General features: G+C 71.7%; 105 protein-coding genes and 1 pseudogene (1 of these 106 only partly in view). 64 read left to right on the forward strand and 42 right to left on the reverse strand.

The genetic code is table 11. From position 1 onward, the window contains the following. Positions 1-941, forward strand: a 941-nt coding sequence (locus ABEB03_RS10005) for a nucleotidyl cyclase domain-containing protein (RefSeq protein WP_459115350.1), incomplete at its 5' end; no start/stop codon positions are given. 93 nt (positions 942-1,034) lie between these two features. Here the strand turns inward: ABEB03_RS10005 and ABEB03_RS10010 are convergent. Continuing rightward, positions 1,035-1,868 (reverse strand): hypothetical protein, encoded by an 834-nt coding sequence (locus ABEB03_RS10010; RefSeq protein WP_345644812.1) that lies wholly within the window; start codon positions 1,866-1,868, stop codon positions 1,035-1,037. 381 nt (positions 1,869-2,249) lie between these two features. On the opposite strand from ABEB03_RS10010, the gene ABEB03_RS10015 reads away from it, so the two are divergent. The 3 genes from ABEB03_RS10015 (at position 2,250) to ABEB03_RS10025 (ending at position 5,298) form a co-directional block, all read left to right on the forward strand. Beyond that, complete coding sequence (locus tag ABEB03_RS10015) at positions 2,250-2,828, forward strand: carboxymuconolactone decarboxylase family protein (protein ID WP_345644815.1); 579 nt, start codon at positions 2,250-2,252, stop codon at positions 2,826-2,828. Next, entirely contained in the window at positions 2,825-3,691 is an 867-nt protein-coding gene (locus ABEB03_RS10020; protein ID WP_345644817.1) for an RNA polymerase sigma-70 factor, read from the forward strand. The genes ABEB03_RS10015 and ABEB03_RS10020 overlap by 4 nt, the downstream gene beginning before the upstream one ends. A gap of 302 nt (positions 3,692-3,993) precedes the next feature. Further along, complete coding sequence (locus ABEB03_RS10025; RefSeq protein WP_345644819.1) at positions 3,994-5,298, forward strand: MFS transporter; 1,305 nt, start codon at positions 3,994-3,996, stop codon at positions 5,296-5,298. A gap of 117 nt (positions 5,299-5,415) precedes the next feature. Here ABEB03_RS10025 and helR read toward each other — a convergent pair whose 3' ends face one another. Then, entirely contained in the window at positions 5,416-7,587 is a 2,172-nt protein-coding gene (gene helR / locus ABEB03_RS10030; protein ID WP_345644821.1) for an RNA polymerase recycling motor ATPase HelR, read from the reverse strand. A gap of 321 nt (positions 7,588-7,908) precedes the next feature. Further along, positions 7,909-8,814 (reverse strand): AraC family transcriptional regulator, encoded by a 906-nt coding sequence (locus ABEB03_RS10035; protein ID WP_345644823.1) that lies wholly within the window; start codon positions 8,812-8,814, stop codon positions 7,909-7,911. Positions 8,815-8,988: 174 nt separating this feature from the next. On the opposite strand from ABEB03_RS10035, the gene ABEB03_RS10040 reads away from it, so the two are divergent. After that, positions 8,989-9,747: an SDR family NAD(P)-dependent oxidoreductase gene (locus tag ABEB03_RS10040; protein WP_345644825.1), complete on the forward strand. Its 759-nt coding sequence runs from the start codon at positions 8,989-8,991 to the stop codon at positions 9,745-9,747. Between the two features lie 183 nt (positions 9,748-9,930). Further along, positions 9,931-10,146 carry a hypothetical protein gene (locus ABEB03_RS10045; protein ID WP_028805659.1) on the forward strand — a complete coding sequence of 72 codons (216 nt, stop codon included), beginning with the start codon at positions 9,931-9,933 and terminating at the stop codon, positions 10,144-10,146. Positions 10,147-10,273: 127 nt separating this feature from the next. Here the strand turns inward: ABEB03_RS10045 and ABEB03_RS10050 are convergent, their stop codons facing one another. After that, entirely contained in the window at positions 10,274-10,912 is a 639-nt protein-coding gene (locus ABEB03_RS10050; protein ID WP_345644848.1) for a hypothetical protein, read from the reverse strand. 382 nt (positions 10,913-11,294) lie between these two features. Between ABEB03_RS10050 and fdhA the strand changes: the two genes are divergently transcribed. Further along, the gene (fdhA, locus tag ABEB03_RS10055; protein ID WP_345644851.1) at positions 11,295-12,521 is read left to right on the forward strand and encodes a formaldehyde dehydrogenase, glutathione-independent; all 1,227 of its coding nucleotides are present in this window, start codon (positions 11,295-11,297) and stop codon (positions 12,519-12,521) included. A gap of 218 nt (positions 12,522-12,739) precedes the next feature. Beyond that, positions 12,740-13,549 (forward strand): universal stress protein, encoded by an 810-nt coding sequence (locus tag ABEB03_RS10060; protein ID WP_345644854.1) that lies wholly within the window; start codon positions 12,740-12,742, stop codon positions 13,547-13,549. Here ABEB03_RS10060 and ABEB03_RS10065 read toward each other — a convergent pair. Then, complete coding sequence (locus tag ABEB03_RS10065; RefSeq protein WP_345644856.1) at positions 13,488-13,886, reverse strand: beta-propeller fold lactonase family protein; 399 nt, start codon at positions 13,884-13,886, stop codon at positions 13,488-13,490. The genes ABEB03_RS10060 and ABEB03_RS10065 overlap by 62 nt on opposite strands. Before the next feature lie 164 nt (positions 13,887-14,050). Between ABEB03_RS10065 and ABEB03_RS10070 the strand changes: the two genes are divergently transcribed. Continuing rightward, positions 14,051-14,506 carry a gluconokinase gene (locus ABEB03_RS10070; RefSeq protein WP_425589221.1) on the forward strand — a complete coding sequence of 152 codons (456 nt, stop codon included), beginning with the start codon at positions 14,051-14,053 and terminating at the stop codon, positions 14,504-14,506. Between the two features lie 168 nt (positions 14,507-14,674). Here the strand turns inward: ABEB03_RS10070 and ABEB03_RS10075 are convergent, their stop codons facing one another. Beyond that, positions 14,675-15,328, reverse strand: a complete 654-nt coding sequence (locus ABEB03_RS10075; RefSeq protein ID WP_345645957.1) for an ATP-binding protein — start codon at positions 15,326-15,328, stop codon at positions 14,675-14,677. A gap of 192 nt (positions 15,329-15,520) precedes the next feature. Here ABEB03_RS10075 and ABEB03_RS10080 point away from each other — a divergent pair, with 192 nt between their 5' ends. After that, positions 15,521-16,162: a TetR/AcrR family transcriptional regulator gene (locus ABEB03_RS10080; protein WP_345644862.1), complete on the forward strand. Its 642-nt coding sequence runs from the start codon at positions 15,521-15,523 to the stop codon at positions 16,160-16,162. 47 nt (positions 16,163-16,209) lie between these two features. Here the strand turns inward: ABEB03_RS10080 and ABEB03_RS10085 are convergent, their stop codons facing one another. Then, positions 16,210-17,133 carry an SDR family oxidoreductase gene (locus ABEB03_RS10085; RefSeq protein WP_345644865.1) on the reverse strand — a complete coding sequence of 308 codons (924 nt, stop codon included), beginning with the start codon at positions 17,131-17,133 and terminating at the stop codon, positions 16,210-16,212. 85 nt (positions 17,134-17,218) lie between these two features. On the opposite strand from ABEB03_RS10085, the gene ABEB03_RS10090 reads away from it, so the two are divergent. Both ABEB03_RS10090 and ABEB03_RS10095 read left to right on the forward strand, forming a co-directional pair. Then, positions 17,219-17,815 carry a TetR/AcrR family transcriptional regulator gene (locus ABEB03_RS10090; RefSeq protein ID WP_345644868.1) on the forward strand — a complete coding sequence of 199 codons (597 nt, stop codon included), beginning with the start codon at positions 17,219-17,221 and terminating at the stop codon, positions 17,813-17,815. 130 nt (positions 17,816-17,945) lie between these two features. Beyond that, positions 17,946-18,404, forward strand: coding sequence for a VOC family protein (locus ABEB03_RS10095; protein ID WP_345644871.1), 459 nt, complete (start codon positions 17,946-17,948; stop codon positions 18,402-18,404). A gap of 70 nt (positions 18,405-18,474) precedes the next feature. Here ABEB03_RS10095 and ABEB03_RS10100 read toward each other — a convergent pair whose 3' ends face one another. Beyond that, positions 18,475-19,425 (reverse strand): DMT family transporter, encoded by a 951-nt coding sequence (locus ABEB03_RS10100; protein ID WP_345644874.1) that lies wholly within the window; start codon positions 19,423-19,425, stop codon positions 18,475-18,477. A gap of 39 nt (positions 19,426-19,464) precedes the next feature. Here ABEB03_RS10100 and ABEB03_RS10105 point away from each other — a divergent pair, with 39 nt between their 5' ends. The 9 genes from ABEB03_RS10105 (at position 19,465) to ABEB03_RS10145 (ending at position 26,434) form a co-directional block, all read left to right on the forward strand. Then, positions 19,465-19,989, forward strand: a complete 525-nt coding sequence (locus tag ABEB03_RS10105; RefSeq protein ID WP_345644877.1) for a MarR family winged helix-turn-helix transcriptional regulator — start codon at positions 19,465-19,467, stop codon at positions 19,987-19,989. A 257-nt stretch (positions 19,990-20,246) separates the two neighbouring features. After that, the gene (locus ABEB03_RS10110) at positions 20,247-20,675 is read left to right on the forward strand and encodes a phage holin family protein (protein WP_425589215.1); all 429 of its coding nucleotides are present in this window, start codon (positions 20,247-20,249) and stop codon (positions 20,673-20,675) included. Continuing rightward, positions 20,672-21,121, forward strand: coding sequence for a DUF3618 domain-containing protein (locus ABEB03_RS10115; RefSeq protein ID WP_345644882.1), 450 nt, complete (start codon positions 20,672-20,674; stop codon positions 21,119-21,121). The genes ABEB03_RS10110 and ABEB03_RS10115 overlap by 4 nt, the downstream gene beginning before the upstream one ends. Positions 21,122-21,357: 236 nt before the next feature. After that, the gene (locus tag ABEB03_RS10120) at positions 21,358-21,549 is read left to right on the forward strand and encodes a CsbD family protein (RefSeq protein WP_345644886.1); all 192 of its coding nucleotides are present in this window, start codon (positions 21,358-21,360) and stop codon (positions 21,547-21,549) included. A gap of 304 nt (positions 21,550-21,853) precedes the next feature. Continuing rightward, on the forward strand, positions 21,854-22,384 hold the full coding sequence (locus tag ABEB03_RS10125) for a PadR family transcriptional regulator (RefSeq protein WP_345644889.1): 531 nt from the start codon (positions 21,854-21,856) through the stop codon (positions 22,382-22,384). Between the two features lie 97 nt (positions 22,385-22,481). After that, positions 22,482-23,666: a DUF2306 domain-containing protein gene (locus ABEB03_RS10130; RefSeq protein ID WP_345644891.1), complete on the forward strand. Its 1,185-nt coding sequence runs from the start codon at positions 22,482-22,484 to the stop codon at positions 23,664-23,666. 130 nt (positions 23,667-23,796) lie between these two features. Continuing rightward, the gene (locus ABEB03_RS10135) at positions 23,797-24,741 is read left to right on the forward strand and encodes a hypothetical protein (RefSeq protein ID WP_345644894.1); all 945 of its coding nucleotides are present in this window, start codon (positions 23,797-23,799) and stop codon (positions 24,739-24,741) included. A 133-nt stretch (positions 24,742-24,874) separates the two neighbouring features. Beyond that, positions 24,875-25,570, forward strand: coding sequence for an alpha/beta fold hydrolase (locus ABEB03_RS10140; protein WP_345644897.1), 696 nt, complete (start codon positions 24,875-24,877; stop codon positions 25,568-25,570). 75 nt (positions 25,571-25,645) lie between these two features. Further along, positions 25,646-26,434, forward strand: a complete 789-nt coding sequence (locus tag ABEB03_RS10145; RefSeq protein WP_345644900.1) for a hypothetical protein — start codon at positions 25,646-25,648, stop codon at positions 26,432-26,434. Between the two features lie 40 nt (positions 26,435-26,474). Here ABEB03_RS10145 and ABEB03_RS10150 read toward each other — a convergent pair whose 3' ends face one another. Then, entirely contained in the window at positions 26,475-26,804 is a 330-nt protein-coding gene (locus ABEB03_RS10150) for a SpoIIE family protein phosphatase (protein ID WP_345645963.1), read from the reverse strand. Positions 26,805-27,196: 392 nt separating this feature from the next. Between ABEB03_RS10150 and ABEB03_RS10155 the strand changes: the two genes are divergently transcribed. After that, on the forward strand, positions 27,197-27,523 hold the full coding sequence (locus tag ABEB03_RS10155) for a hypothetical protein (RefSeq protein ID WP_345644903.1): 327 nt from the start codon (positions 27,197-27,199) through the stop codon (positions 27,521-27,523). Positions 27,524-27,800: 277 nt separating this feature from the next. Then, positions 27,801-28,631 (forward strand): ammonia-dependent NAD(+) synthetase, encoded by an 831-nt coding sequence (gene nadE / locus ABEB03_RS10160; RefSeq protein ID WP_345644906.1) that lies wholly within the window; start codon positions 27,801-27,803, stop codon positions 28,629-28,631. Between the two features lie 226 nt (positions 28,632-28,857). On the opposite strand, the gene ABEB03_RS10165 is transcribed toward nadE, so the two are convergent. Then, complete coding sequence (locus tag ABEB03_RS10165) at positions 28,858-29,946, reverse strand: Lrp/AsnC family transcriptional regulator (protein WP_345644910.1); 1,089 nt, start codon at positions 29,944-29,946, stop codon at positions 28,858-28,860. Positions 29,947-30,002: 56 nt separating this feature from the next. On the opposite strand from ABEB03_RS10165, the gene ABEB03_RS10170 reads away from it, so the two are divergent. The 4 genes from ABEB03_RS10170 (at position 30,003) to ABEB03_RS10185 (ending at position 34,630) form a co-directional block, all read left to right on the forward strand. After that, a complete protein-coding gene (locus ABEB03_RS10170; protein ID WP_345644914.1) occupies positions 30,003-31,241 on the forward strand; it encodes a M20 metallopeptidase family protein in 1,239 nt (412 codons plus the stop codon). Then, on the forward strand, positions 31,238-32,683 hold the full coding sequence (locus ABEB03_RS10175; RefSeq protein ID WP_345644917.1) for an MFS transporter: 1,446 nt from the start codon (positions 31,238-31,240) through the stop codon (positions 32,681-32,683). Before ABEB03_RS10170 ends, ABEB03_RS10175 begins: the two co-directional genes overlap by 4 nt. 192 nt (positions 32,684-32,875) lie before the next feature. Continuing rightward, the gene (locus ABEB03_RS10180; protein WP_345644922.1) at positions 32,876-34,108 is read left to right on the forward strand and encodes an FAD-dependent oxidoreductase; all 1,233 of its coding nucleotides are present in this window, start codon (positions 32,876-32,878) and stop codon (positions 34,106-34,108) included. 216 nt (positions 34,109-34,324) lie between these two features. Further along, complete coding sequence (locus tag ABEB03_RS10185) at positions 34,325-34,630, forward strand: hypothetical protein (protein ID WP_345644925.1); 306 nt, start codon at positions 34,325-34,327, stop codon at positions 34,628-34,630. 240 nt (positions 34,631-34,870) lie between these two features. On the opposite strand, the gene ABEB03_RS10190 is transcribed toward ABEB03_RS10185, so the two are convergent. Both ABEB03_RS10190 and ABEB03_RS10195 read right to left on the reverse strand, forming a co-directional pair. After that, the gene (locus ABEB03_RS10190; RefSeq protein WP_345644928.1) at positions 34,871-35,836 is read right to left on the reverse strand and encodes an NAD(P)H-dependent flavin oxidoreductase; all 966 of its coding nucleotides are present in this window, start codon (positions 35,834-35,836) and stop codon (positions 34,871-34,873) included. A 142-nt stretch (positions 35,837-35,978) separates the two neighbouring features. After that, the gene (locus ABEB03_RS10195) at positions 35,979-36,572 is read right to left on the reverse strand and encodes an NADPH-dependent FMN reductase (protein ID WP_345644931.1); all 594 of its coding nucleotides are present in this window, start codon (positions 36,570-36,572) and stop codon (positions 35,979-35,981) included. 112 nt (positions 36,573-36,684) lie between these two features. On the opposite strand from ABEB03_RS10195, the gene ABEB03_RS10200 reads away from it, so the two are divergent. Next, positions 36,685-37,521, forward strand: coding sequence for a helix-turn-helix domain-containing protein (locus ABEB03_RS10200; protein ID WP_345644934.1), 837 nt, complete (start codon positions 36,685-36,687; stop codon positions 37,519-37,521). Between the two features lie 135 nt (positions 37,522-37,656). Here ABEB03_RS10200 and ABEB03_RS10205 read toward each other — a convergent pair whose 3' ends face one another. Next, positions 37,657-39,195: a pectate lyase family protein gene (locus ABEB03_RS10205; protein ID WP_345644937.1), complete on the reverse strand. Its 1,539-nt coding sequence runs from the start codon at positions 39,193-39,195 to the stop codon at positions 37,657-37,659. Between the two features lie 1,173 nt (positions 39,196-40,368). Between ABEB03_RS10205 and ABEB03_RS10210 the strand changes: the two genes are divergently transcribed. Further along, a complete protein-coding gene (locus ABEB03_RS10210) occupies positions 40,369-41,319 on the forward strand; it encodes an NUDIX hydrolase (RefSeq protein ID WP_345644940.1) in 951 nt (316 codons plus the stop codon). Between the two features lie 1,045 nt (positions 41,320-42,364). Here ABEB03_RS10210 and ABEB03_RS10215 read toward each other — a convergent pair. Beyond that, positions 42,365-43,017: pseudogene (locus ABEB03_RS10215) on the reverse strand (DUF2637 domain-containing protein); the annotation flags it as partial. Between the two features lie 241 nt (positions 43,018-43,258). Here ABEB03_RS10215 and ABEB03_RS10220 point away from each other — a divergent pair. Beyond that, positions 43,259-43,975 carry a hypothetical protein gene (locus ABEB03_RS10220; RefSeq protein WP_345645966.1) on the forward strand — a complete coding sequence of 239 codons (717 nt, stop codon included), beginning with the start codon at positions 43,259-43,261 and terminating at the stop codon, positions 43,973-43,975. Between the two features lie 246 nt (positions 43,976-44,221). Here ABEB03_RS10220 and ABEB03_RS10225 read toward each other — a convergent pair whose 3' ends face one another. Both ABEB03_RS10225 and ABEB03_RS10235 read right to left on the reverse strand, forming a co-directional pair. Then, entirely contained in the window at positions 44,222-44,398 is a 177-nt protein-coding gene (locus tag ABEB03_RS10225) for a CsbD family protein (protein WP_345644943.1), read from the reverse strand. Between the two features lie 536 nt (positions 44,399-44,934). Beyond that, positions 44,935-45,090 (reverse strand): DUF6131 family protein, encoded by a 156-nt coding sequence (locus ABEB03_RS10235; protein ID WP_345644946.1) that lies wholly within the window; start codon positions 45,088-45,090, stop codon positions 44,935-44,937. Between the two features lie 223 nt (positions 45,091-45,313). Between ABEB03_RS10235 and ABEB03_RS10240 the strand changes: the two genes are divergently transcribed. Further along, complete coding sequence (locus ABEB03_RS10240; RefSeq protein WP_345644949.1) at positions 45,314-45,532, forward strand: hypothetical protein; 219 nt, start codon at positions 45,314-45,316, stop codon at positions 45,530-45,532. Between the two features lie 174 nt (positions 45,533-45,706). Here the strand turns inward: ABEB03_RS10240 and ABEB03_RS10245 are convergent, their stop codons facing one another. The 3 genes from ABEB03_RS10245 to ABEB03_RS10255 all read right to left on the reverse strand — a co-directional run bounded on the left by ABEB03_RS10245 (position 45,707) and on the right by ABEB03_RS10255 (position 47,987). After that, a complete protein-coding gene (locus ABEB03_RS10245) occupies positions 45,707-46,567 on the reverse strand; it encodes a DUF427 domain-containing protein (RefSeq protein ID WP_345644952.1) in 861 nt (286 codons plus the stop codon). A 62-nt stretch (positions 46,568-46,629) separates the two neighbouring features. Further along, the gene (locus ABEB03_RS10250; protein WP_345644955.1) at positions 46,630-47,052 is read right to left on the reverse strand and encodes an ATP-binding protein; all 423 of its coding nucleotides are present in this window, start codon (positions 47,050-47,052) and stop codon (positions 46,630-46,632) included. Positions 47,053-47,117: 65 nt separating this feature from the next. Then, complete coding sequence (locus ABEB03_RS10255) at positions 47,118-47,987, reverse strand: alpha/beta fold hydrolase (protein ID WP_345644958.1); 870 nt, start codon at positions 47,985-47,987, stop codon at positions 47,118-47,120. 234 nt (positions 47,988-48,221) lie between these two features. Between ABEB03_RS10255 and ABEB03_RS10260 the strand changes: the two genes are divergently transcribed. Then, positions 48,222-48,731, forward strand: coding sequence for a CGNR zinc finger domain-containing protein (locus ABEB03_RS10260; protein ID WP_345644961.1), 510 nt, complete (start codon positions 48,222-48,224; stop codon positions 48,729-48,731). 33 nt (positions 48,732-48,764) lie between these two features. Here the strand turns inward: ABEB03_RS10260 and ABEB03_RS10265 are convergent, their stop codons facing one another. After that, positions 48,765-49,394 (reverse strand): TMEM175 family protein, encoded by a 630-nt coding sequence (locus ABEB03_RS10265; RefSeq protein WP_345644966.1) that lies wholly within the window; start codon positions 49,392-49,394, stop codon positions 48,765-48,767. 454 nt (positions 49,395-49,848) lie between these two features. Between ABEB03_RS10265 and ABEB03_RS10270 the strand changes: the two genes are divergently transcribed. Further along, positions 49,849-51,612 carry an MOSC and FAD-binding oxidoreductase domain-containing protein gene (locus ABEB03_RS10270; RefSeq protein ID WP_345644969.1) on the forward strand — a complete coding sequence of 588 codons (1,764 nt, stop codon included), beginning with the start codon at positions 49,849-49,851 and terminating at the stop codon, positions 51,610-51,612. A 216-nt stretch (positions 51,613-51,828) separates the two neighbouring features. Here the strand turns inward: ABEB03_RS10270 and ABEB03_RS10275 are convergent, their stop codons facing one another. From ABEB03_RS10275 to ABEB03_RS10285, 3 genes are all read right to left on the reverse strand, one after another. Continuing rightward, complete coding sequence (locus ABEB03_RS10275) at positions 51,829-52,383, reverse strand: L,D-transpeptidase family protein (protein ID WP_345644972.1); 555 nt, start codon at positions 52,381-52,383, stop codon at positions 51,829-51,831. A 392-nt stretch (positions 52,384-52,775) separates the two neighbouring features. After that, positions 52,776-53,630, reverse strand: a complete 855-nt coding sequence (locus ABEB03_RS10280; RefSeq protein WP_345644975.1) for a maleylpyruvate isomerase family mycothiol-dependent enzyme — start codon at positions 53,628-53,630, stop codon at positions 52,776-52,778. 73 nt (positions 53,631-53,703) lie between these two features. Beyond that, positions 53,704-53,892 carry a hypothetical protein gene (locus tag ABEB03_RS10285; RefSeq protein WP_345644978.1) on the reverse strand — a complete coding sequence of 63 codons (189 nt, stop codon included), beginning with the start codon at positions 53,890-53,892 and terminating at the stop codon, positions 53,704-53,706. A 278-nt stretch (positions 53,893-54,170) separates the two neighbouring features. On the opposite strand from ABEB03_RS10285, the gene ABEB03_RS10290 reads away from it, so the two are divergent. The 9 genes from ABEB03_RS10290 to ABEB03_RS10330 all read left to right on the forward strand — a co-directional run bounded on the left by ABEB03_RS10290 (position 54,171) and on the right by ABEB03_RS10330 (position 70,308). Continuing rightward, complete coding sequence (locus ABEB03_RS10290) at positions 54,171-55,250, forward strand: AfsR/SARP family transcriptional regulator (RefSeq protein ID WP_345644981.1); 1,080 nt, start codon at positions 54,171-54,173, stop codon at positions 55,248-55,250. Between the two features lie 40 nt (positions 55,251-55,290). Further along, positions 55,291-57,567, forward strand: a complete 2,277-nt coding sequence (locus tag ABEB03_RS10295) for a TOMM precursor leader peptide-binding protein (protein WP_345644984.1) — start codon at positions 55,291-55,293, stop codon at positions 57,565-57,567. After that, positions 57,557-59,509, forward strand: coding sequence for a TOMM precursor leader peptide-binding protein (locus tag ABEB03_RS10300; protein ID WP_345644987.1), 1,953 nt, complete (start codon positions 57,557-57,559; stop codon positions 59,507-59,509). The genes ABEB03_RS10295 and ABEB03_RS10300 overlap by 11 nt, the downstream gene beginning before the upstream one ends. Before the next feature lie 158 nt (positions 59,510-59,667). Further along, a complete protein-coding gene (locus ABEB03_RS10305; protein ID WP_345644990.1) occupies positions 59,668-61,257 on the forward strand; it encodes a SagB/ThcOx family dehydrogenase in 1,590 nt (529 codons plus the stop codon). An 82-nt stretch (positions 61,258-61,339) separates the two neighbouring features. Further along, positions 61,340-64,210, forward strand: coding sequence for a lantibiotic dehydratase (locus ABEB03_RS10310; protein ID WP_345644993.1), 2,871 nt, complete (start codon positions 61,340-61,342; stop codon positions 64,208-64,210). After that, positions 64,207-65,286 carry a lantibiotic dehydratase C-terminal domain-containing protein gene (locus ABEB03_RS10315; protein WP_345644996.1) on the forward strand — a complete coding sequence of 360 codons (1,080 nt, stop codon included), beginning with the start codon at positions 64,207-64,209 and terminating at the stop codon, positions 65,284-65,286. Before ABEB03_RS10310 ends, ABEB03_RS10315 begins: the two co-directional genes overlap by 4 nt. A gap of 1,361 nt (positions 65,287-66,647) precedes the next feature. Then, positions 66,648-67,604: an ABC transporter ATP-binding protein gene (locus ABEB03_RS10320; protein ID WP_345645970.1), complete on the forward strand. Its 957-nt coding sequence runs from the start codon at positions 66,648-66,650 to the stop codon at positions 67,602-67,604. Further along, positions 67,601-68,353 carry an ABC transporter permease gene (locus tag ABEB03_RS10325; protein WP_345645000.1) on the forward strand — a complete coding sequence of 251 codons (753 nt, stop codon included), beginning with the start codon at positions 67,601-67,603 and terminating at the stop codon, positions 68,351-68,353. Before ABEB03_RS10320 ends, ABEB03_RS10325 begins: the two co-directional genes overlap by 4 nt. Then, on the forward strand, positions 68,350-70,308 hold the full coding sequence (locus tag ABEB03_RS10330; protein ID WP_345645004.1) for a TOMM precursor leader peptide-binding protein: 1,959 nt from the start codon (positions 68,350-68,352) through the stop codon (positions 70,306-70,308). Before ABEB03_RS10325 ends, ABEB03_RS10330 begins: the two co-directional genes overlap by 4 nt. 125 nt (positions 70,309-70,433) lie before the next feature. On the opposite strand, the gene ABEB03_RS10335 is transcribed toward ABEB03_RS10330, so the two are convergent. Further along, the gene (locus ABEB03_RS10335; protein ID WP_028801243.1) at positions 70,434-70,607 is read right to left on the reverse strand and encodes a thiazolylpeptide-type bacteriocin; all 174 of its coding nucleotides are present in this window, start codon (positions 70,605-70,607) and stop codon (positions 70,434-70,436) included. A 185-nt stretch (positions 70,608-70,792) separates the two neighbouring features. On the opposite strand from ABEB03_RS10335, the gene ABEB03_RS10340 reads away from it, so the two are divergent. Beyond that, on the forward strand, positions 70,793-72,133 hold the full coding sequence (locus ABEB03_RS10340; RefSeq protein WP_345645013.1) for an amidohydrolase: 1,341 nt from the start codon (positions 70,793-70,795) through the stop codon (positions 72,131-72,133). A gap of 90 nt (positions 72,134-72,223) precedes the next feature. Here the strand turns inward: ABEB03_RS10340 and ABEB03_RS10345 are convergent, their stop codons facing one another. Beyond that, a complete protein-coding gene (locus ABEB03_RS10345; protein WP_345645016.1) occupies positions 72,224-74,860 on the reverse strand; it encodes an alpha-L-rhamnosidase-related protein in 2,637 nt (878 codons plus the stop codon). Positions 74,861-75,432: 572 nt separating this feature from the next. Here ABEB03_RS10345 and ABEB03_RS10350 point away from each other — a divergent pair. Both ABEB03_RS10350 and ABEB03_RS10355 read left to right on the forward strand, forming a co-directional pair. After that, complete coding sequence (locus ABEB03_RS10350) at positions 75,433-75,975, forward strand: DUF6328 family protein (protein WP_345645019.1); 543 nt, start codon at positions 75,433-75,435, stop codon at positions 75,973-75,975. Positions 75,976-75,981: 6 nt separating this feature from the next. After that, positions 75,982-76,509, forward strand: coding sequence for a hemerythrin domain-containing protein (locus tag ABEB03_RS10355; protein WP_345645973.1), 528 nt, complete (start codon positions 75,982-75,984; stop codon positions 76,507-76,509). 98 nt (positions 76,510-76,607) lie between these two features. On the opposite strand, the gene ABEB03_RS10360 is transcribed toward ABEB03_RS10355, so the two are convergent. Next, positions 76,608-76,934, reverse strand: a complete 327-nt coding sequence (locus ABEB03_RS10360) for a plasmid stabilization protein (protein ID WP_345645022.1) — start codon at positions 76,932-76,934, stop codon at positions 76,608-76,610. A gap of 176 nt (positions 76,935-77,110) precedes the next feature. Between ABEB03_RS10360 and ABEB03_RS10365 the strand changes: the two genes are divergently transcribed. After that, positions 77,111-78,496 carry a Fic family protein gene (locus tag ABEB03_RS10365; protein ID WP_345645025.1) on the forward strand — a complete coding sequence of 462 codons (1,386 nt, stop codon included), beginning with the start codon at positions 77,111-77,113 and terminating at the stop codon, positions 78,494-78,496. 49 nt (positions 78,497-78,545) lie between these two features. Here the strand turns inward: ABEB03_RS10365 and ABEB03_RS10370 are convergent, their stop codons facing one another. Both ABEB03_RS10370 and ABEB03_RS10375 read right to left on the reverse strand, forming a co-directional pair. Then, positions 78,546-79,139, reverse strand: coding sequence for a DinB family protein (locus ABEB03_RS10370; RefSeq protein ID WP_345645028.1), 594 nt, complete (start codon positions 79,137-79,139; stop codon positions 78,546-78,548). A gap of 82 nt (positions 79,140-79,221) precedes the next feature. Continuing rightward, positions 79,222-80,046, reverse strand: coding sequence for a dienelactone hydrolase family protein (locus tag ABEB03_RS10375; protein ID WP_345645031.1), 825 nt, complete (start codon positions 80,044-80,046; stop codon positions 79,222-79,224). A 101-nt stretch (positions 80,047-80,147) separates the two neighbouring features. Here ABEB03_RS10375 and ABEB03_RS10380 point away from each other — a divergent pair, with 101 nt between their 5' ends. Further along, a complete protein-coding gene (locus ABEB03_RS10380) occupies positions 80,148-81,137 on the forward strand; it encodes a GlxA family transcriptional regulator (RefSeq protein WP_345645034.1) in 990 nt (329 codons plus the stop codon). Positions 81,138-81,156: 19 nt separating this feature from the next. Here ABEB03_RS10380 and ABEB03_RS10385 read toward each other — a convergent pair whose 3' ends face one another. The 3 genes from ABEB03_RS10385 to ABEB03_RS10395 all read right to left on the reverse strand — a co-directional run bounded on the left by ABEB03_RS10385 (position 81,157) and on the right by ABEB03_RS10395 (position 83,210). Beyond that, entirely contained in the window at positions 81,157-81,897 is a 741-nt protein-coding gene (locus tag ABEB03_RS10385; protein ID WP_345645037.1) for a PIG-L deacetylase family protein, read from the reverse strand. A gap of 172 nt (positions 81,898-82,069) precedes the next feature. Next, positions 82,070-82,492, reverse strand: a complete 423-nt coding sequence (locus ABEB03_RS10390) for a hypothetical protein (protein WP_345645042.1) — start codon at positions 82,490-82,492, stop codon at positions 82,070-82,072. Positions 82,493-82,670: 178 nt separating this feature from the next. Next, positions 82,671-83,210: a DoxX family protein gene (locus tag ABEB03_RS10395; RefSeq protein WP_345645046.1), complete on the reverse strand. Its 540-nt coding sequence runs from the start codon at positions 83,208-83,210 to the stop codon at positions 82,671-82,673. 393 nt (positions 83,211-83,603) lie between these two features. Here ABEB03_RS10395 and ABEB03_RS10400 point away from each other — a divergent pair, with 393 nt between their 5' ends. Next, positions 83,604-83,774, forward strand: coding sequence for a hypothetical protein (locus tag ABEB03_RS10400; protein ID WP_345645049.1), 171 nt, complete (start codon positions 83,604-83,606; stop codon positions 83,772-83,774). 24 nt (positions 83,775-83,798) lie between these two features. Next, positions 83,799-84,323 carry an SMI1/KNR4 family protein gene (locus ABEB03_RS10405; protein WP_345645052.1) on the forward strand — a complete coding sequence of 175 codons (525 nt, stop codon included), beginning with the start codon at positions 83,799-83,801 and terminating at the stop codon, positions 84,321-84,323. Between the two features lie 24 nt (positions 84,324-84,347). Here ABEB03_RS10405 and ABEB03_RS10410 read toward each other — a convergent pair whose 3' ends face one another. The 4 genes from ABEB03_RS10410 to ABEB03_RS10425 are packed head-to-tail and all read right to left on the reverse strand — an operon-like array spanning position 84,348 to position 88,363. After that, positions 84,348-85,199, reverse strand: a complete 852-nt coding sequence (locus tag ABEB03_RS10410) for an ABC transporter ATP-binding protein (RefSeq protein ID WP_345645055.1) — start codon at positions 85,197-85,199, stop codon at positions 84,348-84,350. After that, positions 85,196-86,278 carry a FecCD family ABC transporter permease gene (locus tag ABEB03_RS10415; RefSeq protein ID WP_345645058.1) on the reverse strand — a complete coding sequence of 361 codons (1,083 nt, stop codon included), beginning with the start codon at positions 86,276-86,278 and terminating at the stop codon, positions 85,196-85,198. Before ABEB03_RS10415 ends, ABEB03_RS10410 begins: the two co-directional genes overlap by 4 nt. Continuing rightward, positions 86,275-87,279 (reverse strand): FecCD family ABC transporter permease, encoded by a 1,005-nt coding sequence (locus ABEB03_RS10420; protein WP_345645061.1) that lies wholly within the window; start codon positions 87,277-87,279, stop codon positions 86,275-86,277. The genes ABEB03_RS10415 and ABEB03_RS10420 overlap by 4 nt, the downstream gene beginning before the upstream one ends. A 22-nt stretch (positions 87,280-87,301) precedes the next feature. Further along, the gene (locus tag ABEB03_RS10425; RefSeq protein ID WP_345645064.1) at positions 87,302-88,363 is read right to left on the reverse strand and encodes an ABC transporter substrate-binding protein; all 1,062 of its coding nucleotides are present in this window, start codon (positions 88,361-88,363) and stop codon (positions 87,302-87,304) included. A gap of 459 nt (positions 88,364-88,822) precedes the next feature. On the opposite strand from ABEB03_RS10425, the gene ltnD reads away from it, so the two are divergent. Genes ltnD through ABEB03_RS10460 form a run of 7 tightly spaced genes read left to right on the forward strand, consistent with a single transcriptional unit; the run spans position 88,823 to position 95,760 of the window. Then, the gene (gene ltnD / locus ABEB03_RS10430; RefSeq protein ID WP_345645067.1) at positions 88,823-89,740 is read left to right on the forward strand and encodes an L-threonate dehydrogenase; all 918 of its coding nucleotides are present in this window, start codon (positions 88,823-88,825) and stop codon (positions 89,738-89,740) included. 1 nt (position 89,741) lies between these two features. Next, entirely contained in the window at positions 89,742-91,034 is a 1,293-nt protein-coding gene (otnK, locus tag ABEB03_RS10435; protein WP_345645070.1) for a 3-oxo-tetronate kinase, read from the forward strand. Beyond that, positions 91,031-91,729, forward strand: a complete 699-nt coding sequence (locus tag ABEB03_RS10440; protein WP_345645072.1) for a class II aldolase/adducin family protein — start codon at positions 91,031-91,033, stop codon at positions 91,727-91,729. Before otnK ends, ABEB03_RS10440 begins: the two co-directional genes overlap by 4 nt. 60 nt (positions 91,730-91,789) lie before the next feature. Then, entirely contained in the window at positions 91,790-93,097 is a 1,308-nt protein-coding gene (locus ABEB03_RS10445; protein WP_345645077.1) for an MFS transporter, read from the forward strand. 53 nt (positions 93,098-93,150) lie between these two features. Continuing rightward, entirely contained in the window at positions 93,151-93,954 is an 804-nt protein-coding gene (gene otnI, locus ABEB03_RS10450; RefSeq protein ID WP_345645080.1) for a 2-oxo-tetronate isomerase, read from the forward strand. After that, positions 93,951-94,997, forward strand: coding sequence for a D-erythronate dehydrogenase (gene denD, locus ABEB03_RS10455; protein WP_345645083.1), 1,047 nt, complete (start codon positions 93,951-93,953; stop codon positions 94,995-94,997). The genes otnI and denD overlap by 4 nt, the downstream gene beginning before the upstream one ends. A 10-nt stretch (positions 94,998-95,007) precedes the next feature. Continuing rightward, entirely contained in the window at positions 95,008-95,760 is a 753-nt protein-coding gene (locus ABEB03_RS10460) for a FadR/GntR family transcriptional regulator (protein WP_345645086.1), read from the forward strand. Positions 95,761-95,931: 171 nt separating this feature from the next. Here the strand turns inward: ABEB03_RS10460 and ABEB03_RS10465 are convergent, their stop codons facing one another. Next, the gene (locus ABEB03_RS10465; protein ID WP_345645089.1) at positions 95,932-98,415 is read right to left on the reverse strand and encodes a tetratricopeptide repeat protein; all 2,484 of its coding nucleotides are present in this window, start codon (positions 98,413-98,415) and stop codon (positions 95,932-95,934) included. 176 nt (positions 98,416-98,591) lie between these two features. Here ABEB03_RS10465 and ABEB03_RS10470 point away from each other — a divergent pair, with 176 nt between their 5' ends. Together ABEB03_RS10470 and ABEB03_RS10475 are read left to right on the forward strand one after the other, a co-directional pair. Further along, complete coding sequence (locus ABEB03_RS10470) at positions 98,592-99,047, forward strand: carboxymuconolactone decarboxylase family protein (RefSeq protein WP_345645092.1); 456 nt, start codon at positions 98,592-98,594, stop codon at positions 99,045-99,047. A gap of 312 nt (positions 99,048-99,359) precedes the next feature. Further along, positions 99,360-100,787, forward strand: a complete 1,428-nt coding sequence (locus ABEB03_RS10475) for an MFS transporter (protein ID WP_345645095.1) — start codon at positions 99,360-99,362, stop codon at positions 100,785-100,787. 63 nt (positions 100,788-100,850) lie between these two features. On the opposite strand, the gene ABEB03_RS10480 is transcribed toward ABEB03_RS10475, so the two are convergent. Beyond that, complete coding sequence (locus ABEB03_RS10480; protein ID WP_345645098.1) at positions 100,851-101,417, reverse strand: antibiotic biosynthesis monooxygenase; 567 nt, start codon at positions 101,415-101,417, stop codon at positions 100,851-100,853. A 71-nt stretch (positions 101,418-101,488) separates the two neighbouring features. Here ABEB03_RS10480 and ABEB03_RS10485 point away from each other — a divergent pair, with 71 nt between their 5' ends. The 3 genes from ABEB03_RS10485 to ABEB03_RS10495 are packed head-to-tail and all read left to right on the forward strand — an operon-like array spanning position 101,489 to position 105,260. Continuing rightward, complete coding sequence (locus tag ABEB03_RS10485) at positions 101,489-102,016, forward strand: (2Fe-2S)-binding protein (RefSeq protein ID WP_345645101.1); 528 nt, start codon at positions 101,489-101,491, stop codon at positions 102,014-102,016. 11 nt (positions 102,017-102,027) lie between these two features. Further along, positions 102,028-103,032, forward strand: coding sequence for an FAD binding domain-containing protein (locus tag ABEB03_RS10490; RefSeq protein WP_345645104.1), 1,005 nt, complete (start codon positions 102,028-102,030; stop codon positions 103,030-103,032). Then, entirely contained in the window at positions 103,029-105,260 is a 2,232-nt protein-coding gene (locus tag ABEB03_RS10495) for a xanthine dehydrogenase family protein molybdopterin-binding subunit (RefSeq protein ID WP_345645107.1), read from the forward strand. The genes ABEB03_RS10490 and ABEB03_RS10495 overlap by 4 nt, the downstream gene beginning before the upstream one ends. A 33-nt stretch (positions 105,261-105,293) precedes the next feature. On the opposite strand, the gene ABEB03_RS10500 is transcribed toward ABEB03_RS10495, so the two are convergent. From ABEB03_RS10500 to ABEB03_RS10510, 3 genes are all read right to left on the reverse strand, one after another. Next, positions 105,294-106,457 (reverse strand): PP2C family protein-serine/threonine phosphatase, encoded by a 1,164-nt coding sequence (locus ABEB03_RS10500; RefSeq protein WP_345645110.1) that lies wholly within the window; start codon positions 106,455-106,457, stop codon positions 105,294-105,296. A 215-nt stretch (positions 106,458-106,672) separates the two neighbouring features. Next, positions 106,673-107,659 carry a CU044_5270 family protein gene (locus tag ABEB03_RS10505; RefSeq protein ID WP_345645114.1) on the reverse strand — a complete coding sequence of 329 codons (987 nt, stop codon included), beginning with the start codon at positions 107,657-107,659 and terminating at the stop codon, positions 106,673-106,675. Next, positions 107,652-108,302, reverse strand: a complete 651-nt coding sequence (locus ABEB03_RS10510) for an RNA polymerase sigma factor (RefSeq protein WP_345645117.1) — start codon at positions 108,300-108,302, stop codon at positions 107,652-107,654. Before ABEB03_RS10510 ends, ABEB03_RS10505 begins: the two co-directional genes overlap by 8 nt. Before the next feature lie 227 nt (positions 108,303-108,529). Here ABEB03_RS10510 and ABEB03_RS10515 point away from each other — a divergent pair, with 227 nt between their 5' ends. Beyond that, positions 108,530-109,069, forward strand: coding sequence for an LOG family protein (locus ABEB03_RS10515; protein WP_345645976.1), 540 nt, complete (start codon positions 108,530-108,532; stop codon positions 109,067-109,069). Between the two features lie 37 nt (positions 109,070-109,106). Here ABEB03_RS10515 and pdxR read toward each other — a convergent pair whose 3' ends face one another. Beyond that, complete coding sequence (pdxR, locus tag ABEB03_RS10520; RefSeq protein WP_345645120.1) at positions 109,107-110,546, reverse strand: MocR-like pyridoxine biosynthesis transcription factor PdxR; 1,440 nt, start codon at positions 110,544-110,546, stop codon at positions 109,107-109,109. Between the two features lie 47 nt (positions 110,547-110,593). On the opposite strand from pdxR, the gene ABEB03_RS10525 reads away from it, so the two are divergent. Next, positions 110,594-111,094, forward strand: a complete 501-nt coding sequence (locus ABEB03_RS10525; protein WP_345645123.1) for a carboxymuconolactone decarboxylase family protein — start codon at positions 110,594-110,596, stop codon at positions 111,092-111,094. A 35-nt stretch (positions 111,095-111,129) separates the two neighbouring features. Then, positions 111,130-111,969 carry an MIP/aquaporin family protein gene (locus ABEB03_RS10530; RefSeq protein WP_345645126.1) on the forward strand — a complete coding sequence of 280 codons (840 nt, stop codon included), beginning with the start codon at positions 111,130-111,132 and terminating at the stop codon, positions 111,967-111,969. On the opposite strand, the gene ABEB03_RS10535 is transcribed toward ABEB03_RS10530, so the two are convergent. After that, positions 111,930-112,353 carry the 3' portion of a hypothetical protein gene (locus tag ABEB03_RS10535; RefSeq protein WP_345645129.1) on the reverse strand. 116 nt of this gene lie beyond the right edge of the window, so only the last 424 of its 540 coding nucleotides appear in the window; its start codon lies off the right edge, out of view; the stop codon is at positions 111,930-111,932. The genes ABEB03_RS10530 and ABEB03_RS10535 overlap by 40 nt on opposite strands.

Here is a 112,353-nt window from a genome sequence, read left to right on the forward strand (position 1 = left end):
AGCAGCGCTTCGAGCAGCACCAGGCGCAGGTCATCAAGTCCCGCGAGGCCGACGCCCAGGCGGCGGCCGAAGGCGGCGACGCGACACCGGCCCTCGCGTTCGAGAGCGCCGCCCCACCGGGCCGGCGCTCCTGGACCATAGGCGAATTCCGCCCGCCGTCGCGCGGTCAGGCGCGCACCGGGCTGCTCCTCGCGCCAGGTCTCGAACCCCCGACGTGGTGCACGCTCCTGGCGCTGGACATCGAGCAGTTCGCCCGCTCCAGCACACCTGTGCAGGGCTACCTGCGGAGAAGGCTGCACGAGATCTTCGGCAACGCCGTCCGGTCGTACGGCATTCAGCCCGACGGCGTCGGTGTCGAGGACCGTGGCGACGGCCTGATCGCACTCTTCCCGCCGTCCGTCGCCCTGGCAGAAGTGCTGGACACCCTGCCTCGCGCCTTGCAGGAGGAGCTGCGCCACCACAATCGACTGGCCTCGCCCCAGGGACAGTTGCGGCTGCGGGCAGCGGTGCACACGGGTCCGGTGGCGCGCGACGACCGGGGATGGACCGGGGCCGCGCTGAACCAGGTCGCCAGAATGATCGACGCTCCGGTACTCACGGACGCGCTCGGTGCCGAGCCCCGGTCCCCGTTGGCCCTCCTGGTCTCGGACGCCACCTTCCGTTCCGTCCTCCAGCCGGCCACCGCCGTCGACTACGCCCAAGTCACCGTCGACGGCCCACCCGACGAAGGGATACGCGCCTGGGTGTCGGTGCCGGGGGTACCCGATCCGGATCGGCTCCTCACCACGGCCGCACGACAGCAGAGAGTCCGGGCAGCGGGCCGGCGAGAGAGCAGGGAACCAGGCCTGCGCGACCGTCAGCGGCCGACCGGCCGGGACGAGGACTACGAGTTGACCGCACGTCACGAGTCGCAGCCTCCTCCGTCCGGCCGACGGGGATAGCTCCCTCGCGCACGCCACGACCGACCGGAAGCGTGGGAGCGGGCGGTGCCCGACAACACCGTTCGCTTCCAAAGGTCTTCGGCAGCACCTGCGTCAGCGGAGGGAGAAGCTGTCGGCCGGTGCGGTGGCGTGGGAGCGTTCCGAGGCACCGGACGCCGTGCCGCCGACGCCGACGTGGAGTTGCAGCTCCCGTATGAACACACTGTCCAACTCTCCCGGATCCACCGCGATCCGGAACCGGAACGTGCGGGCGGCGCCGGCCGGAAGCGCCACGAACGGCAGGGTCAGCGTGCGGGAGAGGGACAGGTCGCCGTCCGGCATGACCGTCCGCCAACCGGTGCCGTCGTACCACTGGGCGCGGAAGCCCTTGCTCTCCCGTCCTTTCCCGGTTTCCCGAGGGCAGGGCTCGGGGCCAGGGACGCAGACGACGTCGGCCTCGACCTGTGTCCTGGGATAGTCGCTGCGCGAGTGATTGGTGATCGTGTAGTCGAACTCGGCCCACCGGCCGTTCCGGCGCACGAGTCGGGCGGGGGCGTCCATGTCGGTCGGGACGATGGAAAGGGTGGTCAGTGCGGCGGCCAGATGCCTGCGGGCGAGTACACGCGCACCGTCCTTCATGGTGAGGTCGACAGGGACGGCATCGCCTTGGCCCCGCGCCCGCACATGGGGATCGACGCGCAGGAAGGCAAGGGTGGAACCGGAGCGCACCTCCATGCGGAAGCGTCCGGTCGCGCCCGGTCCGTCCGGGGTGAGGTGAACCGGCCGCCAGTCGTACACTCCGGATCTCTGCTCCAGGGTCGGCAGGCGATCGCCCGGGTGTGCACGCCCGACCCGGACCTCCACCACCACACCGGTCCGCGGTCCGGCGTCGTTGTCCGCGTCCAGGGAGAGCACCGGGCGGGGGTCCGCCGGATCGTACGCGGGCACGGACGTCATCGAGACCCGTACGGGCCGTGCGGAGGATCCGCCCGGCCCTGGATCAGGCCCGTCGGGGCTTGCGCAGCCCACCACCAGACCGAGCGCCACCAAGACCCCCGCGAACCGCGTGCACCTCACCAGTCCCCCTCCTGAACCGCTGGTCGGCGGCATTCTAGGGAGGCCCCGCGCACCGGGCACACGCCAGGTCCGCCACCGCTCACGCGGCACCGGGCGCGCGCCGCACGAGCGCGCGTCCGGTCGGCCGCGGGGCGGACACACCCCCCAGGGCACGGTCAGGCGCGGCTGTCCGATGTCACATTCGTGGGCCGGGCGGTGTCTTCATGCCGAACCGCCACACAGGCGTACAGGCACACGGACAAGGAGAACACCATGACGCTACGCGTCCCGAAGGCCGAGCTCCCCGCCGAGCTCAAGGAGAACATGATCAAGCAGTTCGGTGCCGTGCCCGAGAACGTCGAGGTGCTGTGGCACACCCCCGAAGTCGCCCGGGCCAACTTGGAGTTCGGAGGCAAGGTGGGCGCCTGGGACTCGGCCGACGCGAGCCTCAAGTCGTTCGCGCACATGGCCGTCGCGGCGCAGGTCGGCTGCAGTTGGTGCCTCGACGTCGGCTACTTCCAGGCACAGAACGAGAACCTGGACCTGACCAAGGCGAGCCAGGTGCCTCGCTGGCGTGAGTCGGACGTGTTCGCCCCGCTGGAGCGGGACGTGATGGAGTACGCCGAGGCCATGACGAACACGCCGCCGACCGTCACCGACGAGATGTACGCGAGCCTGCTCGGCCGGCTCGGCCCGGCGGCGATGGTCGAGCTCACCGCGCACATCGCCTTCGTCAACCTGGCGACGAGGGCCAATGTGGCGAACGGCGTCCAGTCGCAGGGCTTCTCCGACGCCTGCGAGATCCCGCTGGCCGCAGGCCCGGCGAAGTCCGGCGTGGCGTCGCCCGCATGACCGAGGACCCGTACGTCACCCATCGCAGCCTGTTGTTCACGGTCGCCTACGAGATGCTCGGCTCCGCTGCCGACGCGGAGGACGTGCTGCAGGAGTCCTGGCTGCGGTGGGCCGACATCGACCACGCGCAGGTGCGTGACCCGCGGGCCTACCTGGTCCGGATCGTGACACGGCAGGCGCTCAACCGGCTGCGGGCGCTGTCACGCAGTCGCGAGGACTACGTCGGCGAGTGGCTGCCGGAACCGCTGCTGACCAGCCCGGATGTCGCCGAGGATGTCGAACTCGCGGAGAGCGTCTCGATCGCGATGCTGACCGTCCTCGAGACGCTCGGTCCGGCTGAGCGCGCGGTGTTCGTGCTCCGCGAGGTCTTCGACATGCCGTACGGCGAGATCGCGGAGGCCATCGGCAAGTCCGCCGCCACCGTGCGGCAGATCGCCCGGCGGGCCCGCGAACACGTGGCGGCCCGGCGGCCCCGGGTCCAGGTGGACCGGTCGGAGCAGCAGGCGGTCGTGGATCGGTTCCTGGCCGCATTGCGCACCGGGCAGTTGCAGGAGCTGATGGAGGTCATGGCACCGGACGTGGTCATGATCGCGGACGGGGGCGGGGTCGTGGCCGCCGCCCTCGACCCGATCCACGGGGTCGCGGCGGTCGCCGAGCTGCTGGCCCGCGCCAACCAGGTGGTCGACGCGCTCACGACGACGTCCGTGTGGCTCAACGGCGCGCCGGCCGGGCGTATCGAGTTCGACGGCGAACCGTCCGCGGTGAGCCTCGCGGTGGAGGACGGGCGGATCACCCGGATCTACGTGGTGCGAAACCCGCGGAAGCTGACGCGGCTGGACGAGCCGGCCGACCTCGCCAGGTAGCTCACGGCACTGCGGCATCGTGACGGTGGTCCGGGCGATTCCGATCGCCCGGACCACACGCATTGCCGCTCGACGACTGCCGCTCGCCAGGCGGGCGCGCTCGGCGGCCTGCTGTCGTCGGTCTCCGACAGGGGCTGCGCGAAACTCCGTTGACGTCGGTGCGCACCTGCGGTTACAACGTTGAACTCGCGGATCGCGCGGCAGGGGAACCTCGGCGCACGGCAATGCGGTCCACTGCCCTGCCGGGCGGGAGCCGCCGCTTCCGGGAGATCCAGGTGATCCGACACGAGGAGGCCCGCCCAGTGCGCACGAGCACCGTCCGCGACGGCGCCGCCTGGGCGATACCGATGGCGCTGGCCGTGGACGCCGTCGGCACGGGGCTCTTCCTCCCGCTGTCCATGGTCTACTTCCTCGCCGTCACGGACCGGTCGGAGGCGGACGTCGGTCTGCTGTTGACCGCGGCCACGGCCTGCTCGCTCCTGTTGCCGCTGCTCGTCGGGCGGATCGTCGACCGTATCGGGCCGCGCCCGGTGGTGATCGCGGGACAGTTGTCGCAGGCCGCCGGGTTCTTCATGTACCTGGGGGTGACCGGTCCGGTGTCGCTGTTCCTCGCGGCGCTGGTCGAGTCGGCAGGCCTGCGCGTGTACTGGTCGTCGGTCTTCACGCTGATCGCCGAACAGGCCGACGGGGAGGCCAAGGACCAGTGGTTCGCCCGGGCCGGGATGATCCGGGCGGCCGGCACCGGTATCGGCACGGTGCTCGCGGGCGTCCTGCTCGCGACCGACTCGCGGCACGCGTACCGGGGAATGGTGCTCGCGGACGCGATCTCCTTCGTCGTCGCGGCGGTCACCGTCGGGCTGTTCGTGCGCGGTGCGCGGCGGCCGGCTCCCGAGGGCGGCGGTGAATTCCCGGACGGGGTGCGCCAGTTGCTGCGCAACCGGCCGTATCTGGAACTGATCGGTGTGAACGTCCTGTTCAACATCTGCACGGTCTTCCTAGCCGTGGCGACACCGGTCTACGTGGTCCGCGGGCTGCACGCGCCCGGCTGGGCCGTGGGCGTCTTCCTCACGATCACCACGGCGGTCGTGGCGACATGCACGGCCGAGGCCACCCGCCGTATCCGGCGGCGCACCTCCCGGGGCGGGGCGATGGCCTGGGCCGGCAGGCTGTGGGCGGCGTGGTGCGCGGCCGCCGCCCTGGCGGTGCTGCTGCCACGCGGGCCGCTGCAGGTCGGCTGTCTGGCGATGGTGATGCTGCTGTGGGCGACGGCCGAGATGCTGCACGGACCGGCCTCGAACGCCCTCTCGGCGGAGGCGGCGCCCGAGGGGGTGCGAGGGACCTGTCTCGCCGCGTTCCAGTACTCGTTCGCGACGGCGGACATGGTGACGCCCGGCCTGTTCGGCGTCCTGTACGGCGTGGACCGGGTACTGCCCTGGGTGGTCGTGGGCGGTCTGGCGCTGGCGGCGAGCGTGGTGGTCCGGCCCCTGGAGCGGCGCTTGGCGAGCCCCGGAGGAGAGGAGAGCGGCGCGGTGGGTGGCGCCTCGGAGCGAGCGGCGGGTGACGAGGTGCGGAAGGGACCTGACCGGCAGAGCGCGGAGGGCACTTGACGGCTCGGGCTCGGGGCAGGAGACGCCTGACCGAGGGACGGGGGACCGCCTCCTTCCTCGTGGGCGGTCCCCCGTCCCCATGAGCGACGGGCTGCGCTCATGGGGACCCGGTAGGCGTCAGGAGCTCGTGAGTATCACGAGCTGCTGGGTCGCTCGGGTCATCGCGACATAGTGGTCGACCGCTCCTTCGACGCCCTCGCCGAAGTCCTCCGGATCGATGAGGACGACGAGGTCGAACTCGAGCCCCTTCGACAGCTCGGGGGTCAGCGACTGGACGCGGGGCGTCGCACGGAACGTGGGATGGCCGATGACGCAGGCGATCCCGTCGGCGTGCGCGGAGAGCCAGGTGTCGAGGACCGCGTCCAGTTCCGGAACGGATCCGTGGACGACGGGGACGCCACCGGTGCGGATGGACGTCGGCACGTTGGCGTCCGGGAGGACGGCACGGATGACCGGTTCGGCCTCCGCCATGATCTCTTCCGGCGTGCGGTAGTTGATGCTCAGGGAGGCCATGGTGATCCGTTCGAGCCCGGCTCGCTCCAGCCGTTCCCGCCACGACTCCGTGAACCCGTGCCTCGCCTGGGCGCGGTCCCCGACGATCGTGAAGCTCCGGGACGGGCAACGCAGCAACAGCATCTGCCACTCCGCGTCGGTCAGTTCCTGAGCCTCGTCCACGACGATGTGCGCGAAGGGGCCGGCGAGCAGATCCCGGTCGGCGGTGGGCAGTTCGGACTCGTCGACGAGACTGACCTCGGCGTCCCGGCCGCGCAACATCCTCACCAGGCCTTCGCCGTCGTCACCGTCGGCACCGGAGGAGGCCGCGGCCTCGATCAGGTTGTCGACGACCTGTGTCATGCGCTCGCGCTGGGCGGCCATGACGGCCTCGTGCCGGCGCTTGCGCAGTGCCGCCTCCGGGTCGCCGAGCCGCTGCCGCGCCGCGTCCAGGAGCGGAAGGTCGGACACGGTCCAGGCCTGCGGGGCTTCCTTGCGCCGCAGTGCGCGTACGTCCTCGGGGCTGAGCCAGGGAGCGCACATCCGCAGGTAGGCGGGTACCGACCACAGGTCTCCGACGAGGTCGGCCGCTTCGAGCAGCGGCCAGGCGCGGTTGAGGGTGTCGACCAGGTCCTTGTCGTTCCGCAGCGATCTGCTGAACCGGTCGGGCGGGACGTCGCCGTCGAACTTGTCCAGCAGGATGGTGACCAGCTCCTCCCAGATCTGGTCGCGCGCTTCGTTGTGCGGCGTGCCCGATCCCGCGGCCCGGAACGCCTCGGCCCAGTCCTCCGCGCCGAGCCGGATGTCGGCCCAGTCGGTCGTGACCGTCATCCCCTCGGCGGGCGGCTCCTCGTAGAACCTGACGGCCGCCTCGATCGCCTTCACCATGTCCGCGGACGCCTTCAGGCGGGCCGCCTCCGGGTCGGTCTCCACCGCGGCTGTCGCCCCTTCGGCGACGAGATCGCGCAGGGTGCAGGTCTGTACGCCCTCCTCGCCGAGGCTCGGGAGCACGTCGGCGACGTATGCCAGGTAGGGCCGGTGCGGGCCGACGAACAGCACACCACCCCGACGGTGACCGAGACGCGGGTCGGAGTAGAGGAGGTGGGCGGTGCGGTGCAGGGCGACGACGGTCTTGCCGGTGCCCGGACCGCCGTCGACGACGAGCGCCCCGCGGGATCCGGCGCGGATGATGGCGTCCTGGTCGGCCTGGATGGTGGCGAGCACGTCCCGCATCCGTGACGACCGGTTGCCGCCCAGACTGGCGATGAAGGCGGACTGGTCGTCGAGCGCGGCATGCCCTTCGAGCCCTTCGGCGGTGAACACCTCGTCCCAGTAGTCGCTGATCCGGCCGTCGGTCCAGCGGTACCTGCGGCGGCTCGTCAGCCCGGCCGGGTTGGCGTGGGTGGCCGCGAAGAAGGGTGCAGCCGCGGGCGAGCGCCAGTCGAGCAGCAGCCGGCGACCCGTGCTGTCGGTGAGACCGAGCCGTCCGATGTACACGGGCTCGGGGTCGTCCGCGCGGACGACGTGTCCGAGGCAGAGGTCCAGACCGAAGCGGCGCAGGGTGCGCAGCCGACCGGTCAGCCGGTGGATCTCCGCGTCCCGGTCCATCGCCTGCCGTCCCATGCCGCCGGGTGCCTTGAGCTCGGCGTCGAGGCGGTCGGACAGTTCGGCGATCGTCTGCTCCAGGGTCTCCGCGATGGCCGCGAAGTGCTGTTCGTCGCCGCCGATCAACGCCGGGTCGGCCTTCGGGGAGAGACGTTCGGGGAGGTCGAACGCACTGGTGGTCAAAGGGTTCACGTCATCAGCCCCGTTCCGTGGTGGCGCCCGCGACGTACGCCGAAGCGCGCTCGGGGACGACGGTGTCGAGTGCTCGCGGCCGCGGCGTGCATTCCGCCGCCCGCAATTCGCGGCCGCATGCCTCACTGGCTGACAAAAGCCCACGCAATTCGTGAATCTCCATTTTCTGCAGGTTCTGGCTGAGGTCAGCGATTCTGCAGGACGACGGGGGCCTTGCCGCAAGCCCCCCAGTGCGCTATAAGTTGAGAGTGGCAAGGAGCGGAGTTCTCCTTGCCTTTTCTGTTTCCTCATCACTGCGCACGAGGCGGAGCTCCCGATGCGCTAGGGAAGGGCGCCCGCGCCGACCGGCGGGGTGTGGCGCAGGTTCGCGGCGTCCTGACTGGGCGGTGCGCCGAACTGGCGGCGGTACTCCCGGCTGAACTGTGAGGGACTGTCGTACCCGACGCGGTGCCCGACTCCCGTGATGTCGTCGGAGTGGGTGGCCAGCAGAAGGCGGGCTTCCTGGAGCCGGATCTGTTTCTGGAACTGGATGGGGCTCATGGCGGTGACCGCCTGGAAGTTGCGGTGGAAGGCGGAGACGCTCATGCCGGACAGCCGTGCCACGTCCTGGACCCGGATCGGCTCCGCGTAGTGCTCGCGAATCCACCGCACCGCTCGCGCCACGTGACTCAGACTGCTGTCGGCCAGGCCGAGTTGGCGCACGATGGCGCCCTGTTCGCCGGTGATCAGTCGCCAGACGATCTCGCGTTTGATCAGTGGGGCGAGCACCGTTCTGTCGCGGGGCCGATCGAGCAGGCGCAGCAGTCGGACGACCGCGTCGAGCAGTTCTCCCGGGGCGTCGCTGACGGCGATGGCCGGCAGTGCGCTCTGCCCGGCGCGGGGGGCGTCGCCCGGCCCGGCCTGCAGCAGCAGTTCGGCGATGGTGGCGGGGTCGAGGGTGAGCCCGAACCCCAGCGCCGGATGTCCGGGGCCGGCTTCGGTGAAGTGTCCGGTGACGGGCAGGTCGACGGAGGCGACGAGATACTGACCGGCGCCGTACTCATGGACCCGTTCGCCCAGCGCGAGGCGCTTGGCGCCCTGGGCGATGACCGCCAGCACCGTGCCGGACATCGACGGCGACGGCGGGTCGGGCCGCTCCACCTTGGAGATGAGGACACCGTCGATGGCGGTGGTCCAGTCGGGCCGCGCATGCCGGTCCAGCAGGGTGCAGAGCTCGTCGAGATGCATGCCCCCATTGCAGCACACGCCCCGGCGCGGTCTCTTGTGTGCGAGAGGATCGTGCAAGGGGTCGCGAGCTTTGTTCTACCGATTCCGCAGGTCAGGCCGCTTGAATGGAATCACCGGAATCCACGAGAAGGAAATCCGGGCATCGAAAGGCTTCCTGCCGAAAAGGAGAACATCATGAAGGTGGCCATCGTCACCGGCGCCAGCTCGGGCATCGGGCAGAGCGCGGCCATGCAGATCGCCGGGCGCGGAACCGGAGTGATCCTGACCTACGGAAACAACGCGCAAGGAGGGCTGGAGACGGCGGCCGCGATCGAGAAGGAGGGCGGAACGGCCGTCGCGCTCCCGCTGGACGTCGGCGACACCCGCGTCTTCCCGGCCTTTCACGCCCGCGTGGTCGAGGTACTCCAGGGCACTTGGAACCGCACCACATTCGACTACCTGGTCAACAACGCCGGCATCGCCCATACGGCGTTGTTCGAGGACACCACGGAGGATGTGTTCGACCGGCTGATGCGGGTTCTGTTCAAGGGACCGTATTTCCTCACCCAGAAGCTGTTGCCGCTCATGGAGAACGGCGGAGCGATCGTCAATACGAGCAGCAGCTCGGCGACGATGTCGGGTCCGGAGCCGGGCTATTCGGCCTACGCCTCGATGAAGGGCGGCCTGAACGTACTGACCCGCTACATGGCCAAGGAGTTCAGCACGCGCGGCATCCGCGTCAACGCCGTGTCTCCGGGCTCGACCCGTACCCGGATCGCCGACGACGCCTTCGCCCGGTTCCCCGAGGTCGCCTCGGCGCTCGCGGCGAAGACGGCACTCGGCCGGGTCGGTGAACCGGACGACATCGGCAAGGTGATCGCCACTCTGCTGTCCGAGGAGAGCAACTGGGTGACCGCCCAGAACATCGAGGTGTCGGGCGGCTACAGCCTGTGATCCAAGGCGCCGAACCAGGCGCCTGTCATGCTGGAGGCGACCGGCCGTCGAGCAGCCGGCCTCTGCGCGGGCTGCGTCCGTTCGGGTCCAACTGGGCCAGGGCGCCGACCGCGCGGCATCCGTGGCGATCACTCTTGGACAGTGTCCGCAGGACCGGCACATCCCGTGATCAAGGAGGACAGCATGGCCATCGACACCGTCGAAAGATTCCTCGACGCTCTGACCCCGCAGGCCCGGGAGTACGTCCAGAAGCAGCCGCGCGAGGAGCAGGAGAAGCTCGCCGCCGCCTGGGAAGAGGAACTGAAGGCCGACACCGACCTCGACACGCTGAGCGAGTTGTCACCCGCGGCCGCCGAGAGCGAGGCGGCCGCGCGGGTCGTCAAGAAGCTCTTCGACTAGTCGAGCGGCTCTTCGATCAGCGGCACTCGGCGTCCTGGCGGCCCGTCCCGTACGGTCCGGCCGCCGGGGTGACGACGACCGTGACCTGGCCGCGTCTCGCAAGCCAGGTCGACGGTTCGGGGTGAGATCAGGGGAAGCGGAGGCTGGCGACGGCCTGCGCCTGCGCGTTGTCCACCGACTTCTCGTGCGCCTGGGAACCGACGGTCACGACCTGGACGACGTGCTCGTCATCGGCGACAAGGCGCGTGACGGTGACGACGGGTTTGCCCTTCATGGAGTTCAGCCGGGCGTCGACGGCGGCATGACCGTCGCTCGTGAGGTGCTTCTGCCGGGTGATGGCGGCACCGCCGAAGTCCTCGGCCATCCCCTGACGGGTGCCCTCGACGAGTTGTGAGAGTTCACCCGGCCCGGCTCCCTCGATGTCGAAGACGGCGAAATACATGAAGCCGTCCGATGTGCGCACGGCGTAGACGCGCCCCTGGTAGTCGAGTGCGCTCTCGGTGGGGATTTTCCGCATCATGGGCTTTCCGGGCAGCTTCACCGCGATACCACTGGCAGCATCCTTCGTCTGCGTCCATTTCGTCGCGGACATGCCGGTGTCGCGGTGATGACGGTCGCCGCGCCCGGCCCCCTGCTCGTCCATGGTGATCGCACGGGGGGTCGCCGGGGCGGCGAAAGCGCTGGTGGGCGCCACCATGGCACCGGCGACGAGGGCGGCCGGAGCGGCGAGGAACACAAAGCGTCGCGTGAAGGAACGGCGAGTCACTGAAATCACGTCCATTGAGAAAGGAGGAAAGACGGAAAGGAGGAAAGGCGGAAATTCTGTCGGCACCCCTTACGGCCTTCGTGTCGTGACCTTCGGGGTTCGTCAACCACGTATCCATTAGGCCCGCCAGGCAGAATCCCGTCATGCCCCTGATGTGCGTGACACGGGCGTACGGGACTTGACGTACAGCGGTGTCGGGTGCCGGGCAGCCACGCGCCGCGCCGTGGATGTGCGGGGTTTTCCTGTGACCGCCCGGCCACTCCCGGTTGCGGGTCGGTTCCTCGCGCGAAGGGTGGCCAGTGGGCGGTGCGGAGAGCAGACTCTGCCCCGCGCACAGCCACTGACATCCAGAACCGTGGAGCCGAAGGGACGGCGATCACGCATGAGCTCCAACAGGGCAGTCGCGTACATCAAGCCGGGCATGGTGGAGGTCAGGAACACCGACTTCCCGACGCTCGAACTCCAGGACGGGCCTGGGGTCGCACCGCAGAACGTCGGCCGCAAGTGCCGGCACGGGGTGATCCTCAAGGTGCTCGCCACCAACATCTGTGGGAGCGACCAGCACATGGTGCGCGGGCGGACGACCGCGCCCGAGGGACTGGTGCTCGGCCACGAGATCACCGGAGAGGTCGTCGAACGGGGGCCGGACGTCGAGTTCATCGACGTCGGCGACGTCGTCTCCGTACCGTTCAACATCGCCTGCGGGCGGTGCCGCAACTGCAAGCAGCGCAATACGGGCATCTGTCTGAACGTGAACCCTGCCCGTCCGGGGGCGGCCTACGGCTATGTCGACATGGGCGGCTGGGTCGGCGGACAGGCCGAGTACGTCATGATCCCCTACGCGGACTTCAACCTGCTGAGGTTCCCGGACGCGGATCAGGCGCGGGAGAAGCTGCTCGATCTGACCATGCTGTCGGACATCTTCCCGACCGGCTTCCACGGCGCGGTCACCGCGGGCGCGGGCGTCGGCTCGACCGTCTACGTGGCCGGGGCCGGCCCGGTGGGTCTGGCCGCGGCGGCATCGGCCCAACTGCTCGGCGCGGCCGTGGTGATCGTCGGCGACCTGAACGCCGAACGCCTCGCCCAGGCACGGGCCTTCGGCTGCGAGACCGTCGACGTGTCGCGCGGTCCCGTCGAGGACCAGATCGCGGAGATCCTCGGAGTACCGGAGGTGGACGCCGCGGTCGACGCCGTCGGCTTCGAGGCACGGGCGCACGGCCCGGACGCCGGGGAGGCGCCGGCGACCGTGCTCAACTCGGTGATGGGCCTGACGCGCGCGGGCGGAGCCCTGGGCATCCCGGGCCTGTACGTCACCGACGACCCCGGCGGGGTCGACGACGACGCCCGAAGCGGCACCCTGAAGGTGCGGCTCGGTCTCGGCTGGGCCAAGAGCCTCAGTTTCACCACGGGCCAGTGCCCGGTGATGCGCTACCACCGAGGCCTGATGATGGCGATCCTGCACGAGCGGGTGCACATCGCCAAGGCGGTCAATGCCACCGTCATCGACCTTGAGGACGCGCCGCGCGGCTACGCCGAGTTCGACCAGGGCGCGGCACGCAAGTATGTGCTCGACCCCAGCGGTGCACTGACGGGCGTGCGGCCGGTCTGACGACACACGGAAGCGCTCCGTGCGCCTGACACGGGGGACGCAGCCGTGCCGCCCCTGAGCCTGACGACGGCTCAGGGGCGGCGGCGCGGAACGGACGGCGCGCGATTCGTCATCGCCACCGGCTGCCCGGTCGGCTGGCGACGATGCCTGGCAGGAGTAAGGCTTGGAGCTGGAGTGGTTGATGGGGGTGCGAAGGCTGAAGCAATGATGGAGGAGCAATGGGCAGGTTGGTCGTCGTGGGCGTGGACGGCTCGTCGTCGAGTGACGTCGCGGTGATACAGGCCGCCCGGGAAGCCGAGCGGCGGCGTGCGCGGCTCCATGTGGTGCATGCCTTCACCTGGCCGGTCGGGGGGATGTACGCGCCGCTGGACCCGTCGCCGCTCAATCGTCTGGCGCGTGACGCCGCACAGCATGCCCGCAATGTCGCGCCTGGGCTGGAGGTCACCGAGAGCATGCTCATCGGCGATGCGGCATCGGTCCTGGTGGCGGAGTCGCGAGCCGCCGACCTCCTGGTCGTCGGCCGCCGGGGCACAGGGGGCTTCGTCGGCACGCTCCTGGGCTCCACCGCGGTCTCCTTGGCCGCCCACAGCGAGTGTCCGGTTCTGGTGGTCCGCGAGGAAGCACCTGACGCCGGGCCGATCGTGCTGGCCGTCGACGGCTCCCCCGAGGCGGACGGGGCGGTCGACTTCGCGCTCGCCGAGGCGGAGTTGCGTGGAGTCGAGATCGTCGCCGTGCACGCCTGGCTGCCGGACCACGCGCCGGCCGGTACGGGCGTGGAGACCGCGGAGCGCCTGCTGGCCCAGGCCATCGCCGGTCGCCGGGAGAGGTATCCGGATGTCAAGGTCAGACAGGAGGTGCTGAGCGGCGAGATCCGCAGCGTCCTGATCGAGGCGAGCAGGAACGCCCAGTTGCTGGTCGTCGGGGCCAGGGGGCGCGGCGGCTTCTCCGGGATGCTCCTGGGGTCCGTCAGCCAGGCGCTGTTGCACCATGCCCACTGCCCGGTCGCCGTCGTCCGCAACAAGGCGTGACCGGGGGCCGTGTGAGCGCACGTCGGGCGAAGACGATGCCGGAGGCCGCGGGGACCGGCGGCGAACCTGCGCGATGCGGGATGCCGGTCGCGAGGTCGACGTCGAGCCATGTGACGTCGCCCGAGTGCTCGTTGGCCGCATACAGGCGCTTGCCGGAGGGGCGCAGGGCCAGATCGCGCGGCCGTCGCCCTCCGCAGCGCACCGACGCGACCGGCTCCACATGCTCACGGGCCACGTCGAGAGTCCCGGACGGTGACGGTGTCGGTGCCTCGTACCGCCGCCCACACGTGGCGCCCGGGTGCGCTTCCGCTCCGTGCCTCACCTGTCTTTCAGCCACGAAGGAGAGGTCCTGCCGAACGTGTTGCGCTGCGGACCGGAGCCGCAAGCGATGGCAGCGCAGCGACCTGCTGCATCCCGAGACGCCGGCCGATGATGAACCCCACTGAGCGTCGGTCTCCGTGCGTCGTGGTCACAGGCGTCGCAGGGATCGGCAAGACCACGGTGGCCCGCCTGCTGGCTCAGCGGCTGGGCGTGCCCTTGGCGGACGGAGACGACTTCCACTCCACGGCCGACGTCGCCAAGATGTCGGCCGGAACGCCGCTCGACGACGCCGACCGCCGGCCCTGGCTGGAATCCATCGGTCGTTGGTTGCGCGAGCGTGACCAGGCGGGCACCGGTGCGGTGGTCTCGTGCTCCGCACTCAGGCGACGCTACCGGGACATCCTGCGGGCGGCCTGCCCGGACGCCTTCTTTCTGCACCTGACGGCCGACCGCGACCTGCTGGCGAACCGTCTCGGCCGGCGCACCGGCCACTTCATGCCCGGCTCCCTCCTCGACTCGCAGCTCGCAGCGCTCGAACCTCTGGACCCGGACGAACGAGGAGCCGAGCTCGACGCGACCCCGGATCCCGACACCCTCGCCGACCTGGCCGCGGACCTGCTGGCGCGACAGCTGTAGTGCACGCGGTCACGCCCCGGTCCGGCACGGCCCGTCCTGCGTTCTCCACCGTCGGAGGCAGCAGTTTCCCGCCGGTCGCGCCCCCGCGTCTGGCCGTATCCATCCGCGGGCCGTGGGGACCGGGCATCCATCGGCTGCGGGCTCGGACTCCCTCGTGTACGGAGAGCCTCAACCCGACGCCGAGGGACCTTCTCGCGAGGGCGTCTGCGTCGTCGCTTCGGCGTGTGTCCGCAGCTCGAACCACAAGGTCTTACCGGTCGCCGTATCGCTCGTCCCCCAGGCGTCGGTGAGCAGGTCGAGCAGCTCGATCCCACGTCCGCCCTCGGCGTCGACGTCGACGAAGCGGCGTACGGGGCCGGCCGGGTCGGTGTCCTCGACCTCGCACCGCAGACGGGAACCGCGCACCTGGAGGTTGAGCCGCAGTGGGCCGCGCGTGTGGCACAGGGCGTTGGTGACCACTTCGCTCACCAGGAGTTCGGCGGTGTCGGCCGGCTCCGTCAGGTTCCATGTCTCCAGCTGGGCGATCACCAGTTTCCGGGCCCGGCGGACCGATGTCGGATCTCGCTGAAGGGGCCAGGAGGCGTCCCACGCGGTGGGGCGGGCGCGGGGCGCGTCGAGGGGACGCACTGGTTCCAGCGTGCGCGACCACAGGGCACGACGCTTGTCGGCCCGCGACACGGGGACGTCCTCCGGGGAGCTCCCCTGGCCCGGACCACGGTCCGGGGCGGTCGTGCGGAGCGGGTCTCCCAGGCAACGCCGGCACAACCGGGCGAAACGCCCCCAGCGCGCGGTGGCGGTGAGGGTGATGGCCTGGGGGGCCATGGGAACCAGTCCCTTCTCGATGTCGGAGGTGTACACGTAGCGCTCGCTACACTTACAATATACATGTAACGGTTGCTACAGTAAATAGCCACTCAAAAGCGACTTGGCGGACAAGTCGCGCCACGGCGCCGGACCCGTCCCTGACGTGCGAGAACGCGCCCTCGCATCCGCGCGACCACACCGGGAGCTCTCATGCCGCGCCCGCCCGACCCGGCCAAACGAAGCGCCCTGCTGGACAAGGTCCGCGCGTACCTGATCCGCAACGGCCTGGCCGATCTGTCCCTCCGCCCGCTGGCCCAGGCTCTGGGCACCAGCGACCGCATGCTCCTGTATTACTTCGTCAGCAAGGAGCGCATGGTCAGCGAGGCGATCGCCCTCGACAAACAGCGACCGCTCCTGCGTTCCCGGGCCCTGTTCGGCACCGACGCCTCACCCAAGGACCCGGCCTCGCTGCGTCACCTCCTGGAAGAACTCTGGCGGCAGTTCAACACCCCCGGCCTGCGCGAAGCGCTCCCCCTCTACCTGGAGATCATGGCCGCCAGCCTGCTCCACCCCGAACGGTACGGGCCTTTCCTGCGCGACCTGGTCACCGAGTGGACGGACCTGCTCGCCTCGGTCCTTCGCGACATGGGCATGACCGAGGGTGGGGCGAGGACGGAGGCCGCTCTCGTGGTCGACGCGACTCTAGGTCTCCTCATCGCGCCTCTGGCGGACGGCGACTGGGACCGCTCCGACGCGGCCTTCCGCGCCCTCCTGGACCGCCTGCAACCCAGGTGGCAGGCGAGCCTCTCGACGGGGCGAGGTGAGCAGTCACACCCGTCTGCAAGCGCGTAGCGCGAGGCCGAGGGCTCCGCCGGTGTCCCCTCGCGCCGCGCGACCGGTCAGGCGACGGTGTCGGCGATGCGGAAGTAGTGGCCCTTGTCGAGGTCCTCGAGAAGGCCGGGCCGGGTCGGCTCCCAGCCGAGCAGCTCGCGGGTCAGGGTGTTCGACACCGGAGAGTCGAGACCGAGGAACGCCCCCAGCCAGGCGAAGTGCTCGGCCGCCCGATCCGGAGCCACGGACACCACCGGCACGTCGAGGTGACGGCCGATCACCTCCGCGATGTCACGGATCGCGACACCCTCTTCGGCCACACCGTGGAGCACCGTTCCCGCCGGGGCCTGCTCGGCCGCCAGTCGGAACAGGCGAGCCGCGTCGAGGCGGTGGACGGCAGGCCAGCGGGTGGCGCCGTCACCGATGTGGCCGGACACACCCTTGGCCCGGGCGATGGCGACCAGGGTCGCCATGAAGCCCTGGTCCCCCTCGCCGTGGCAGGTGGGCGACAGCCGCACCACGGACGAGCGGACGCCGCGCGAGGCGAGGTCGAGCGCCTTCCTCGCCGTGGCCTGCCGCATCGACACCGGCGACCCGTCGATCGCGGGCGTCGAACGCTCGGTCGCCACACGTCCGGGTGCCAGTCCGGCCACGCCGGAGGCGAGGACGAAGGGCCGGTCGCTGCCGGCGAGGGCCTCGCCGAAGGTGTCGACGGCACGTCGATCGGATTCGGCGGCACCCTGGAAGTCGCCGGTGAACGCGATGTCGTGCTTGAAGGCGAGATGGATCACCCCGTCCGACGCGACGGCAGCGTCCCGCAGCACGGCGAGATCGTCGACCGTGCCGCGGACCACCTCCGCCCCGGCCTCGGTGAGCGCCTCGGCGGAGGCGTCGGAGCGGGCGAGCCCGACGACCTGGTGCCCCGCGTCGATGAGTTCGGGCACGACGGCCGATCCGATCCAGCCGGACGCGCCGGTCACGAAGAACCGCATGGGAAGACTCCAAACCAGTGATGTCAGTGACTGTCATCGACTCTAACACCTGATGTCAGGGACTGTCATCACGTAGGATCTGCCCATGGGTAGATGGGAGCCGAACGCGCGTGGACGCCTCGCGGAAGCGGCGTTGGAGCTCTACAGCGAGCGCGGATACGAGCAGACGACCGTGGCGGAGATCGCCAAACGGGCCGGGCTCACGGAGCGGACCTTCTTCCGGCACTACGCCGACAAGCGCGAGGTGCTCTTCGCCGGATCCGGCGAGCTGCAGGAACTGTTCGTGCGGGCGGTGGCCCAGGCGCCGGAGTCCGCGGCACCGATCGACGTGCTGGCACTGGGACTTGACGCCGCCTCACATGCGTTCGTCGACCTGCACGAACAGGCGAGGAAGCGGCACGCCGTGATCACGGCGAACGCGGAACTCCAGGAGCGTGAGCTGATCAAGCTCGCTTCGATGTCGGCCGCCCTCGCCGACACCCTGCGGGAGCGCGGCGTCCCTGAGCCGGCGGCGAGCCTGACAGCCGAGGCGGGCATGGCCGTCTTCAAGATCGCCTTCGAGTCCTGGATCGCGGCGGCCGAAGAAGGCGACCTGGCGCGCTTGATGCGGGAATCACTGGACGAGCTCAAGGCGGTCACGACGGCCGGCCGCAAGCCGTCCGTCTCGCCGACGGCGAGCTAGGCTCCGTCCGTCCGACGGATCTCCTTCCCCCGCGTTGCTCGCGGCCCGCCGACTCGCGCTTGACCTCAACTTTGGTTCAGCTCCTACCTTCGGGGCATCGGCACCAGCCGGCCAAGAGGAGGCAGTTCCCATGTCCGTGAGCACCGTTCCCGAGCCCTACCGCAACGCCGTGATCTCCCACATCATGATCGACGGCGCCGCCGCCGCGATCGACTTCTACACCCGTGCGTTCGGCGCCGAAGAGCTGTTCCGCCTCGACGGCCCCGACGGGCGCATCGTGCATGCCGAGGTCAGAATCCAGGGCTCCACGATCATGCTGGGCGACGCGGAGGGGCCCCTCTTCCGCGCGCCGACCGCCGTCGGCGGTACCACCGTGGGCCTGCACGTCTTCGTCGACGACGTCGACGCACTCGCGCACCGGGCCGCCGCGGCCGGTGCGGACCTCGTGCAACCGCCGGCCGACCAGTTCCACGGCGATCGCACGACGATCCTGAAAGATCCCTTCGGGCATGTCTGGGTCTTCCTCACACACCTGGAGGACCTGACGCCGGACGAGGTGGCCCGCCGAGCCCGCGAACTCTTTCGCTGAGCAGTGACCCGCCGGGCGGCCCCCGGACCGGCCGGCTCACGGACCGGCCGGCTCACGGCTGAGAGTGCCTTCACCGCGCGGTGCCGGCTCCTCCGGAAGAGCAGTCGGCGGGCTCTCGCGCGGAGGATCCGCCGGCCATGGGGCGGGGGACCGCCCGCCGGGCGCCACGCCGTCCCGCTCTCATGGGCCGGCCCAGCACGACCCCGGCCAGGACCAGTACCAGCCCCCAGACCTGCTGGACCGCCAGGGTCTCCCCCGCGAGCGCCGTGCCGAGCAGCACACCCGTCACGGGATTGAGCAGCCCGATCAGCCCGACCGTGCCCGCCGGGAGGTGCCGCAGCCCGGTGAACCAGGCGACGAACGCCAGCGCGGTGGCGACCAGGGCGACATAGCCGAACGCGAGGAGCGCCGGGGCGGACAGTTCGCGAGGGGGACCCTCCACGGCGGCGGCGACCGGGATCAGGAACAGACCTCCGGCGGTGAGCTGCCATGCGGTCGAGGCGAGTACGTCGGCATCGGCGGTCCACCGCTTGGTCAGGATGTGGCCGAAGGACGACACCAGCACGGCCGCGGCCGAGGCGAGGACCCCCGGCACACCCACTCCGCCCGCCCCTGTGAGCAGCATCAGGCACACCCCGGCGAGCCCGACGGCGGCGCCGGCCAGATGGGAGGGCCGGGGCCGCTCGGCCACCAGGGGCCAGGCCATGAGCATCATCGTCAGCGGGGACACCGCCATGACGGTCGAGGCGACGCTCGCCGGAAGCAACTGGGAGGCGGCATAGACGAGGACGAAGAAGACGCTCACGTTGAGCACCCCCAGTACGGCGGACCGCCACCACCAGGCCCCCCGTGGCCGCTGCCTGCGCACTGCCAGCAGGACGAGACCGGCGGGCAGCGCCCGCAGGGCGGCCCCCGACAGCGGGCGGTCCGCGGGGAGGAACTCGTGCGTGACGAAGTAGTTGGTCCCCCACGCCACCGGGGCGACCGCGGTCAGGGCCACCCACCGCAGATTAGCTTCCATGGAAGACAATATAGCTTCCCTGGAAGCTATATTGTTTTCATGAAAGACCGGCAACTCCTGGACCGTGTGGACCGCATCCAAGCCGACTGGCGCCGCGAGCGACCCGACGTCGACATCTCCCCGCAGGGAGTGATCGGCCGACTGCACCGCCTCGCCGACCGCCTCACCGAAGAGCTCTGCCTCGTGTACGGCCGCTACGGCCTGACCGAGGGAGAGTTCGACGTCCTGTGCGCCCTGCGCCGTGCCGGCGAGCCCTATGAACGGGCGCCCGGCGAGCTCGCCGCGCACACCATGGTCACCACTGGCGCCATGACCAAGCGGATCGACCGGCTGGAGCGGGCCGGACTCGTCACACGCCGCCGTTCCGACGACGACCAGCGGGGCCGGATCGTCGCCCTCACCGAACCCGGACGCCACCTGATCGACCAGGCGTTCACCGACCACATGCGCAACGAGCGCCACCTGCTGGACCAGCTCACCCCGAACGAGGCCGAGGCCCTCGAAACGCTGCTCAGGACCTGGCTCGCCCGCATGGATCATCCGCACCCTCCCGTCGAGGAGTGACCCGCCACCCCGTGGAGACATGACCGGCGCAACCACGTCGCGGACGACACTCGCACGCCCCGGTCCCGGAGTTCCGTCTCACGGACCTGGCCGGCCCGGCCCGCCTCCGGCGTCACCGTGCCCATCTCCCCTCAAGCGTCGCGGAGTTGAAGGGACAGGTGGACGGCCTGTTTGTGGGTACTCGCGGGGTCACCGGACATCCGGTGCGCCGCGGCGCCTCGGGTCCGGAGGAAGTCACGTGACGGGAGGTGAGTGTCGTGTCGAGTACGCAGCCGCGCCACGGACCGGGGCAGCAGACGCCCGGTCCGGAGCCGGTGGGCGAGCTGGTCCAGCGCGCCACACAGCAGCTGACGGAACTCGTGCGAACGGAACTCCGCCTGACGCAGGCGGAGATGAAGGAGAAGGGGAAGCGCTACGGCAAGGGTGGCGGCCTCTTCGGCGGCGCCGGTGTCGTCGGCATTCTGATGCTTCAGGCGCTGGCGGCCACCGTGATCGCCGCGCTGGCGCTCGTCCTGCCGGTGTGGGCCGCCGCGCTCGCGGTCACCGCCGTACTCGGCGTGATCGCCACGGTCATGGCGATGTCCGGGAAGAGGCAGGTCAGTTCGGCCGCACCGCCGGCACCGACGCAGTCCATCGAGAACGTCAAGGCGGACATCGCCGAGATCAAGGAGAGTGCACACCGATGACCGAGCAGCCCCACGACAAGAAGACGGCCGAAACCCCGGCGGAGCTGCGCGAACAGGTCGAACAGACGCGCCACGACCTCGGGGAGACCGTAGAGGCACTCGCGGCGAAGGCGGATGTCAAGGCCCGCACGCAGGACAAGGTCGCCGAGGTCAAGGACCAGACCGCCGCCAAGGCGGGTGCCCTGAAGGCCAAGGCGACCGAAGCCGCGTCCCGGGTCCAGGGCAAGCTGCCCGACCCCGTCAAGGACAAGGCCGCGCAGGCCACCGAGCAGGCGCACACCAAGGCGGTCCAGGCCGGTCGGCTGTGGGAGGAGAAGGCGCCCGAACCGTTGCAGGCCAGGACGGCCCAGGGGGCGCAGATCGCCCGGGACAACCGCGGGCTGTTGTTCGCCGGCGTCGGCGCCGCAGTCGCGGCGTGGTTCCTGTACCGCCGCCGTCAGGGGTGACCGTACGGAGGCGGTGGAGTGGGCCGACCCAGAGCGCGGCCGTCGCGGTCCAAGGCCTTCGGATCCCAACACCCCTGCGTATGTGCCGAGTTCGAAGGCCGGGCCGCCCCGACTCTCGAGGTGACCGTGGTGGGCCCGCGGGGTCTTGGCTACTCAACGTGACGCTTCAACGCGCGATCGCGCAGGACCCCACTTACGTTGGGCGGGCAAGCCACACCACCTCTGAAGGAGGAACCATGGCCGGTAAGGGCCGTCAGGACAAGATAAAGGGCAAGGCCAAGGAGATGACCGGCAAGGTCACCGGCGACCGCGAGATGCAGGCCGAGGGTCAGCTGGACCAGGCGCGCGGCGAGGCCAAGAAGACCAAGGCCAAGGCCGGCGAGCGGATCCAGGAGACCGGGCGCGCGATCAAGCGCGACCAGACCTGAGTGTGCGCGGAGAGGGGGTCTGCCCGTCCAGGGCGGGCCCCCTCGCCTGTCCGGGCGCTCGACCGCGACGGACCGCCTCGACACGACCGCGACGGACCACTCCGACTCGGCCACCACGGACCCCCTCGAAAAGAACGACGGGCTGCCCGCGACCCACGCGCACAGTCCCTCCCCCAACTGCACAGCCCCTCCCCTGCCCGCACGCCCGCGGCATCGCGCGCCGGGTGTTCCCCGGGCGAAGCGGCCGTCGGGTCTCGCGCCCCGGCCGACGCCCCGCGCCCCGCGGGGAGGATACGGTCGCCCCATGGCTGACGCTCGGTTGACGACCTCCTCGTACCTCGTCCTCGGCATCATCGACAAGTTGGGCGAGGCCAGCGCCTACGACGTGAAGGGGGAGGCGGCCCGCACCGTCGCCCCGTTCTGGTCCGTGCCGCACGCGCAGGTCTACGCGCAGTGCGAACGGCTCCTGGAAGCGGGGCTGTTGGCGCAGGTGCGACAGGAGTCCGGACGCAACCGGCGCGTGCTGACGCTGACCGAGGACGGGCGCACGGCCCTGCGGACCTGGCTGGACGATCCCGCGTTCGTTCCGGTGGAGGCCCGCGAACGGGGCATTCTCAAGCTCTGGTTCGGCGGTCGCCCCGACGTGCTCGCACCGGCTCAGGTCTCCGAGCACGAGAAGACGCTGAGCGAGTACGAGGAACTCGCGGGAAGCGTCGGCGAGTTGCTGACGTCGGGCCAGCGCGAGGCGTTGGAGTTCGGCATCCGCTACGAACGGATGATGGTCGACTTCTGGCACTGGGTGCACGACAGGGACGAACGTACGACGGACCGTTGACCCCGGCCCCGGCCGCCTCTACCGTCGGTAACCCGCGATAGTCCAGAAGAGACTATCGCGGTGCCGTGGAACCGAGGCCCGTGAGCAGGGAGTCGCCGTGCGTCCTCCAACGACCACCACGTGGCGCCGTGTCGCCGCGGTCACCGTGTCGGTCCTGTGCGTGGCCTACGCGCCGATCGCGATGACCGAGCTGTGGCCGTACGCGCGCCCCGGCGCCCCGGCGTTCGGCGAGTGGCTGCTGGGCCACACGGTCTCGCCCCGCTACGTCGCCGACGCGCTGGCCACCCGTATCGCCCCCTACCGGCACAGCCTCGTACCGATGATCGTCCACTCGGTGCTGGGTGGTCTGCTCATGCTGCTCGGGCCCGCCCAGCTGCTCACGGCCGCACGCCGTCGGCGTCGGCTGCACCGTGTCCTCGGGGTCGTCTTCGCGGTCACGGTGTACGCGTCGATGGCCGGCGCCGCGGTGTACCTGGCCCGCACCGCGCCCGAGGACGCCTTCAGCGGCCCGGCCTTCTGGATCGTCCTCGCCACCATCCTCGTAGGCACGGTGCTGAGCGTGACCTTCGGCATCCTCGCGGCCGTCGCCGGCTTCCCCGACCTGCACCAGCGGTGGATGCTGGTCTGCTACGGCTTCCTGCTGACCGCTCCGCTGCTGCGTCTGGAGTGGGGTGCCCTGCCGTGGGTGATGCCCGGACTTCCGATGACGGAGATCAACCGCGTGGCCATCATGCACCTCGGCTCGGTGGTCGTGTTGGGCGCGCTGCTCGCCTCCCGGGCACGCGACCGGCGACGCACGGTCGCCGGACTGCACGGGTCGTGGGCGCCGCTGCCGGTGACCGTCGCCGCACACCTCGCCGGGGCGGCCGCGCTGGTGTGGATCGTGCGCTCCTTCCTCGACTTCGGCGCCGGCGGGCAGCGCCTGCTGGCCGGCTACCTGCTGCCTTTTGTGGTGGCCTACGGGGTCATGGCCGTCGGCGTGCGCCGGGCCGGACGGGACGGACGCCTCTGGGCGCGGGAGGAGTGGCGGATCCACCTGACGGCGCTGTGCCTGGCGCCGGTGCTCTCGGCGGGCTCCGTGGTGCTGTTCGAACGCAGCCTCGGGCTGGACCGGTTGACGGCGCTGACCGCCGCCGTGGCCATCGGCTGCGGCATGCTCGCCTTCGCCGCGACCCTCGTGACGAGCCTGCGCGTCGTCCACGCCCGCGAGGTGCTCAAGCGTGCCGTCCCGGCCGCCGCGCCCACGACCCGTGTGTCGGCGCCGGCCGCCCAGGTGTATTGATCACGACCGTTCCGGCACCCGGCCCGTCGGCTCCGTCAGCGCCGGGCCGGGGTCACCCCGACACCGCGTCGCCCCTGTCAGCTCGCGCCCCGGCCATCGTCTGGCCGCCCCCTCTGGAGGCCGAACCACCATGCCGAACCCGACCGACCCGTCCGAACCCGTCGGCAGCGCACCGACCGTGCCCGCACCCGGGACCGGTGCCGTGCAGGGGCGTCCGCTGACGGTCGGCCTGGCGATGCTCGCGATCGCCGTGGCCGTGATCAACCTCCTGGTCGGGGGGCTCCTGACGGCCGTCGCGCTCACCGGTCACGTCTTCGGCGCCTGGCCCTCACCCAGGTCGCTGAGTCCCGGACTGATCGGCGCGGGCATGCTGGGGACCGCACCGGCCCTGTTCGCCATGGGCCGCGCCCGCTCCTGGCAGCAGACCCGGACACTGGTGCTGCCCACCGCCGCGGTGCTCGTCGGTCTGTTCGCGGTGACCCTCCTGAACGCCGGCCGACTGTACGTCGCCGAGGGCGGCCCGATCGCCCCCGTCCTGTTCAGCGTCGGCTGGATCCTCGTCCTGGGCCTGCTGTGCGTGTGGGCGGTCATCGCCCTGGCCTGGCAGTTCCTCACGCCGGCCGGGCCGCCCGCACCACGCAGGCTTCCGCTCCCGGCCTGGTCGAAGCCTGCGCTCGCCGTGCTGGGGTCCTCCTGGCTGGGCATCGGTACGGGACTGCTGGTCCGCCCCGCCTTCTGGTCGGACTTCGTCCCCTGGCGCACCGGAAGGCTCGACGCGCAGGCGCTCGGCGTCTGGGCCCTCTCCCTGGGCGCGGGGGTGCTGGGCGCTCTCGCCGAGGACGACGTCGAGCGCACCCGCCCGGCGCTGCTCGCCCTGACCGGCGCCGCGGCCACGATGACACTGGTCCTGGCCGTCCGTACGCCCGACGTGGACTGGTCGTCGGGGCCCGGCCTGAGCCTGATCGCCATGGTCGCCGGGCTGTTGACAGCCGGTGCGAGCGGTCGCCTGCTGCTCGGCGGTGAGGACCGGAAGACGCCTCTCACCGGAGCGACCGCACCGGGCACCACGGCCTGAGGGGTGCCGCAGGCTCCCGGATGCCTACCGCACGTGGCCGCAGAGAGCGCCCTCCCGACTGCCCTGCTCTGCTCTGCTCTGCTCTCAGCCAAGCCGGTCGCGTGCCCCATGGGACGGGCGCGAACATCGTCCCATGCAGCCGATCTTCGTTCTCGTGCACAGTCCGTCCGTGGGTCCCTCGACCTGGCAGCCCGTGGCCGAACATCTGAGGGCGGCGGGACACCGGGTGCGTGTGCCGTCCCTGCTGGACGTGGGCGCCGGAGCTCCGCCGTTCTGGCCGCGGGTCGTGGAGGCCGTACGTGACGATCTGCGACAGGCCCCGGTCGACAGTCCCGTCACGCTGGTGGCGCACAGCAACGCGGGCCTGTTCCTCCCGCTGGTGCGCTCGGGGCTCGACCATCCGGTGACCGGCTCGGTCTTCGTCGACGCCGCGCTGCCGGCCCGGACCGGTCCCACCCCCGTCGCCCCGCCCGAGTTGCTGGAGTTCCTCCGTCCATTGGCTGTGAACGGCAGGCTTCCCCGCTGGACCGACTGGTGGGACGAGGCGGACGTCGCCCCCATGTTCACCGATCCGACCGTCCGGCAGACCGTCGTCGAGGAGCAGCCGACCCTGCCGCTGTCCTACTACGAGCAGCGCGTCCCGGTCCCCGGCGGCTGGGACGATCACCCCTGCTCCTACTTGCTGTTCGGTCCTCCGTACGACGACTTCGCAGCCGACGCGCGTGAACGCGGCTGGCGAGTGGCGCATCTGCCGGGCGCGCACCTGCACCAGATCGTCGATCCCGCCGGTACGTCCCGGCAGCTGGTCGAGCTCTGCGGAACGGCTTGATCCGCCACCGGGCCCGACGGTCACAGCCGGGCTATACGCTGCGAGCGATCTGGAACCAGCTGATCGGAAGGCACGATGACCCACACCCCCCGTCCGACGCCCGAGGCGATACTCGCCGTGCTGCCCGAACTCGCTCCCCACGCGCGCGACGCGGTCATATTTCATCCCACGCGCGCGGAGCCGGACTGCCGGGACAGTTCTCTCGGCGGACCGCTGCTGTGGCCCAGTGACGAACCGTGGCCCGCATGTTCCTTGCCCGACGTGATCAGCCCTGACGGCGGGCCCGCCACGGCCATGGTGCCGGTCGCACAGATCTTTCGTCGCGATGCGCCGGGACCCTGGTGGCCCGCCGACATGGACCTCCTGCAGATCCTGTGGTGTCCCAACGAACACTGGGATCCTCCGGCCCAGCAGGCCGACGTCAGCCCTGTGGTCGAGATGCGATGGCGTCGGGCCGCCGACGTGACCGACCGGCTGACGACTCCGCCGCCGCCCTCACGACATGAGGAGGACGGCTACCTGCCGCAGGCGTGCGCCATCACCGCCGAGCGTGTGACCGACTTCCCGTTCCGTGAGGAACTTCCGGAAGAACTCCGCCCGAGACTCCAGGAGTTGGTCCGCGAGACCGGCGACGGCGGTGACGTCGTCACCCGCCTCGCCGGCTGGAAACTGGGCGGCTGGCCCACCTGGCACCTGACGTACCCTCAAGTCTTTGCCTGCGATGACTGCGGGACGGCCATGACACTCCTGTTCACCGTGGCCAGCGACGCCGAGACGGAGGTCGTCGTCGGCCGGTCGGGAGACTTGCGCGTCTTCACCTGCCCCGCCGACCACCGGCACGCGTTCCAGGTGGACCTGCACTGACCGGCGGCTCATCACGTGCAGCGCTGGCCGTCGGGCGGGATCAGTCGACCGTCTGCGCCTCGGAGCCGGTCGCAGTGACCGGCTGGAGCCGCGTGAGCCGGGTGACGAGCAGGGTGGTGTCGTCCGCCGAGTCGGCGGGGCGCGCGCTCATGAGGGCGTCGCACAGGTCGTCCAGAGGCGCGTCGGTGCGGTGAACCGCCCGGCGGAGCACGGTGATTCCCTGTTCGAGGTCCAGGCGCAGGCTGCGGTCCTCGATGAGGCCGTCGGTGTATGAGGCGGTTGCCGCTGCGGTGCATCGGGAGAACGCACCAAGATCCCCTACGTGCGTCGTCGTCCTGGCGCACCATGTGCTCTTCGCCGCCGGCAACATGCCCTCCGCGTGCTGATGCCGGCCGGAACAGGCTACGGGCGCCGTCACCCGATCTTCCCGGCGCGGACGACCGCGCCACTCGGAGGACTGACTCGACGGGCGAAACGGTGGTCCCCGGGCCGGCGGCCCGGGGCCTCGACCGCCGCGAGCCCCACGCCGGGGCAGGCCGCGTACCTGGGTGCGGGCCCAATGGATCACTTCGAGTGCCGGTCAGGTGGTGCGGCCCACCACGGGGGTCGTACACGCAGGCGAACCGACCCGAGATGGTGGTGTGACGGGCCGATGAGCCGCCAATGGCGCCGTTCGCATGAAGCGTGGCGAATGCCGCAACCAGCACCGGGGCGCGAGACCTCCTGGCATGCAGAACCGATACCGCTGCAAGGGAGATTCCCGTGACCACCCCCGCTTTCGCGTCCGGTGCGGCGCAGTCCTCCTTCGACCCCTACGCCTGTGACGAGCCCGGCTTCTCGTGGTGGGACCGGGCCGCACAGCCCGATGAACAGGAGCAGGGCGACCACCTGTTGCCGCCGCCCAACGCCGCCGAACGGCTCGACATCGCCATCGACCCACGTGACCGCAGGCGTCTGGACCTGCACGCGGCCCTGACGGCCGCCGGAATCCCGCCCCTGCCCGAGGACAGGGAGGCCATCGACCGGCTCAGCGCCCTGCCCGCCGACATCAACATCGCGGTGCGCCGCTGGATCGAGCACGCCGCCTGACCCCGCTCCGGGCAGGACCGTCGGACGGCGGCCGGTGCGTGCTTTCCCGGCCGCCGTCCGCCCGGCCGCCGTCCGCCCGGCCGCCGTCCGCCCGGCGGGCGCATGACGGCTCGGCGCCCCTGCCCGTCCGCCCGCCTCGTCACCTGGGCCGGTCCGCCAAAGGCGCGACGGTCGGCCTTCGCCCGGTTCCACACCGTCCCACGTGGGCGGATCCCCGTGCGGGACCCCGGATAGGGTGGGCGCGACAACACTTCGCGAACCGGATCAAGGAGCAGACGTGAGCGAGTCGGCGTCCATCGCCCTGCAGCAGGAGATCGCCCGGGAACTCGAGGTCTCCGAGACCTTCGAGGCCGAGCGGGAGATCGAACGCCGCGTGGCCTTCCTCGCCGAGCGGCTCACCTCCACCGGTCTGCGCTCCCTCGTCCTCGGCATCAGCGGCGGTGTGGACTCCACCACCACCGGCCGGCTGTGCCAGCTCGCGGTGGAGCGGGCGCGGGCCGCGGGGCACGAGGCGCAGTTCTACGCCATGCGGCTGCCCTACGGCGTCCAGGCCGACGAGCACGACGCCCAGCTCGCGCTCTCCTTCATCCGGGCCGACCACGTGCTGACCGTGGACATCAAGCCCGCGAGCGACGCCGCGCTCGAGGCCTCGCTGGCGGCGGGGGTCAGCTTCCGCGACACCCACCACCAGGACTTCGTGCACGGCAACATCAAGGCGCGGCAGCGGATGATCGCCCAGTACGCCGTGGCCGGCGCGCACAACGGTCTGGTCGTCGGTACCGACCACGCCGCCGAGGCCGTGTCGGGCTTCTTCACCAAGTTCGGCGACGGAGCCGCCGACCTGGTCCCGCTGACCGGCCTGACCAAGCGCCGGGTCCGCGGCGTCGCCGACGCGCTGGGCGCGCCCGCAGAGCTGGTGTGGAAGACGCCGACGGCCGACCTGGAGACCCTCGACCCGGGCAAGGCCGACGAGGACGCTCTCGGAGTCACCTACGACGTCATCGACGACTTCCTGGAGGGAAAGCCGGTGGACGAGAGGGACTTCGAGACGATCGTCCGCCGCTACCGCCTCACCGACCACAAGCGCCGGCTGCCGATCGCGCCCTGACGGCTGCTGCCGGACCTTCCCGGGGATCCTGACGGCTGCTGGATCACCCGGGGGTCCTCGGGGCTGCCGGATCACCCCGGGGAAGCGGGCTTTCCGGGTGTGGCCATGGCAGAGCGCGGGGTGCGGGACACGTTGCGGGAGCCGGCCGGGTCGGTCGAGTCGGGCGGGTCGACGGCGAGTGGGCCGTCCGAACCACGGGCGCGGGAAAGCCCTCACGCGCCGCCCGTCATCCGCCCTGGACAGGCAACCCCGCGAGCAGCGCGGACTCCGCCGTGGCCACCGTGCTCCGGTCCCAGCGGCCGAGCGGTACGGAGCCCAGGCGCCGACCCGAGGGGTCGAGCACGTGGCCGGCGAGTTTCACCGGCCACAGGGTCACCGCGCGGTCGGCGACCGTGAGTTCGGGGAAGCCTGCCACCAGGCGGGACTCGAAGGCGTGGATGTCGTCGAGCGAGCGCAGCCACGCGGCGAAGAGCAGGTTGTGCGGGCCGGAGAGCGAGGCGCACAGGCGGATCTCCCGCATCGCCGACACATGTGCCGTGATCCGTGCCGTCTCCCCCGGCGGCGCCGCGCACCACAGGCTCACACTGACCGGCCATCCGGACAGGCCGCGTGCGACCTCGCACCGGAAGACCAGCGCGCGGGAGGCCTCCAGGCGGCGCAGTCGCCGGCGGACCGTGGTCGCGCTGAGTCCCGTGCGGCGGGACAGTTCGGCCACGCCCTGCCGTGCGTCGTCGGCAAGGGCCTGCACCAGTACCTGGTCCTCGCGTCGCACCGCCGAACGGCCGGGCTCGGGTCCGGCGGCGACCCGCACCGTACCTCGCCGGGCGGTCCCGGCCGGTTTGTCCAGGCGCCACCGACTGCCCTCGGTGTGCAGCGCGGTGGCGATCTGCGTACGGCTGGCCGCGACGCCCGGCAGCGCGCCGATGCGCATCCCGGTGTACCGGGCGACCTCGGCCAGGCTGCCGAAGACACAGGTCAGCACCAGGTCGCGGCCGCCGGTCACATGCTCGACGGTGAACACGTGCGGGTCCCGGGCGAGTTCGGCGGCCACCTCGTACAGCCGCCCGGGCACGCAGTCCACCTCGACGAACGCGACGATGAGCGGCATGCCCTCGATGCTGACCGGATAGCAGCTGAACCACGCGTGGCCCGCCTCCGACATTCGGGCCCACCGGCGTGCCGCCGTGGAGGGATCCACGCCGAGGGCCGCCCCGATCTGCTGCCAGTCGGCGCGTGGACTGCCCTGCAGCACCGTCACCAGCCTCAGGTCCAGCTCGTCCAGTGTGGCGTTTTCCGGCATACGATCGTCGAACATCGGCGGATCCAGGCATTGCGGTGGGTGGAATGCTTCTCGGCCGCAGGATACCGGCCATGTTCCAGCTCAGTGATGCCACCGCCCTCGCCGACGACCTGCGGGACCTGCGCCGCGCCTTGCACCGCGATCCCGAACTCGGCCTGCATCTGCCGCAGACGCAGCAGACCGTGCTCGCCGCGCTCGGCGGACTCCCCCTGGAGATCACCACCGGTACGGCGCTCAGCTCCGTGACCGCCGTCCTGCGCGGTGGCCGGCCCGGCCCCGCCGTCCTGCTGCGCGCCGACATGGACGCGCTGCCGGTGCAGGAGACCACCGGGCTGCCGTACGCCTCCCGCCGCACCGGTGTCATGCACGCCTGCGGTCACGATCTGCACACCAGCGCCCTGGTCGGTGCGGCGCGGCTGCTCGCGGCCCGGCGGGAGGAACTCGCCGGCGACGTGGTCTTCATGTTCCAGCCGGGAGAGGAGGGACACGGCGGCGCCCGTCTCATGATCGACGAAGGTGTCCTCGACGCGGCGGGCGAACGGGTCGTCGCCGCCTATGGGTTGCACGTCCTCGCCAACACCCTGCCCGCCGGGGTCGTCGCCACCCGGCCGGGCACGGTGCTGGCCGCGTCCGACGGCTTCGACGTGACCGTCACCGGCCGCGGTGGCCACGGTTCCTCCCCGCACACCGCCCAGGACCCGATCACCGTCGTCTGCGAGATGGTCACCGCGCTGCAGACGATGGTGACCCGCACCGTCGACGTCTTCGACCCCGCCGTCCTCACCGTCGGTTCCCTGCACGCCGGTGAGGCGCGCAACGTCATCCCGGAGACCGCGACGTTCCGGGCGACCGTGCGCACCGTGTCCGAACCCGCGCGGGCCCTCGTCCGCGGCGCCGTCGCGCGCACGGTCCGTGGCATCGCCGACGCGCACGGCGTCACGGCCGAGATCGACTACCAGGACGGCTACCCGGTGACGGTCAACGACGGCGCGGAGACGTCGTTCGCCACGGCCGTGGCCGGAGAACTCCTCGGTCCGGAGCGGGTGTTGATCGCGCCACGACCCATCTCCGGGTCGGAGGACTTCTCGTTCGTCCTTCAGGAGGTGCCCGGCGTGTTCCTCGGCATCGGCGCGTGCCCCGCCGACCGCGACCCCGGTACCGCGCCGATGAACCACTCCCCCGGCGCCGCGTTCGACGACGGCGTCCTGCCCGCCGCCGCGGTCCTCCTCGCGGGCCTCGCCGCCGGACGCCTGGAGCAGGCGGCGGCAGCCGGGGACCTGCCGACCGCGGCCGGGGCGGTGACGCCGTGACCGGAACCGCCGCGCCGGACGTCGCCCCGGACCGCCGCGACGCCTCCGTCACGACGGTGGTGGGGCTGCTCGTCCTGTTCGAGATGATGAGCGGCTTCACGCAGATGGGCATCACACCCCTGCTGCCCGACCTCGCCGACACCTACGGTCTCGGCGACTCCGCGGCGAACTGGGTGGGATCGGTGCAGCTGCTCGCCGCGACCGTGTGCGTACCGCTGTTCGGCAGGCTCGGAGATCTTTACGGCCACCGGCGCATGCTGCGTGTCGCCCTGGTGTGTGTGGCGGCCGGGTCGCTCCTGGTCGCCATGGCGCCCACACCCGCGCTGCTGTGGGTCGGGCGGGCGCTTCAGGGACCCCTCGCGGCCCTGCTGCCGCTGGAGATCGCTCTGGTGCGCAGCCGCCTCTCGGTGCCCGACGCCCGTCGTGCGATCGCCCGGCTGGTCGGGGCCCTCACCGTGGGCGGCCTGCTCGGCGCGGCCTCGATGGGTGCGGCGGCCGGGACGCTCGGCGGGGTCCGGGCCGCGCTGCTCGTACCGGCGCTGCTCGCGGCGGTGTGCGTGCCGCTGTCCTTCGTGGCGGTCCCCGAGTCGGAGGCGCGCGGGGCCGGCGCCATGGACTGGCCGGGTTTCGCCCTGCTCGCGCTCGGTGCCACGGCGTTGCTGCTGGGCGTCTCCGCGCTCGAACACGACGGGGGTGTCGGCCTGCGGGTGCTGCTGGGCGCGGTGCTGGGCGTGCTGCTGCTCGTGTGGTGGGTGCGGACCGAGCTGCGCAGCCGCGATCCGCTGGTCGACGTACGGGCACTGACCAGCCGTAGGACCGGTCCGTTCTATGCCGCGGCCTGCTGCTTCGGTGTGGTGTTCTTCGCCGCCCAGGCGCCGGACACGACGTTCCTGGCCGCCGATCCGGACTCGGCCGGTTACGGCTTCGCGCTCTCCTCCGCGCGCATCTCCCTGGTGCTGCTGCCGGGCATCGTGGCTGCCGTCGTGGGTTCGGCGCTCACCGTGCCGCTCGCCCGGCGGATCGGCTACCGGCGTGTGCTGGCCTGGTCGTTCGCGCTCGTCGCGGCCGGTTTCGCGGTTCTGGCCGTACGGCACGTGTCCCTGGGGGAGATCGTGGCGACCAAGGTCGTGGCGGGGATCGGGCTGGGCATCGCCCTGAGTGCCATGCCCACGGTGGTCGTCGAGGCGGCGGACCGGGACCGCGGTGGCGTGGCGACCGCGCTGTACAACAACGTGAAGTCGTTCGGCGGTTCGGTGGCGGGTGGTGTCATGGCCGCGGTCCTGGCCGCATCGGCCCACCGGCCCGGGACGGCGCGGGAGACGCCCGCCGAGGGCGCGTACGTACTGGTCTGGCTGGTGTGCGCGGTGTGCGCCCTCGCCGGAGCCGGCACGACGCTGCTCGCGCGTCGCTCCGAGGACCCGGACAGCGCGCCAAGCGCATGAGGTGACAGGGAGAGCGGCCGACCGGCGTGGTCCCGCTCCTGCGGATGGCGGCCCCGGCGCGTGTCGTACCGGGGCCTGAGTCCGGTGAGTCCGGCAGGGAGGCCCCGTCGGCCGGACACCGACGGCGCCCGTGTTTGGGGGTATATGTTCCATTGGCTCAGGTTGCGGTTGTCACCGAAGGGAAGGCCTGCGATGGAGCGGACGACATGCTGCGTGGTGGGCGGCGGCCCCGCCGGAATGGTCCTGGGCCTGCTGCTGGCCCGCGCCGGCGTGGACGTCACGGTGCTGGAGAAGCACGGAGACTTCCTGCGCGACTTCCGCGGTGACACCGTGCATCCCTCGACCCTGGCGCTGCTGGACGACCTCGGCCTGGCCGAGCGCTTCGCCCGGCTGCCGCAGCGCCGGGTGACCACGGTGCAGCTGCCGCTCGGCTCCGACGGTTCACTCGTCACCGTCTCCGACCTCAGCACCTTGCCGGGGCCCTACAACTACGTGGCGATGGTGCCGCAGTGGGACCTGCTCGACCTCCTCGCCGACGAGGCCCGCAAAGAGCCGTCCTTCTCGGTGCGGATGAGCACGGAGGCGACGTCCTTCCTGATGGAGCGCGGGCGGGTCACCGGGGTGCGCTACCGCACCTCCGACGGGCGTACCGGCGAACTGCGGGCCACGCTCACGGTGGCCTGCGACGGCCGGGGCTCACTGGCCCGGTCGCGGCCCGAACTGGGCCTGCGGAGGTACAGCTGCCCCATGGACGCCTGGTGGTTCCGGCTGCCCCGGCGGGACGGAGACCCGCACGGCCTCGTGGGCGCCGCCGGTGACCGTCTCCTGACCGCGCTCATCGACCGTGGGCAGTACTGGCAGTGCGCCGGGCTGATTCCCAAGGGCACCGACGCCGAGCTTCGCGCGGCCGGTCTGGAACGGTTCATGGCCGACTTCTCGGACGCCGTGCCCTGGCTCGCGGACCGGGCGCACGAGCTGCGGTCGTGGGACGAGGTGAAGATGCTCGACGTACGGCTCGACCGGCTGCGGCGCTGGCACCGTCCGGGACTGCTGTGCATCGGCGACGCCGCGCACGCCATGTCGCCGGTCTTCGGCATCGGCATCAACCTCGCGGTCGAGGACGCGGTGGCCGCCGCCCGCCACCTCGTCGAGCCGCTGCGCACGGGAGCGGTCGGCCTGCGGGACGTACGCGGCATCCAGCGGCGCCGTTGGCCGACCACGGCGCTGACGCAGGCGCTGCAACGCCTCGCTCACGCCCGGGTCATCGCGCCCGTGCTCGCGGGCGATCCACCCTTCGGCAACTCCAGGCGGGCCAAACGGGTGAGCGGCCTCCTCACCGGCTCGCGGTGGTTCAAGCGCGTACCGGCGTACTTCATCGGCTACGGCGCCCTGCGTGAGCGTCCGCCCGCCGCCTCGCTGCGATGAACCGCGCGGTCCGGCCGGCGGGGAGTGTGTCGCCCGGTCGGCGGAGCCCTCGTCGTACCACCAAGCGCACGGGCCTCGAGCGCTGTTCGCGCGGGCGCTCCGGCCCGGAACTGCGGGGTCGTGCGGCGCTCGGGTGGTACGTTCCGCCGAACAGGTGTTACCTAGTGCGAGGGGAGAAACCGGAGGGGGGCAGGTATTCGGGGGAAAGGAGACCGAATGATGCGCAGGAAACCGGTCATGCGAACCCTCGCCGCTGCCCTCCTCACAGGCGGCGTCATCGCGGGTATGGGAGTGGCCGCAAGCCCGGCCTCGGCCGCGACCACGAACGGGGCCGTCTCGCTGTCGCCCAACATCCCGGCGGGCAGCGGGTGCGGGTTCGGCGTCGGCTTCAACCGGGGCTTCAACTCGAACTGCGGCGGCTTCGGCTTCGGCAACTCGTTCGGGTACGGCGGCTTCGGTGGCTTCGCCGGCTTCGGCGGGTACGGCTTCAACTCGTCACCCGTGGTGATCATCGTCAGCTGACGCTCCCTCGGCACAGGTCGGGAACGTCACGAAGCGACAGAAGGGGGGCCGCCGCGCCAGTGCGCGGACGGCCCCCCACCTGTGCGGCGGACCATGACCAGCACCGACCCCGCCTCGGACAGGTGGACAACTCCCCGTCCGAAGCGCCTGACTGACGTCACATCAAGTGATCGACGTGTCGTGGACCGGAGGCCGTTTCAATGAGGCCTGCTCGTCCTGGCCGGCTCGCTGCCGGCGCGGTCAGTGCCTTCCGGCCCGGGCCAGCGCGTCCTCGGCCTGGCGGGCCATGGTGCCGACCAGATCGGCCGCGGACGGCAGGTCCTCGATGAGGTCGACGGCCTCGCTCGCCCATTGCGGCAACGCAGGGATCTCGCCCCGTGCCGCGGCATCCTCGTACGCCTGCCTGGCCCGGGGATCCGCGGCGAGTTCCTCCTCCTTGCCCCGCCAGCCGTCGAGGAAAGGGTGGCCAAGGGTACGCGCCGTGTAGCGCGACGGCCATCGCGAGCCGCGCGCGATGTCCAGCACTCTGTTGCGCTCGGTGTCCTCGCCGCGGCCCTCGACGATCGCTTTGGCCGTCGCGGGGTCGACCAGGGACTCGGTCGTGGCCTGGAAGCGCGTTCCGAGCAGGGCGCCGGACGCCCCCAGCGCCAGTGCCGCAGCCACGCCACGCCCGTCGGCGATCCCGCCGGCCGCGAGCACCGGCACCGGCGCCGCCAGGTCCACCACCACGGGCACGAACGGCAGCGTGGACCGCCCGTGCCGGGCTCCGTGCCCGCCGCCCTCGGTGCCCTGCGCCACGATCACATCGGCGCCCAGATCCACCGCTCTGCGGGCCTCCTCCAGGTCGGTGACCTGGAGGATCAGCGCCGTGCCCGCGCCACGGACGCGCTCCACGAACAAAGTCGGGTCACCGAAGGACAACATCACCGCCGCCGGCCGGTGTTCCAGCGCCCGCGACACCACCGAGGCGTCGATCGCCCATGTCTGGAAGCCGATGCCCCACGGCTTCCCGTCGCTCTCCTCGGCCAGGACGGGCAGTTCGCGGGCCAGCCAGTCCTGGTCACCGTTGCCGCTGCCCAGCAGGCCGAACCCACCACCCCGCGAGACCGCTCCCGCGAGCGCACCACCGGCCGTACCGCCCATCGGGGCGAGGGCGATCGGGTGCTCCACACCGAACAGTTCCGTGAACGCCGTCGACAATCCCATGACCGTCATCCTCACGCACCCGTCGTGCCGGCCGCTACGCATTGCGTCGCACGAGGCCGCCGTCTTCCGACGGCCCGTCGTGTGCCGTCACGGGCTACGGACCCGTCCCCGGTCCGACGGGGCCGCTGGTTCGTCACCGCTGTCACGCCGGGTAAGGGGCGGCGTCCCGCGCCGACCGGAGCGCACCGGTCCACCAGGCCAGCTGGTCGAGCACCGTCTTGGCGTACGTGGGGGCGTCGGGGTCGAGGGGACGGCCGTCCTGCCACGCGGTGAAGTAGTTCGGGAAGGCGAGACCGTCGCGCATCGTCACGGCGTGCAGCTCGGTCAGCACGTTCTCCAGGTGCAGCACCGCGTGCCGGCCGCCCGCCGCGCCGCCGTAGCTGACGAAGGCGACGGGCTTGGCCGTCCACTGGGTGAAGTGCCAGTCGATGGCCGCCTTCAACGAGGCGGGATAGCTGTGGTTGTACTCCGGCGTGACCACGATGAACGCGTCGGCGCGTTCGAGTGCCGAGGTCAGGGCCGCCATCCCGACCGGACGTGGGTAGTCGTCCCCTGCGTACTTCGGTGATGCCGCGGGCAGCTCCAACGGGATGTCGATCGTGGCGAGATCGACGACGTCCACGTCGAACCCGCCGTGTGCTCCCGCCTGTTCGGCGACCCATGAGGCCACCACCGGGCCGAACCGTCCTTCCCGGACGCTTCCGACGATGATCAGCAGCTTGTGCTTGTTCTCCATGCCCACCACGATCACGCCGGGCCCCCGCCGCAGCCAGACCGTGCTCAGGCTGGCCCCCGCAGGGCCAGTCTGAGCGCTCCGCGCACGACGGACCGCGTCCTATGCTCGCAGCATGGGTACGCCACTGGGGGATTTCATCCGGGCCAAGCGCGACGGTATCCAGCCGGAGTCGCTGGGGCTGCCGGACCGCGGGCGCCGCCGTTCGCCGGGGCTGCGGCGCCTGGATCTCGCCGCACGGGCCGGCATCAGCGTCGAGTACCTGACCCGTATGGAACAGGGGCGCGACCGCAATCCCTCGGTGCCGGTCCTGAACGCGCTCGCCGACGCGCTCGGCCTCGACCGCTCGGAGCGCGACCATCTGCGCTACCTGGCGAAGATCACCGGCGGTGCGTGCAGCGCCGGTACGAGGCCCGCACCGGCACGCCGCGACGTGCGGCCGTCCGTGCTGGAGACGCTCCGTCTCCTCGAACCGGCCATCGCCGTGGTGACCAACCGGCTGGGCGACGTCCTCGCCCACACCAGTGGCTACGAGGCGCTGACGAGCGGAACCGGACTGCTCGACGCCGACCCGCCCAACCTCACCCGCTACGTCTTCACCGATCCTCGCGCCCGGTCGTTCTTCGCCGACTGGGGCGACATCGCGGACGAGCAGGCCTTCGACCTGTGGCTCGGCCCCTCCGTCGAGAACGCCGAGTGGCTCACCGCGGAGCTCGCTCCGCTCGCCGGGCCCGAGTTCACGCGCCGTCTGAACCGTCACGTGGTTCCCCGGCGCGGGGAGCTCAGACTCAACCACCCGGACGGGCCCGAGCTGCGGCTGAACCGCGAGACGCTCGACCTCTCCTCCGACGCACAGCAGTTGGTCGTCTTCCTTCCCGTGGACGAACGGACGGCCCAGGCCGTCGACGGCCTCTGCCACCGCTCCCACGGCCGGCTCCGGGCCATCTCGTGACACGTCCGGAGGCGGGCGGTGGGACACCGCTCACCTCCGGACGTCGGGGCGTCACCGGTGCCATGGCACAGGTGAGTCCGCACGGAGCCCGCCTGCCGGAGTTCCGGGCACCGAGAGCCCTGGACCACAAGGGTGTTACCGGTAGGTCTCGAACTCGGCGACCTTGGGGGTGCCGGTGGATGCGGTGATCTCGAAGGTGATCTTCTTCAGCGAGGTCTGCGCGAAGGTGATGACGCCCGCGCCGCTGCCGGAGGTGAGGACGGCACCCGTGTCGGCGTCGAGGACCCTCCAGGACGTGATGGCGCCCACGGATCCCGACGCCTCCCGGATCGTGATGCCGGACACCGCGGTGGAGGAACCCCACTTGATCGAGACGGAGCCCGTCGAGCCGGCCGGCGACCAGTACGTGCTCAGGTCACCGTCGCGGACGTTGCCGTAACTCGTGCCGTCGGCCTTGCTGGAGCCGTCGGAGCCGGCCCCGATGCTGAGGTTGGTCCCGGCCGGCTGGGTCGGCTCCTCGGTCGGGGTGGGAGTCGGGGTCGGGGTGGGAGTGGGGGTCGGCGTCTGCGCGGTGCAGTCGCCGTTCGACACCTGGAGCCCTGTACCGGCACCTGCCGTACGGCTCACGATGTCCGGCACGCAGCTCGCGGCGTCGAGCGCGTAGGAGTAGGGAATGCCGACCGTGGTGTTGGACTGGGGGTCGGGGCCCGCGGGGTTGTTCTCGCTGCCGCGGGCTGACCAGGTCACGTTGTCGAAGACGTTGCCGCCGACCTGCCAGTAGCCCGCGGCGTCGGTGTAGAAGGTGCCCAGGACGTCCTTGGAGTCCTCGAAGTAGTTGTTCTCCACCTTGGCGCGGGCGCCGGCGCGGGAGTTGATGCCGGACTCGTTGAGGCTCACGTAGTGGTTGTCGTAGATGTGGGCCGTGCCGCCGCGCAGCAGGGGCGTACGGGAGTCGATGTTCTCGTAGAGGTTGTGGTGGAAGGTGACGAAGCCGTTCGTCAGGTCGCTCTCGCTGGACCCGATGAGGCCGCCCCGGCCGGAGTTGCGCAGGATGCTGTACGAGAGTGTCACGTACTGCGTGTTGTCCTTCATGTCGAAGAGGCCGTCGAATCCCTCCGCCTCTCCGCCCGACGCCTCCAGGGTGGCGTGATCGACCCAGACGTTGCGGACGTCGCTCTCCATGCCGATGGCGTCGCCGCCGTTGGACGTGGGCGATCCCGACTTCTTCACGTTCCGGACGGTCACGTTCTGGATGATGATGTTGCTGGACTCGCGGATGTGGATGCCGAGTTGGTCGAATACGGCTCCGCTGCCGACCCCGACGATCGTGACGTTGCTGATCTGCTTCAGCTCGATGACGCCGGCAGCCGTGTTGCAACTGTCGCCCGAGACCTTGGCGGTGTTGCCGTGGTTGATGGTCCCCTCGACCTCGATGGTGATCGGGGTGCTGCTACTGGCCCGTGCGCACAGCGCCGCGTGGATCGCGGTTCCCGTGCCGGCTCGGACGGTCTGGCCGCCGGCCCCGCCGGTGGTCCCGCCGTTCTGGGTCGCGTATCCGGTGGCACCGGCGGTCGCCGCCGACGCCTCGGGCACCGACAGGGTCGCACCGACCGCGGCCGCGATGGCCATCGCGGCCGACGCCGCTAAGAGTCGCAGTGCAACTGGTCTTCTCATACTCGTCTCCTGACTCGTCGTTGGACTTCGAGCACCTGCACTTGCTGCCGTGCGTCCGCCTCGTGCAGGCGACCGTCGGACCTCCGACCGGCACCTGCCGGGTGGGCATCGGCGTGGTCCGACGCGGAGGTTCCGGTGACGGCTGCCGGTTGCCGGTTGCCGGTTTTGCCGGTTTCCGTCAGGGCGTGGCGTGCGTACCGGGTTGCCGCGCCCTCGTTCCACGGCACATGGACATCGCGGGACGTCCCTTGCTCGATCACTGGCGGCTCGTGCACACGTCGCGACGGCCCTCGCGACGATCGCTCCCTGGGCGGGGTCTCGAGGCAAAGCGAGAAAGCGCTTTCCGTCGGCAGACAATAAGGGTCACCCGACATGCCGGCAAGGGTCTTGCCGACCCTTCTCAGTACTACGTGGTGAAAGTGCCCGTCGGCGCCGATCCCGCGAACTCGGCCTTCACCACCACCGGCATGGACCACGAGGGCGAACGTGAAGCGCTTACTTCGGAGTGCCTCCCTCCCCATGGCCCGGTCGACCTCGGCAGCCACAGGCGTATCAACAGCGGCGATTCGGCCAGGAGTGCCCACACCCCTGCCCCGTGCCTCCATGAGCGGCCCACGCCACGACCGCGCCACACACGGAATCCGTTGCGGCCGAAATACGTGTGTTCGAACCCGACGCCGCTGTCGTTGAATCCCGTGGCGCCGCGTTCACCCCCGTCCGATCCCGCAGGGAGATGTGCAATTAACCGCTTCTTCCCGTCTCGTCCCGCCCCCGCCTCCCGCCTCCCGCCTTCCGCCTCCCGCCGAGATCACCTACTCCGGGCACTACTCCGTGAACCCGCTCGGTGAGGTCGGCTTCCGCGCCCTGTGCGCCCGACTCCCCCGTGTCCTCGGGCGTATCGCCGCCACCGCCGTGGCGCGGCTCGTCGTGGCACTGGCCGCGTACGCGGAACGGCGCATCACCCCACGGCTGACGACGATGACGGACTCACCAGGATCGCCGACCACATCGTCTTCATGGAGCAGGGCCGCCTCACCGAGCAGGGCACCTACGACGACCTCGTCCACGCCGGCGGCACCTTCGCCGACCTCCTGCGCCTGTCCCAGGAACGCTGAACACCGAATCCGGCATCCCACCCCGCACCGGCACCGACCGCACGAAAGGACACCTCACGTGACCAGCATCGAATCCGCGGCACCGCAGCCGCTCCTCACCACGGAAGTCCCCGGCACCGCCGCTCTCCTGGTCGACGACGACGGCCGGTATCTTCTCCACCTCCGCGATGCGAACAAACCCATCTGGCAGGCCGGCCGCTGGTCCCTGCTCGGCGGGAACACCGAGCCCGGCGAAACCTGCGACGAGGCCATGGTCCGTGAACTGCGTGAGGAGACCGGCCTCACCGTCCCCGGTCTCACCCCGTTCGTCACCGTGGAGACGGTCGACACGGACGGTCGGCTGAAGTACCGCACCATCGTGTACCTCGGCACCCTCAACCGGCCCGCCCACGAGATCCCCCTCCACGAGGGCATCCAACTGCGCTGGACCGACGCCGCCGAGATCGTGCACATGGCCTTGGACCCCGGCACCGCGGCCGTCGTCCACGAGCACCGGAAGCACCCGCGCCCCCGGCTCGACTCCGCGGGAAGGCCGCCCGCACTGCGCATCCAGGAGACCGCCGCTCAACGTGAGCGCAGCATCGTAGGCGTGCACCTCTACCTCGAACGCGACGGCGCCGTCCTGCTCGGCGAACGCGCCCCCGAGAGTGCCTTCGCCCCCTTGATCTGGCATGTGCCCGCCGGACACCGTGAGGCGGGCGAGTCGGCGCTGACCTGCCTGATCCGGGAAACGGCCGAGGAGACCGGCATCACCGTGCACGCGAGCGACCTGGCTCTCGTGCACGTCGTCGATGTGCGGGATCCCGGCAGCCCGGTCCCGCGGATGCAGCTGTTCTTCGCCGCGTCCCGCTGGCAGGGTGAGCCTCAGGTCCTCGAACCCGACCGGTGCACGCAGTGGCGTTGGTGGCCGTTGGACGCGCTGCCCGGCCAACTCGTCGAGTACACCCGCGCCGCACTCACCGGCATCGCCCGCGGTGACACGTACACCCACATGGGATGGGCGGCGTGATCCCGGCCGGGAAGCGGAAGCCGATGACTCGGTCTCCTGGTTCCGTCGTGGAGGACTCCCTCGCCTAGGGGGTGTCGGCGTGCAGATGCGTCAGGGTCTGCCAGCGGCGCTCGAAGTCCTGCGACTGCTCCGCGATCTGCACGGCGGTGATCGGCCTGTTGTGCTGGCCGGTGATCCCGCGGCGTGCGCAGTCCTGGGCGACGGCGTCCGGTGAGGGGACCCGGTCGTGGCGCATGCGGTGCTCGGCCCACACTCCGTAGATCCGGAACCAGAGCGGGTAGCGGCGCAGCGTGGACGGGCTGACAGCCTTTCCTCCGCGGCCGAACACGCCCTTGGCGGCGAGGAAGGCGGACAGTTCGTCGGGGTCGGGTTCCGCTCCGTGCCGGGCCTGGTATTCCGTCCAGGCGAGGTAGTAGCGGTCGACGGCGGTGAGTTCGGGGCGCTGCGCCGCACCGTCACGTGGACGCTGTCCGTCGATGTCCCCGTCGGCCCTCGCGCCGCGTTGCGCGGCCGCGGCGGCCTTGTCCGCGGCAGGGCTGTCCTCGCGTGCCGCGACAGGATCCGAGGGGGCGGAGCCGTCCGGCTCACCCCTGCCCGGCGCGGGGCCGCTCGCGTCGTACTCGCGCTCCTGGAACTCCATGACGTAGGCCTGCACATCGGCGCCGGTCACGGGCTGCCCCGTGGCTCCGGTGATGCCGTCGAGCCGGTACACGTACTCGGCGAGGGCGTCGGCGTCGGGATAGGCGCCGTGTTCTCGCGCGAAGCTGAGCCAGGCGTTGTGGAAGTAGTCGCTCCAGGAGAGCTCGCCGTCCACGTTCTCCGCGTCTTCGACGCCGGTCACCACGTCGCGTGAGGTGTGGCGCTCCTTCAGAACGCGCACGAGGGGCTCCAACTGCTCGTCGGAGAGCGGGTCTCCGGCCCCGGTCGAGATGCCGTACTCGTCGCGGAGCCAGATCGCGAACTGAATGGGCGTGGGCTCGGTGCCGAAGGCGGACAGCCAGGCCCCGTACGCACCGGCGAGGGCGCCGGCCCGCCGCTCGTGGTCCGGCTCCGGGTCCGGAAGCGGGGTGTACGACGGCGCAGGGACAGCGGGCCCCGGAGGCGACTGCTGCGCGGCGGCGGGCGGCAGAACGGCCGCCACGGGGACGGGGGTCGTGTCCAGTGCGGGGCTGTGGCGCCGCTGATTCGGCACCAGGGTGCGTTCGCCGGTGATCTGGACCGATGGCTCCTCGATGCCCGCGGCGGCCAGGCCGGAGGGCGCGGTCTCGGCGAGGGGGACGCCGTAGCGGGCGAGGCGCAGGGGCATCAGGGATTCGACGGGTGCCTTGCGGCGCCAGGCGCGGCCGAAGCGGGAGCGGAGCCGGGCCTGGTAGACGAGGCGTTCCTGTTCGAGCTTGATGACCGCTTCGTAGGAGCGCAGCTCCCACAGCTTCNGCCGTTGAAGGCGATGGTGGCGGCCGTCAGCAGCCATGCCGTCTGGCGCAGCAGCGGGAAGGGGATCCTGATCCAGGTCAGCAGCAGGTCCAGGGCGAGCAGGACACAGATGCCGGCGTCGATGCCGATCGGGAAGACGTAGGAGAAGTTCCCGAAGCCCTTCTTGATCGCGAGCTCGCGGACGGCGGCGTACGAACCGGCGAAGCCGATACCGGCGATGATCACCGCACCGGTGACGACCACGCCGATGAGCACCCGGTGCATCCGCGTCAGTCGCAATGGCGCACCGTTGCCGACGGCCACGTCCCGCTCTCCCCTCGACGTCCCCTGCTTGAGCAGCCCTCACACTCCCACGACGAGCGCAGGGTTGGGGCCTTTCCCCGGCGCGGAACCGCCGGGGAGACACATTCTCCCGCGTGGCCGCACCGCACCCGCCCGCATCCTGCCGCACCGTCGGCCGTACTGTCTCGACGGGTCGTGTCGTTGGTGGAGGCTGAAGGTGACAATGGAACTGCGGGTGGGCGACGTCGTCATCGTCTCCTGTCCCTACACCCCGGCGCGGGTCACCCGGAAGACCCTTGAACACGTGGTGCTGAAGTGGCCGTGGTGGTCGGCCGATCCGCACTGCGACTGGATCGAGTGGAACGGGGACGTGGCGCTCGTCGGCGATCCGGAATCGTACGCGTGGGACAAGGAGTTGTTCCGCACCGATCCGGCCGCCGAACAGCTCACGGTCGGGGCCGGCTGCCGCGTCGGGATTCCTCCGTCGCTCGTCCACGTGGTGGCCGTCGATCACTTCGATCCGCCGCTGGAGACCGGACGTCTGCCCCGCCCCGGGCGCCGTGTGGTGGTCCTCCGCACAGGCCGGTCGCTCGATCCCGAATCGGAGGAACAGGGTTACGACATCTGTCCCGACGACGGCATCCCGATCGGTTTCGAGCTCGTGTTCCGCCCCTACGCCTGCCTCGTCGCCGGTGACGAGGTGGCCGACGCCGCGGGACGTGCATGGCGCTTCGACGGCCCGTGGGACTGGCACCCCTTCGACGGCGACGAGCCTGATGAACCACGGTGGCCACTGGCCCTGTTGACGCGCGGGAACTCGGCCGATGAGGCGGAGGCCGCCGCTGTCGCCCGGGCGACGAAGGACGGCTCGCACCAGCAGGAGGTCGCGCGCTGGGTCGCACTGGCAGGAGTCGAGCCCACCCGCGGCCGTCCGGGGTAGCGCCGGCCCCACCGGGGCTGCGCCGGGGGGCGCCGTCCCACCGCCGACCGTGCCGATCGGCGGGGGTGCCGCTCGGGTCCTTCACGGCCCCGGCGCCCTGTCGCGGAGCACGCCCGTGCGGCCGACCGGCTCGCGCTCGGCGGACGCGGTGGTGCCGCCGCGTCGGGGTCCGCAGCCGCCCGCGTCCGCCGGACACGCGGAGTGGCGGACGATGCCCGTCGTCGCGTGCGGCTTCGACGAGCCGGGTCAGCGCCCCATCATCCTCCGGGCCCTGTGCGCTGCCTTCTCGGCCATCTCCTGTGCCTTGCCGCCGAGCATCTCGGCCTGGCCCTCCCGTTTGAGGGACCTGTTGCCCACGGCCTTGCCGACGGTCTGCTTCATCTTGCCCTTGACCTGCTTCGCCTTGGCACTTCCCTTGCTCACTTGGACCGCGACCTCTCGAGCTTCGTTGCGGCGCGGGAAGGACGACACACTCCCGCACATGCTTTCACCCTGCGCTTGCCCGCACCGGGCGGCAACCCGTGCCTCCCGACAGACCGGGCACTCGCCGTGTGCGGCTCTTCCGGATGCGCCGTGATCACCGAGCGGCCCGTCCCCCAGGCCTGGTGACGCAGGTGGTGCGGGCCGAGGAGGCCGGGTTCGACTTCTCAGCGATGTCCGACCATCACATTCCGTGTCTGGACGAGCATCGAGGCCGTTCGACCGTATGTCGAGGCGCGTTTCACCGAGATCGCCCTCGTCCGGGTCGGCGGTGCGTCACAGCTGCCGTTCGCGGACCGGGCGCGGAAGACGCTGCTGCCCGCACCGCGCGAACTCCGGGCCCGCGGCCCGGGCGTGGTGGCGCCGCAGCGCACGCAGCACTGCTTTCGTGTCCCACTCCGTCGTAGGCAGCGTCGTCGGCGACGCGGTCCGGGCCGGGTTCTGGCCGGCCCCGGCGACGGAGTGGGACGGTGGTCGGCTCACCAATAGTGGCGGCGGCCGGCGACGGCGTGCCCCATGGATCCCGCGACCCACAGGACCACACCCACCACGGCCAGGATGAGCCCGATGGTCCACAGGATCGAGATCCCCGTGATGAGACCGATGATGAGCAGAATGATGCCGAGGGCGATCATGGCGTGCCTCCTGCGGTTGTCATGCCTTCCAAGCTGCCGAGTTCCCCCGAGCAGGGACGTCACCCGTCGGTTCCGGCGAATCTTCGGGGGTGAAGGAAGCAGCGCTTTCCCCGGAGCGCATCCTGGGGCACGTCCCTGAGCGGGCCCGGGGCGGCTCTCTGGGCGTCGCTCGCGAGGCCCCCTCCTGTTGCGGCGGCCGCGACGCGACGTGAAGGTGATGCTCATGGTTGAGCGCTCCGTGATCGTCCGCCCTCCTGCTGACCCCCGCGGCCGTGAGGTCGTCGTCGACGGGGAGTCCATGGGCATTGCCTACGGCCTGCGTGACCTCGCCACGTTCCTGCGATCGGCGGGGTGGGCCGGGCTGGACGAGATCGACGTGGCGGACTCGCCGTTCATCGAGTGGCACGGCGGGGGCCCGGAGGTGTGGGCGCAGCGACCGTGACACGGCGGGGTGCTCGCGATGCCCTGGTGCCTGGGTGGCACAGGGTCGACCGGGCCCTCGTCATGTTCCCGCGGTGAGGGACGGGTCGGACGAGAGACCGGCCGCCGTCGACGGGCAGGCAGGCACCGGCCACGAAAGTATCGGTCTGCGCCAAGAGGTCGGCCTGCCGTGCGGTCAGTGCGCCTCGACCTCGTCGGCCTCCAGGCCGCGGTCGATGCCATGGGGGACGACCTTCTGGCCGGGTTCCAGCTGCAGACGCACGCCGTCGAGGCGTACCTCGACCTGGTCCGGTTCGAAGGACACCAGGTCGTCGATCCGGTCGACCTCCCGGTAGGCGTTGCGGTACGACCAGGCGGCGCGACGCGCGTCACCGATGTCGTAGTAGTCGCACAGGCCCTTGTAGGGGCAGAAGGTCTGCCCTTCGACCGGCCGCAGCCGGCTCTCGTCGACGTCGGCGCGAGGGACGTACCAGCGCGGCGCGAAGCCGGACTCGAAGAGCACGACGGGGCGTTCGGACCGGGCCACCACGGTGTCGCCGAGGCGGACTTCCAGGGTGCGGGATGTGTTGCGGATGTCGATGCGGTGGTACGGGTCCGCGGCGTGCCCCAGAATGCGTTCGTCCTCCTCGTAGAAGGCGTCCATCGCGCGCCAGGCGAAGGCGATACGGTCCTGGAGTTCGGTGGCGTGCCCGGGCAGTGCCGTGAACTCCCAGGCGGCGCGTTCGGTGGTCCGGTCGCCGGCGCGCACCGCGTACCAGGAGGTGTCGCCGAGGTCCCTGTGGTGGGTGACCTTGCCGTTCGCCACCAGGACCTGCGCGTCGACGTCCTCACGCGGGAAGTAGGCCACGGGGTAGCGGCCCGGCTCGTGCAGCAGCACGACGTCCTCGCTGTCGGCGATCCAGGTGTCGTTGAACTTCACGCGCATGCGGCGGCGCAGTCGCTCCGCGAACAGCAGGCGCTCCGGCAGGGGTTGCGGGGTGAGGAAGCGGCCGATCGCGCCGGCGGAGAGCGGGCCTTGTTGCCACGACAGTCCCATGGCGAATCCTTCCGGGTAGGGGGTGGGCGAGCGACCGCACCCCGGAACGGGTGTGTCAACGGTCAGGAGGTGCAGGAGCAGCGGGCGATGAGGGACTCGGGTCTGCGGAAGCAGACCCAGACGGCCTTGTCCGTGCCTGTGAGGGCCCGGACGCCCCAGTCGTCGCCGAGCTCCTGGACGATGTGCATGCCTCGCCCGGCTTCCCCGTTCGGTGAGGCGGGCGGGATGCGGACGCGGGAGTGGGGTGCGCTGTCGTGGACTTCGACGTGCAGGCAGTGCGGGTGCTGGATGAGGCGCAGCAGGTAGTCGTGTCCGTTCGGGGTTCCGTGTCGGACGGCGTTGCCGGCCAGTTCCGAGACGCAGGTACGGATGTCGTCGCGGCGTCCGCACCCGCCCCAGCTGTCGAGGGCCCGCATCGCGAAGTCGCGCGCGCTGCGCACGGTCTGCGGGGTCGCGCCGTAAGCGTGTTGGGCGAGGTGTGGCATGGCAGATCCTTTGCCGGGCGCGGCGTGAGGGGTGAGAGCCGGCGGCCGCCCCGACGCCCTGAGCGTCAGGCGAGGACGCGCGCGAGGAAGTCGCGGATGTGGCCGGTGATGGTTCCGAGGTGGCTTTCCAGGGCGAAGTGCCCGGAGTCGATCAGGTGGATCTCGGCGTCGGGCAGGTCCTGGGCGAACGCCTCAGCGCCTGCGGGGCCGAAGATCTCGTCGTTGGCACCCCAGACCGCCAGCAGCGGAACCTGCGAATCGCGGAAGTACTGGTGGACCTGGGGGTAGAGGTCCACGTTGGTCGGATAGTCGCGGAACAGCTTGAGCTGGATCTCGTCGTTGCCGGGTCGGTCCAGCAGTGCCTGGTCGTGGACCCAGCTGTCCGGGCTGACCAGGGTGGGGGCGGGGACTCCGTTCACGTACTGCCAGCGGGTGATCTCGGGGGTGAGGGCGCCGCGCACGGGTGCCTCGGTGCCGGGTCCGGGTGCCTGGGCGTAGGCGAAGAGTCCGTCCCAGAATGCCTTCACGAAGCCTTCCTCGTAGGCGTTGCCGTTCTGGGTGATGATCGCGGTGATGCGGTCGGGCGCCTGGAGGGCGAGCCGCCAGCCGATGGGCGCGCCGTAGTCCTGCACGTAAAGGGCGAACCGGTCGACGCCCAGCTGCCGGAGGAGTCCGGAGGTGACGTCGGTCAGGGCCTCGAAGGTGTACGGGAAGTCCGGCAGGCCCGGCATGGCCGACTGGCCGAACCCGATGTGGTCGGGCGCGATGACGTGGTACCGGTCGGCGAGCGCGGGGATGAGGTGGCGGAACATGTGCGAGCTGGTCGGGAAGCCGTGCAGGAGGACCACGGCGGGTGCCTCGGGGTCCCCCGCCTCCCGGTAGAAGACGTCGAGGCCGTCGACGGTGGCGGTGCGGTGGTGGACTTCGGCGATCATGGCTATAACCTCTCCATCGAGTTTCAGCGGTTACATATCCAGTCGAGCACACCGACTCTAACCTGTCAATTCCATTTTACTGGTTAGATCGAAACGGGCTCACCCACCCCTCACCCACTGGGCGCCGACGTCGTGACCGCGAGTGCAGCTAACCTCACAAGCAATCTTCTCTGGTTAGTTCGAAAGAACTAATGTAACCTTTCAAGCAAATCCAGCAGGTTAGGAGGTGCGGGAGTGGCAGACCGAGAACGGCAGGACGCCCTGCTGGAGCTCCTCAACAGCACGCCAGTGGTGCGCGACGAGGTCCAGGACCAGCTGGCGGATCCGGAGGCGGCCAGTACCTGGCAGCAGGCCCACGGCGGAACCGGCGGCCCTGGAGAGCGCCGCTACCTTCTGCGCGCACGCGACGTCCTTCAGGACGTGGTGCGTGGAAGCCTGCCCGCCACCTCACTGGCACCGCTCCTCGAAGACGTGTTCTCCCGCCCGCACCTGTCCCCCACGGGCGTCTCCTGGGAGCTGGACGCCCCCGCGGAGCGCCGGATGGCGGTCGAAGCGGTCATGACGTGGAGCGCGCTGCAGGACACGATGCCCGGTCGGCTGCGGCCCTGCTCCAACCCCGAGTGCCGGCGCTTCCTCCTCGACCGCAGCAAGACCAACAAGGCCCGATGGTGCTCGATGGCACTGTGCGGCAACCGGATGAAGGCCCGGCGCCACTACCAGCGCACACGCGACGCCGCCGAGTGACCCCACGTCGGCGGGCGAGGCCTGCCGGCGGGGTCACGTCTGATTCCCGCGGCCGCGCCGGCGCTTCACCCTGGCGATCTCGCCCGCGATGGGCAGCCAGTAGTAGGGGATGAAGGCGGCGATCACGGCCACGCCGAGTACCGGAAGCACCCCGCCGATCAGGGTTCCGGTGGCCAGCCACGCGACGGCGAGCCGGAAGCGTCGGCCGATCGCCGCCACGCCGGCCGGTTCGAGCGAGGCGGCAAGCAGGCGGCGACGGCGGACGTGCCACCAGATGACGTTGAACAGCACGGCCAGGAATGCGAAGGCCACGCCGTGGAGGACTACGGCGGTGCGCTGACCGTGTCCGTCGCGGAAGGCCTCGGCCAGTACGGAGGCGGCGAAGGGCAGGAAGGCCACGTCCATCAGCAACACGGTGTTGAAGAACAGCACCACCCGGTCGGCGCTGCGGACGTGGTCGAACATGATGTGGTGGTTGACCCACACCTGCCCGATCAGCATGAAGGTGACGACGTACACCAGGTAGGACGGCCACAGCGCGACGAGATCGTGCAGCAGGTGACTGGTGTCCCGCGGCGGATGGATCTCCAGGACGAGCAGCGTGATGGCGATGGCGATGACGCCGTCGCTGAACGCGACCACCCGGGCGGGGTCGCGCTCCACGCCGAACGACGTGGCCCCTCCCCCTGGCCCGTCCGGGCCGTCGGCTCCCGGCCCGTCCGGCCCACCGGCCGCCGTCCGGTGCTGTCTGTCGCCTCCCGGCTCGTCCGGCCCGTCGGCTCCCAGCCCGTGCTGACGGTCGCCTCCCGGCTGGTCCGGCCCGTCGGTACGTGACCCGTGCCGGCCCTCGCCTCCGGGCGCGTCCGGTCCTCCGGCTCCGGGCCCACGCGGTCCCTCCGGTCCGTCGGCACCCGACCCGCGTGCTCCGCCGCTTCCTGGCCCGCGTGCTCCGTGAGCAGCCTCTCCCATCGCCCCAGCCTCCGGCACCTGAGGCCGGGGCGCGCGCCGTGACGCGGAATCGCGGGGGTACCCGCACAAGAATTAGGATCGGCCCGAGCGCCCAGATCACCACGCCACGAGGGGCTGCCGGCCCTGCCGCCCCCGCAGGAGGTCCGCGATGGCGACGCTGCTGTCCGTCAACGTAGGAATGCCCAAGGACGTCTCCTGGCAGGGAAGGACCGTCCACACCGGCGCCTGGAAATCTCCCGTCCGCGGGCCCCGGATGGTGCGGCGGCTGAACATCGCGGGAGACGGACAGGGCGACCTGGCCGGACACGGCGGCGAGATGCGCGCCGTCCTCGTCTACCAGCAGGAGTCCTACCAGTACTGGCAGAAACACCTCGGCCGCGACGACCTGTCCTACGGGAGCTTCGGCGAGAACCTCACCGTCGCCGGCCTGCCGGACGACGAGGTGTGCATCGGCGACCGGTACCGCATCGGCGACGCCGAATTCGAGGTCAGCCAGCCCCGCGTCACCTGTTACCGGGTCGGTATGCGCCTGGGCGAACCGACGATGGCGTCGTTGCTGGTCGCCCACCACCGCCCCGGCTTCTACATGCGGGTCATCTCCGAAGGCCACGTCCAGGCCGGCGACGAGATCACCCTCACCCGCAGAGGCCCGGAAGAGCTCAGCGTCGCCGACATCGACGCACTGCTCTACCTCCCCGACCGCGACCCCGCCAAGCTGCGCAGGGCGCTCCGCATCCCCGCCCTGAGCCCCGGATGGCAGCAGTCCTTCCGGGAACTCGCGGCCGCTCAGCAGCCCAAGCAGGAACCGGGTTGGCCCGGCGGGCGCGCCGAGCCGCAGCAGCCCAGAGAGGTGCCGGGATGGCCGGGATTCAAGACCATGCGTGTCGCCCGGATCGTCCCCGAGACCCCCGCCGTGTCGTCCATCCACCTCGACACCACCGACGACACACCACTGCCGGCCTCCCGCCCGGGACAGTACCTCTCGATCCGCGTCCCCGTCGGCGACGGCGCCCCCGCGGTGCGCAGCTACTCCCTGTCCTCCACGCCCACGGCCCGCTCGTACCGCATCAGCGTGAAGCACGAGCCGCACGGGCTGGTCAGCGGCTACCTCCACACACGTCTCCACGCCGACGACCTCGTGGAGATCGCCTGCCCCCGCGGGACCTTCGTCCTCGAGGACGGCACCGGACCCGTCGTCCTGCTGTCGGCGGGCATCGGCGTCACCCCCGTCCTCGCCATGCTCCACCGGCTCGCCGCCGTACGCGACCCACGTCCCGTCTGGTGGATCCACACCGCACACGACCGCGCCCACCACGCGTTCGCGGACGAGGTCCACGCGCTCCTGGCCCAACTCCCCCAGGCCCACGAGCACATCTCCTACACGGCCGAGGCCTCCCTCCGTCCCGACGAGGCCCACATCGGCCAGGGCCGCCCCAGCGCACGCTCACTCGCGGCCCTGGGCATCCCCGCCGACGCCGACGCCTATCTCTGCGGACCGACCGCCTTCATGGACGACGTCGGCGGCTTCCTGCGCGAACTCGGCCTGGACCCCGCGCGGATCCACGTGGAGCAGTTCAGCGCCCTGCCCGCCATCAATCCGGGCGTCACGCCCACCGCCACGGTCCGACCGCATCGACCACCCGGCCCCGAAGGCACCGGCCCGCTCGTCACCTTCGCCCGCAGCGGCGTCACCACACCGTGGTCACCGGCCCACGCCTCCCTCCTCGATCTCGCGGAGGCCTGCGACGTCCCCACCCGCTGGTCGTGCCGCACCGGCGTCTGCCACACCTGCGTCACCCACGTGGTGTCGGGCGACACCACCTACACCACGCAGCCCCTCGAACCGCCCGAACCCGGCACCGTCCTCGTCTGCTGCAGCGAACCGACGACCGAAGTGGTTCTCGACCTCTGAAGGGGCCGAAGGATGCCCGGGCCTGGGAGGCGGGTGCCCTCCAGCCGCTCGGCGGACCGTCTGAACGCGCGCTGCGGCAGCGACACGCGGAACACCTCTCCGTGCGGGGGGATTTCGTCCCAGGCCCGGCAGGACGTGCACCAGAGCCGACTGCCGTCCGGACCGGCCAGGGGGAGGGGCGTGCCGGTCGGGACGGCCAACGGGTGCGAGGCGTCCTCAGCGCTTCAGGCGGTCCTTGTCGCCCATCACCACGACGGGGTGACGTGCGGGGTCGAGGGTGCGCAGCAGGGATCTCATCCCGGACTCCGGGACGGTGACACAGCCCGACGTGCCGTCACCGTGGTCCAGATGCAGCCAGATGCCCCCGCCCTTCTCCACACCCAGGGGCCGGGACCAGTCGTAGGGCGGGGTGCCCTTGATCCGGTTGTAGTCGATGGCTATGACGTAGTCGAAGTCGTGCTCGTGGGCTTCGTCCCAGTAGATCGTGGACGCGAAGGCGTGGTCGTCCTGCCGGTACTTCAGCCGGCTGCCCGGGTCCGCCAGCACGCCGCCCGCGTCGGTCAGGGTGAACACGCCCACCGGGCTGCGCTCGTCGTCCATCTGATGGTCGGTCGTCCAGCCCAGCTTGCCGTTGTGGGCGGGCCAGCTGCCGGTCCGTTTCCAGGTCTCGCCCTGCTTCTCGTAGAGGACGACGACGCCGTCGGGTGAGTCCCTGTCGTCCCCGTAGACGGCCACCACCTGGCGGGTGTCGGCGGGGACCTGCCGCCACATCCGGTCTCCGATGCCGGGAACGCGGTCGGGCTTCGCGGAGCGGGGCGAGGCGGACGCCGGGCCGTTGGTGCCCGGTGCACCACCGGGGCTCCTCCCCGCGGTCGTGTCACCGCATGCCGTGGCGATCGTCAGGAGAAGGCCACAGGCAGCGGTCGAGGCTATGGCATGGCGGGCACCGCCGCGGCGCATTGCACGATGAGCGGATCGAGTTCTCGAGGATCTCCACATGATCAGGATTTTGTGGCGGCCGGGACACGCGGTGCATCCGGGCGCGGGCATCCGGCCTAAGGTGCGATCCGGCCCGCGCAAGGGGCGGTGACATCTTCGTCGTGTCTTCGTCGAGTCTGCGTCCGTCCCGACGTGGGATGCGGACGGCGACCGGCAGGGCGCGTTCAGCGGACGATGGACACGATCCGGGAGAGGGCTTCGGTGAGTCGCCGGTCTCCTCGCGTACGGGAGCGGCCGAGCGCGGTGCCCGGATCGATGCCGCGTGTGCACAGGCGCCAGGCGGTCTCCGCGTCCATGCCCAGCGAAGCGGCCGGCGGGCCGAGCGGTGATTCGGCCAGTGACCAGCGGTCGGGGGTCGCGGTCACCGTCCAGGTGCCGCCGGCCTGCCCGTCGACCGTCACCTGAACCTGCGTCCCGACGGGCGCGGTGCTGTCGCGCAGGGTGTGCGGCAGGGCGCGCATGAACGTGTCCAGGACCAGGGCGAGGGCCCGGGGCTCCGGGTCCGTCGCGTGGCCGGTGGCGTGGCGGATCTGCTGACGGTGGGTCCAGTACTCGGTGAACTCCCGTGCGAGGTCGAGCCAGTTGGGTGCCGGGTCGGCCCCGGCCCAGGACACGCCCAGGCCCGCGGCGTCCAGGTCGGCCACCGCGAACCGGTCCCTGACCTCGGTGCCGGCCTGTTCGAGGGCGTCGATGAGCTCGGCCGGGCTGTGGCCGGTGTGGAGGTCGACCCATTCCTGGTTGGTGCGGTGGATGAACGCTTCGAGCGTCTCGCCGGGCGCGAAAGTCGGCCGGTTCTCGCCCGTGCGCCGGCCGAGGCGTCCTTGGTAGTCGCCCAGGATGTGGGCGGCGAGGTCGTGCACGGTCCAGCCCGGGACCGGAGTGCCGTGCCATTCGCGCGGGCGCAGGGAGCGGAGCAGGTCGAGCAGGGCGGCCAGTTCCGGGCCGAACAGAGGGCGGGCGTCGATCGGTCCGCCCAGCCAGGACCGGTCGACGGGCGGGCCGTCGGGCCGGCCGCTCATGGTCGCCGCCCCGCCGTCCGTCGCCGCGGCCGGCCGGTGCGCGGCTCCCTCGGCTCCCGTTCCTCCACGCGGCTCAGCGGGACTCCGGGTAGCGCCCCCGGCCGTTCGGGAGTTCGCCGGACGTGGTCTCCTCCAGCAGCGCGGTGTACTTCTGCGAGAGCTCGCCGGTGTCGTCGTTGCGGCGTTTGTTGCGGGTCATGACGTACAGCGCCACCGGCCCGGTGATCATCGAGACGACCGGGATCAGCGCCCACCACGGCATGGGTCCTCCCCTGAGTGCGGTGTTCCGGGGGCTGTCGTGGAACGCCCGTCGAAGAGTATGCCCTGTCGGCCCGCTCGCCAACGGGGCATGTCTCAGGAGGCGTTGCCTACCTAACGTGTTACCAGATGTTTGACGTCAACCACTGGACGGGCGTCCGATACGCAATCTAAGTTCGCCTCTCGGCAGCGGTCATGTCCACGATCGGCACCCCGAGCGTGCGCAACGGCCCTTCCACGCAAGGCCGTTGATACATCACCTACCGTGCGATGTGAGGGGCTGTGGAGAAGACCGATGCCCGCGTGCCCGAGGGCGCGCTCCCCGAGCGGCTCGCCGCCGCGCCGTCCCCCGGTCGCCCCCGGTTCCTGGTACTGGGCCTGTTAGCCATAACCGACGGGTGCGAGACGGTCGTTCTGCAACCCTCCCGCCCCGCGTCGTTGCTCGCCGCGCTGCTGCTCCATCCCGGCGCCGTCGTCTCCTCGGGCTTCCTCCAGCGCGTGGTCTGGGGCAGCGCACCGCCCGCGGGAGGCAAGGCCGCTCTGCACACCTGTGTGCTGCGGCTGCGCCGGCTGTTCGCCAAGTACGGCGTCGCGAACCAGACCATCGAGGCCGTCGCCGGCGGCTACCGATTACACGCCGACGTCGACACCCTCGACCTCCTCCACTTCCGCGACCTGCTCTCCCGGGCGCAGGCCTGCGAGGACCCGGAGGCCGCGCTGCGCCTGGCACGGGCCGCGCTGGGCCTCTGGAAGGACCCGCTCCTCGGCAACGTCCACTCCGACGAGCTCCACCGCGACCAGGTCCCGCGTCTCTCCGAGGAACGTCTGCTCGCCGTCGAGCGGGTCTTCGACGGCGAACTGCGCCTGGGACGCCACCGCGAGATGATCGGCGAGGCCCGCCGGGCCGTCGAGGCCCATCCGGGGCACGAAGGCCTCTCCGTCCTGCTGATCGAGGCGTTGTACCGCTCCGGGATGCGCGCCGAGGCGCTCGCCGAGTACCGCAGGATCCGTACCCACCTCGACACGGAACTCGGCGTGGAACCCGGTCCGGCGCTGCGCCGCGTCCAACTCGCCGTGCTGCGCGGCGAACCACCTGACGGACATCCCGCGCTGCCCCCGGCCGGCACCCCGCCCGCAGTGGCGCTCGCCGAGGCGCCCGCGGCCCGCGGGCGGGCCTCCCCCGCGGCTCCCGGAACCGCCGTACTGCGCTCCCTGGTCGATGCCGGGCTGCTGGAGGAGGGCCCGCCCGGCCGGTACCGCGTCCATGACCTGTTACGCCTGTTCGTCCAGGCCGCCGGCACCGCTCCCCCGGTCGCCGCCCAGCACATCCCGGCGGACATGCCCCCGCCACCGGCCGACTGACCGCCCCCCGCCCCCGCCCCCATCGGAGGTTTCGGAACCCATGGCTCACACTCCCGCCTCGTACGAGGAGATCGCGCGGTCGCGGCCCCGCATCCGCAGGGACGTGCTGTTCACCCGCACCCCGTCCGGTGTGCTCTTCCACAACGCCCACGGCGGGTTCAACGTCGTCACCCGGTCCGCCTACCGGTTCGCCGCGCTGATCGTGCCTCACCTCGACGGCCGACGACGGGTCGAGGAGCTGTGCGACGGCCTGGGAGACAAGCAGCGCGACATGGTGGTCCAACTCGTGCGCGCACTCTACGCGCGTGGTTTCGCCCGGGACGCCGCGCCCGAACCATCGTCCGACGTCCTTCCGCCGCAGGTCGCAGCGCGTTTCGCGCATCAGCTCGACTATCTCGACCACTACGCCGACGACGCACCCGGACGGTTCCTGAGATTCCGTTCGACCCCCGTCGCCGTGCTCGGAGACGACGCTGTGGCCCGCTGGGCCGCACTCGGTCTGCTGCGCAACGGCTGCGCCGCCGTCGCCGTCACCGAGCCGGACTCCTCGCACGGCGTCCTGCGCCGTGAACTGCACGGCGTGGAAGGCACCGCCGACCTCGACGCCGAGGCCGCCGAACTGGACGGCGCGGGCTGCGCCCCGCGCGTCACTCGGCTGCCCGCCCCGACCGCGCAGACGTACGGCTGGGACGAACTCGACGGCTGGGACACCGTCCTGGTCACCGGCGCGGCCGGACCGCGCCAGATGATCCGTCTGCTCACCGAGGGCGTACCGGCCGGCCGTCGGCTGCTCGGCGCCTGGACCTTCGGCAACCGCGCTGTCATCGGCCCCGTGATGACCGGCGACGCACCAGGCTGCTGGTCCTGCGCCGCCCTGCGGCTCGGGGCCGGCGCCGACCCCGCGGACAGTGCCGACCTGTGGGCGTCGGTCGGTCCCGCCGTACCCCTCGGCACTCCCCCGGCCGCCCTCGGCGGCCCGCTCGCCGGCATGCTCGGCAACCTCCTCGCCTTCGAGGTGTTCCGCCTCGTCACCGATGCGCTGCCGGCCGAGACGCGCAACCAGGTCGTCGTGCAGGACCTCGACTCCCTCGACGTACTGACCGAACCGCTGTTGCCGCACCCGCGCTGCCGGTTCTGCGGCGGCGCGGACGAGCCGCTCCCCGTCACCGGCGACGCACTGCGCACACGGCACGCGGACGACGAACCGGCCGCCCTGCCCGCCGACGGCGCCGCCGACGAGGACGCGGCCCGCGCCGCCCTCACCGCCCTGGAGCAGCGGGACGTCCTCGTCCACGAGAGGGCCGGGGTCTTCACCGGTTACGCCGACGACGACTGGGAGCAGACCCCGCTCAAGGTCAGTACGGTCAGCCTGGGCCTCGTACCCGGCCGCGTGCGCCGGATCTCCGCGGTCGACGTCCACCACGTCGCCGGTGCCCGCCTCACCGCTGTCTTCCGCGCCGCCGAGGTGTACGCCGAGCACGTCGTCCCGCCGCGGGTCCTGGACGCCACCGCTCTGGAGGCCGCGGTCGGCAAGTGGGCACGCGTGACGCCCGCCGAACTCACCGTCTCCAGCGGCCTCGACGTGCCCGCCGACGCGATCGCCCACTGGACGGAGGCCACTTCGCTGCTCGACGGCCGGACCGTCCTGGTGCCCGCCGGGGCGGTGCGCACCTTCGGTGGCTGGAACGACGAGGGCCTCTTCGAACGCTCCTCGGCCGGCACCGGCGCCGCCGGCAGCCCGCGCGCCGCGCTCGTCCGCGCCCTGGGCACCGCGCTCGCCCACGACGCGCTGCGCGGCGCCGTGCACCGCACCGCGCCCGTGCGTGCCGTGGACCCGGCCGTGCGCACCGACGACCCGGAGCTGCTGTTCCTGCTCCGCTCGGCGAAGAACCTCGGGATCACCGCGGAGGTCCTCGACCTCACCGCCGCCGGCGGGGGCACACTGCCCGTCTCCATGGCCCGCCTCACCGATGCGGAGACCGGTGCCGTGCGCTGGGCCACCGGTTGCGGACTGCGGCTGCGTGACGCCGTGCTGGAAGCCCTGCGCGACCTGCTCGGGACCGAACAGACGGCCCGCGCCGCGGGGCGGCCGGATACCGGCGACCCGCTCTGGGCCGATCTGGACGCCGCCACCCTCGTCGTCGAGGACCCCGTGCCGCTCCCCGGGACGACCACCACCTGGGCGGCCGTGCTGGACGGCCTCGCCGCCGCCGGACGCGACGCCTACGCGGTGCCCGTGGCCGCGCCCGACCTGGCCGCCGGCCATGTGCACGCGGTGCGCGTCCTGCTGACCCGCGGGGAGCACCGTGCCCACTGAGACCGTGCCGGCACCGCGTCCCGAGGCCGTGGCGCGACCGGGGTCCACCGGGCCGTGGAGCGCGCTGTGCGAAGCACTCACCGCCGCCCTCGCGGATCGCGCGGGGCGTCACCCCGGCATGCCGCCGACGCTCGTGACCTCGCTCGGTGTGCGCGACGAACTCGCCGTCGAACCGGGCGAGTTCACGCCGGGGACCGTCCCGGTGAGCCTGTACGGGCATCATGCCGTGGTCGGCCCCCTCGCCACGGCCGGCGCCACGGGCTGCCCGCAGTGCCTGGCCCGCCGCTGGCAGGCGGTGCGCGCCGGGTTCCTCCGCGACGCCCTGGAGTGCGGCGGGGATCCCCGTGCCACCGGGACCCCGCCGTGGCAGGCCGCCTTCGTGGCGGACGCCCTCGCCGCGCTCGTCGCGTCCGCGGCCCGGCGGACACCCTCGGACCGTCATCCTTGGGTCTGGCTGCTGGACCTCGAAACCCTGCACGTGTCCCGGTTCCCGCTGGTGCCCGACGGCGAGTGCCCGTCCTGCGCGACACGCTCCGACGACACCACCGAAGCCGCCCGGGTCACGCTCGAACCCACCCCGAAGCACGCCCCGGACAGCTTCCGGCTGCGCCCGCTGGACGCCTACGACCTCGCGCCGGCGGCGTTCGCCAACCCCGTCACCGGGATGCTCGGGCCGTCCGTGGCCCCCGACCTGACGTCGGCCTCGACCTCGTCCGCGGTCGGCGCGTTCACCACCCGCTCGGGTGCCTACCTGCGCGACTGCTACTGGGGCGGCCACACCGACGCCTATGCGACGAGTGTCCGCGTCGGCCTGCTGGAGGGCCTGGAGCGCTACGCCGGGATGCGGGCCCGCGCGAGGAGCACCGTCGTCACCGCCGCTCTCGACGAGCTCGGCGACACCGCTGTCGACCCGCGCGTCACCGGCCTGTACTCGGACGCCTTCCACGCCGCGGAGCCGGACGCACCGCGTTTCGCGCCCGACCGGCCGGTGGACTGGGTGTGGGGCTGGTCCCTGCGCGACGCCCGCCCCGTCCTCGTACCGGAGGTGGTGGCGTACTACCACGCGCCCGGCGGCGTCCGGCGGCGCTTCGTGCAGGAGAGCTCCAACGGCTGCGCGTCGGGCGGTTCGCTCACGGAGGCCGTCCACCACGGGCTGCTGGAGACTCTGGAACGCGACGCGTTCCTGCTGGCCTGGTTCGGCCGGGCGCGGCTGCCCGAGATCGATCCGTCGACCAGCACCCGGGCCGCGACCCGCGCCATGGTCGACCGGCTGGCGATGTACGGCTACCGGGCCCGGTTCTTCGACACCCGCATCACCTTTCCGGTGCCGGTGGTGACCGCCGTCGCCGAACGCCTCGACGGGGGACCGGGGTTGCTCTGCTTCGGCGCGGGTGCCTCACTCGACCCCGAAGCGGCGCTCGCCGCCGGACTCTGTGAGATCGCCACCGACTCCGTCAACCTCCGTCGCCGGGTGGCCCGCGAGGAGAAGCGGCTGCGGCGCATGACGCACGACTTCGACGAGGTGCGCGTCCTGCACGACCACCCTCTGTTGTACGGGCTGCCCGAGATGGGCCCGTACACCGACTTCCTGCTGAAGGAGCGGGCGGACGCCGACCGGGTGCCGCTCGACTCGTTGGCCTGCGGACCCGCTTCGCCGCGCCCGTCCGCGGACCTGCGGGAGGACGTGGAGTCCTGCGTCGCCGCCGTGACGGCACGGGGCTTCGACGTCGTGGTGGTCGACCAGACCTCGGCCGAACAGCGCGACCTCGGATTCCGCACGGTCAAGGTCCTGGTACCCGGTCTCGTCCCGATCGACTTCGGGTGGCGCAGGCAGCGCGGTCCCACCATGCCCCGGGTCCGTTCCGCGCTCCGCGAAGCCGGTCTCCGTGACGCCGACTTGGCGCCTCAGGACCTCAACCCCGCTCCGCATCCCTTCCCTTGACCGGTCACCCCGCACCACCCGACCGCGGCACCCGGTCTCCGGCCCGTCGCCGGCATCCGTTCGAGGAAGTGCCCGCCCAGCGCCGTCCAGCGCACCCGCACGAGCCCGCGGCGGCCACCGCCGACGCCCCGTACAGACGAGCAGAACAGGGAGTGAGCATGGGATACGCCCACGAGTACGCGACCGCGGTGATGCGGCGGGGCAGGATCCCCATGGAGCCGGCCGACTTCGTCCCCGACTGGTCCGACCGCCCGCGCAAGGGCAAGTTCTTCCCCGGCGCCCCGTCCTTCCCGCTGCCCGACGGCGGCTGCGCGGACGACGCCACCCTCGACCGGGGACTGTTCGGGCAGCGCGGCACAGGGGTGTTCACGCTGCCCCTGCTCGGCGCGATGCTCCGCGACTCCTACGGTCTGACCGGGCGCCGACTCGCCGTCCAGGCCAACACCGACCTGGGCTCGCTGCCCTTCCACTCCCACGCCAACTGGTCGCGCGGCACCGCATCCGGCGGCGGCCTCTACCCCGTCGGCATCCACTGGGTCACGGGCGCGAGCGGCCCGCTGACCCCGGGCGTGTACTACTACGACACTCCGCGCCACCGCGTCACCCGGCTCCTCGCGGGCGACGTCACCGGCGAGGTCCGCGCGGCCCTCGGCGACTGGGAGGAGGCCGCCGGAACCGACCAGTTCCTCGTCCTCGGGGTGACGTTCTGGCAGAACGCGTTCAAGTACAACAGCTTCTGCTACCACGCCGTCACGATGGACGTCGGAGCCCTCCTGCAGACCTGGCGGATGTGGGCCCGCGCCCACGGCCTCCATCTGGGCACCGCCCTCTGGTTCGACGAACCGCGCCTGGGCGGGCTGCTCGGACTCGACGCCGACGAGGACGGCGTGTTCGCCGTCGTCCCGCTGCGCTGGGCGGGCACCGCCCCGGCGGCATCCGCCCCGCCGGCGCCCGGGGCACGCGTGCGCCGCACACCCGACGAGAAGTCCCGCCGCGTGCTGTCCTTCCCGACCCTGCACCGCATCCACGCCGCCACATTGGAGGGCGCCGCCGACCGGCCCGCCCCCGGCACCCTGGACATCGCCCTCGCCGCGCCCGCCGGACCCGGCGAGCACAGCCCGCTGCCCGCTCCCGTGCCGCTGGACACACCCGTGCGCCGCGCGCTGCGCGAACGGCGCAGCAGCTTCGGCCGGTTCGCCGCCGCCGAACCGCTCGACCCCGACCGGCTCGCCGCCACGCTCTCCGCCGCCGTCGCCGCGGGCACCCTGGACAGCGACACCGAGACACCCGGCGGCGCACCCCTGATCCGGCTGTACGTCTTCGTCAACCACGTGCGGGACGTGCCCGCCGGGCTCTACGAGTACGACCGGGACACCGGCGGCCTGGTGCTGATGAAGGCCGGGGACTTCGGAGCCTTCCTCCAGGAGAACTACTTCCTCGCCAACTACAACGTGGAGCAGGCCGCCGCCGTCCTGGTGCCCGTCGCCCGCACCCACGCCGTCCTGGACGCCGTCGGCGACCGCGGTTACCGCCTCGTCAACGCCGCCGTCGGGGCCACCGCCCAGGCGGTCTACACCGCCGCCTCCGCGGCGGGCACCGCCTGCGGCGTCGCGCTCGGCTTCGACAGCGTCTCGTTCGAGGAGGAACTCGGGCTGGCCGAACGGGGGGAGATCCCCTTGCTGATCATGATGATCGGCCATGAGCGCCCACACCCGGCCGACTACCGCTACGACATCGTCGCCCCGTGACCGCGAAACCCGCCCCGGACCGACGGGAAGCCCGCCGGCCCGTTCCCGAGCGGCAGCACACCCCACACGAAAGGGGGAGGGCGTGAGCCCGACCGCCACCACCCCGGCCCAGGACACCGCCCTCGCCGGCGAACCAGTAGGCCTGCACACCCGGTTCATGCTCCGCGTCGCGGGCCTGCCGGCCGACACCGTCCTCGCGCTGCGCGCCCCCGAGGCCGCCGACTGGGCCGTGCGGACCGCCGCCGAGGAGGACCGCCTCGTCGAGCTGGGCGCCCGCCTCAGCGACCCGCTGTCCGAAGCGGTCGGCGGGACGGAGGACGCCGCGCTGCGCCGTCGCCTGCTCGCCCTGCGCAGGCAGGTCTTCAACAACCGGCTGCCCGCCGATCCCGACGCCGCCCGCGCTCTCGCCGCGGACCTCGGCGGGACCACCGGAACCGACCTCGCGGACTGGCTCGACGCCCGGGTCCGCTGGGAGCGACTGCGCCATGAGGGCGACACCGTCCTGGCCGCCGGGCTCGCCCGCACCCGCGCCGCCCTGCGCGAACTGGCCCGCGACGACCGGCTGCGGCGCGGCCTGCTCCTGGCCTCCCCCACCCTGGAGGAACGGCTCGACGCGTTCGCCGCCGATCCCACGCCCGTACCGGGCAAGCGGGCCCGCAAGATGGAGCGTTCCCTGCTCTCCTACCTGTACCGCACCGCCTGCAAGACAAGTCCCTTCAGCACCCTCACCGGCGTCGCCCTCGGCGGATTCGACACCGCCGCGGCGAACGGCCCGGCCCCCACCCGTATCCGCGACGACTGGACGGGGCATCCCCGGCTCAACGTCGTCGCCCTCACCCGCCTCGCCGAACTCGTCGCCGCCGATCCGCGACGCCGCGCCGACCTCCCGGTGACCCTGGCCTCCGGCTGGAAGCTGGACGAGGACCGCGTCCGCTATGTCCAGCGGGCCGTCACGGCCGGCGACGACAGCGCGCCCATCAGCTTCGACGCCGCCCAGGACCGCCTCTTCTTCCTGCGCCGCCAAGGCGCCCTCGACGGCATGCTCGCCCTGCTGCGGGACCAGGACCGCACCCTGCGCCACGGCGATCTGGCGCGCTGGCTGGCCACCACCACCGGAGCGGGTGACGAGGAGGCCGAGCGGTACCTCACCGCCCTGCGCGCCCTCGGGATGCTCCAACTCCCCCATCTGGACACGGGTGTGCACAGCGGAGATCCGCTGGCCGCCTTCCAGCGCTCGCTGCGCGCCCTCCAACGTCCCTGGGCCGACACGCTGGCCGCCCGGCTGGACGGCCCGGCCGACGCCCTCACGCGCTACCCGCACGCCGACCTGCCGGCCCGCCGTGCCCTGCTCGCCGGACTGCGCAGCGATCTCCTCGCCCTCCAGGCCGAGTTGGGCGCCGCACACCCCACGCTGCCGCAGACCCTGGTCTACGAGGACGTGTCCGCCGGCACCACCACGGCCGGCCTCACGGAGTGGACCACGCTCGCCGCCGGGCCGCTCCGCTCCATCGGGCGGATCCTGCCCGCCTTCGACGTGGCCCTGCCCCAACGGCTCACGCTCAAGGGCTTCTTCCTCGCCCGCTTCGGACGCGGCGGGCGCTGCGCGGACGTGCTGCGGCTGGTCCACGACTTCCACGAGGACATCTTCCGCCAGTACGTCCAGTTCACCGCCACCAAGGACGACTTCCTCCCGGACGGCAGCCACGCCCCCGAGGAGAACTGGCTCGGCATGCCGGAGATCTCCGCTGTCGACCGGGCCCGCGCCGCTCTCACCGCCCGGGTCCGCGCCGACTGGTCCGTACTGCCGTCCGGCGCCCACGAGTTCGTCCTGGACGACGCCACCGTCGACGAGGTGGCCGACGCGCTCGCCGGTGCCGCACCCGCCTTCCAGCCGCAGAGCCACTTCCTCCAACTGGCCCGCCGCGACGGCGACCCCCTCGTCGTCCTCAACAACTCCTTCGGCGGCCTCTGCTTCCCCTTCACCCGCTTCACCCACTGCTTCGACGGCGAGGACGGGACCGACCTCACCACCGCACTGCGCGAGGACCTGCGCGAACTACTGCCGCCCGGCGCGGTGTTCGCCGAGATCACCGCCGGTGCCGCCACCACCAACCTCAATCTCCACGGCCGGCTCACGGACTACGAGATCGTCTGCCCCGGCGAGCACAGCACCGCCCCCGAGGAGGCCCGGATCCACCTCGACGACCTGCACGCCGTGCACGACGTCGACACGGACCGGCTCGTCCTGCGTTCCGCCCGCCTCGACCGCGAGGTCGTCCCGCTCTACCTCGGCTACCTCGTCCCCATGGTGCTGCCCGAGATCCCGCGGACCCTGCTGCTGTTCTCCCCCACCGCCCGTTCCGTGCTGGACGTGTGGCGCGGCGTCCCCGCCGGACCCGAGGACCAGGGCGTCACCGCTCGGCCCCGTGTCCGCCACCACCACCTCGTCCTGCAGCGGCGCTCCTGGACGGCCGCCGACGGCAGCCTCCCGCTGCGCGCCCCAGGCACCGGCGACGGCGACTGGTACCTCGGCTGGCAGCGCTGGCGCACCCGGCACGGGCTGCCCGCACGGGTCTTCGCGACGGTCCATCAGCAGACCGCGGACGGCGAGGACAGCGGCCTGTTCGGCGGCTCCAAGCCTCAGTACGTCGACTTCGACAGCCCCTTGTCGCTCATGGCTCTCGAAGGCCTCCTCGCCGGTACCCGCGCCCGCACGGTCTTCGAGGAGATGCTCCCCGGCGAGGAGGAACTCCACGTCACCTCGCCGCGCGGCCGGCACGTCGCCGAACTGGCCGTCGAGATGCTGCCCGGTCCGGCGAGCGCCCCGGCAGCCGACCGTCCCGAAGCCGACCGCGCCGATGCCCGCACGCCCGTAGGCGGCCTGCTCGAACCTCCCCTGCCCGAGACCTCGCTGCCCGAAGCCCGCCTGCCCGAAGAGGACGGAACACAGTGACCGCACCCACCGCGCCCTCCGCCGTCCCCGGCGAGCCGCCCGACGACGCCGCCGGCACGTGGCAGGCCGTCCACGTCTTCTACGCGGCCAGCCCCCGCCCCCTGCTCCTCCAGTGCGTCAAACCCCTGGTGGACGCGCTCACCGAAGAGGGCCTGCTCGCCGGGTACTTCTTCATCAACTACTGGCTGGAAGGCCCGCACCTGCGGCTGCGCCTCAAACCCGCCCGGGCCGCGGACGCACCGGCCGTCCGCGAGCGGACGCACGCGGCGCTCACCGCGTTCCTGCGTGAACGCCCCGCGCTCTACGAGGTCAAGGAGGGTTTCCTCGCCGACCTCTACGAGACCCTCTTCACCCTGGAGTACTCGGAAGAGGAGCGTGCCCGGCTGCTGGGCCCCGACGGGCGCATGAGGCTGCGCCCCAACAACACCTTCGAGGACCGCCCTTACGAACCCGAGTACGGCAAGTACGGCGGGCCCGCCGGCATCGAACTCGCCGAATGGCACTTCCAGCACTCCAGCGACCTGGTGGTCGAGGCGAACCGGAGCATGAACCTGCACCTGCGCACGGTGCTCCTCGGGCTGTCCGCGCAGCTGATGATGGTCATGTCCGGCACCTTCCTCTCCGACGACGAGGCGCTGCTCGCCTTCCTCGACCGCTACCACACCTTCTGGAACAGGGCGTTCAGCGGCACCAACTACACCGCCGACGAGGGCTACGAACGCGCCTACGACGCCATGGGCGCCAGCCTCCCCGCACGCTTCCGGCACATCCGGGACGCGGTGGCCGAGGGCGAGCCGGAACGGTTGCCCGCCTTCCTGCGCGGCTGGGCGGCCCACTGCGCCGAACTCCGCGACCGGGCCCGGGACCTGGCCCACCGCGGCGAACTCACCTTCCGTGCCTGGGACGGCACCCGCGACATCCACGTCACCGACCCCGCACACGCCCTGCCCATGCTGCTCTCCCCGTACATGCACATGACCAACAACCGGCTGAGCATGACGATCCGCGACGAAGCCTTCCTCTCCTACGTCCTCGCCCGCGCACTCCGCGACGGCGCACCGCGGGAGGCGGAGTGACCGCGGACGCCTTCCTCGCCGCCCGGCCGCGCGTGCGGGCCGATGTCGTCGTCGGCCCGAGCCTCGTACGCGGCGCGGCCCGCATCCACCTGCTCAAGGACCCGCGCACCGGGAGCCGACTGGAGGTCGGCCCCAAGGAGCACTTCCTGATCACCCGGCTGGACGGCACCCGCACCCTCGCCGAGATCGGCAGCGAGTACACGGGCGAGTTCGGCACCCGCCTCGGTGAGGCCCAGTGGGGGCAGATGCTCGGGCTGCTGCACAGTCGCAGCCTCCTCGACGGCGGCCCCACACCCGCCACATCTCCCGCCGCCGCGCCGCAGGACCGGCCCAGCGGCATCCTCGCCGGCCGCACCAGGCTGGTCGCCGACGCACCGGCCCTCATGGACCGCCTGCACTGCGCCACCGCCCCCGTCCGGCGGCCCGTCACGCTGACGGTCCTCACCGCACTGACAGTCGCGCTGCTCGCCGCCGTCGCCGTGCAGGCGGGCACGCTGTGGCGGCAGACCGGGGAGACCGCCGGGCGGCCCGTGGTGCTGCTCGCCGTCGGTTGCGTCCTGTGGTGCAGTCTCGCGCTCCACGAACTGGCCCACGGTCTGTTCGCGCGTGCCTGGGGCGGCCGCGCCACGGAGATCGGGCTGCGCTGGGTGCTCGGCGCCACCTACCTCTACTGCCGGGTCGAGGACGTCCAGTTCCTCGGCAGCCGGGCCCGCAAGGTCGCCACCGCCTGCGCCGGGGCCTTCGCCAACCTCCTGTTCCTGGTGCCCTTCTACCCGGTGTGGGCGCTGCTCCCGTCCGACGCCCAGGCCCGCCCCGCACTCGGCGCGCTGCTGCTCCTCGGAACCGTCTGCGCGATCGCCAACCTCCTGCCGCTGCCGCCCCTGGACGGTTACAAGGCACTCGGCCACGCCGTCGGCGTCACGGGCCTCGCCGACGGCAGCCGTACGTTCGTGGCGCTCGCCGCCCGGGCGGCCTTCCGCCGCGGCCCGGGCCTCGCCGCGTACCCGCCCCGGCTGCGGCTCGTGTACGGCGGTTTCGCCCTGCTGACGGCCGTGCAGAGCGTCGCCCTGCTCGTGGCGGCGGGCGCCGCGCTGCACGCTGTCCTGCCGGACGACCTGGCGGCCCTGTCCTGGTGGCTGCCGCCCGCGGCCCTGGCCGCCGTCCTGCTGTTGTGGGCACTCGGCGTGCTCGGCCGCTCCCTGCGCGCGCGACGCCAGGAGGCGGCTCCCGCGACCCCGTCGGCCACCGCCCCGCGACGCCGGCCGGTCACACCCCCCATCGACCCGGCGGGGCACCACTCCCGCGCGGGGACGGGACCCGGGCCGATCCCGGACCCGTCGGCCCACGCAAGGAAAGGCGAGATGAGCGCACCACACAGCGAGACACAGGTGACCCAAGGCCACGCCCCGTCCGAGACGGTCGTCGCCCTGGACGGCGTGACGAAACGGTACGGGGCGGTGACGGCCCTCGACGGCGTCGGCCTCGACGTACGCCGGGGAGAGTTCTTCGGCATCCTCGGCCCCAACGGCGCCGGCAAGACCACCCTCGTGGAGATCGTCGAGGGTCTGCGCGAGGCCGATTCCGGTACGGTCACCGTCCTCGGCAGAAGCCCGTGGCCGCGCGACACCGCCCTGCTGGCGAGGATCGGCGTACAGACCCAGGCCTCGGCCTTCTTCGCCCGCCTCACCGCCGGCGAACACCTGCGCACCGTCGCCGCGCTCTACGGCATGGACGAGGCCACGGCGCGCACGGCCCTGGAACGCGTCGGCCTCACGGACAAGGAGAACGCCCGCGTCGACCACCTGTCCGGTGGCCAGCGCCAGCGCCTCGCCGTCGCCACCGCCCTGCTCCACGAACCCGAACTCATCTTCCTCGACGAACCGACCGCCGCACTCGACCCCGAGGCCCGGCGCGAACTGTGGGGGCTGTTGCGCTCGTTGCGCTCCGAAGGCCGCACCATCATCTGCACCACCCACTACCTGGACGAGGCCGAAGCCCTCTGCGACCGGGTGGCGATCATCGCCCGCGGACGCGTCGTCGCACTCGACACACCCCGCAACCTCATCCGCTCCCTCGCCGCCCCCGCCCGACTGCTGCTCCCCGCCGCCGGACTCTCCCCCGAGGCCGCCCTCGCCCTGGAGGGAGTGGACCGGGCCACCGTCGAGGGCGACGAACTCGTCATCGAGACGACCGCCGTCAACCGCGTCCTCACCGCGCTCGGCGACCTCGTCGACATCGAGTCGGTCACCGTGCGCACCGCCACGCTGGAGGACGCCTACCTGTCCCTGACCGGTACCGGAAAGGAGCACCTCCGTTGAGCGCCTACTCCGCACTGACCAGGGCCACCTACGTGGCGAGCGTGCGCGACAAGACGACCCTGTTCTTCACCTTCGCCTTTCCGCTGGCCTTCCTCGTCCTCTTCGGCCTCATCTTCCACGACCAGGAGGTCAACGGCGGGCTGTCGTCCATCAACTACATCGCCCCCGGCGTGCTCTCGTGGGGTGTCGGCAACGCCGCCGTGTTCTCCGTCGGCTTCGCCCTCATGCAGTGGCGCCGTGACGACCTGCTGCGTCTCATCTGGCGCACGCCGACCCCGCTGCGCACCCTCCTCGCCTCCCGCTGGACCGTGGCGCTGGGCGTCGCCGGTGTGCAGACGGTGCTCTTCACGGCTGTCGCACTGCTGCCGTTCTTCGGCCTGCGCCTGGACGGGCCGTGGTGGGCGGCACTGCCGCTGCTCGTGCTGGGCGTCACCGCGTTCCTCGCCATGGGCCTGGTCGTCGGCAGTGTCGCCGACACCCCGGAGGCGGTCGCGGCCATCGCCAACATCGTCATGGTGCCGATGGCCTTCCTCTCCGGCTCGTTCTTCCCCGACGACCTCATGCCGGGCTGGCTGCGCACGGTCGCCAAGGTGCTGCCGCTGCACTACCTCAACGACGGGCTGACCGACGCCATGGGCGGCCGCGGAGACCTCGGTGACATCGCCGTGGACTGCGTGGGGCTCGTCGTCTTCGCCCTGGTCTTCGGACTCGTCGCGGTCCGGAACTTCCGCTGGAGCAACCGACCATGACCACCGTCACCGCGCCCGCACCGGCCGCGTCACCCTTGGAGGCGACCCGCGCGGATCTCCAGGACCGCCTGGCGGTCCGGGCCGCCGCGGCCCGCCTGCCCGCTCCTGCCGTCTCCCGGATCGGCGACGTCAATGTGCTCGGCGAGACGCCCCGTCAGACCGTCCCCCCGCACGAGACGGCCGTCCATCTCACCGCCCAGGCCGTGCTGTTGGGCCCGTGGGGCGGTTCTCCCGGTGCCGGGCCCGCGTGCGGCACCTGTCTGGCCATGCGGCGCCAGCGGCTGCGTACCCGCACCGAGCGCGAGGCACTGGAGACGGGCATCGAGACCACCGCCGCGGGCCGCTGGCCCGCGTTGCCCGACCATGCGGTGGACGCCGTGTGGTCCCTGCACCGCCTCATCGCCTCGGGAGCCGCCCGACACGCCGCGGAAGGCGCCGACGCCGTCCTGCCCCGGGTCACGGAACTCGACCTGGAATCGCTGCGGGTGCGCACCTTCCCGCTGGTGCCGGAGCCGATGTGCCCGCACTGCCGGCCGTTCACGGAGGAGGCCACGCGCAGGGCCGCCGTGGAGTCCGCCCTGACGGCACCGGTGTCCCGGCCCAAGCCGCGTCCCGACGCCTACCGGCTGTGCAGCCCCGCCGACCACCCGCTACCGGTGAAGGGTCTCGCCAATCCGGTGTGCGGGGTGCTCGGCGGCGGCACCTGGATCGATGTCACCTCGCCCACCACCGCGCCGGTCGCGGGCAGTGTCTTCATGCGCGGATACGCCGGGCTGACCGACGTCACGTGGAGCGGTCAGGCCAACTCCTTCGCCCGGAGCCGTGATCTGGCGTTCCTGGAGGGGCTGGAACGCTATGCGGGCACGCACCGCCGTCATCGCGCTCCCGTCGTCACGGCGTCCTTCGACGAGCTGGGCGACCGGGCCCTGGACCCGCGTCACTGCGGCCTCTACGCGCCGCGTACGTACGCGGAGGACCCGATGGTCGCGCCGTTCGATCCGGCCAGGCCCATCCCGTGGGTCACCGGCTGGTCGCTGCGCGACAAGCGCCCGGTCCTCGTCCCGGCCCGGCTGGTGTACTACAGCGCGGGCACCCGGGAGGACAACTTCGTCTTCGAATGCTCCAACGGCTGTGCCACCGGGAGCAGTCCGGAGGAGGCCGTCCTGTTCGGACTCATGGAACTCGTCGAGCGGGACGCCTTCCTGCTGGGCTGGTACGGCGGTCTGACCCTGCCGGAGATCGACCTGGACTCGGTGCGCGCGCCACAGGTGCGGGCGATGGTGGACCGCGCCGCCCTCCAGGGCTACGACGTCCATGTCTTCGACAACCGGGTGGACCTTCCCTTGCCCGTCGTCACCGGTCTCGCCGTGCGCCGCGACGACGGGCCCGGCACGCTGGCCTTCGCCGCGGGCGCCTCCTTCGACCCGGAGACGGCGGTGGAATCCGCGATCTCCGAGATCCTCACCTACATTCCGCACCTGCCCCGCCAGGTCGCCGAACGTCCGGCCGAACTCACGGCCATGGTCGACGACTTCGGCCTCGTCGCACGGCTGCCGGACCACGCGGCGCTGTTCGGTCTGCCCGCGATGCGCCGCCACGCGCACGGCTACCTCACCCCCTCCCGAGTCGCCCCGTCGGCCGAGCTGTTCGCCGGATGGGAGGAGCTCCGTCCTCGTACCGGGGATCTCTGCGACGACGTGACGCTGCTGCGCGACCTGATCGCCGGCGCTGGATGCGATGTCATCGCCGTCGACCAGACCACCCCGGAACAGCGCCGGATGGGGCTGCGTACGGTGGCCACGCTCGCGCCGGGAATGCTGCCGATCGACTTCGGCTGGTCGCGGCAACGCGCCCTGACCATGGGGCGGTTGCGGACCGCGCCGTACCGTGCGGGGCTGGTCCCGGCCCCGCTGCGGGAAGAGGACCTGCGACGCGTGCCCCATCCGTTCCCGTGAGCGGCGACGGGTCCCGCCCGGACGCGCAGGGTGCACCCCGCAGACCCTGCGCGTCCGGCCCGTGCGTGCCGAAGGCCCCCGGCGCGTACGCGCGTGCCGGGGGCCTTCGATGCCGACGACGGACGTCAGGCGGTGCAGGAGGTGGTGCTGGTGGTGCTGGAACACGTGCTGGTCGACGAACAGCTCGTGGACGAGCCGAGCATGACCTCGCTGGCGTCCGAGTAGTCGGTGATCTCGAAGGTCTCCGACTCCAGGTCCAGGATCTCCTGGGCGAGAGAGGCAAGGGGGCTGTCGGCCATGACGACTCCTTCTGGTCCGAGGACATGGACCCGGACGGGGCAGCACAGTCCCGTCCGGTGGTGCGTGTGCTGAACCTGCCGAAGTGTTCCGGGCCTTCGGCGCCTCCCTTTCTACGCGGTGTCTCCGTCACCGCCCTTGCCGTCCGCTGTCACCTCACTGACACCCGCCCCCAGGAGTCCCGCCCTTGAGCACCCGTAGCCGCAGACCGGGCACCACCACGCGCCACGACCGGCCCGCTCCCGCCCTGCCCGGTCTGGACGCCCTGTCGGTGCCCACCGCCGAGTTGTATCTCGACCTGCACCGCCATCCGGAGCTCTCCGGCGACGAACGCCGTACCGCCGCCCGGTTCGCCGACCGGCTCGACGCCGACGGCTTCCGTGTGCTGCGCGGGATCGGCGGCCACGGCGTGGCCGCCGAACTCCGCAACGGCGACGGTCCCGCGGTCCTCCTGCGCGCCGAACTCGACGCCCTGCCGGTGGCCGAGGACACCGGCGCGCCCTACGCCAGCACGGCCACGGCTCCGGGGCCGGACGGACGGCCCGTACCGCTGATGCACGCCTGTGGTCACGACGCCCATCTGGCCTGCGTGGCGGCGGCCGCCCGGTGGTTCGCCGCCCGTCGCGAACAGTGGCGCGGCACGCTCCTCGTCGTGGGCCAGCCCGCCGAGGAGACCCTCAGCGGTGCTCGCGCCATGCTGGAGGACGGTCTGTACGAGCGGATCACCCCGCCGGACGACGTCCTCGCCCAGCACACGGCGCCGTTTCCCGCGGGCATGGTGGCGCACGCGGACGGGCCGGTGATGGCCGGCAGTGCCCTCCTGGAGGCGCGCTTCGAAGGCGAAGGAGGTCATGCCGCCACCCCTCATCTGACCGCCGACCCCCTGTTGGCCGCCGCGGGTTCCGTGGTGCGGCTCTCCGCGGTCGCGGCCCGTGAGTCCGATCCGGCCGAGCGGCTCGTCGTCACCGCGTCTTCCCTGCGGGCCGGCGACACGGGGAGCACCGGGAACGTGATCGCCTCGACGGCGGTGCTCCATGTCACCGTCCGCGCCTTCTCCGAGCCCGCTCTCGATCGTGCCGTCGCCGCGGTGGAGCGCGTCGTCCGCGCCGAGGCCGCTGCCGCCGCGCGTCCACCCCGGGCGACCGTGACGGCCCTGTCCCGTTCCGGTGTCACGCTCGCCGACCCGGAGGTCACCGCCGCCGTCCGTGCCGCCCACCAGAGGCAGTTCGGTGCCGCCCGTGTCACGGGGTGGCCGGGCTCCACGGCCACCGAGGACTTCCCGCTCCTCACCGGTGCGGGCGCGGCTCTGCACGGCCGGCCCGGCATTCGGGGGTGTTACTGGATGCTCGGCGCGACCGGTCCCGCGCAGTGGACTGCGGCGCCCGGCGGCGGGGCCGCCGAGAAGCTCCGCGTCCTGCCCGCCAATCACTCGCCCCGCTATCTGCCCAGCGTCCGCCTCACCCTGGAGACCGGCACGGCCGCCCTGGTGACGGCGGCCTTGGCCCGGTTGGGGCCGGCCGAGGGGTGAAGGGTGCGGGCGGGCACGCCGGTGCTGCCCGCCCGCACCCCGCTTTCACCCAGGGCCGTGGCCGGCCTGCCGGTCGCGCAGGAGGACGCCTCAGGCCTGTCGCTCGCAGAGGAGACTGTGGCTGCCGGGCCCGAGGTTCGACACGGTGACGGTCCCGTCGGCGACGGTCACGTCACGGCCGGCCGCGCGCCTGCCGTCCCAGAGCGTCCGGCCACCCGCACGCACGCGCAGTCGCCGCGCGTCACCGGGGACGGATACCGAGCCCCGGGTGCCGTCCGGGGCGTGGACGGCGAGCCGGAACCGATGAGCGCCGTTCTCCCACCCGACGCGCAACGGGCCGTGAGGTGTGGGCAGTTGGCCCGTGGCCCAGTCGACGTCGCCGGGTTGTGGAGCCACCTCCCAGGTGGCGTACCCGGGTGAGGTCGGCCGGGCACCCAGGAGGTGGTGGGTCAGCGCCGGCAGCACACCGGTCGACCAGCCGTGCGCCATGCTCGTGTAGGCGTCCTCGTACAGGGACCCGTCGGGGCCGATGCCCTCCCAGTGGGTGATGCCGGGGTCGTGCCGGTCCATCCATCCGTAGGTGCGGCGGATCTGGTCGAGCGCCGACGCGACCCTGCCCGTCAGGAAGCGGGCCTGGATCTCCGGGTAGGACGTGAAGGCGTAGACCCGCTGGGAGGCCTGGTCGAAGAGGGTGTCGTTGTCCATGAAGGCGTTGCCGTACGCCCGTTTCGTCGTCGTGTCGAGGTGGGTGAGCGCCGATGCCGCGCGGTCCGCGCCGGCGATGCCGGTGACGACGGCGAGGGCGTTGCCGTCCTGGGCGTGGCGCACGGGGCCGGTCGCGGAATCCAGGTAGGCGCCGGCCTCGGCGTCCCACAGCAGCGAGTTGACGGCCTGGGCGACCTTGTCCGCCCTGGCCTGCCAGCGGGTGGCGTCGGCGTCACGGCCCAGCAGGCGGGCGAGCCGGGCTCCGTCGCGCAGGGCCTGGACGTACAGGGCGTTGTAGTAGGTGACCCGGCCCGTACGGCCCAGGAACGCGTAGTCGCCGTATCCGCCGGTGCCGTTGAGGCCCTTGCTGAGCAGTCCCGCGTCGTCGGTGACGCTGGGGTACCAGGTGTCGAGCACCTTGACCAGATGGGGGTGGTAGCGGGCGGCGTAGGCGCGGTCGCCGGTGTACAGGACGTAGTCCCAGCTGCAGGTGACCCAGTAGAGCGGATAGTCGAAGAGAGGCAGGGTGTAGCCCGAGATGGAGGCGGGCGGGATCCAGCCGTCGGCGCGCTGGTGCTCCGCCAGGTCGGCCAGGACGTTGCGGGCCGCGTCGGCCGCGTCGTCGTGCGTCAGGTACAGGGTGCGTGCGGAGACGGCGAGGTCGCCGACGTACGGGTCCCGGTCACGCTTGGCTCCGTCGTGCAGGACCAACTTCCCTTCCAGGGAGGCGGACCACGCGCCGCGGGGATCCACGTCGTCCTGGCGGAAGGTGTCGGTGACGATCTCGTTGGTGTACGAGGCGCCGTACCAGTAGCGGTTCAACTCGTCGTCGGAACAGAGGAACCAACCTCGGTAGGTGCCCGGCGTGCCGAGATAGCCGGTGAACTGCAGGGCGACGGAGTCGATTTCCACCTCGCCCCAGGGCTGGGCGGCGGGCGCGTCCGAGGCCAGGGCGTCCAGTGTGATCTTGCAGTAGCGGAATCCGTGCAGTCCGTCGGCGAACACCTTGTCGCCGGACTGGAAGCCCTTGTGGTCGGTCCAGTCGGCACCGCGTGCCGGCACCGCAAACTGGTCCGTGCCCTGCCCGGCACCGCCCGCCTGGTCGGAGCGGGTGAAGTCCGAGCGGTTCGTGAGGAATTGGCGGGTCTCGGAGAACGCGAGACGGACACCGGGAGCGTTGTCCGAGGCGGAGGTGAACCGGATCTGCGGGTATCCGACGACGACCTTGCCGAAGTCCACGGTGACGCTCGGCGCGGGGACGGGCTCGACCGGCGCGGGCCACACTTCGTTGACGCGCGTGAAGGCACCGTGCGGGGTGTCCTGAACGCCGGTCACGGTGATGCGTACGCGATCGGTGGTGATGTCTTCCGGGAAGGGGACCGCCTTCTGGGTGACATCGTTGTCGGAGACCGTGGCGGCCGTGGTCCACGCACCGTCGCGCCACACATCGACGGTGAAGTCGGTCGGTACGCCGTCGCTGTTGGAGATCACCGTGATGCCGGGCAGTCGCGCGACCTGCGGCAGGGTGACGGTGAGGACGTCGGGGAACGCCCCCTGCGTGTCGTCGTTCCAGAACGTGTCCGGGTCACCGTCGACGGCGTTGGCGGCGTCATAGGTGCGCGGGTGCCCGTCGTTGCCGTTGTTGCCGGCATGCGTCGACGAGGCCTCGGCCGTGGTGCCGTCGGGCCAGCGGGGCGCCGCCTCGGGGCGCGGGCGCCGCAGGAGCGTTCTGGCGCCGCCGGGCTGGAGCAGCGCGTCGGGACGCCGCACATCCCCGCTCGTCTCGACGATGCGCACGGGGCGGACCGTGCGCGAGGAGGGTGCCTGGACGTAGTGGTGCCACCCATGGGTACGACGCGCCGGGGCGCCGGTGGCGGCGCCCGCCTCCCGGGCCGTGGGTGCGGCCGCCGCGGGGAGTCCGGCGGAGAGGGACACCGCCGAGAGTCCGAGGGCGCCTGCCGTGGTGACGACGGTCCGCCTGGGAATGCCGATGCCCTTGTCCGGTATGTCGCTCGACGTCATGGTGCCTCCCTGGGCAACAGTGGATTGAATCGTTTCAAGTCGCGACGGCGAGGAGAAGTTATCCCGAACACCCGCGGCCCGTACAGGGTTCGGACAGGAGTATTCGGAGCGCCGGACGTCACCTCTGGTGCCGACAACTCCTGAGCCTTCGGGGCGTTGCGAGCCGCTGCTCCGCGCCGGGTTGTGCCTCGCGGCAGGGTCGCGTGCGCCTCGCGCGATGGCCGAGCTGCGCCTCGCGCCAGGGGCACGTGCGCCCGGCGTCATGGCCGAATCTCGGCGCGCGTCAAAGCCCGTACGGGGCTGAGCAACGACCGTTCGTGAGCCACCGTCCTGCGCGCCGACGAGCCCGGCGCCTCCGCACGCCGATCCCGTCCCGGACCTGCGGGGGCGCGGCGGCCGCGCCGCGGCAGAGGACCTTTCGTCAGGGACCAGGGCCGCATACGTACGGATCGCCCACGAGGACCACGCCTGCGTGAGGGGACGACGCCACCGGGTACACGTCCTGTCACAGATCGGGCTTCGAAGCGCCGACCGGCTTTCGAGATCGCGCGCCCAGGAAGGAAAGCGTTTCGATGGAGCGCGACACCCAGGCAGACGTGACCGGGCGCGACGAGTCCCCGTCGGAGCGCGCCGACCGCATGTGGAACGACCTCCTCCAGGAGATCCGGGTTGCCCAGACCGGAGTCCAGATCCTCTTCGGATTCCTGCTCACGGTGGTGTTCCAGCCGACGTTCCGGCAGCTCTCGGATGCGGATCGGACCCTCTACGTGGTCATCGTCGTCCTGGGCGCCACCGCCACCGGCGCGCTGGTGGCACCGGTGTCGATGCACCGCGTCGTCTCCGGCCACTTCATCAAGCCCCGGGCCGTCGTATGGGCCTCCCGGCTGACCGTGCTGGGCCTCTTCCTCCTGCTGGTCACCATGGCTGCGTCGCTTCTGCTCGTGCTGCGCGTCGCCACGCGGGACGGCAGCCACGTCCCGTGGATCGTGGCCGGCGTCGCGGCGCTGTACGTCCTGTGGTGGTTCGTCATCCCTGTCGTCAGCCGCATCCGCCGGGACCAGCGCGACCAGGAGGAGCCCGGCCGGAGCGGCCGAGGCGACGAACCGGAGGGCTGAGTCGGCCTGGAGGATCGTGAGGTCGAGGAGTTCTTCGGCCGCATCGAGGCCTGCCCCAAGGGAGACAGGGACCGCAAGATCTACGCCGACCGGGCGACGATGGAGCTCGTGCGGCACTCGGTCGCCGAGGAGGCCCACCTCTACCCGGCCGTGCGCGAGTATCTGGCGCACGGTGACGAACTGGCCGACAAGGAGACCGAGGACCACTCCGAGGCCGAGCAGATCATGAAGGATCTGGAGCGCCACGGTGCGGACGATCCCGAATTCGACCGGCTCATCGGCGCGCTGATGAGCGAGATCCGCGCCCACATTGCCGAGGAGGAAGAGATTCTCTTCCCCATGCTGAGCAGCGCCTGCACTCCGGAGACTCTGAACGACCTCGGTGACACGGTCCGCCGGGCCAAGAAGGTGGCGCCGACACGCCCCCACCCGTCCGCTCCGGACACTCCCCCGGCCGACAAGTTCGTCGCGCCGGGCCTCGGGCCGGTCGACCGGTTGCGCGACACGCTGACGGGCCGCGGCAAGCAGGACTGACCGAGTGCGAGCGGCACCGAGCGTCGACGCGCCCGCCGCGCTTCACCAGGTCACGGGGCGCGTCGGCCCGCTCGGCACGACACCGCGGACGGCTCTCTTCAGCGCCCCAGCGCGTTCTTCAGCTGCTGCTTGCTCATCGACGACCGGCCGTGGACGTGACGCTTCCTGGCCTCCTCGTACAGCTGGTCCTTGGTCGGCCCCTGCGCGCCGGAGTGCGACCGCTGTCCACCGCGCTCCGGTGCGGACTTGGGGTCGTGAGTGGACGTCCGGCTCGCCGTCTTCGACTCGCCGGCCCGGGCCCGCTCCTTGTTCACCGTGCGAGCCGCGATCTCCTTGGCCCGGCTGGTCGACTCGCCGCGTTCCTCCGCGCTCTCCTTGATGTGCTCGTACTGCCGCTCACGCTTCTTGCTCGATCCTGCGGGCATGGTGCGCCGCCTTCCTTCGGGTCGTCGAGTGGTGCGTCGACCGGACACCCCCTCGGGTACCCCTCGAATGGCACACCTGCGCTGGTTCCCCAGCGCGACCGGACAGGCGCGGCGCCCCCGCGTGCCCGCGGAAATCCACTTGAACTCGGGCCGGGTGGGCGTGGCAGGCTGACGCGGTGAATTTCGACCTGTCCCCCGGCCGGCTCGACTGGGACCAGGTGGATCCCGACCGTCATCCTTTCGACGGCGCGTCGGCGCCGCAGGTGGTGCGTGCGCTCGGGCCGGCCCGGTGTGTGCCGCGCCGCCCCGACGTCCCGTTCGCCGACCCGGCGATGAGCGCCTGGAGTCGGCACGAGGCCGATCCCTGGGCCGACGCCATGTCGTACGCGCTCGTCCGGCACTACGGACGCTGGACCGTCGGCTGGCGTTGGTCGCACGACGAAGGGGACTTCGACGGCGGGCCGGTCGGGAACTGGTGCTGCCCACGGGACTCGATCACCACCCCCGAGGAGACGCTCCCCCGGGTCGTCGCGGCGCTGTGCGAGTGGCGCGGGTGGCTGGAGAGCCTCGCCGGGCGGTTCGAGGCGTACCCACTGGACCTGGCCGCCGTCGAGGACCAACGCATCCTGTGGGAGTGCGCCGCCCGCAATCTGATCCAGCAGGTGACCGACCGCACCGGCTGCGGCAGCGGATGGCAGGGGCACTGCCATCAGGTACTGGCCTGGTTCCTCAGCCGCTGGGGAGTCGCACCCGGTGTCGCGGAGGAGCTGGTCGACCAGGCGATCGGCGGCCGGTTCCGGAGCTGGACCGGGCCCGACAGAGTGCTGGTCGACGACGTCGCGGAACGCCTCGCGCTGTCGCTGCGGCCCGACGACCGCGCGCAGCCGCCCGCCGGACCCGTGCCGGACCACCTCCAACGCTGGCTCACCGTGCGCGGGACCGTGCCGTGGCAGGACCTCTCGGACGGCGACTCCGACGGTGGCGGGGACGGACCGGTGATCCCGTCGCGTGACGGCGCGGTGGACGACATCCTCGCCTTCGACGGCGCCGTGGACTCCGCCCGCGCCGAGGGCCTGCTCGCCGCCCTGGAGCGGGTGCGGGCCGACGCTGCGCGCGGTGCGCCGCTCGACTTCGAAGTGCTGCGAGGCTGGCAGCAGCACGTCCTGAACACGTCGCGGCCGCCGTCCTTCCGCAGTCTGCCCGCCTTCGCCAAGGAGGGCAGGGAACGCTACGGCATCGGCCCGGAAACCCGCGCCCGCCTGGACGCCTGCCTGGCCGAGAGCGCGGCGGACGCCGGGGGGCGTCTCCCCTTGAACGTCCGTGCCGCACGCGCGTATCTCGACGTGTGTTTCTTCCACCCCTTCGACGACGGCAACGCCCGGTCCGCCTTCCTCACCCTCGTCTTCGTCCTCGCCCGCGAGGGTGTCGCGCTCGACGCGGTGACCCTGCTGCGCCGTGTCACGTTCCGGGCGGACGACCCGAAGGACGCTCTGGCCCTCGCCCGGTTCGTGACCGTCCATCTGGCGCAGACCCGGCGCAGGTCCTGCTCCGCCGGTTCCTAGGAGGTGCCGCGGGATCCGCTGTCACTCGACGCGGGCCCCTGGGAGCCTCTCACACGCGCCGGTCGGCTTCCCGGGCCGCGCGCTCCAGCCGGGAGCGGTAGTCCTCCCACCAGGCCGCGTCGCCGGGCATCATGCTGTCGTTGTCCTTGCTCATTCCGACGGCGCCGTCCATGAGTTCCCGGAGGACGTCGGCCTGCCCGGCATGGCGCTGCGTGTCTGCGGTCACGCGCACCACGGCGTGATGCAACGTCACCTCGTCCTTGCCGTCGGGCCACCACGGCACCTTCCCGACGGTGTCCAGCGTCAGCGCTTCGATCGCCGCGTCCGAGTGCGCCCACGCGCGGCGGTAGAGCCCCACGACGTACTCGCGTGACTCTTCCGCGGTCGCCCACATGTCCCCGTTTGTCTCGGCTGCCTCTCCGAACCAGGGCAGGTCCTCGCCGGACGGACGTCCGAACGTGTCGCCGAGGTAGCCCAGTTCGACTCCGGCCAGATGCTTGACCAGGCCAAGGAGGTTGGTGCCGGTCGGTGTCAGGGGGCGGCGGACGTCGTACTCCGACAGGCCTTCGAGCTTCCACAGCAGGGCGTCGCGGGCGGACTGCAGGTAGCGGTGGAGATCGGCCTTCAGATCCTCTTCGGTCATGGGATCAGTCTGCCGCCGATGCGGTCCTCGTCCACCCGCTTCGGTCCACGCTCCCGCTCCCGCCGCGACGGGAACCACCGACTCACGAAGACCCCGTCGTGAGCCGCTCGCTCAGGAAGGCGATGATCTCGTCCCGTGCCCGCACGGTGGGGTGGCCCTCCTGATCGACGAGGTGCGCCGTGACGACGCTGTGGGCGCAGCCGACGACGTCACGGAAGAAGGGCGGAGGGTTCGTGTTCGCCGACTCCGCTTCGAGGACGCGGCCGTCGAACGCGTCGCCGAGCAGCGCCCGGTAGGCCGCGAACCGCCGACCGGTGCACCACGTGTCGTTCTCGAACCGGTAGGCCAGCACCTTCAGGCCGTCGCGTGCCACGCGTTCGGCCACTGCGGCGGCGTCCTCGTCGCTGATCTCCAGACCTGCGGGGTCGTCCAGCGGGAGGGACGGATGGTTGACCACGGGTGCGACGACAGCGGGTTCCAGCGCCATGGTCAGGGCGAAGTTGCCGGTGAAACAGAGGCCGACGGCGCCGACGCCGGGTCCGCCGCACTCGGCGTGCGCCAACCGGGCGAGGCCGCGCAGCCAGCTGACGACGGGGCTGGTGCCGCCCCCGGCGAATGCCCTGAACTCGGCGCTGACACAGGCGCGTCGGACGACGGTGTCCCGTGCCTCGGCGAGCGGATAGGCGCCGTCGACGCCGAAGAGGGAAGGCAGGTACACGGAGAACCCGGCGTCCCGCACCCACCGCGCGAACCGCGCCACGTCGGGGCTGATGCCCGGCATCTCCGGCATCAGGACGACGGCGGGTCCCGACCCGGTGACGAAGACGGTCTTGTCGACGCCGTCGACGCCGACGGTTCTGCGTGAGAAGTCGGCCAGGCGGTCGCTCTGTCCTCGCTCGATGGTCATGACCGGGATGATGCCGAGTGGCCCGCCCCCTCGGGAAGCGGCGACATCGCCATCAATCCCGGTAATATCGCCATCCGTCGAGAGCCGCCGGAGGGTGCCGCATGAGTCCGCTGCGCATCGGTGTGCTGGCCTATCCCGGGTGCTTCGCGTCGGAGGTGTACGGAGTCCCCGACCTGCTGGCGATGTCCACGCACGTCGCCTCGGCGCAGGGATCCGGCCCGCCGGCCTACGAGACCTCGGTCGTCTCGCCCCGCCGGCGCGTGATCGCGTCCGGCGGCTCGGCTCTCGACGTCTCCGCCGTACGCCCCGTGGACGTCCTGATCGTGCCGGGTTTCGAACTCTCCCCCACCCTCGATCTCGACGCGACCCTCGCGGGCCTCAGCCCGGAAGTCGCCACGATCCGGGCGCAGTCCGCCGCGGGGACCGCCGTCGTGTCGATCTGCGTGGGCGCCTTCCTGGTCGCCGAGGCCGGCCTGCTCGCCGGACGCGAGGCCACCACGTCCTGGTTGTTCGCGGATCGCTTCGCCCGCCGGTACACCGACGTACGTCTGCGCCCGGACAGCCTGGTCGTGACAGACCGAGGGGTCACGACCACTGCGGCCTTCAGCGCCATGTACGACTTCGCGCTGCAGTTCATCCGGCAGCACGACGGCCCTCGTGTCGCCCGGAGCACCGCCCGGATCGCGCTCGTCGACGACGCGCGTTCCACCCAGGCCCCCTACGTCGACTCACGGCTCGTCCCCACCGTGGGCCGGGAGTTCTCGCTCGCCGTCAAGCGATGGCTCGACCAGAACCTCACGTCACGCTACGAACTGCCCGCCCTCGCCAGGGAGTTCCACGTGAGCACGAGAACCATGCTCCGCCGTTTCGGAGACGAGACCGGCGAGACGCCCCTCGCGTATCTGCAGACGGCGCGGGTGCGTCGCGCCGGGCACCTGCTGGAGACCACTGACAGGACCGTCGCGAGCATCGCCGCCGAGGTCGGGTACCGTGATCCGGGGACGTTCAGCGGCGTCTTCGCCAGGCACACCGGTCGTCGGCCGAGGGAGTACCGGGCGATGTTCCGCCGTCGCGGCGCGACCGCCGGGTGAGTGTGGTGCCCTCCGTGCCTCAACGGGTGAAGAGTTCGAATCCGACCGCGGGCCTGCCGCCGAAACGTGGCGCGAGCGACTGGGCGTTGCCGGTGAGGAAGGTTCGGCAGTACGTCTCGGGGTCCTCGTCGGTGAGCGCCTCGATGTAGGTGCGGTGGGCGAGCAGCGAGCGCACCGAGCGTTCCAGGCCCGCCGAGGCGTCGGCGGCGTGCGTGGGCTCGGGTGACCCGGCGACCGCCACCCAGCGGACCCCTCCCCACGGCTGTAGGCCCTGCTCGACGAGTTCGGGGAAGATCCAGCGATTGCCCGCGTCGGCTGCGGCGTCGAGCGTCGCCCGGCCGACCGCGACATGGTCCGGGGTGTTCCAGTACCTGTCGTCACCACCGCCCCAGGTGTCGTGGTGGTTGAGCGTGATGAGCAGCTCCGGCCGGTGCCGGCGGATGGCCGCGGCGATGTCGCGGCGCAGGGCGACGCCGTACTCGACGACACCGTCCGTGTGGTCGAGGAAGTCCACGGTGGAGACGCCGACGACGGCGGCACCGTCGCGCTGCTCCTGTTCGCGCAACGGACCGCAGGTGGCGGGGTCGAGCGTGTCCATTCCCGCTTCGCCCCGGGTGACGAGAAGGTACGTCACGTCCCGACCGCCGTCGGTCCAGTCGGCGACGGCGGCCGCGCACCCGTATTCCAGGTCGTCGGGATGGGCGACGACGGCGAGGGCGCGCTGCCAGTCGTCCGGCATGGGCTGGAGCTGATCGGTCATGTCGGCAATGTAGCGCGCCACGCCCGCTCGCGATCTTCGTTCGCCCTCCTCGCGCTGTCGGTCACCGGACGCCGACCGTGGAGGGCACAGGTGACGAGCGGTACGGACTCTGCCGCGGGCTCATCCCGGGCCTGCCGCCTGCCTGTTGGTCGCTGATGCGCCGGGCCGGTCGTCAGTCGGCGGTGACGCCCCAGTACCCGATCCGTGTCGGCTGCCCGTCGGTGTAGAGCACGGTGCATCTGCCCTGTGCGCGCTCAGGGAAGTCCAGTTGCTCCGAGTGCAGGGCCGCGTCCCAGTCGTCGTAGGTGGGTCGGCCGTCGGGGGCCCAGGCCTTGACCTCCTCGTCCGTCAGCGGGCGCATGTAGGGGCCGTCGTCGGGGTCCGTGGCCTCGATCAGCATGGGCTGGTCCAGGACCGTCCCCGTCCCGCCGGTGAAGATGTACTCGTGCCAGTCGGGGTCCTCCCACAGTTCGCCGATCGTCCGGCCGGGGAAACCGTGGTCGTCCTCGGCCAGTTGCTCCTCCTGGGCCCGGCGGAACGCGGCCGCCGGATCCCGCTGGTAGGGGCCCGTGTGCATCCAGCCGTTGCCGCCCATGTGTACGCCTCTCCCTCGGCTGTCCGATCGATGTGAGGGCAGCGTAGGAGGTGCCACTGACAGTCCGGCCCCGCGGGGCAGCCGCACCCGGCGCACACGCGGAACCACCGTTCGTGCCCCGCGTGCAGGATGTGAGGGCCCGGTCACCAAGGGGTCCTGCGCCAGGGCGGGCCGCCTCTCACAGCGTCAGTGCGATCGCGGCGCCGATGCCGCCCAGGCCGAGGGCGAGGGCGGCTTCGGCCCAGCCGCCGTTGCCCCAGGGGAAGAGCCGGTCGAGGGCCAGCCGGCCCGGGCCTAGGGCCGCGACGGCGATGGCGACGACGGTGATGGCGACGTTGTACTCCACTCCGCCGTCCGACTCCCACAGCCCGTGGGCCCCGGTGACGGTCGCCATGGCGTTGATCATCACGCCGATCAGGGCGGCGGCTGCGAGCGGAGTGAGCAGTCCGGCGGCGAGTCCGAGGCCGCCGAGGAACTCGGAGAGACCGCCGATCGCGGCGAAGACCTTTCCCGGGCGGTAGCCCAGGGACTCGAATCCCTTGCCGGTGGCCGTCAGGCCCGGTCCACCGAACAGCCCGAAGAGCTTCTGCGCACCGTGCCCGGCCATGAACAGCCCGAAAGTCAGCCTGACCAGGAGAAGTCCCGCGTCACCGGCGGTCACTCCCGTCCATGGGGACTGTCTCGTCTCCGGTCGCGTGGAGGTCTGAGAGGAATGCATGCTGTGCTGCGCCATCCGAACGGTCCGGCAGGGTGCACCGGTTGGTGCGCCGACCCCTGCCCGCGAAGGGCTGGGTCCAGTGGGCGTCAGGAGGCCTCGCTTCGACACGAGGCACATACCGCCCATACAGATACTTCCGCAACATGAGTGGACGCGCACATCGGTCTCCCCACGAGCCACATCGCCCCCGCGGAAGCGACCTGCCCCGCCGCCGACGACCGGCATGGCACGGTTTGATCCCACTCTCAACATCTCCGCGTCGTGGATTTTCGTGTCGACCCTTTGACGCGTCACCGAGTCGGGGCTCACGGAGGGCGGTCGGCGGGGCTGACCGAGAGGACGGCCACCGGTCGGCGACCGTACGCTGTCGGACCTCCCACGTAGTGTCACGGCATGAACGATCAGACGTGGGCAGGAATTCGGCAGCGCGTGGAGGCACTCGCCGCCCGGCCGGACAGCACCGAGGTGTTCGGCGCGCTCGGACACCGCTTCCTCCTCGACGAGCCGCTCACTGCGCAGGACCTGTCGGAGCTCCAGGCCCAGATGGGGGTGGAACTGCCCTAGGAGTACCGCGACTTCCTGCTCCAGGTGGGAGCGGGTGGCGCCGGCCCGGCGTACGGGGTCTTTCCCGTCCGGCGCGTCGAGGGCCTCTGGCGTTGGGAGGGGGACGGGGCCGACCTCGCCGAACTCTCCCGGCTCGCCGAGCCGTTCCCCCGGCGGGGCCCCGACCCGGAGGACGTCGAATCCCTCCTGTCCGAACAGCCGGAGGAGGAGGACTTCGAGGAGATCGACGACTTCGACGACGCCATGCAGGCCTGGGACGCACGGTGGGAGGCGCTGATGTGGGCGCCCGAGCGCACGGTTGGCGCGGTCGTGATCAATCACCTCGGCTGCGCGCTGCGGCAGTGGTTGATCATCAGCGGTCCGGAGCGGGGACGGATCTGGTCCGACGACCGGGTCGATGAGCAGGACCTGACGCCGCTGCTCGACGGCGACGGGCAGCCGGTGACCTTCGGGCGCTGGTACCGCGACTGGCTGGAGCAGGCCGAGGGTGGGACACCGCCCGCCGGTACGGCCGTCGACCGGACGTCGGATCGGACACCGGCGAGCTGAACCGGTCGCGCATCGCCCGGCCCGTCACGGCCTGGGCGAGGGCGCCCGGCCGAGCCGGTCCTCCGCCACGGGAGCCGGCCGCCAGGCGCCCGCGGGGACGACGAGGGGGCCGCCGGTGACCGGGTCGGGCACCACCACGGCGGAGAGGCCGAACACGTCCTGGACCAGTTCGGCGGTGACGATCTGCCGCGGCGGGCCCTGGGCGACGATGCGGCCGGCCTTCATGGCGACCAGGTGATCGCCGTAGCGGGCGGCCTGGTTGAGGTCGTGGAGGACGGCGACGACCGTGCGGCCCCGTTCATGGTTGAGGCGGCGGACCAGGTCCAGGACCTCCACCTGGTGGGCGATGTCCAGGTACGTCGTGGGCTCGTCGAGAAGGAGCAGGTCCGTGTCCTGGGCCAGCGCCATGGCGATCCACACCCGCTGGCGCTGGCCGCCGGACAGCTCGTCCACCGGCCGGTCGGCGAGATCGGCGGTGTCGGTGTGCTCCAGCGCCTCGGTGACGGCCCGTTCGTCGGCCTCGGACCACTGCTGCCACCATTTCTGGTGCGGCTGACGGCCACGGGCGACGAGGTCGGCGACGGTGATCCCGTCCGGTGGAGTGGGCGACTGCGGCAGGACGCCGATGGTCCGGGCGATCTGCCGGCCCGGGACGCGGGCGAGTTCGGTGCCGTCCAGCAGTACCGCGCCACGGCGCGGCTTGAGAAGGCGTCCCAGCGCCCGCAGGAGGGTCGACTTGCCGCAGGCGTTGGGGCCGACGACGACGGTGACCTGCCCGTCGGGGATCTCCAGGTCCAGGCCCTCGACGATGGTGCGGTCCTCGTAGGCCAGGGTGAGGTCCTGCGCCGAGAGGCGACCGGTGGGCGGACGGTTCATGAGGAGGTTCCTCCGGAGCGGCTGCGGGTGCGGACGATGAGCCACATCAGGTACGGGGCGCCCACCGCGGCGGTGAGGACGCCGACCGGCAGCTCGATCGGGGAGAACAGGCGGCGGGCCAGCAGGTCCGCGACCACGACGACCAGCGCGCCGGTCAACGCCGAGGACAGCAGCGGAGTCTGCGCGGTGCGCGTGAGCCGGCGCGCGATCTGTGGCGCGAGCAGCGCCACGAAGTCGACCGGGCCGGCGGCGCCGGTCGCCACCGACGCCAGCACCACGCCCAGCACGGTCAGACCGAGCCGGACCCGGTCCAGGGGCACGCCGAGGGCGGTCGCGGTGTCGTCGTCGAAGGAGGCGCTGCGCTGGGCCCGTGCTGCCCACAGGGCCGCCGGGACGCCGATCAGCAGGACGAGCGCGAGGGGGCCGGCCTCCTCGTAGCCGCGGCCGTTGAGGGAACCGGTCAGCCAGACCTTCGCCTGCTGGGCCACGAGGTAGTCGCCTTTGGTGAGGAGCAACTGGGTCAGCGAGCCGAGCGCGACGGACACCCCGATGCCGACCAGCACGAAGCGGGAGGACCGCAGCCTGCCCCGCCAAGCGAAGAGGTAGACCAGCAGGGCCGCGGCGAGGCCTCCGGCGACGGACACGTACGGCAGCGTGTCCTGGGCGACGGCGTTGAAGCTGAGCGCGGCGACCGTGGCCGCGCCCGCGCCGTGTGTGACGCCGATGACGTCGGGGCTGGCCAGCGGGTTGCGGGCGACGGTCTGCACCAGCGCGCCGGCGACGCCGAAGGCGGCACCTGCCAGGAGCCCGACGACCAGCCGGGGCAGGCGCAGTGTGCCCACCACCAGCTCGTCGGCGCTGGGGCGGCCCAGCAGCACGCGGACGACCTCCGTCGGCGGGACGAAGGACTCGCCGACGCACAGGTAGGCCACCACCGCGCAGGCCAGCAGCACCGCGAGCACCGCCGCCACGACGACGGTCCTCCGGTGCACGAGGAAGCTGGCGCGGCCCCCGCGCAGAACGGTGTGCCCGGCCGGGCGGAGGCCCCGCCGACGGACGTCGGCCGTGGTGCGGCTCATGCGGCCACCACCGTCCGGCGCCGGACGAGCGCGATCAGGAACGGCACACCGATCAGGGCGGTCATGACGGCCACCGGGACCTCCGAGGGCGGGAAGACGATGCGGCCGAGCACGTCGGAGCCGAGGATCATCACCGGTCCGAGGAGCGCGGCCAGCGGCAGGACCCAGCGGTGCGCGGTGCCGACCAGGGCGCGGGCGATGTGCGGGACGGCGAGGCCGGTGAAGGCGATCGGGCCGACCGCGGCCACCGCCGCACCCGTCAGCACGGTCGCGCCGAGCGCGCCGATCACACGCAGCAGGCCGACGTTGTGCCCCAGCCCCCTGGCCGCGTCGTCGCCGAGCGCGAGCGCGTCCAGCCCTCGCGCCATCGCCGCGACGAGCACGAGGCCTGCCAGCAGGAACGGTGCGATCTCGCCGATGATCTCGCTGTCGCGCCCGCTGATCGAGCCGACCTGCCAGAAGCGGAACTCGTCCAGGGCACGGGCGTTGACGGTGGTGATGCCGGAGACGAGCGAGGCCAGGAAGGCGTTGGTGGCGGCGCCGGCGAGCGCGAGCTTGACCGGCGACGCCCCGCCGCGGCCGCCGCTGGCGACGGCGTACACGCCGACCGCGGCCAGCGCCGCACCGGCGAACGCGAACCACACGTAGCCGTACAGCGTGTGCACGCCGCAGAACGCGATCGCGCTCACCACGCCCACCGACGCGCCCTGGCTGACACCGAGGATCCCCGGCTCCGCGATGGGGTTGCGGGTGATGCCCTGCATCACGGTCCCGGCGAGTGCCAGGGCGGCGCCGGCCAGCACACCGATGACGGTGCGCGGGACCCGCAACGCCCGCACCACCTGGGCGTCGTCACTGGTACCGCCGTGCACCAGTGCCCGGATCACCTCGCCCGGCGCGATCTGGCGGCTGCCCACGGCGAGGCTCAGCAGGACGGCGACCAGCAGCATCGCCGCGCCGGCCAGCAACCAGCCGGCCCGTCGGCGGGTGGGTGGCGACATGTGCCGCACTCACTCCCTCTTCTCAGGCGGTCAGGTGCTTCTGGAGGTCGTCCAGCACCGCGTCGGCGGCTGTGACGCCGAGCCCCAGGTACCAGGTCTCGTCCGGCACGTCGTAGGCGTGTCCGTCCTTGACCGCCTTGAGGTTCTTCCACAGCGGGTTGCTCTGGGCCTTGCTCTTGTCCGTGGCCTTCGGGTCGCCGTAGACACCGGTGAAGATCCAGTCGGCGTCCGCCTGGTCGATGTTCTCGGCGCTGATCTCGGCGGCCAGGTCGGCGATGTCCTGGTTCTTCGGGCGCGGGATGCCGACGTCCTTGAGGATCGTGCCGATGAAGGAGTCGTTGGCGTAGAGCCGGATGAGGCCGTCGGGCAGGTAACGGACCATGGACACGGTCGGCTTGTGGGCGCCGAGCTTCGCGCCGAGGTCCTTCGCCCGCTTCTCGTACGCGGCGAGGTTCGTCCTGGCCTGCGCGGTCTTGTCCAGTGCGGCCGCGTTGAGGAGGTAGTTCTCCTTCCAGGTGAAGCCGGGGCGGATCGAGAAGACGGTCGGCGCGATCTGCGACAGCTCGTCGTACGAGGCGGCGGCGCGCAGCTGGCTGCCGAGGATCAGGTCCGGCTTGAGGGCCGCGATCGCCTCCAGGTTGAGGCTGTTGATGGTGCCGACGTTCTTCGGCGTGCCCGCGTCCTTCTTCAGGTAGGACGGCAGCTCCGGCGAACCCTCGGTCGGGGCCAGACCGACCGGCTTCACTCCGAGGGAGACAACGTTATCGAGCTCGCCGACGTCGAGCACGACCACGCGCTTGGGCTGCGACGTGATCTCGGTGCTGCCCATCGCGTGCTTGATCGTGCGCGGCCACTGGCCCGGCGCGGCGTCCGTGCCGAGCGCGGCCGTCTTCTTCGCTGCGTCCGCGAAGCCCGCGCCGCCCTTCGCGACCGACTTGGAGTCCTTCGCACCCGACCCGCTGTCGGCGGAGACGCCGGTGCCCTCCTTGCTGTTCCCGGAGGAGTCACTGCCGCACGCCGCGAGGGACAGTGCTGCGGCGACGGCGAGAGCGACTGCGGCCGTGCCGCGGCGCCGAAGGGACATAGGACGACTCCTAGCTGTGCTTTACCTTTGAACCATTAGGTGAGGCTTACCTTATGTGCTGACTGTGTGCAGAGTGCAAGCGGGCCCCACCGGCGACCCGAAGGCGCCGACCGCCTCTCGCCGGACCGCACGCACGCATCGGCCATCGGCGCCGCATTCCTCCGGGAGGTCACGGCCGCGCGGAACTTCTCCCGTCGAGACACGGCCTCAAGTCACCGCATGCACATGGCCGTTGAGATCCACCCCCACTCGACCGCGCCACCGCGCGCGACGACTCGCCTCGCGGCCGGCCGTCGACGCGAACCCGTCATGAGAATTCACGCGGCCGCAACGTGACCGACATCACAGTGAACGATGCAGGATCCTCAGGTCATCATATGACCTGACCACTGACGGGAAGGGGTGCGACCCGAGCCGCGCTCGGCCCCCGAACTGCACAGCGAGACAAGGAAGTTGCGCATGAACGACCAGGACCGGTCCGCCCTGCCCCGCGTGGGCGTGGTGGGACTTGGAGCCATGGGTCTCGGCATGGCCCGCAGTCTGCGGGCCGCGGGGTACGACGTAGGAGTGCACGACCTGCGTCCGGATGTGGCCGCCCGCTTCGCCCGTGACGGCGGCACCGCCTTCGCCTCCCCCGGCGCACTGGCGGCCGACGCGGATGTTCTGGTGTGCGTGGTGGTCAACGCGGCCCAGGTCGAGTCGGTGCTGTTCGATGCCGGCGGCGCCGCCGAAGGCCTCCGCCCCGGTGCCGTCTTCGTCATGTGCTCCACCGTCGACCCGAGTTGGTCGGCCCGGCTGGAGGAGCGGCTGGCCGAGCGGGGCGTGCTGTACCTGGACGCCCCCATCTCCGGCGGCGCCGCACGAGCGGCGGCAGGCGAGCTCACCATGATGACCTCGGGGCCGGCCGCCGCGTACGCACTCGCCGACCCGGTGCTCGACGCCATGAGCAGCACGGTCTACCGCCTGGGCGGGAAAGCCGGACTCGGCTCCAAGGTCAAGATCGTCAATCAGCTGCTCGCGGGCGTGCACATCGCCGCGGCGGCCGAGGCGATGGCCCTGGGCATCAGGGCCGGCGTGCCGGCCGAGGCGCTGTACGAGGTGATCACGCACAGCGCGGGCAATTCGTGGATGTTCGAGAACCGCATGGCGCATGTGCTGGACGGTGACTACACCCCGCTGTCCGCGGTCGACATCTTCGTCAAGGACCTGGGGCTGGTGCTCGACTCCGCCCGGCCGGAGCGGTTCCCGCTGCCCCTCGCCGCGACCGCGCACCAGATGTTCCTTCAGGCCTCGGCGTCCGGTCTGGGCGCCGAGGACGACAGCGCGGTCATCAAGATCTTCCCCGGGATCGATCTTCCCAAGCCGGTGGAGGGCTGACATGGGCATCCGACTCGGCTGCATCGCCGACGACTTCACCGGCGCCACGGATCTGGCGAACAACCTGGTGCGCGCGGGCATGCGCGTGGTCCAGCTGATCGGCGTCCCCGCGCACGACGACCGGCAGGCGGCCGAACAGGCCGCCGACGCGGATGCCGTGGTGATCGCGCTCAAGTCCCGTACCGTGCCGGCCGCCGAGGCCGTCGAGGTGTCGCTGCGGGCGCTGGCCTGGCTCAGGTCCCTGGGCGCCGAGCAGATCTACTTCAAGTACTGCTCCACCTTCGACTCGACACCCGCCGGCAACATCGGCCCGGTCGCCGAGGCCCTGATGGACGCGCTGGGCACCGACTTCACGATCGCGACCCCGGCTTTCCCCGACAACGGACGCACGGTCTTCAAAGGACACCTCTTCGTCGGCGACGTACTGCTCAGCGAGAGCGGCATGCGCCACCATCCGCTCACACCGATGACCGATCCCGACCTGGTCTCCGTCCTCGCCGCGCAGAGCAAGCGCCCGGTCGGACTCATCGACCACCGGGTCGTCGCCGCCGGTGCCGACGCCGTCCGCGCCCGTATCGACGAGTTGCGCGCGCAGGGCTTCGGGACCGCCATCGCCGACGCGGTCTCCAACGACGATCTCGTGCGGCTGGGCGCCGCGGTCAGCGGGCTCCCGCTGGTGACCGCGGGATCCGGTCTGGCGATCGGCCTGCCCGCGAACTGGGGGTTCGAGCCGTCCCCGGCCGCCGCCCGGCTGCCCTCGCCCACCGGGCATCGGGCCGTCGTGTCCGGGTCGGTGTCCGTCGCCACGAACGGGCAGGTGCGGGAGTTCCTGCGCGGCGGGCGGCCCGCGTTCGGCGTGGATCCGCTGCGCATCGCGGACGGCGCGGACGTGGCCGCCGAGGCACTGGCCTTCGCCGAGGCGCACCTGGACGACGGGCCGGTCCTCGTCTACTCCACCGAGGCGCCCGACGCCGTCCGGACCGTCCAGGGCCGGCTCGGCGCCGCCGAGGCCGGTGCACTCGTGGAGCGGACCCTGGCCCGCGTCGCGCAGGGACTCGTGGCACGCGGTGTGCGGCAACTCGTCGTCGCGGGTGGCGAGACCTCCGGCGCGGTCGTCCAGGCGCTCGGTATCACCGGACTGCGGATCGGACCGCAGATCGACCCCGGTGTGCCGTGGTGCGCGGCGGTCCTCCCCGGCGGGGAGGCCCTGCACATCACCCTGAAGTCCGGCAACTTCGGCGGCCCCGACTTCTTCGCCTCCTCGTTCGCCCTGCTCGACGAGGAGACCGCATGACCCGCCGCACGGACATCGCGCCCGGCACGGAGCGCGACGAGGCCGTCGACGCGGCACGCCGGGAGATCGTCCGGGTGGGCACGAGTCTGTTCGCCCGGGGCTATGTGCACGCCGGCGCCGGCAACATCAGCGCCCGGATCGGCGACCGCCATCTGATCACGCCCACCGACGCCGCCCTCGGCTTCCTCGACCCCGAGCGACTCGCGCTCGTCGACGCCCGGGGCGAGCAGCGCGCGGGCGACCGCGCCAGCAAGACCCTCACCCTCCACCGACGCATCTACGAGGCCGATCCCGCGGCCCGGTTCGTCGTGCACACCCACTCCACACACCTGGTCGGCCTGACCCTGGCCGGCGTGTGGAGTCAGGACGACGTGCTGCCGCCCATCACGCCGTACTACGTGATGAAGGTGGGGCACGTCCCGCTCATCCCCTACCACCGGCCCGGCGACCCGCGCGTGGCCGATCTGGTGACCGCCCGCATCGCCGACCGCGCGGCGGGCGGCACGCCGATCAGGGCCGTCCTGCTCGACCGGCTCGGCCCTGTGGTCTGGGGGCCCGACGCGGCCTCCGCCCTCGCCGTCCTCGAAGAACTCGAGGAGACGGCACGTCTCTGGCTCCTGACCGACCCTCGTCCCGAGCCGCTTCCCGCTCCCGCCCTCGCCGAACTGCGGTCCGCGTTCGGTGCGGCGTGGTGACCTGCACGTCCCCGCACGAACCTGTCAGAGAATCCCCCTGAGCCGCTCAAAGGATTCGTCATGTCCACGCCTGTAGTCACCCCCGAGGTCCACGGCCTCGCCCGCGAGAACGCCGTCTTCCGCAAGGTCGTACGCCGCATCGTCCCCTTCCTCGTCCTGTGCTACATCGTCTCCTACCTCGACCGGGTCAACGTCGGCTTCGCCAAACTGCAGATGTCCGAGGACCTCGGGTTCAGTGAGGCCGCGTACGGCCTCGGCGCCGGTCTGTTCTTCATCGGCTACTTCCTCTTCGAGGTCCCCTCGAACCTGATGCTGCAACGGGTCGGAGCCCGCACCTGGATCGCCCGCATCATGATCAGCTGGGGCCTGGTCTCGGCCGCGTTCGTGTTCGTCACCGACGAGGCGACGTTCTACGTGCTCCGCTTCCTCCTCGGGGCCGCGGAAGCCGGCTTCTACCCCGGGGTGATCCTCTACTGCACGTACTGGTTCCCGTCGCACCGCCGTGCCCGCGTGATCGCCCTGTTCATGTCGGCCATCCCCGTCGCCGGCATCTTCGGCAACCCGCTCTCCGGCTGGATCCTGGACCGGTTCCACGGGGTGAGCGGCTGGCAGGGCTGGCAGTGGATGTTCCTGCTGGAGGCGATCCCCGCCCTCGCCGTCGGCGTGGCGACCCTGTTCTACCTCGACAACGGCGTGCGCGACGCGAAGTGGCTCACCGACGAGGAGAAGACCGTCGTCGAGCGGGCCGTCGCCGAGGACACCGTGCACCAGACGGTGCACGGCCGGGTCTGGGACGCCTTCCGCGACCCGAAGGTGTGGCTGATGTGCCTCGTCTACTTCTGCTTCGTGATGGGCCAGTACGCGCTGACCTTCTGGATGCCCACGTTCGTCGAGTCCACCGGCATCGAGGGCAATCTCGCGATCGGGGTGCTCAGCGCCGTGCCGTTCGTCGCCGCCCTGGTCGCGATGAACCTGTTCGGACGCTCGGCGGACAAGCGCCGTGAGCGCCGCTGGCACCTCGTCGTCCCGAGCCTCATGGGCGCTGTCGGCTTCTCGCTGGCCGCCGCCTGGTCCGGCTCGACCGCGCTGTCCCTGATCGCGCTGTCCTTCGCCGCGGCCGGTGTGCTGACCTGCGCACCGCTGTTCTGGTCGCTGCCCACCGCGTTCCTCGGCGGCACGGCTGCCGCGGCGGGTCTCGCCGCGATCAACTCCGTGGGCAATCTCGCGGGCTTCGTCAGCCCGTACATGATCGGCGCGCTCAAGGACGCCACGGGCTCGACGGCCATACCGATGTACGTCCTCGCGCTCAGCCTCGTCGTCGGCGCCGCCGCGGTGCTCACCACGAAGAAGAGCGTCGTCAACCGCTGACCGGATCCGCGGGATCCGGGCCCGGCCCGAACACAGGAATCACAGGAGCCACCATGCCGAGGTTCGCAGCGAACCTGTCCATGATGTACACGGAGCACGACTTCCTCGAGCGCTTCGCCGCGGCCTCGGCGGACGGCTTCGAAGCCGTCGAGTATCTCTTCCCCTACGACCACGACGCCTGCGGGCTGCGTCGCCGGCTCGACGACCACGGCCTGCGGCAGGTGCTGTTCAACGCGCCTCCCGGGGCGTGGGACTCGGGAGAGCGCGGGATCGCCGCGCTGCCCGGACGCGAGACGGAGACCCGCACGGGCATCGAACGGGCGCTGGAGTACGCCGCGGCGCTCGGCTGTCCACGGGTCCACGTCATGGCCGGGCTGACACCTGCGGCCACGACGCCCTCCGACCGGGCCCGGTACCGCGACACCTACCTGGCCAACCTCTCCTGGGCCGCGGAACGGGCCGCCGCGGCGGGCGTCGACATCCTCGTCGAACCCATCAACCACCGCGACATGCCGGGCTACTTCCTGAGCCGGCAGGCCGAAGCGCACGAGGTCGTCCGGGAGGTGGGCGCCGCGAACCTCAAGGTCCAGCTCGACCTCTACCACTGCCAGATCGTCGAGGGCGACCTCACCACCACTCTGCGCCGCGACCTGCCGACCGGCCGGATCGGCCATCTGCAGATCGCGGGCGTGCCCGACCGCCACGAACCGGACGAGGGCGAGCTCCACGTCCGGCACCTGTTCGACGTCGTCGACGAACTCGGCTTCGACGGATGGATCGGCTGCGAATACCACCCGCGCGCCGGCACGAGCGAAGGTCTCGGCTGGCTGAACGACTATCGAGGAGTACACGCATGAGGATCGTCATCACCGGTGGCTTCGGCTTCCTGGGCCGGCAGGTCGCCGACCGGCTGCTGACGACGCGGACGTTCCACGGCGCGCCGATCGACCGGCTGGTGCTCGCCGACCGGTTCGTGCCCGACGAACCGGAGGTGGCGCACGACCCGCTCGTGGACATCGTGCGCGGCGACCTGACCGAACGGCTCGACGAGCTGTTCGCGACGCCGGTGGACGTGGTGATCCACCTCGCCTCGGCGGTCTCGGCCGAGTGCGAGGCCGACTTCGACCTCGGCATGAGCGCCAACGTGGACACCACCCGCGCGCTGCTCGAAGCGGCCCGGGCCCAGTCCGCCGCCGGCGGACCGACGGCGCGGCTGCTGTTCTCCAGCAGTGTCGCGGTCTACGGCTCCGACCCGGCGCTGCCGCTGCCGGCCGTGGTGAGCGAGGCGACTCTGCCCACGCCCCGGTCGAGCTACGGCGCCGAGAAGTTCGTCTGCGAACAGCTGGTCGCGGAGTACACCCGCCGAGGCTTCGTCGACGGGCGCGTGGCCCGTCTGATGACGGTGTCGGTCCGTCCGGGCAAGCCGAACGCCGCCGCGTCCGGCTTCCTGTCCGGCATCGTCCGCGAGCCGCTGGCCGGCCTGCCGGCCGTCTGCCCCGTCGACCCCGGCCTCCGGGTGGCGCTGGCCTCGCCGCGGCGCACGGTCGAAGGGATACTCCGCGTCGCGGAGCTCGACCGGGGCACCGGACCGGGCCGCCTCGACGGTCTGATCCCGGTGAACCTTCCGGCCCTCACGGTCTCGGTCGCCGAGATGCTGGACACCCTGCGGCAGCTGGCCGGGGACGCCGTCGCCGACCTGGTGACGATCACACCGGACCCCGCCGTCGAGGCCATCGTGGGCTCCTGGCCCGCGGCCTTCGACAACGCACGGGCCGCCGCGCTCGGTCTGGAACCCGACCCGACCTTCGCATCGGTCGTACGCGACTTCCTCGGCGATCATGCCGAAGGGGGCGGGGCCGGCACCCCGCTCGCAGCGGGACGGCCGGACTCGGGCCGATAGACTGAAGAACATGTTTTCCAAGGTGAGCGGTCCCGTGCGGCTCGCGGACCGGGTCGCCGCGATTCTCGCGGAGGAGATCGAGTCCGGGCGGCTGGCCGAGGGCGACAAGCTTCCGACCGAGGTGGAGCTGGTCAAGCAGCTCGGCGTGAGCCGCACCGTCGTGCGCGAGGCCGTGTCGCGGCTCCGCAACGCGGGCCTGGTCGAACCGCGGCAGGGCCGTGGCGTGTTCGTCCTCCCCAGGCGCGCACGGCCGCTCGACCTCGAGGCCGAGTCCGCCCGCACCAAGGCCAAGGTGCTGCAGATCGTGGAGGTCCGCTCCGCCCTGGAGGGCGAGGCGGCCGCCCTCGCGGCCACCCGCGCCACGCCCGCCGCCCTCGCCCGGATGCGTGAGGCCCTGGACGCGATCGACGCGGCGGTCGCGTCCGGCGGCGACGGCGTGGAGGAGGACCTCGCCTTCCACCGGTCGATCGCCGAGTCGACCGGGAACGCCGTGCTGGTCTCGACCGTGGGGTACCTCGGCGAGGTCGCGCGCAGCGGCATCCGCGTCACCCGGGCCAACGAAGCGCGTCGCGGCGACTTCATCGAGGCGGTGCACCAGGAGCACCACGCCATCCTGGCCGCCATCGAGGCGGGCGACGGCGAGGCGGCCCACGTCGCCGCCCGCCGCCACATGAAGCATGCGGCGTCCCGTCTCCAGGACGCGGACGACAGGTTCTGGAACGAGACCGAGGACCTCGCCGTGGACCTCGGCACGGCCACCTGACGTACGGTCACGACCGCGCGGGACAGGGCCTGTCGGGCGGACCCCGAATGCCTCTCTCGGGGGCGTCCCCATGGAGACAACTGTCGGTCGCCCGCCCGAAGGTGCCCTGGTCGCGCACTGTCCTGCGGGTGACGCCGTCGGCGGCGGGCCGCGCCGGGACGTGACGCCCGGTCAGGCCCCGGGCCTGAGTTCCTCCAGCACGGCCTGCCCCGCCGCGCGGTGCTCGGCCGCCGCCGGCGGATCCGTCTGGTCGAGCACGGCCGCGATGCCCTCGTGGGCCAGCACCTCCGCGTACCGGTACCCCAGTCGCGGCGCCAGCTCCAGTGCCTCACGGTGCAGCCGCAGGGCCTCCTCGGGCAGGCCCGCAAGCCGGCAGGTCTCCGCGTAGCCGTTGAGGAAATGGATCTTCCAGTGCTCCTCGAACAGTTCGTCCAGCAGGGCGAAGGCCTGCCGGTGGCTGTCCAGGGCCTCCTCGTACCGGCCCATCGTCCGCAGCGCGACCCCGAGGCAGTTCAGGCACCACGCCTCGTTGTGCTTGTGCCCGTCCTCGCGGGCCAGCTCCAGCGCCTGTTGCAGGTGCTCGGCGGCCTCGTCGGGTGCCTCCCCGGCGATGGCCACGCCGAGCGTGATCCGGGCCGTCAGCGTGGGCGGCCACGCGGGGTCGGCGTGCGGGACGTCGAGCGCCTGACGGGCCAGTCGCGCCGCCTCCTCGCGGTGTCCCAGCTGCAGCATCGCCCAGGCCTCGTACCCGACCGCGTGGGCCGCGCCCATCGGGCAGTCGGCCTTCTCGTAGAGCTTTCCGGCCAGCCGGAAGAACTCCAACGGCTCCTCGACGTATCCCTCGTCCCACCTCAGGTAGCCGCGCCGCATGGTCAGTTCGGCCTCCGACCGGGTGTCCCCCGCCCGGGACACCAGCGGTGCCGCCGCCTCGTACGCCGCTCCGGCTTCCGGCATCCGTCCCGCGTTGTAGCGCGCGAAGCCCAAGTCGCTGTGCGCCTCGGCCAGTTGCAGCGGATCACCGAGACGCTCCGCCGCCGCGAGGGACCTCTCGAAGAGGGCGTTCAGATGAGTCGTGCCGCAGCGCCGCGCGAAGAAGGCCCGCATGAAGCGCGGCAGTTCGCACACATGCGCGTCGGCCCCCGCGGCGACGGCGGCCTCGAAGACGGCCATCAGGTTCGTGTACTCCGTGACGAACCAGCCGAGGGCCGCGTTCTTGTCGGTGAAGCGCGGCAGCTCCGCCGGCGGCCGGCCCGCGGAGGCCGCCCGGCCGGGCGACACGAACGGCATCGCGGCGTCCGCGGCGGCCGCCGCGTGCACGTAGTAGTCGAGCACCCGGCCGAGTGCCCGTTCCTGTTCCGCGGGTGAGTCCTGCTCCACGCAGGCACGGCGCGCGTGCTGGTGGACGAGGTCGTGCAGCCGGTAACGGCCGGCCGCCGGCTGCTGGACGAGATGCGCGTCGAGCAGGTCCTCCAGCATCGTGCGGGCGCTGCGCAACGGAATGTCCGCGAGGGCCGCCACGACGTACTCGTCGAAGGACGAGCCCGGCAGCAGACCGAGCAGCCGGAACAGCCGCCGCTGGTTTCGGTCCAACTGCCGTACGGACATGGCGAACGCGGTGTCGAACTCGTCCACGCCCTCCGCCATCCGCTCCACGAGGATGCCCACGGTCCAGCCCGGCCGGTGCCGCAACCGGGCCGCGGCCAGCCGCAGGGCCAGCGGCAGATGACCGCACAGCCGGAGCACCTCCGCCGCGGACTCCGGGTCGCGGGCCAGCCGCCCGTCGGGCCCGCGGGGGTCGCCGCTGGCACGGGCCAGCAGCTCCGCGCTCTCCTCGGGAGTCAGTACGTCCAGCGACACCGGGGGCACCTCGTCGAGGCCCAGCAGCCGGTTGCGGCTGGTGATCAGGGCGACGGAGGGACCGGCGCCGGGCAGCAGCGGGCGGACCTGGTCGGCGTCGGCCGCGTTGTCGAGGACCACGACGGCCCGGCGGTGGGCCAGTTCCGAGCGCCAGCAGGCGGCCAACTGCTCGACACCGCCCTCCTGCGGGACCTTCTCGGAGGGGACGTCGAGCGCGGCCAGCAGTGTGCGCAGCGCGGGGTCCGGATCGAGCGGCCGGCGCCCGTCGGTGAACCCGTGCAGGTCCACATAGAGCTGGGCGTCCGGGTAGTCGTCGGCGAGCCGGTGCGCGGCGTGCACCGCCAGACAGGTCTTGCCGACGCCCGCCATGCCGTCGACGGCGACCACCCGACTGCCGCTCACCCCCGCGAGCACGGCCGTCAGTTCGGCCTCCCGACCCGTGAAGTCCGGCATGTCGCGCGGCAGATCGTTGCGGGGCGGGCGCGGGGCGCCGGCGGGCGGCGACGGGGGCTGGACCTGACGGCTGGACTTCGGGGGCGCCGGCAGGGGGTTCGAGGCCCGCTCCCACAGCGGGCGCAGTGGGCGGGGGTCGCGCTTGACGAGACGGCAGAGCGCGATCACGGCGGGCCACGGCGGCACCGTCTGCCCGCCGAGGTAGCGCGACAAGGACGACGAGCTGAGGCCCGTGTCCCGCGCGAGAGCCCGTACGCCGCGCCCGGACAGTTCCTGGAGCAGCCGCAGTCTGGCCGCCAACTCGTCCGGCGCGTCGGCCTTCGCCGCCCGCTGTTCCACAACCACCAGTCCCCCGCCTCACTGTCCCGGCCCGGCAGAAAATCCCGGGCCGGATCGTCGCTGTTGAAAGCCGTTTCGGCTGTCCCACGGTGTCCCACCGGCGTCGTCATGGCAAGCCCGTACGGCTGTCATGGAGTCACGCCCCGAGCGAACGGGGCACCACCGGTAGAAGGAGAGTCGAGATGCAGTCTCGTATGCAGAACCCGGCCGTCGTCCTGTCCGACGCGATGCAGCCGATCCAGGCGCTGCTGAAGGCCGCGCACGGGGGCGGGGTGGACGCGCAGACGCTGGAGCTGGTGCATCTGCGGGTCAGCCAGATCAACGGGTGCAGTGCCTGCGTGGACGGCGGTGCGAAGACGGCCCGCAAGGCGGGGGTCAGCGACGAGCGGCTGGCCACGGTCGTCGCCTGGCGCGAGACCCCGTACTTCAGCGAGGAGGAGCGGGCGGCGCTCGCGCTGGCGGAGGCCGCGACGCGGCTGGCGGACCGTCCCGACGCGGTCGGCGACGAGATCTGGGACGCGGCGGCGAGCTACTTCGACGAGAAGCAACTCGCCTCGATCATCCTGATGATCGGCGTCACCAACCTGTTCAACCGGCTCAACGCCACCACCCGCCAGATCGCCGGCGCCTGGGGATGAACGGGCCCGGTCCCGGGCGGCGGACACACATCCACCGCCCGGGACGCCCGGTTCCACCACCGCAGTCCACCCCGGACCGGCCGCCTCCACCGCCACGGTCCACCCCGGACCGGCTGCTCCACCGCCACTGTCCCCTCAGAGCCTGCCGGCTCCACCGCCCCCGCCCGCCCGACTCCGCCACCACCGCCACTGTCCAGCCAGGGCCGCCCCCTGACAGGCTGCGTCCGTCACCGACAGCCTCGGTCACCGACAGCCCGACACAGCCGACCCACCAACGGCCCGAACGCCTGGTGGTCATCGAAGGAGCCTGCCGTGTCCTCCGCAGCCGACACCGGGCTCGCCCCGGCGAACAGCTCGTACCGCGACGTCCTGCTGCGCAACCGGCGAATGGCCGGTCTGCTGCTGGGAGATCTGCTGGCGAACGCCGGCACGGGCATGCTGATCGTCGCAATGCCCGTGCAGACACTGGCCGTTCACGGGTCGCTGGATGCGGCGCCGGCGATCGGACTGGTGGAGGCGGCGCCGTTCCTGCTCTCCACCGTGCTCGCCCTGGCCATCAGCCTGGGGCGGTTCTCCGCACCTCCGCGTCGGCTGCTGCTCGCGGACTGTGTCCTGCGCGCCGTCGTGTTCACCGGACTCGGCCTGCTCGCGGTCGCGGACCGGATCACGCTGCCCGTGCTGGTCGGCGGGCTGCTGCTGGGCAGCACCTGCCGGATGGCGGGCTCCAGCAGCCGCCGGCTTCTGGCCACCTCGATGGTGGACGACGCGGACCGGTTCGCCGTCAACGGACTGCTCGGGCTGGGCAGCAACTTCGCGCTGCTGGTCGTCGGACCGGTGGCCGGCGGGCTGGTCGTGGCCTGGGCCGGCGCGGGCTGGGCGCTGTTCGCCGACGTCTGCGGGGCGTTGATCCTGCTGGTGTCGGTGCTGCGGTGCGTGCCGCGGGCACCGGTGGTCGGCGCGACAGGCGGGCGGGAACCGGAGCACGCCTCGGAAGGCAGGCCGCCGTACGAGGCCGAGCACAGGCCGGAACACGAGCCGAAGCAGGCGTCGAACGCGCCGTCGGAGCAGACACCGAGCGCACCGTCGGAGCAGACACCGCGAGCACCGTCGAAGCACACACCGAACGCGCCGTCGAAGCCGACACCGGAACGTGAGCCGCGGCGCGAGTCGGGGTGGCGCGTCCTGCGACGCCGCCCGGTGGCCGGACACCTGCTCGTGGTCGTCTTCTTCTTCAACTTCCTCTACATGCCGATCGAGGTCGCCCTGCCGCTGTACGTGCGGGACACGCTGCACAGCGACGCCTCCGGCCTGGGGCTGCTCTGGACCGCGCTGGGCGTCGGGGCACTGGCGGGTGCCGCTCTGGTCGACCGGCTCCGCGGTCTCCCTCAACGCCCCTTGCTCGTCGCCGTCATCGCGCTGTGGGCGCTCTGCCCGATCGCGCTGGCCGGCATCGAAGACCGGACCGCGGCCATGGTGGTCTTCGGTCTCGGCGGCCTGGTGTGGGCGCCTTTCACGCCGGTCGCCTACAGCTTCCTGCAGTCCGGGCTCCGTGACGACGAACAGCAGCCGGTCGTCACCCTGTGGACGACGGGCTCGACGATCGCCGCCCCGCTCGGCCTGCTCGCCGGCGGTCCGCTGATCGCCCTCGCGGGTCTGCGCACCAGCCTCGTCCTGTCCGGTCTCCTCACCATGCTGCTCGCCGTGCTCGCGGCCCGGAGCGTGGCGCGCGGACCACGGTGACGCGCACGGGTGGCCCCGGGCCCTGTAAGACGGCCGTACGCGTGGCGCGGGACCCCGTGCGTCCTAGCTCTCGGGGTAGAGCCATCGTCGCAGCGCCCTGCTGAGGAAGGGCATGACCGCGTAGGTGAGCAGAGGCGCGAGGACGATCGGGAAGACCAGTGTCCGCAAGGGCAGCGGCCAACCGCGGAAGTACTCGGCGACAAGGCCGTCGTAGAGCAGGGCGAACGGGTAGACGGCGACGATCGTCATCAGGGACATCTTCCACCGGGCCGGGGGCCGCACCGGCAGACCGGGGACCTCGAACCAGGTCTCCAGGCCGGTCGTGGTCAGCTTGGGCCGTACCGACCGCGCGTAGGGCCTGACGCGCTCCTGCCAGGCAGCCCGCTGCGGCGAGGCCATCCAGCGGTCCAGGTCCGCGGTGCCGGCGAACCTGACCACCGCGTGGTACCGCCGGGGCCCGTCCTCCTCCTCCGGGCGCAGCCAGGTGACCCCCTGATGGCCCACGAATGCGGCGGCCTCCGTCTCGATGCCGTGGGCCCACCGCTCGAACTCCGCCTCCATGCCGGGCTTCGCCTCCCAGGTGAAGACCACGGTCACCGCCTCACGGGCCTCGCGCGCACTCTCACTCATGACGAAATCCTACGGTTGCAGCACATAACTGCCTGTATCAGGATGAATGCGTCCCCTTCTGGAGGTCCGCCATGTCTGCACACACTCCGGCCCCCCTCACCGAACGTGGGCAAGGCCTCGAAGAGCGCGGGCCGGGCCCGGTCGCGGTCACCTTGACGGTCAACGGCGTGCAGCGCTCCCTGGAGATCGAGCCACGGGTCAGCCTGCTCGACGCGCTGCGCGAACACCTGGACCTGACCGGCGCGAAGAAGGGCTGCGACCAGGGCACGTGCGGCGCCTGCACCGTCTGGGTGGACGGCAGTCGCGTACTGTCCTGCCTCACGCTCGCCATGACGTGCGAAGGGCGCGAGGTGACCACCATCGAGGGGCTGGCGGAGGGCGACGAACTGCACGCCATGCAGGACGCGTTCATCGCCGAGGACGCCTTCCAGTGCGGCTTCTGCACTCCTGGCCAGATCATGTCGGCGACGGCGCTGCTCAAAGAGGGCCATGCGGGCGACGACGCCGAGATCAAGGAGTGGATGAGCGGCAACATCTGCCGCTGCGCCGCCTACCCCCACATCCGGGCCGCGATCCGCGCAGTCCGCGACGGAGCCTAGGGAGCCTTGCCGTGCGGCCGATCACCTACGCGCGCGCCACCGACACCGCGGCGGCGATCGCCGCGGTCAGCGCCGACCCGACCAGCGACTTCCTCGCCGGCGGGACCACCGAGATCGATCTGCTGCGGCAGAACGTCCTGCATCCTCGGCGGCTCGTCGACATCAACAGCCTTCCCCTGAACCGGATCGAGACCACCCCGGAGGGAGGCCTGCGCATCGGCTCCTTGGCCCGGATGAGCGAAGTCGCCGCGGCCCCCGTGGTGCGCGAGCGGTTCCCGATGCTCAGTCAGGCCCTGGAGCTCGGCGCCTCGGCGCAGCTGCGGCACATGGCCTCCATGGGCGGCAACCTCCTGCAAAAGGTGCGGTGTTCGTACTACCGGGATGCCGAGTCGCCGTGCAACAAGCGTGAACCGGGGACGGGGTGCTCGGCCGTCGACGGGTTCAGCCGCGGGCACGCCGTCCTCGGCACGAGTTCCCACTGCATCGCCACACACCCCTCCGACGCGGCCGTGGCACTGATGGCCCTCGACGCACAGGTGCACACGCTGGGCCCCGACGACCGCGAACGCACCTACGCCTTCGACGATTTCTTCCTGCTGCCCGGTGACTCCCCGCACCGTGAACACCCGATGGAGCACGGCGAACTCATCACGTCCATCGAGGTGCCCGCGGCGCCCGTGGCCCGCCACTCGCTCTACCTGAAGGTCCGGGACCGCGAGAGCTACGAGTTCGCGCTGGCCTCCGTGGCGGCCGCGGTGTCCGTCGTGGACGGCACGATCGCGGACGTGCGCGTGGCCCTCGGGGGTGTGGCCACCAAGCCGTGGCGGGCCCGGCGGGTCGAGGACTTCCTGATCGGCGCGGCAGCACAGCGGAACAACTTCGCCCAGGCGGCACGGGTGGAACTGATCGAGGCGCAGCCGACCACCATGAACGCCTTCAAGGTCGAACTCGCCCAGCGCGCGATCGTGCGCGCCCTCGAAACCCTCATCGGCAACGGAAGCGAGAGCCCGGAATGACCACCGCAGCCGCAATCGGACAGCCGCTGTCCCGCGTCGACGGCCGCCCCAAGGTCACCGGCGCCGCCCGCTACTCCGCCGAGATCCCGATCCCCGGCATGACGTACGCCTGCCTCGTCGGATCCCGGATCGCCAGTGGCCGGGTGACCGGGATCGAGACGGAGAGCGCACTGGCGGAGGAGGGCGTCGTCGCCGTCCTCACCCACCGGAACCTGCCGCGGATCGCCGAACAGCCACCCCTGATCCCGTCACTGGCAGGCACCGCCGCACCGGGGCAGACCTTCTTCCCGATGCAGGACGACACCGTCCACTACGCGGGCCAGCACATCGCGATCGTCATCGCCGACACCTGGGAGCGGGCGCAGCACGCCGCGAGTCTGCTGCGCGTCTCGTACGAGGAGACCGCCCCGCTCACGACCCTCAACCAGGGCCGCGGCGATGCCTACGTACCCGAACACATCTTCGGCGGCTGGCTGCCGGGGCGGGTCGAGCGCGGAGACGTCGACGCGGGGCTCGCGCAGGCGGACGTGCGCGTGGAGGCCACGTTCACGTACGCCGCGAACAACCACAACCCCATCGAGCCCGCGTGCACCACCGCCGAGTGGCAGGGCGACGAACTGCTGCTGTACGACTCCACCCAGGGCGTCAACGCCACTCAGATCACCGTCGCCCGGCAGCTGGGCATCCCGCTGTCGAAGATCCGTGTCATCAGTCACTTCGTCGGGGGCAGCTTCGGCTCCAAGGCCATGATCCACGACCATGTGGCGCTCGCGGCGATGGCCGCCCGCGAGGTCGGCAGGCCGGTCAAACTGTCGCTCACCCGCGAGCAGATGTTCACCTCGGTGGGGCACCGTGAGGAGCAGGAACAGCAGATCGTCCTCGGCGCGACGCGCGAGGGGCGGCTGACCGGGATCCGGCACCTCAAGCTCTCCCCCACCTCGCATTTCGACGACTGGGCCGAGCCCTCGATCGGCGTCTCGTCGGAGATCTACGCCTGTCCGAACTTCCAGGGCGTCTACCGGATCTTCCGCGCCAACACCATGACCCCGACATTCATGCGGGCGCCCGGCGAGGCCAGCGGCATGTTCGCGCTGGAATGCGCCATGGACGAGCTGGCGCACGAGCTCGGTGTGGAGCCGATCGAGCTGCGGCTACGCAACTACACCGACGTGAGCCCCATGACGGGCAATCCCTGGTCCAGCAGCGGACTGCGGGAGTGTTATCAGCGGGGTGCCGCGCGATTCGGCTGGGAGGGCCGCGACCCGCGGCCCGGCATGCGCCGCGACGGGAACTGGCTGATCGGAACGGGCATGGCCAGCGCGGGCTACCCGGTCGCTCCGCCCGCCAATCCGCAGCGCGCCCGCGCCCGCTTCTACGCCGACGGAACCGCGGTCGTCCAGGCCGCCACGCCCGACTTCGGCACGGGGGTCGCCACGGTGATGACGCAGGTCGCCGCCGACGGGCTCGGCATGGCGGTGGACCGCTGCCGCTTCGAGAACGGCGACACCGATCTGCCCAACATCGCGGCCGCGGTGGGTTCGGCGGGCGCGGGGATGATCAGCGCCGCCGTGCACAGTGCGGCGACCGCCCTGCGCAACCAGCTGATCGCGAAGGCGGTGGCGGACCCCAACGGGCCGCTGTACGGCGCGAACCCGGTCGACGTGGTCGTCCAGGACGGAGTCATGACCGCCGGAACCGCCTCGGAGTCCTACGTCGAGCTGCTGCGGCGGAACTTCCAGCCGGACGCCGAGGCGTCCGGTGCGTGGAAGCCGCCGGGCGGCGACTCCGAGTACGCGATGATGACGTTCGGTGCCCAGTTCGCCGAGGTGGCCGTGGATCCCGAACTCGGTCTGGTCCGGGTACGGCGCATGACCGGCGCTTTCGCGCCCGGCCGGATCCTCAATCCGAAGACGGCCCGCAGCCAGCTGATGGGCGGCATGCTCTGGGGCCTGGGCCAGGCGCTGCTGGAGGCCAACCACACGGATCCGCGTACGGGCCGCTGGGCCAACACGAGCCTGGGTGAGTACCTGGTCGCGGTGAACGCGGACGCGCCCGACGTCGACGTCGAGCTGATCGAGGTCGAGGACAGCGTCGTCAACCCGCTCGGCGTCAAAGGCGTCGGCGAGATCGGTCAGGTCGGTGCCGCCGCCGCGATCGCGAACGCCGTCTGGCACGCGACCGGCCGCCGCATCCACAAGATGCCGATCACGATCGAGGATCTGCTCTGACGCGGGATGTCACGGCAGGGCCGGGGGCCGTGCTCAGGCGGCCTCGGACGACGACTGCTCCGAAGGGGTCCCGTCCCGCTGGATGACGATCACGGCCATGTCGTCCTGCAGCCGGCCTCCCACGTAGGCCCGCAGGTCCGCGGTGAGGCTTTCGACGAGCGGCACGGGCGGCTGGTCCGCCCATGCCGCGACACGCTCGGCGAGCGGATAGAAGACGCCCTGCTCGTCCCGGGCCTCGCTGACGCCGTCGGTGTAGAGCAGCAGGCGGTCACCGTGCTCGAACGGGAAGGTGGCCGCGGCATAGGTGGGGTCGACCGCCACGCCGAGCCCGAGCGGCGGTGACGGCTCGGGCACCGACAGCGCGGTGGCGGCCCCGTTCACGTGATGCAGCAGGAGGGGCGGCGGATGGCCGCAACTGACCACGTGGACCACCGGCTCGTCGTCCGGGATGTCCAGCACCGCGGCGGTCACGAAACGCTCGGCGGCGTCATCCTCCAGCCCGGAGAACTCCGCCATCCCCCATCCGACGGCGTCCTCCATGTAGGCGACCAGCTCCGGCAGCGGGACCGGGCGGTGGGCCGCGGCACGGAAGGCGCCCAGCACGATCGCCGTGTCGCTGATCGAGGCGAGGCCCTTGCCGCGGACGTCTCCGATGAGCACCCGTGTGGAGCCGGGGATGCGGGCCGCCGCGTAGAGGTCACCGCCGATGCCCGTGTCGGCCTCGGCGCTGTGGTACTCCGAGGCGAAGGAGATCGGCCCCGCGCGCTCCGGGAGCGGGCGCAGCACCACGCGCTGTGTCGCGTCGGAGACCGAGCGCACATGCACCAGCTCCCGGTCGCGCCGGCCCCGCAGGTAGGTGAAGAAGACCAGAAAGGCGCAGACGGCGACGAGGGCGGCGATCTCGACGACGACACTCTCGGTGGTCAGGGTGTGCCGTACCGTTCCGGCGGCGACGAGTGCGATTACGGCCAGCGTGCCGACGAGCGCGGTGAGCCGGGGGCCGAAGGCGACGGCGGTGACGGCCACGGCGACGACCAGCAGGTGCGCGAGATGGATGTCCGGCGGCAGGAACGCGTCCGCCACGGGGATCGCCACGATCAGCAGGAGGGGGCCTGCCAGCCACAACCAGTGCGACGCCGCGCGGAGCGGGGACCGCAGGGTCTCGGCCACAGAGGTGGTGATGCTGGCAGGGCTCACATGGTGCTCCAGAACTGGTCGTCCTGCCCCAACCAACACGTGGCCGTCCGTCCGCCATTCCCCCGCACCCCTCGGCAGGCCTGACGGGCGCCCGTGGGCGGGCCTTCACGACCCCTTCCAGGCGGCCGTCGGCTCCTTTCCCCGGCCTGGGCCGGGCCGGGGCGCCCGACACACGCCCCGGCTCCTTCTCCCGTCACCACGGGCCCTTCGAGCGGCTACGGACGTTGGCCGATCCGGTCGACGACGCCCACCTCCTGACTGCTGCGCATCTCGACGTACTTGTCGACCTGCCGCCACTCGCCGTCGACGCGCTTCGCGTCGCTGCCCGTGACACGAATGCCGAGGTAGTCGTAGGTCTCACGGTCGAAGACGAAGGTGAAGGTCAGGTGGGGGTACGACACACCGACCCCGTGCCGGCCCAGAGCGTCGACCTCGTCCTCGTCCACCTTGACGCGTGGCAGTTTCGCCAAGGCCTCGAAAGCGGCGGCCTGCAGGCCGGGGGGCATGACGCGTGGCCCCTGCATGAGCAGACATGCCTCCGTGAACACCATCCTGTCGGGGTCGGGCGCGGGCCCGCCGGCCTTGCCCCCCTTCGTCCCGGACGGCTCGACGACCTGGATCCGCCCTCGGCCGAGCCACTTGAGCAGTTCATCGGGGTCGGTCGGCCACTTCTGCAGCTTCGCGTACTCATTGGGCGGCCACTGCACCTCGTGCTCCCCCAGCGGCGGATCGTTGTGGATCTTGCCGTACTCCTGCCGGCGCGAGGGCTTGGAGCCGTCCACGGACATCCAGCTCTCGTCCGTCCACGTCCTGGTCCCGCCGCCCTTCAAGGGCGTTCGCGTGGTGTAGGTCTTGGTGTAGAAGTACTGGTCGTTGCGCGGCACCGGCAGGCCGGCGCCGGTGGACCGCGTCCTGTCCGCGGCCTTGTGCAGCACCTGCGCCGCGCTGAGGGTGGTCATCCTCGGGGACCGGGGGTCCCCGCCGTCCGCCGACGCCACCAGTACGGTTCCCCCGGCTGCCGCGGCGACCGTCGCCGCCACCGCGACACGGAACACCGTCCGCCGGGGCAGAGCGAGAGCGACTCCTCCGCGGCTCTCCCGTCCCATGGCGGTCATCAGCCGGGTGCGGGCGGCGGCACGGACTTCGGCGGTCAGAGGAGGCGTGTCCGCGTCCAACTCCTTCACCAAGGTCAGGTCATCCATGATCGGGCTCCTCCTGGAACTCTTGCAGGGCTGTGGGATCGGACCCGCCCAATGCGTCGCGCAGTCTCCTTCGCGCCCGGTGCAGCCGTGAGCGGACGGTGCCCACCGGCACCCCCAGGGCCTCCGCGGCCTCCGCGTAGTCGAGATCACCCCAGGCGATCACCAGCAGCACGTCCCGGTAGCGGGCCGGCAGCCTGGCGATGCAGGTCGCGAGCGCGCCGCGGGCGCTCTCGGCGGTGACCCGGTCGGCCACCCGCTCGGCCATCGGCTCGCCGCCTGCCTCGTCCGGGACGCCGGCGGCGACCCGCGCCAGTGCCCGGAGATGGCGCGCCTCGGCCCTCCGGTGCTCGCCGACGAGGTTCGTGACGATCCCGTACAGCCACGGTCGCGCCTGGGCCCTCGACAGGTCGTAGCGGCGCCGTCGCTGGAAGGCGATCACGAAGGTCTCCGCCATCAGATCGTCCGCCGCGTCGGCACCCAGCCGCCGGGCCGCGTACCGGTGGATGTCGTCGGCGTAGCGGTCGAACAGCACGGCGAAGGCATCGGGCTCGTCCAAGGACCGTTCGATCACCGAGGCGTCGGAGTCCGACCGCTCGTCCGTGCCCTCGGCACGATGGACTCCGACGCTCGGTGAAACGGTCATCGGTCGCCTCTTAGGCTCATGTTTTTCCCTCGAAGACGCGGGCATGGTCACCCGCTGTTCGCCGATGGCCCGATTCGAGTTCCCGTTCCTGTGCGCGCAGGGCCCGCACCTGTTCCGGCACCCGACGCGGCAACAATTGGTCCCTTGCGTCACCCGTGAATTGGTCCATGCCGCCGCCAGGTCCCGTCCGTACGGTCGGGATCATGACAGTAGCAACGCCCCTCACGATGAAGATCTGTGTCTTCCTCTCCGCCGCCGACCTCGACGAGCGCTACACCCGGCCCGCCCGCGAACTCGCGGAGCTGCTCGGCAAGGGCGGCCACACCTTGGTCTGGGGTGGATCCGACACCGGGCTGATGAAGGTCGTCGCCGATGGGGTGCGAAAGGCCGGAGGGCGGCTGGAGGGGGTGTCGGTCTCCTTCTTGCGGCAGTGGGCCCGGCAGGACGCCGACGAGATGGTGGTCGCCGGTGACCTCGCCGAGCGGAAGGCCCTGCTGCTGGCCCGTGCGGACGCTGTGGTCGTGCTGGCGGGCGGCCTGGGCACCCTGGACGAGGTGACCGAGATCCTGGAGCTCAGGAAGCACGGCCTGCACGACAAGCCGGTGGTGCTGCTGAACTCGGCCGGTTTCTACGACGGACTGACGCTCCAGCTCCGCCGCATGGAGGAGGAGGGCTTCCTGCCCGTGCGCCTGGACGAGCTCTTCTTCCCGGCAGCCACCGCTGCCGACGCCTTCGCCCACCTGGAGAAGTGCGTCGGGCCCCGGTGATCGACGCCCATGGCGGCATCCGGCCGGGCCCGTGTGTCTAGGGCATCACCGTGCACAGGGTGTCCAGCGCACCTGTCCACGCGCTGTCCGAGGGAGCCGCGTAGTTCACCACGAGCGCGTCCTGTGCGGGCAGTTGACGGCCGGAGTCGGGCGCTTCGTGGCGGAACTCGGAGAGCCCGCTGACGGCGAGGCCCTGCCGCGCGGCCTCCTGGACGACCGATCGCTCCGTTCCCCGCGGGAGTTCGAGGACGGCCTGCAGTCCGGCGGCCATCCCGGCCACACGGACGTGCGGGGCTCTCCGGGCCAGGGCGGTGACCAGTTGGTCGCGTCGGCGGCGGTAGTGCAGCCGCATCGCGCGCACATGACGGTCGTACGCGCCAGACGTCAAGAACTCGGCGAGGGTGAGCTGTTCCAGCGCGCTCGACATGTAGTCGCCGAACCCCTTGGCCGCGACGATCTCCGGGACCAGTTCCCGCGGCAGGACCATCCAGCCGAGCCGGATGCCGGGCGCGAGTGACTTGCTCGCGGAGCCGAAGTACACCACCCGGTCGGGATCGAGGCCCTGCAGGGCGCCCACCGGCTGTCGGTCGTACCTGAACTCCCCGTCGTAGTCGTCCTCCAGGATGAATCCGCCGGTGCTGCGCGCCCACTCGACAGCCGCCGTACGCCGGTCCGGGCGCAGCGCGACTCCCGTCGGGTACTGGTGGGCGGGTGTCATCAGCACCGCACCGATGCCGTCCATTCGCGCCAGGTCCTCTGTACGGGCCCCGTGTTCGTCGACCTGTACGGGCGGGGTGCGCAGTCCCGCGCCGGTCAGCAGGTCCCGATAGAGGTCGAGTCCGTACGACTCGACGGCCACCGCCCCCACTTCGCGCTCCCTCAGCACCCGTCCCATCAGCGCGAGCCCGTGGTGGAAGCCGGAACAGACGGCGATGCGGTCCGCCTCCGCGTGCACGCCGCGGGCCCTCGCCAGATAGTCCGCGAGGGCGGTGCGCAGGCCGAGCTGCCCGAGAGCGTCTCCATAACCGAAGGCGTCGTAGGGTGCCGCGTTCATGGCGCGACGGGCGGCGGTGAGCCACTGGGCGCGGGGAAACCGCGCGAGGTCCGGCGCACCCGGCTGCATGACGTACAGAGGGCGTTTCGGGGTCGTCCGCGCGCGAGGGGCGGGGTGTGCCGCGCTGGGGGGTGTGGGCCGTGCGGCCACTCGGGTCCCGGATCCCTGCTGGGCGGTGAGCCAGCCCTCGGCGACGAGTTCGCCGTAGGCGTCGGTGACGGTGTTGCGGGAGACACCGAGATCGGCGGCGAGTGTGCGGGACGGTGGCAGCCTCGTGCCGGGCGCCAGCCGCCCCGTGCGCACGGCTTCCCGCAGCGCGTCGGTGAGCCCGGCGCGCAGCCCGGGCCCGCGCAGTTCCAGATGGAGGTCGGTGCCGGGTTCGGCGGCCGGGCCGGCCTCCGAATTGGTCTGGGAATCCGTCACAGAAATGGACCCTACTTCAGTGCCACTGGCTACGTAGCGTTGCCGTCATGAACACGAACGAAGCACACGAAAGCCCGAAGCGCCTCTCCGAGCACACACCCCGTCTGGACTGGGCGACGCTCGCCCCGGAGGCCTTCAAGGCCATGGTCCGCCTCGACACGGTGGCAAGACAGGGCGTCGATCCCGTCCTGCTGGACCTGGTCAAGATCCGCGCGTCCCAGGTCAATCACTGCGCCTACTGCCTCGACATGCACAGCAAGGATGCGCTCGCCGCGGGCGAGTCGGCGCAGCGGATCCTTCAGCTCGACGCCTGGCGGGAATCGAAGCACTTCTACACGGCCAGGGAGATCGCGGCGATCGAGCTGACCGAGGCGATCACCGTGCTCACGGACGGATTCGTGTCGGACGAGGTGTACGCGCGGGCCGCGGCCGAGTTCGAGGAGACCGAGCTCGCCCGCCTGATCGTGGCGATCACGACGATCAACGCGTGGAACCGCTTCGGAGTGTCGACCCGCCTCGTCCCCGGTCACTACACGCCCACGACGTGACCCGGCGTCCGGCACACGACCTCCCGGAGATCACGGTGGGTACCCGTCCTTCCGTTGCACAACGGCTGTCCCTGGCCCGTGCCGCCGATGAGTTCGTGCTCGCCACGGTCATGCTGTTCATCGCGGTGACGGCCGTCCGGTGGCTGCGCGATCCGGACTCCGCCCTCTACGTCGCCGACCTCGACGTCGCCATCGCGGTCATCGGCGCCTTCAGCGGGGCCGTCCTCACCGCTCTGATCCTCACCGCGCCGGGGAGGCGGAGCGGAGGACACATGAATCCCGCCGTGACGGTCTCGCTGTGGCTGATGGGCGCCTTCCCGGGGCGCAGGGTGCTGCCTTACGTGCTGGCCCAACTCGCGGGTTCCGCGGCGGGGTCGGGCCTGGCACGTCTGGTGTGGGGGCGTCCTGTCGCCCTGCCGTCGGTCGGCTACGCCGCGATCAGGCCCGCGCCGAACTGGCAGCCCGTGTCCGTCTTTCTCGCCGAGGCAGGAGGCATGGCGGCCATCGTCCTCGTCGTCGGGTTCGTCGTGGCCCGCTCCCACGGGACCCGCCTGCTGCCGTACGCCGTCGGACTGTCCGTCGCGCTGGTGATAGCCCTGCTCGGCACCCGCAGCGGGGGCTCGGTCAACCCCGCCCGTCAGCTCGGGCCCGCAGTGCTCGCGGGGCAGACCGAGGATCTTTGGATCTACCTGGTGGCGCCGGTGCTGGGAGCGGCGCTCGGCGCCCGGCTCGACCGCCTGCTCGGCCGGCGCCGGCCGCCGGTCCGGGTGGCGAGGGCCGAGGGCTCCCCGTCACCAGCCTCGGCGGGCTCGTCCGCGCCGGACCTTGCACAGGGTCATGCTCCGCACCAGAAGCAGACTTCCGCTCCGGGGTGACCGTATTTCTGTGTCCCGCAGCGGGGGCAGACCGGCCGCCGTGGACGGTCCGTGGGCGCGTAGGGACCGGGTCTGCCGTCGGGAGTCCGCCACTGGAGCCACTCGTCGATGCGGTACGCCGACGGGTTCGGCACCGACCGGGGCTCGGCACGCCGCGATGCGCGGCGCCGGCGCTCCTCGTCCAGTGCCTGCTGCATCTCCCGACGGATGCGGGCCGCCTCCTCGGCGCGCTGGAGCCGCCGTCCCCGGTGGACCAGGAGAAGGCAGCCGGCAGCGGCGGCACCGCACAGCAGCACAGCACCGAAGTAGTCGGCGTGAGCCGTCCATCCGAGCCCGATGAACAGCAGGGTGAGCGGGGTGAGACAGATGATGAGGAACAGCAGA

It is taken from the genome of Streptomyces siamensis, assembly GCF_039543605.1.
In the GTDB taxonomy this organism is placed as follows: Bacteria; Actinomycetota; Actinomycetes; order Streptomycetales; family Streptomycetaceae; genus Streptomyces; species Streptomyces siamensis.

Coding starts and splice junctions, on each gene's coding strand:
- ABEB03_RS10015 (WP_345644815.1), top strand. CDS start 2,250: ATGACGCTACGCGTCCCGAAGGCCGAGCTCCCCGCCGAGCTCAAGGAG.
- ABEB03_RS10020 (WP_345644817.1), top strand. CDS start 2,825: ATGACCGAGGACCCGTACGTCACCCATCGCAGCCTGTTGTTCACGGTC.
- ABEB03_RS10035 (WP_345644823.1), bottom strand. CDS start 8,814: ATGCATCTCGACGAGCTCTGCACCCTGCTGGACCGGCATGCGCGGCCC.
- ABEB03_RS10040 (WP_345644825.1), top strand. CDS start 8,989: ATGAAGGTGGCCATCGTCACCGGCGCCAGCTCGGGCATCGGGCAGAGC.
- ABEB03_RS10045 (WP_028805659.1), top strand. CDS start 9,931: ATGGCCATCGACACCGTCGAAAGATTCCTCGACGCTCTGACCCCGCAG.
- fdhA (WP_345644851.1), top strand. CDS start 11,295: ATGAGCTCCAACAGGGCAGTCGCGTACATCAAGCCGGGCATGGTGGAG.
- ABEB03_RS10060 (WP_345644854.1), top strand. CDS start 12,740: ATGGGCAGGTTGGTCGTCGTGGGCGTGGACGGCTCGTCGTCGAGTGAC.
- ABEB03_RS10075 (WP_345645957.1), bottom strand. CDS start 15,328: ATGGCCCCCCAGGCCATCACCCTCACCGCCACCGCGCGCTGGGGGCGT.
- ABEB03_RS10080 (WP_345644862.1), top strand. CDS start 15,521: ATGCCGCGCCCGCCCGACCCGGCCAAACGAAGCGCCCTGCTGGACAAG.
- ABEB03_RS10085 (WP_345644865.1), bottom strand. CDS start 17,133: ATGCGGTTCTTCGTGACCGGCGCGTCCGGCTGGATCGGATCGGCCGTC.
- ABEB03_RS10090 (WP_345644868.1), top strand. CDS start 17,219: ATGGGTAGATGGGAGCCGAACGCGCGTGGACGCCTCGCGGAAGCGGCG.
- ABEB03_RS10095 (WP_345644871.1), top strand. CDS start 17,946: ATGTCCGTGAGCACCGTTCCCGAGCCCTACCGCAACGCCGTGATCTCC.
- ABEB03_RS10100 (WP_345644874.1), bottom strand. CDS start 19,425: ATGGAAGCTAATCTGCGGTGGGTGGCCCTGACCGCGGTCGCCCCGGTG.
- ABEB03_RS10105 (WP_345644877.1), top strand. CDS start 19,465: ATGAAAGACCGGCAACTCCTGGACCGTGTGGACCGCATCCAAGCCGAC.
- ABEB03_RS10115 (WP_345644882.1), top strand. CDS start 20,672: ATGACCGAGCAGCCCCACGACAAGAAGACGGCCGAAACCCCGGCGGAG.
- ABEB03_RS10120 (WP_345644886.1), top strand. CDS start 21,358: ATGGCCGGTAAGGGCCGTCAGGACAAGATAAAGGGCAAGGCCAAGGAG.
- ABEB03_RS10125 (WP_345644889.1), top strand. CDS start 21,854: ATGGCTGACGCTCGGTTGACGACCTCCTCGTACCTCGTCCTCGGCATC.
- ABEB03_RS10135 (WP_345644894.1), top strand. CDS start 23,797: ATGCCGAACCCGACCGACCCGTCCGAACCCGTCGGCAGCGCACCGACC.
- ABEB03_RS10140 (WP_345644897.1), top strand. CDS start 24,875: ATGCAGCCGATCTTCGTTCTCGTGCACAGTCCGTCCGTGGGTCCCTCG.
- ABEB03_RS10145 (WP_345644900.1), top strand. CDS start 25,646: ATGACCCACACCCCCCGTCCGACGCCCGAGGCGATACTCGCCGTGCTG.
- ABEB03_RS10150 (WP_345645963.1), bottom strand. CDS start 26,804: ATGTTGCCGGCGGCGAAGAGCACATGGTGCGCCAGGACGACGACGCAC.
- ABEB03_RS10165 (WP_345644910.1), bottom strand. CDS start 29,946: ATGTTCGACGATCGTATGCCGGAAAACGCCACACTGGACGAGCTGGAC.
- ABEB03_RS10170 (WP_345644914.1), top strand. CDS start 30,003: ATGTTCCAGCTCAGTGATGCCACCGCCCTCGCCGACGACCTGCGGGAC.
- ABEB03_RS10180 (WP_345644922.1), top strand. CDS start 32,876: ATGGAGCGGACGACATGCTGCGTGGTGGGCGGCGGCCCCGCCGGAATG.
- ABEB03_RS10185 (WP_345644925.1), top strand. CDS start 34,325: ATGATGCGCAGGAAACCGGTCATGCGAACCCTCGCCGCTGCCCTCCTC.
- ABEB03_RS10190 (WP_345644928.1), bottom strand. CDS start 35,836: ATGGGATTGTCGACGGCGTTCACGGAACTGTTCGGTGTGGAGCACCCG.
- ABEB03_RS10195 (WP_345644931.1), bottom strand. CDS start 36,572: ATGGAGAACAAGCACAAGCTGCTGATCATCGTCGGAAGCGTCCGGGAA.
- ABEB03_RS10200 (WP_345644934.1), top strand. CDS start 36,685: ATGGGTACGCCACTGGGGGATTTCATCCGGGCCAAGCGCGACGGTATC.
- ABEB03_RS10205 (WP_345644937.1), bottom strand. CDS start 39,195: ATGAGAAGACCAGTTGCACTGCGACTCTTAGCGGCGTCGGCCGCGATG.
- ABEB03_RS10220 (WP_345645966.1), top strand. CDS start 43,259: ATGGAACTGCGGGTGGGCGACGTCGTCATCGTCTCCTGTCCCTACACC.
- ABEB03_RS10235 (WP_345644946.1), bottom strand. CDS start 45,090: ATGATCGCCCTCGGCATCATTCTGCTCATCATCGGTCTCATCACGGGG.
- ABEB03_RS10240 (WP_345644949.1), top strand. CDS start 45,314: ATGGTTGAGCGCTCCGTGATCGTCCGCCCTCCTGCTGACCCCCGCGGC.
- ABEB03_RS10245 (WP_345644952.1), bottom strand. CDS start 46,567: ATGGGACTGTCGTGGCAACAAGGCCCGCTCTCCGCCGGCGCGATCGGC.
- ABEB03_RS10250 (WP_345644955.1), bottom strand. CDS start 47,052: ATGCCACACCTCGCCCAACACGCTTACGGCGCGACCCCGCAGACCGTG.
- ABEB03_RS10255 (WP_345644958.1), bottom strand. CDS start 47,987: ATGATCGCCGAAGTCCACCACCGCACCGCCACCGTCGACGGCCTCGAC.
- ABEB03_RS10270 (WP_345644969.1), top strand. CDS start 49,849: ATGGCGACGCTGCTGTCCGTCAACGTAGGAATGCCCAAGGACGTCTCC.
- ABEB03_RS10275 (WP_345644972.1), bottom strand. CDS start 52,383: ATGTGGCGGCAGGTCCCCGCCGACACCCGCCAGGTGGTGGCCGTCTAC.
- ABEB03_RS10280 (WP_345644975.1), bottom strand. CDS start 53,630: ATGAGCGGCCGGCCCGACGGCCCGCCCGTCGACCGGTCCTGGCTGGGC.
- ABEB03_RS10285 (WP_345644978.1), bottom strand. CDS start 53,892: ATGCCGTGGTGGGCGCTGATCCCGGTCGTCTCGATGATCACCGGGCCG.
- ABEB03_RS10295 (WP_345644984.1), top strand. CDS start 55,291: ATGGCTCACACTCCCGCCTCGTACGAGGAGATCGCGCGGTCGCGGCCC.
- ABEB03_RS10305 (WP_345644990.1), top strand. CDS start 59,668: ATGGGATACGCCCACGAGTACGCGACCGCGGTGATGCGGCGGGGCAGG.
- ABEB03_RS10320 (WP_345645970.1), top strand. CDS start 66,648: ATGAGCGCACCACACAGCGAGACACAGGTGACCCAAGGCCACGCCCCG.
- ABEB03_RS10330 (WP_345645004.1), top strand. CDS start 68,350: ATGACCACCGTCACCGCGCCCGCACCGGCCGCGTCACCCTTGGAGGCG.
- ABEB03_RS10335 (WP_028801243.1), bottom strand. CDS start 70,607: ATGGCCGACAGCCCCCTTGCCTCTCTCGCCCAGGAGATCCTGGACCTG.
- ABEB03_RS10345 (WP_345645016.1), bottom strand. CDS start 74,860: ATGACGTCGAGCGACATACCGGACAAGGGCATCGGCATTCCCAGGCGG.
- ABEB03_RS10350 (WP_345645019.1), top strand. CDS start 75,433: ATGGAGCGCGACACCCAGGCAGACGTGACCGGGCGCGACGAGTCCCCG.
- ABEB03_RS10360 (WP_345645022.1), bottom strand. CDS start 76,934: ATGCCCGCAGGATCGAGCAAGAAGCGTGAGCGGCAGTACGAGCACATC.
- ABEB03_RS10370 (WP_345645028.1), bottom strand. CDS start 79,139: ATGACCGAAGAGGATCTGAAGGCCGATCTCCACCGCTACCTGCAGTCC.
- ABEB03_RS10375 (WP_345645031.1), bottom strand. CDS start 80,046: ATGACCATCGAGCGAGGACAGAGCGACCGCCTGGCCGACTTCTCACGC.
- ABEB03_RS10380 (WP_345645034.1), top strand. CDS start 80,148: ATGAGTCCGCTGCGCATCGGTGTGCTGGCCTATCCCGGGTGCTTCGCG.
- ABEB03_RS10385 (WP_345645037.1), bottom strand. CDS start 81,897: ATGACCGATCAGCTCCAGCCCATGCCGGACGACTGGCAGCGCGCCCTC.
- ABEB03_RS10390 (WP_345645042.1), bottom strand. CDS start 82,492: ATGGGCGGCAACGGCTGGATGCACACGGGCCCCTACCAGCGGGATCCG.
- ABEB03_RS10395 (WP_345645046.1), bottom strand. CDS start 83,210: ATGCATTCCTCTCAGACCTCCACGCGACCGGAGACGAGACAGTCCCCA.
- ABEB03_RS10400 (WP_345645049.1), top strand. CDS start 83,604: ATGAACGATCAGACGTGGGCAGGAATTCGGCAGCGCGTGGAGGCACTC.
- ABEB03_RS10410 (WP_345645055.1), bottom strand. CDS start 85,199: ATGAACCGTCCGCCCACCGGTCGCCTCTCGGCGCAGGACCTCACCCTG.
- ABEB03_RS10415 (WP_345645058.1), bottom strand. CDS start 86,278: ATGAGCCGCACCACGGCCGACGTCCGTCGGCGGGGCCTCCGCCCGGCC.
- ABEB03_RS10420 (WP_345645061.1), bottom strand. CDS start 87,279: ATGTCGCCACCCACCCGCCGACGGGCCGGCTGGTTGCTGGCCGGCGCG.
- ABEB03_RS10425 (WP_345645064.1), bottom strand. CDS start 88,363: ATGTCCCTTCGGCGCCGCGGCACGGCCGCAGTCGCTCTCGCCGTCGCC.
- ltnD (WP_345645067.1), top strand. CDS start 88,823: ATGAACGACCAGGACCGGTCCGCCCTGCCCCGCGTGGGCGTGGTGGGA.
- otnK (WP_345645070.1), top strand. CDS start 89,742: ATGGGCATCCGACTCGGCTGCATCGCCGACGACTTCACCGGCGCCACG.
- ABEB03_RS10440 (WP_345645072.1), top strand. CDS start 91,031: ATGACCCGCCGCACGGACATCGCGCCCGGCACGGAGCGCGACGAGGCC.
- ABEB03_RS10445 (WP_345645077.1), top strand. CDS start 91,790: ATGTCCACGCCTGTAGTCACCCCCGAGGTCCACGGCCTCGCCCGCGAG.
- otnI (WP_345645080.1), top strand. CDS start 93,151: ATGCCGAGGTTCGCAGCGAACCTGTCCATGATGTACACGGAGCACGAC.
- denD (WP_345645083.1), top strand. CDS start 93,951: ATGAGGATCGTCATCACCGGTGGCTTCGGCTTCCTGGGCCGGCAGGTC.
- ABEB03_RS10460 (WP_345645086.1), top strand. CDS start 95,008: ATGTTTTCCAAGGTGAGCGGTCCCGTGCGGCTCGCGGACCGGGTCGCC.
- ABEB03_RS10470 (WP_345645092.1), top strand. CDS start 98,592: ATGCAGTCTCGTATGCAGAACCCGGCCGTCGTCCTGTCCGACGCGATG.
- ABEB03_RS10480 (WP_345645098.1), bottom strand. CDS start 101,417: ATGAGTGAGAGTGCGCGCGAGGCCCGTGAGGCGGTGACCGTGGTCTTC.
- ABEB03_RS10485 (WP_345645101.1), top strand. CDS start 101,489: ATGTCTGCACACACTCCGGCCCCCCTCACCGAACGTGGGCAAGGCCTC.
- ABEB03_RS10495 (WP_345645107.1), top strand. CDS start 103,029: ATGACCACCGCAGCCGCAATCGGACAGCCGCTGTCCCGCGTCGACGGC.
- ABEB03_RS10505 (WP_345645114.1), bottom strand. CDS start 107,659: ATGGATGACCTGACCTTGGTGAAGGAGTTGGACGCGGACACGCCTCCT.
- ABEB03_RS10510 (WP_345645117.1), bottom strand. CDS start 108,302: ATGACCGTTTCACCGAGCGTCGGAGTCCATCGTGCCGAGGGCACGGAC.
- ABEB03_RS10515 (WP_345645976.1), top strand. CDS start 108,530: ATGAAGATCTGTGTCTTCCTCTCCGCCGCCGACCTCGACGAGCGCTAC.
- ABEB03_RS10525 (WP_345645123.1), top strand. CDS start 110,594: ATGAACACGAACGAAGCACACGAAAGCCCGAAGCGCCTCTCCGAGCAC.